At 68.8% G+C, this 82268-nt stretch carries 88 protein-coding genes and 1 pseudogene (1 of these 89 cut by a window edge); 38 read left to right on the top strand and 51 right to left on the bottom strand.

Translation table 11 applies throughout. The features are described from left to right. Positions 1–108 (top strand): annotated as a pseudogene (locus ACMGFI_RS18505) (IS630 family transposase); the annotation flags it as partial. Between the two features lie 149 nt (positions 109–257). Here ACMGFI_RS18505 and ACMGFI_RS18500 read toward each other — a convergent pair. The 3 genes from ACMGFI_RS18500 to ACMGFI_RS18490 all read right to left on the bottom strand — a co-directional run bounded on the left by ACMGFI_RS18500 (position 258) and on the right by ACMGFI_RS18490 (position 3134). After that, the gene (locus ACMGFI_RS18500; protein WP_436911526.1) at positions 258–1175 is read right to left on the bottom strand and encodes a hypothetical protein; all 918 of its coding nucleotides are present in this window, start codon (positions 1173–1175) and stop codon (positions 258–260) included. Positions 1176–1279: 104 nt separating this feature from the next. Continuing rightward, positions 1280–2191: a phosphogluconate dehydrogenase (NAD(+)-dependent, decarboxylating) gene (gene gnd / locus ACMGFI_RS18495; protein WP_436911524.1), complete on the bottom strand. Its 912-nt coding sequence runs from the start codon at positions 2189–2191 to the stop codon at positions 1280–1282. Positions 2192–2252: 61 nt separating this feature from the next. Continuing rightward, positions 2253–3134 (bottom strand): bifunctional 5,10-methylenetetrahydrofolate dehydrogenase/5,10-methenyltetrahydrofolate cyclohydrolase, encoded by an 882-nt coding sequence (locus ACMGFI_RS18490; RefSeq protein ID WP_436911523.1) that lies wholly within the window; start codon positions 3132–3134, stop codon positions 2253–2255. Between the two features lie 484 nt (positions 3135–3618). Here ACMGFI_RS18490 and ACMGFI_RS18485 point away from each other — a divergent pair, with 484 nt between their 5' ends. Beyond that, positions 3619–4377, top strand: coding sequence for a creatininase family protein (locus ACMGFI_RS18485; protein ID WP_436911521.1), 759 nt, complete (start codon positions 3619–3621; stop codon positions 4375–4377). Between the two features lie 163 nt (positions 4378–4540). On the opposite strand, the gene ACMGFI_RS18480 is transcribed toward ACMGFI_RS18485, so the two are convergent. The 4 genes from ACMGFI_RS18480 to ACMGFI_RS18465 form a co-directional block, all read right to left on the bottom strand. After that, positions 4541–5467: an ABC transporter ATP-binding protein gene (locus ACMGFI_RS18480; protein WP_436911520.1), complete on the bottom strand. Its 927-nt coding sequence runs from the start codon at positions 5465–5467 to the stop codon at positions 4541–4543. After that, positions 5464–6639, bottom strand: coding sequence for a FecCD family ABC transporter permease (locus ACMGFI_RS18475; RefSeq protein WP_436911518.1), 1176 nt, complete (start codon positions 6637–6639; stop codon positions 5464–5466). The genes ACMGFI_RS18480 and ACMGFI_RS18475 overlap by 4 nt, the downstream gene beginning before the upstream one ends. Positions 6640–6712: 73 nt before the next feature. After that, the gene (locus ACMGFI_RS18470) at positions 6713–7729 is read right to left on the bottom strand and encodes an FAD-dependent oxidoreductase (protein ID WP_436911517.1); all 1017 of its coding nucleotides are present in this window, start codon (positions 7727–7729) and stop codon (positions 6713–6715) included. Then, entirely contained in the window at positions 7730–8968 is a 1239-nt protein-coding gene (locus ACMGFI_RS18465; RefSeq protein ID WP_436911515.1) for an ABC transporter substrate-binding protein, read from the bottom strand. Positions 8969–9144: 176 nt separating this feature from the next. On the opposite strand from ACMGFI_RS18465, the gene ACMGFI_RS18460 reads away from it, so the two are divergent. After that, complete coding sequence (locus ACMGFI_RS18460; protein WP_436911514.1) at positions 9145–10242, top strand: aminopeptidase; 1098 nt, start codon at positions 9145–9147, stop codon at positions 10240–10242. 30 nt (positions 10243–10272) lie between these two features. Here the strand turns inward: ACMGFI_RS18460 and ACMGFI_RS18455 are convergent, their stop codons facing one another. Beyond that, positions 10273–10728, bottom strand: coding sequence for a toxin-antitoxin system TumE family protein (locus tag ACMGFI_RS18455; protein WP_436911512.1), 456 nt, complete (start codon positions 10726–10728; stop codon positions 10273–10275). Next, positions 10725–11237 (bottom strand): DUF7342 family protein, encoded by a 513-nt coding sequence (locus ACMGFI_RS18450; protein ID WP_436911510.1) that lies wholly within the window; start codon positions 11235–11237, stop codon positions 10725–10727. The genes ACMGFI_RS18455 and ACMGFI_RS18450 overlap by 4 nt, the downstream gene beginning before the upstream one ends. A 129-nt stretch (positions 11238–11366) precedes the next feature. Here ACMGFI_RS18450 and ACMGFI_RS18445 point away from each other — a divergent pair, with 129 nt between their 5' ends. The 7 genes from ACMGFI_RS18445 to ACMGFI_RS18415 all read left to right on the top strand — a co-directional run bounded on the left by ACMGFI_RS18445 (position 11367) and on the right by ACMGFI_RS18415 (position 20859). Beyond that, positions 11367–12434, top strand: coding sequence for a Gfo/Idh/MocA family protein (locus ACMGFI_RS18445; RefSeq protein WP_436911509.1), 1068 nt, complete (start codon positions 11367–11369; stop codon positions 12432–12434). 83 nt (positions 12435–12517) lie between these two features. Further along, positions 12518–14041 carry a helix-turn-helix domain-containing protein gene (locus tag ACMGFI_RS18440; protein WP_436911508.1) on the top strand — a complete coding sequence of 508 codons (1524 nt, stop codon included), beginning with the start codon at positions 12518–12520 and terminating at the stop codon, positions 14039–14041. A gap of 498 nt (positions 14042–14539) precedes the next feature. After that, positions 14540–18607 carry a hypothetical protein gene (locus ACMGFI_RS18435; RefSeq protein WP_436911507.1) on the top strand — a complete coding sequence of 1356 codons (4068 nt, stop codon included), beginning with the start codon at positions 14540–14542 and terminating at the stop codon, positions 18605–18607. Between the two features lie 361 nt (positions 18608–18968). Beyond that, entirely contained in the window at positions 18969–19400 is a 432-nt protein-coding gene (locus ACMGFI_RS18430) for a dCTP deaminase/dUTPase family protein (RefSeq protein ID WP_436911505.1), read from the top strand. Next, on the top strand, positions 19384–20091 hold the full coding sequence (locus ACMGFI_RS18425; RefSeq protein WP_436911503.1) for a GNAT family N-acetyltransferase: 708 nt from the start codon (positions 19384–19386) through the stop codon (positions 20089–20091). Before ACMGFI_RS18430 ends, ACMGFI_RS18425 begins: the two co-directional genes overlap by 17 nt. Before the next feature lie 91 nt (positions 20092–20182). Then, the gene (locus tag ACMGFI_RS18420; protein ID WP_436911502.1) at positions 20183–20569 is read left to right on the top strand and encodes a 30S ribosomal protein S6e; all 387 of its coding nucleotides are present in this window, start codon (positions 20183–20185) and stop codon (positions 20567–20569) included. 164 nt (positions 20570–20733) lie between these two features. Then, positions 20734–20859 (top strand): hypothetical protein, encoded by a 126-nt coding sequence (locus ACMGFI_RS18415; RefSeq protein ID WP_436911500.1) that lies wholly within the window; start codon positions 20734–20736, stop codon positions 20857–20859. Positions 20860–20875: 16 nt separating this feature from the next. Here ACMGFI_RS18415 and ACMGFI_RS18410 read toward each other — a convergent pair whose 3' ends face one another. The 4 genes from ACMGFI_RS18410 to ACMGFI_RS18395 form a co-directional block, all read right to left on the bottom strand. Then, positions 20876–22048 carry an inorganic phosphate transporter gene (locus tag ACMGFI_RS18410; protein ID WP_436911499.1) on the bottom strand — a complete coding sequence of 391 codons (1173 nt, stop codon included), beginning with the start codon at positions 22046–22048 and terminating at the stop codon, positions 20876–20878. Between the two features lie 84 nt (positions 22049–22132). After that, positions 22133–22834, bottom strand: coding sequence for a DUF5828 family protein (locus tag ACMGFI_RS18405; protein ID WP_436911497.1), 702 nt, complete (start codon positions 22832–22834; stop codon positions 22133–22135). Next, positions 22834–23049, bottom strand: a complete 216-nt coding sequence (locus tag ACMGFI_RS18400) for a DUF8007 family protein (RefSeq protein WP_436911496.1) — start codon at positions 23047–23049, stop codon at positions 22834–22836. Before ACMGFI_RS18400 ends, ACMGFI_RS18405 begins: the two co-directional genes overlap by 1 nt. A 200-nt stretch (positions 23050–23249) precedes the next feature. Then, positions 23250–23411, bottom strand: coding sequence for a hypothetical protein (locus ACMGFI_RS18395; RefSeq protein WP_436911494.1), 162 nt, complete (start codon positions 23409–23411; stop codon positions 23250–23252). A 135-nt stretch (positions 23412–23546) separates the two neighbouring features. On the opposite strand from ACMGFI_RS18395, the gene ACMGFI_RS18390 reads away from it, so the two are divergent. Together ACMGFI_RS18390 and ACMGFI_RS18385 are read left to right on the top strand one after the other, a co-directional pair. Next, on the top strand, positions 23547–23924 hold the full coding sequence (locus tag ACMGFI_RS18390) for a cupin domain-containing protein (protein WP_436911492.1): 378 nt from the start codon (positions 23547–23549) through the stop codon (positions 23922–23924). Next, complete coding sequence (locus tag ACMGFI_RS18385) at positions 23921–24589, top strand: DUF8052 family protein (RefSeq protein ID WP_436911491.1); 669 nt, start codon at positions 23921–23923, stop codon at positions 24587–24589. The genes ACMGFI_RS18390 and ACMGFI_RS18385 overlap by 4 nt, the downstream gene beginning before the upstream one ends. On the opposite strand, the gene ACMGFI_RS18380 is transcribed toward ACMGFI_RS18385, so the two are convergent. The 5 genes from ACMGFI_RS18380 to ACMGFI_RS18360 all read right to left on the bottom strand — a co-directional run bounded on the left by ACMGFI_RS18380 (position 24586) and on the right by ACMGFI_RS18360 (position 29266). Further along, on the bottom strand, positions 24586–26451 hold the full coding sequence (locus ACMGFI_RS18380) for a carbon starvation CstA family protein (protein WP_436911533.1): 1866 nt from the start codon (positions 26449–26451) through the stop codon (positions 24586–24588). The two genes, ACMGFI_RS18385 and ACMGFI_RS18380, sit on opposite strands and share 4 nt — an antisense overlap. A 208-nt stretch (positions 26452–26659) precedes the next feature. Continuing rightward, a complete protein-coding gene (locus tag ACMGFI_RS18375) occupies positions 26660–27631 on the bottom strand; it encodes an ArsA family ATPase (protein WP_436911490.1) in 972 nt (323 codons plus the stop codon). A 73-nt stretch (positions 27632–27704) separates the two neighbouring features. After that, positions 27705–28019, bottom strand: a complete 315-nt coding sequence (locus ACMGFI_RS18370; protein ID WP_436911488.1) for a DUF7990 family protein — start codon at positions 28017–28019, stop codon at positions 27705–27707. 171 nt (positions 28020–28190) lie between these two features. Further along, complete coding sequence (locus ACMGFI_RS18365; protein WP_436911487.1) at positions 28191–28415, bottom strand: hypothetical protein; 225 nt, start codon at positions 28413–28415, stop codon at positions 28191–28193. A 116-nt stretch (positions 28416–28531) separates the two neighbouring features. Beyond that, positions 28532–29266, bottom strand: a complete 735-nt coding sequence (locus ACMGFI_RS18360) for an RraA family protein (protein WP_436911485.1) — start codon at positions 29264–29266, stop codon at positions 28532–28534. A 543-nt stretch (positions 29267–29809) separates the two neighbouring features. Between ACMGFI_RS18360 and ACMGFI_RS18355 the strand changes: the two genes are divergently transcribed. Further along, positions 29810–30262, top strand: coding sequence for a PPC domain-containing DNA-binding protein (locus ACMGFI_RS18355; RefSeq protein ID WP_436911484.1), 453 nt, complete (start codon positions 29810–29812; stop codon positions 30260–30262). A 9-nt stretch (positions 30263–30271) separates the two neighbouring features. Here the strand turns inward: ACMGFI_RS18355 and ACMGFI_RS18350 are convergent, their stop codons facing one another. From ACMGFI_RS18350 to ACMGFI_RS18340, 3 genes are all read right to left on the bottom strand, one after another. Continuing rightward, on the bottom strand, positions 30272–31213 hold the full coding sequence (locus tag ACMGFI_RS18350) for a 3-hydroxyacyl-CoA dehydrogenase family protein (RefSeq protein ID WP_436911483.1): 942 nt from the start codon (positions 31211–31213) through the stop codon (positions 30272–30274). A gap of 146 nt (positions 31214–31359) precedes the next feature. Continuing rightward, positions 31360–31764 (bottom strand): VOC family protein, encoded by a 405-nt coding sequence (locus ACMGFI_RS18345; RefSeq protein ID WP_436911482.1) that lies wholly within the window; start codon positions 31762–31764, stop codon positions 31360–31362. Between the two features lie 393 nt (positions 31765–32157). Beyond that, the gene (locus ACMGFI_RS18340; protein WP_436911481.1) at positions 32158–32568 is read right to left on the bottom strand and encodes an SRPBCC family protein; all 411 of its coding nucleotides are present in this window, start codon (positions 32566–32568) and stop codon (positions 32158–32160) included. 205 nt (positions 32569–32773) lie between these two features. Between ACMGFI_RS18340 and ACMGFI_RS18335 the strand changes: the two genes are divergently transcribed. Both ACMGFI_RS18335 and ACMGFI_RS18330 read left to right on the top strand, forming a co-directional pair. Next, positions 32774–33304 carry a hypothetical protein gene (locus ACMGFI_RS18335; protein ID WP_436911478.1) on the top strand — a complete coding sequence of 177 codons (531 nt, stop codon included), beginning with the start codon at positions 32774–32776 and terminating at the stop codon, positions 33302–33304. Between the two features lie 76 nt (positions 33305–33380). Continuing rightward, positions 33381–33851, top strand: a complete 471-nt coding sequence (locus ACMGFI_RS18330) for a thiol-disulfide oxidoreductase DCC family protein (RefSeq protein ID WP_436911476.1) — start codon at positions 33381–33383, stop codon at positions 33849–33851. A gap of 16 nt (positions 33852–33867) precedes the next feature. On the opposite strand, the gene ACMGFI_RS18325 is transcribed toward ACMGFI_RS18330, so the two are convergent. After that, positions 33868–35889, bottom strand: a complete 2022-nt coding sequence (locus ACMGFI_RS18325) for a hypothetical protein (protein ID WP_436911474.1) — start codon at positions 35887–35889, stop codon at positions 33868–33870. Between the two features lie 412 nt (positions 35890–36301). On the opposite strand from ACMGFI_RS18325, the gene fer reads away from it, so the two are divergent. Together fer and ACMGFI_RS18315 are read left to right on the top strand one after the other, a co-directional pair. Further along, the gene (fer, locus tag ACMGFI_RS18320; protein ID WP_436911472.1) at positions 36302–36988 is read left to right on the top strand and encodes a ferredoxin Fer; all 687 of its coding nucleotides are present in this window, start codon (positions 36302–36304) and stop codon (positions 36986–36988) included. 60 nt (positions 36989–37048) lie between these two features. Next, a complete protein-coding gene (locus tag ACMGFI_RS18315) occupies positions 37049–37816 on the top strand; it encodes a class I SAM-dependent methyltransferase (protein ID WP_436911470.1) in 768 nt (255 codons plus the stop codon). A 7-nt stretch (positions 37817–37823) separates the two neighbouring features. Here the strand turns inward: ACMGFI_RS18315 and ACMGFI_RS18310 are convergent, their stop codons facing one another. Further along, positions 37824–39071, bottom strand: a complete 1248-nt coding sequence (locus tag ACMGFI_RS18310) for a hypothetical protein (protein WP_436911469.1) — start codon at positions 39069–39071, stop codon at positions 37824–37826. A gap of 177 nt (positions 39072–39248) precedes the next feature. On the opposite strand from ACMGFI_RS18310, the gene sufU reads away from it, so the two are divergent. Next, entirely contained in the window at positions 39249–39680 is a 432-nt protein-coding gene (sufU, locus tag ACMGFI_RS18305) for a Fe-S cluster assembly sulfur transfer protein SufU (RefSeq protein ID WP_436911467.1), read from the top strand. Between the two features lie 151 nt (positions 39681–39831). On the opposite strand, the gene ACMGFI_RS18300 is transcribed toward sufU, so the two are convergent. Next, entirely contained in the window at positions 39832–40278 is a 447-nt protein-coding gene (locus ACMGFI_RS18300) for a DUF8062 family protein (RefSeq protein WP_436911465.1), read from the bottom strand. A 205-nt stretch (positions 40279–40483) separates the two neighbouring features. Between ACMGFI_RS18300 and ACMGFI_RS18295 the strand changes: the two genes are divergently transcribed. Further along, positions 40484–41668: an MFS transporter gene (locus ACMGFI_RS18295; RefSeq protein WP_436911463.1), complete on the top strand. Its 1185-nt coding sequence runs from the start codon at positions 40484–40486 to the stop codon at positions 41666–41668. Here ACMGFI_RS18295 and ACMGFI_RS18290 read toward each other — a convergent pair. The 5 genes from ACMGFI_RS18290 to pyrH form a co-directional block, all read right to left on the bottom strand. After that, positions 41656–42510 carry an SDR family NAD(P)-dependent oxidoreductase gene (locus ACMGFI_RS18290; RefSeq protein WP_436911461.1) on the bottom strand — a complete coding sequence of 285 codons (855 nt, stop codon included), beginning with the start codon at positions 42508–42510 and terminating at the stop codon, positions 41656–41658. The genes ACMGFI_RS18295 and ACMGFI_RS18290 overlap by 13 nt on opposite strands. Before the next feature lie 80 nt (positions 42511–42590). After that, positions 42591–44657, bottom strand: coding sequence for a heme-binding protein (locus ACMGFI_RS18285; protein ID WP_436911459.1), 2067 nt, complete (start codon positions 44655–44657; stop codon positions 42591–42593). Between the two features lie 82 nt (positions 44658–44739). Next, a complete protein-coding gene (locus ACMGFI_RS18280) occupies positions 44740–46518 on the bottom strand; it encodes a site-2 protease family protein (RefSeq protein ID WP_436911458.1) in 1779 nt (592 codons plus the stop codon). 1470 nt (positions 46519–47988) lie between these two features. Further along, entirely contained in the window at positions 47989–49866 is a 1878-nt protein-coding gene (lysS, locus tag ACMGFI_RS18275) for a lysine--tRNA ligase (RefSeq protein WP_436911456.1), read from the bottom strand. A gap of 25 nt (positions 49867–49891) precedes the next feature. Continuing rightward, positions 49892–50608 (bottom strand): UMP kinase, encoded by a 717-nt coding sequence (gene pyrH / locus ACMGFI_RS18270; protein ID WP_436911454.1) that lies wholly within the window; start codon positions 50606–50608, stop codon positions 49892–49894. A gap of 397 nt (positions 50609–51005) precedes the next feature. On the opposite strand from pyrH, the gene ACMGFI_RS18265 reads away from it, so the two are divergent. After that, entirely contained in the window at positions 51006–51254 is a 249-nt protein-coding gene (locus tag ACMGFI_RS18265; protein WP_135366220.1) for a DUF7123 family protein, read from the top strand. Positions 51255–51549: 295 nt separating this feature from the next. Then, positions 51550–52728 (top strand): site-2 protease family protein, encoded by a 1179-nt coding sequence (locus ACMGFI_RS18260; protein WP_436911452.1) that lies wholly within the window; start codon positions 51550–51552, stop codon positions 52726–52728. A gap of 43 nt (positions 52729–52771) precedes the next feature. On the opposite strand, the gene thiL is transcribed toward ACMGFI_RS18260, so the two are convergent. Next, the gene (gene thiL, locus ACMGFI_RS18255; RefSeq protein WP_436911451.1) at positions 52772–53638 is read right to left on the bottom strand and encodes a thiamine-phosphate kinase; all 867 of its coding nucleotides are present in this window, start codon (positions 53636–53638) and stop codon (positions 52772–52774) included. A gap of 158 nt (positions 53639–53796) precedes the next feature. On the opposite strand from thiL, the gene ACMGFI_RS18250 reads away from it, so the two are divergent. From ACMGFI_RS18250 to ACMGFI_RS18230, 5 genes are all read left to right on the top strand, one after another. Further along, positions 53797–54813, top strand: coding sequence for a lysylphosphatidylglycerol synthase transmembrane domain-containing protein (locus ACMGFI_RS18250; RefSeq protein WP_436911449.1), 1017 nt, complete (start codon positions 53797–53799; stop codon positions 54811–54813). A gap of 170 nt (positions 54814–54983) precedes the next feature. Continuing rightward, positions 54984–55445 (top strand): 30S ribosomal protein S19e, encoded by a 462-nt coding sequence (locus ACMGFI_RS18245; RefSeq protein ID WP_436911448.1) that lies wholly within the window; start codon positions 54984–54986, stop codon positions 55443–55445. Positions 55446–55538: 93 nt separating this feature from the next. Continuing rightward, positions 55539–55901, top strand: coding sequence for a DNA-binding protein (locus ACMGFI_RS18240; RefSeq protein WP_436911446.1), 363 nt, complete (start codon positions 55539–55541; stop codon positions 55899–55901). Then, positions 55902–56525: a DUF7411 family protein gene (locus tag ACMGFI_RS18235; RefSeq protein WP_436911444.1), complete on the top strand. Its 624-nt coding sequence runs from the start codon at positions 55902–55904 to the stop codon at positions 56523–56525. A 598-nt stretch (positions 56526–57123) separates the two neighbouring features. After that, the gene (locus ACMGFI_RS18230) at positions 57124–57777 is read left to right on the top strand and encodes a CRISPR-associated protein Cas4 (protein WP_436911443.1); all 654 of its coding nucleotides are present in this window, start codon (positions 57124–57126) and stop codon (positions 57775–57777) included. Between the two features lie 57 nt (positions 57778–57834). On the opposite strand, the gene ACMGFI_RS18225 is transcribed toward ACMGFI_RS18230, so the two are convergent. The 11 genes from ACMGFI_RS18225 to ACMGFI_RS18175 all read right to left on the bottom strand — a co-directional run bounded on the left by ACMGFI_RS18225 (position 57835) and on the right by ACMGFI_RS18175 (position 64081). Continuing rightward, positions 57835–58173, bottom strand: coding sequence for a hypothetical protein (locus ACMGFI_RS18225; RefSeq protein WP_436911442.1), 339 nt, complete (start codon positions 58171–58173; stop codon positions 57835–57837). Further along, complete coding sequence (locus ACMGFI_RS18220; protein WP_436911441.1) at positions 58170–58520, bottom strand: helix-turn-helix domain-containing protein; 351 nt, start codon at positions 58518–58520, stop codon at positions 58170–58172. Before ACMGFI_RS18220 ends, ACMGFI_RS18225 begins: the two co-directional genes overlap by 4 nt. A 351-nt stretch (positions 58521–58871) precedes the next feature. After that, complete coding sequence (locus tag ACMGFI_RS18215) at positions 58872–60113, bottom strand: aminotransferase class V-fold PLP-dependent enzyme (protein WP_436911439.1); 1242 nt, start codon at positions 60111–60113, stop codon at positions 58872–58874. A gap of 71 nt (positions 60114–60184) precedes the next feature. Next, positions 60185–60670, bottom strand: coding sequence for a type II toxin-antitoxin system VapC family toxin (locus ACMGFI_RS18210; protein WP_436911438.1), 486 nt, complete (start codon positions 60668–60670; stop codon positions 60185–60187). Then, the gene (locus ACMGFI_RS18205; protein WP_436911437.1) at positions 60667–60948 is read right to left on the bottom strand and encodes an AbrB/MazE/SpoVT family DNA-binding domain-containing protein; all 282 of its coding nucleotides are present in this window, start codon (positions 60946–60948) and stop codon (positions 60667–60669) included. The genes ACMGFI_RS18210 and ACMGFI_RS18205 overlap by 4 nt, the downstream gene beginning before the upstream one ends. A 62-nt stretch (positions 60949–61010) precedes the next feature. Continuing rightward, positions 61011–61337, bottom strand: a complete 327-nt coding sequence (locus tag ACMGFI_RS18200; RefSeq protein WP_436911436.1) for a hypothetical protein — start codon at positions 61335–61337, stop codon at positions 61011–61013. Between the two features lie 67 nt (positions 61338–61404). Beyond that, positions 61405–61695, bottom strand: a complete 291-nt coding sequence (locus ACMGFI_RS18195; protein WP_436911434.1) for a DUF424 domain-containing protein — start codon at positions 61693–61695, stop codon at positions 61405–61407. Beyond that, positions 61696–62424 carry a tetratricopeptide repeat protein gene (locus ACMGFI_RS18190; RefSeq protein WP_436911431.1) on the bottom strand — a complete coding sequence of 243 codons (729 nt, stop codon included), beginning with the start codon at positions 62422–62424 and terminating at the stop codon, positions 61696–61698. A 48-nt stretch (positions 62425–62472) separates the two neighbouring features. Next, the gene (locus ACMGFI_RS18185; protein ID WP_436911430.1) at positions 62473–62748 is read right to left on the bottom strand and encodes a hypothetical protein; all 276 of its coding nucleotides are present in this window, start codon (positions 62746–62748) and stop codon (positions 62473–62475) included. Between the two features lie 68 nt (positions 62749–62816). Beyond that, the gene (locus ACMGFI_RS18180; protein WP_436911428.1) at positions 62817–63161 is read right to left on the bottom strand and encodes a hypothetical protein; all 345 of its coding nucleotides are present in this window, start codon (positions 63159–63161) and stop codon (positions 62817–62819) included. A gap of 245 nt (positions 63162–63406) precedes the next feature. Further along, positions 63407–64081 (bottom strand): CPBP family intramembrane glutamic endopeptidase, encoded by a 675-nt coding sequence (locus ACMGFI_RS18175; protein ID WP_436911426.1) that lies wholly within the window; start codon positions 64079–64081, stop codon positions 63407–63409. A 236-nt stretch (positions 64082–64317) separates the two neighbouring features. Here ACMGFI_RS18175 and thpR point away from each other — a divergent pair, with 236 nt between their 5' ends. After that, positions 64318–64875 carry an RNA 2',3'-cyclic phosphodiesterase gene (gene thpR, locus ACMGFI_RS18170; RefSeq protein WP_436911425.1) on the top strand — a complete coding sequence of 186 codons (558 nt, stop codon included), beginning with the start codon at positions 64318–64320 and terminating at the stop codon, positions 64873–64875. A 32-nt stretch (positions 64876–64907) separates the two neighbouring features. Here the strand turns inward: thpR and ACMGFI_RS18165 are convergent, their stop codons facing one another. After that, positions 64908–65192 (bottom strand): DUF7999 family protein, encoded by a 285-nt coding sequence (locus tag ACMGFI_RS18165; protein ID WP_436911424.1) that lies wholly within the window; start codon positions 65190–65192, stop codon positions 64908–64910. Between the two features lie 223 nt (positions 65193–65415). On the opposite strand from ACMGFI_RS18165, the gene ACMGFI_RS18160 reads away from it, so the two are divergent. The 4 genes from ACMGFI_RS18160 (at position 65416) to ACMGFI_RS18145 (ending at position 67440) form a co-directional block, all read left to right on the top strand. Next, positions 65416–66243 carry a ZIP family metal transporter gene (locus ACMGFI_RS18160; RefSeq protein ID WP_436911423.1) on the top strand — a complete coding sequence of 276 codons (828 nt, stop codon included), beginning with the start codon at positions 65416–65418 and terminating at the stop codon, positions 66241–66243. Positions 66244–66344: 101 nt separating this feature from the next. Further along, positions 66345–66497, top strand: coding sequence for a 50S ribosomal protein L39e (locus tag ACMGFI_RS18155; protein WP_006882001.1), 153 nt, complete (start codon positions 66345–66347; stop codon positions 66495–66497). After that, positions 66494–66772 (top strand): 50S ribosomal protein L31e, encoded by a 279-nt coding sequence (locus ACMGFI_RS18150; RefSeq protein ID WP_436911422.1) that lies wholly within the window; start codon positions 66494–66496, stop codon positions 66770–66772. Before ACMGFI_RS18155 ends, ACMGFI_RS18150 begins: the two co-directional genes overlap by 4 nt. Before the next feature lie 2 nt (positions 66773–66774). Further along, the gene (locus ACMGFI_RS18145) at positions 66775–67440 is read left to right on the top strand and encodes a translation initiation factor IF-6 (protein WP_436911420.1); all 666 of its coding nucleotides are present in this window, start codon (positions 66775–66777) and stop codon (positions 67438–67440) included. 4 nt (positions 67441–67444) lie between these two features. Here ACMGFI_RS18145 and ACMGFI_RS18140 read toward each other — a convergent pair whose 3' ends face one another. Next, positions 67445–67795 (bottom strand): DUF7344 domain-containing protein, encoded by a 351-nt coding sequence (locus ACMGFI_RS18140; protein ID WP_436911418.1) that lies wholly within the window; start codon positions 67793–67795, stop codon positions 67445–67447. A gap of 162 nt (positions 67796–67957) precedes the next feature. On the opposite strand from ACMGFI_RS18140, the gene rpl18a reads away from it, so the two are divergent. From rpl18a to ftsY, 3 genes are read left to right on the top strand one after another with little or no spacing between them, the layout of a single operon-like run. Then, on the top strand, positions 67958–68131 hold the full coding sequence (rpl18a, locus tag ACMGFI_RS18135; RefSeq protein WP_135365318.1) for a 50S ribosomal protein L18Ae: 174 nt from the start codon (positions 67958–67960) through the stop codon (positions 68129–68131). Further along, positions 68128–68595, top strand: coding sequence for a prefoldin subunit alpha (pfdA, locus tag ACMGFI_RS18130; RefSeq protein WP_436911416.1), 468 nt, complete (start codon positions 68128–68130; stop codon positions 68593–68595). The genes rpl18a and pfdA overlap by 4 nt, the downstream gene beginning before the upstream one ends. Before the next feature lie 6 nt (positions 68596–68601). After that, entirely contained in the window at positions 68602–69807 is a 1206-nt protein-coding gene (ftsY, locus tag ACMGFI_RS18125) for a signal recognition particle-docking protein FtsY (protein WP_436911415.1), read from the top strand. 33 nt (positions 69808–69840) lie between these two features. On the opposite strand, the gene ACMGFI_RS18120 is transcribed toward ftsY, so the two are convergent. The 3 genes from ACMGFI_RS18120 to ACMGFI_RS18110 all read right to left on the bottom strand — a co-directional run bounded on the left by ACMGFI_RS18120 (position 69841) and on the right by ACMGFI_RS18110 (position 71077). Next, on the bottom strand, positions 69841–70101 hold the full coding sequence (locus ACMGFI_RS18120) for a HalOD1 output domain-containing protein (RefSeq protein WP_436911414.1): 261 nt from the start codon (positions 70099–70101) through the stop codon (positions 69841–69843). 123 nt (positions 70102–70224) lie between these two features. Then, positions 70225–70884, bottom strand: a complete 660-nt coding sequence (locus tag ACMGFI_RS18115; protein ID WP_436911412.1) for a helix-turn-helix domain-containing protein — start codon at positions 70882–70884, stop codon at positions 70225–70227. A 37-nt stretch (positions 70885–70921) separates the two neighbouring features. Next, positions 70922–71077 carry a DUF8595 family protein gene (locus tag ACMGFI_RS18110; protein WP_167837409.1) on the bottom strand — a complete coding sequence of 52 codons (156 nt, stop codon included), beginning with the start codon at positions 71075–71077 and terminating at the stop codon, positions 70922–70924. Between the two features lie 429 nt (positions 71078–71506). On the opposite strand from ACMGFI_RS18110, the gene ACMGFI_RS18105 reads away from it, so the two are divergent. Then, positions 71507–73213, top strand: a complete 1707-nt coding sequence (locus ACMGFI_RS18105; protein WP_436911411.1) for a nitrite/sulfite reductase — start codon at positions 71507–71509, stop codon at positions 73211–73213. After that, positions 73203–74915, top strand: coding sequence for a Coenzyme F420 hydrogenase/dehydrogenase, beta subunit C-terminal domain (locus ACMGFI_RS18100; RefSeq protein WP_436911409.1), 1713 nt, complete (start codon positions 73203–73205; stop codon positions 74913–74915). Before ACMGFI_RS18105 ends, ACMGFI_RS18100 begins: the two co-directional genes overlap by 11 nt. A 26-nt stretch (positions 74916–74941) precedes the next feature. Here the strand turns inward: ACMGFI_RS18100 and ACMGFI_RS18095 are convergent, their stop codons facing one another. Then, positions 74942–75142, bottom strand: a complete 201-nt coding sequence (locus ACMGFI_RS18095; RefSeq protein ID WP_436911407.1) for an antitoxin VapB family protein — start codon at positions 75140–75142, stop codon at positions 74942–74944. Between the two features lie 87 nt (positions 75143–75229). Here ACMGFI_RS18095 and ACMGFI_RS18090 point away from each other — a divergent pair, with 87 nt between their 5' ends. Together ACMGFI_RS18090 and ACMGFI_RS18085 are read left to right on the top strand one after the other, a co-directional pair. Beyond that, positions 75230–76294 carry a phosphotransferase family protein gene (locus tag ACMGFI_RS18090; protein WP_436911406.1) on the top strand — a complete coding sequence of 355 codons (1065 nt, stop codon included), beginning with the start codon at positions 75230–75232 and terminating at the stop codon, positions 76292–76294. Positions 76295–76393: 99 nt separating this feature from the next. Next, positions 76394–77089, top strand: a complete 696-nt coding sequence (locus tag ACMGFI_RS18085) for a class I SAM-dependent methyltransferase (RefSeq protein WP_436911404.1) — start codon at positions 76394–76396, stop codon at positions 77087–77089. A gap of 3 nt (positions 77090–77092) precedes the next feature. Here the strand turns inward: ACMGFI_RS18085 and ACMGFI_RS18080 are convergent, their stop codons facing one another. The 4 genes from ACMGFI_RS18080 to ACMGFI_RS18065 form a co-directional block, all read right to left on the bottom strand. After that, the gene (locus tag ACMGFI_RS18080) at positions 77093–79276 is read right to left on the bottom strand and encodes a pentapeptide repeat-containing protein (RefSeq protein ID WP_436911402.1); all 2184 of its coding nucleotides are present in this window, start codon (positions 79274–79276) and stop codon (positions 77093–77095) included. Positions 79277–79376: 100 nt separating this feature from the next. Beyond that, positions 79377–79934, bottom strand: a complete 558-nt coding sequence (locus tag ACMGFI_RS18075) for a DUF2617 family protein (protein WP_436911401.1) — start codon at positions 79932–79934, stop codon at positions 79377–79379. Further along, entirely contained in the window at positions 79931–81814 is a 1884-nt protein-coding gene (locus ACMGFI_RS18070; RefSeq protein ID WP_436911399.1) for a spermidine synthase, read from the bottom strand. Before ACMGFI_RS18070 ends, ACMGFI_RS18075 begins: the two co-directional genes overlap by 4 nt. Before the next feature lie 14 nt (positions 81815–81828). After that, on the bottom strand, positions 81829–82268 hold the 3' portion of the coding sequence (locus ACMGFI_RS18065; RefSeq protein WP_436911398.1) for a hypothetical protein. The gene runs 274 nt beyond the window's last position; 440 of the gene's 714 nt are visible here — the last part of the coding sequence; the start codon falls outside the window, past its right edge; it ends in the stop codon at positions 81829–81831.

Genomic DNA, 82268 nt, shown 5'->3' with positions numbered 1-82268 from the left:
CAAAACGCTCTCAGCAACCGGTTCTTCGACTCGCTTGAGCAACTGACCACCGCGATCGATACTGCTCTCGACCAACTCTCGCTTCCAACAGTGAGCAATTATTTCTAACGACTACTATACTTCACCCTCTTCCCGGCTCTCTGCAAGCCAGTTTAGATTTTCTTTCGAGGTGAAGTCTAATCCCATGATAGTTGGACTTCGATTTCTTGCAATTTAATTTCTTCGCTCAGTCTAAACGGCTAATAAATATTCATCGTTCATTGGACAGCCGAAAGGGATGTGAGATGAGATTCTGCCTTATTCAACAGGTAGTGTTCATGCATGGTGAGTTCACTTTGGTAGGCGTCAAACCACTCCCAAAGACGGTCCATTGAGTCTCTCTCCGTGATTTTTGTACCCCGTTCATCCAAAACGGATAAGACCATGCATATCTCGTGATGTTCTGATTTTGATGCCTTCTTTGGATTGATTAATTTGTGCGCGATCGGTTCCATTGATTCTGGTAGTAAGAAATTCCCGATGCTGATCTCTGGAAGCGTGTCACCTCGGACCTGTACTTCAGCATCTCTGTGTACAATCTCTCCATCCTCGCGGTGCTTTAGGATGAAATCCGGAGCCAATAGGATATCTTCTGGTCTTAAGTCAAGTTGGATAACAAGAGAACCGTATCTCTTCGCTATAATGGGATCTACCGTAAAGTTACACAGGCAGGAAAATGAGGTGGTAACTTTGGTTCGGCCCGGCCTCTCTAGAATATCCGTTATAACCTCTGGAACCAGATGTTTTAGACCGCGATACACAGGCACCGAGTCCCCAAAGTTACGATCCAAAAATGCCTGTGTTAGTTCGTATAATCTCTCAATGATTTCCTGCTGGGAACCCCATGGCTCCACAGCAACAAGATCCCCGTTTCGTGGTGGAGCATCGATTTCAAAGGCGCTGTCGTAGAACACTTCATGGGACTTTGCATGGTTTGCATACGATGTCCGTTTCCAATCCCATATTTGAGATAAAACAGAATTAACCTCGTTCTCTCCAAATTCTCTCTTTAATCTACGAATGATAGTATCCTGATCTGAATCACTGATGGCTCTGTATGGGTTTGCTCTTTGACCGTCGAATGTATGATCGGGGCGTACATCTACTAACTCACAGTTATAGACAACTCGCTCCATATTGGCAACCTACACACAAATTTCATTGAGCATACCTACTAACCAATTTTGGTATCACAAATTAGTCGGTCAGGAGTGACTCCAAACCTCGGGACCGATGATCTTCATTCTCGCCGCGGCACCTCGTGGCGGCCGAACCCGTAGCGTAGCCGGTTGGCCAGCCGCCGGGAGAACCGACCGGGACCCTCGCCGCCCGATGACCGGGAGTCGAAGCGCTCGGCCAGCGCCCCGTAGATCAGGGGAACCGGAACCTCCTGTTCCAGGGCCTCCTGGACGGTCCAGGTGCCCGTCGACCCGCCCTCGACGCGGTCGGCGACGGTCCCGAGGTCCGACCCCTCCTCCGCGAAGGCCTCCTCGCAGAGCTCCAGCAGCCACGAGCGGATGACGGCGCCGTTGTTCCAGGTGCGCGCCACGGATTCGAGGTCCAGGTCGTAGCGGCCGTTCGCCAGCAGTTCGAACCCCTCGCCGTAGGTCTGCATCAGCGCGTACTCGACGCCGTTGTGGACCATCTTGACGTAGTGGCCCGAACCGGCGGGACCCATGCGGTCGTGGCCGTCCGGTCCAGTCGCAACGGCGTCGAAGACCGGCGTCAGTTCCTCGTAGGCCCACTCGGGGCCGCCGACCATCAGCGAGAAGCCCAGTTCCGCGCCGGCGGGGCCCCCCGAGGTCCCGCAGTCGAGGTAGGCGGCGTCGGTGGCCTCGGCGCGACGCACGGAGTCCTCGAAGTGGGAGTTGCCGCCGTCGACCACGATATCGTCGCCGTCGAGGTGCGGTTCGAGGTCGTCGAGCGCCGCGTCGACGGCGTCGCCGGCGGGGACCATCAGCCAGATCCGCTTGTCCGCGCCGAGCCGATCCGCGAGGTCGACCACGGAGTCGGCGGGGGTCGCGCCCGCGTCGGCCGCCCGCGAGACGGCCTCCTCGTCGAGGTCGAAGGCCGCCACGTCGTGGCCCGCTGCGAGCACGCGGTCGACGACGATCTGTCCCATCCGGCCGAGTCCGACGACGCCCAGTTGCATACGCCGAGCCTCACCGGGCGCGCAAGTAGGGGTTGTGGTTCGAGGCGGGGCCGCGATGCCGTCAGTAGTCGGCGGGGACTTCGGCCTGTCTCCGGGCCGCTTCGACGGTGTTGCGGAGCAGCATCACCCGCGTCATCGGGCCGACGCCGCCGGGGACGGGCGCGAAGTAGTCGGCCTTCGGTTCGACGGTCGCCGGGTCGACGTCGCCCGCGAGTTCGTACCCGCCGTCGTCGGTCGGAACGCGGCCGATCCCCACGTCGACGACCGTCGTCCCCTCGGTCACCATCGACCCGTCGAGGAACCCGGGACTGTCGACGGCGACGACGAGGATATCCGCGTCGCGCGTCTTCGCCGCGAGGTCCCTCGTCCGCGAGTGACAGACGGTGACAGTGGCGTCCGCGCCGCGAGCGCCCAGCAGCGCCGCCAGCGGCTTGCCGACGATCATCGAGCGGTTGCAGACGACCACGTCCGCGCCCGCGAGTTCGATATCGTACTCGACGAGCAGTCGCCGGATGCCCAGCGGCGTGCAGGGGACGAACCGGGGGTCGCCGGCGACCAGCCGACCGACGTTGTCGGGGTGGAGGCCGTCGACGTCTTTCTCGGGGTCGATTCGCCGGACGGCGTCCATCCACTCGACGTGGTCCGGCACGTCGTCCTGCACGAGGACGCCGTGGACGGCCGGGTCGGCGTTCAGGTCGGCGAGCACGTCGCGCAGCTCGGACTCGGGCGCGTCGGAGTCGACGTCGACGTGGGTCCCCTCGATGCCCACCGCCTCGCAGTCGCGCTGTTTCATCCGGACATAGGACGCGGCGGCCGGCTCGTCGCCCGCGTGAACGGTCGCCAGTCCCGGCCGGGCGCCGGCCTCGGCGAGCCGTTCGACCGAGTCGCGGAGGTCGTCTCTGAGCCGGGCGGCCAGCGCCTCGCCGTCGAGGGTCGTCGCCATGGGCGGACCCGCCGAGCGAGTGGCGGTAAACACTGCGGTGCGGGGAACCGACCGACGACACCGTGTCGACTGTCGCGATACTGTCGAGAGTGAATCGAGACAGGAACCGGAGAGCGACCGATACGCACCGGCCAACGACGCTCTTGCTGATAGATATCGTACCACATAGCTTCGGACGCGGCGAGGGAAGGGCGACGAATCCCGATCCCGGCGCCCGGCCGCGTTTCTTCGCGCTCCGGAGTGGCGACGAGCGGACGCGTCCGGGGCATTCGGTATATCGGCATGCGCTTGACAGCGTCAGACGGTCCCGGAACGACCCCGACGACGGAACGCGCGGGATCGAACGCGAGAGCTTCCGAAAGCGATATTTCGCCCGCGAGAGCCGTCGGTGACGGAAACGAGCCGCGACCGCGACCCAGACGAGGTGTGTTACCAGCCCCCGACCGACCGGAAGAACTTCATCGCGAACACCTGTGCAGTCGGTATGACTTCTCGTCGATCGGTACGCCTTGCGGAACTGACGTGGCCGGAGGTCGAATCGGCGCTCGCCGGCGGGACCGAGACGGTGGTCGTCCCGGTCGGGTCCATCGAGCAGCACGGGCCGCACCTCCCGCTGAACATGGACACGCTGGACGGTGAAGAACTCGCTCGCCGGATCGCGGCGGACCTCGGAGACGCGCTCGCCGCGCCGGCGATCCGCCCCGGCTGTTCGGGCCATCACATGGAGTTCCCGGGGACGATCACCGTCCCGCCCGAGACGCTGATGGAGGTTATCCGCTCGTACTGCCGCTCGCTGGACGAACACGGCTTCGAGCACGTGGTACTCGTCCCCACGCACGGCGGGAACTTCGGCCCGGTCACCACCGTCGCGCCGGAGATCGGCCGCGAGATCGACGCGAGCGTGATCGCGCTCGCCGACCTCGACGAACACATGCGGTTGCTCAACGAGGGCCTCGCCGAGGCGGGGATCGACTACGACCAGGACGTGATCCACGCGGGCGCGGCCGAGACCGCGGTCGTCCTGGCCATCGACGAGGACCTGGTACGGACCGACGAGTTCGAACCCGGACCCGACGGCGAGTTCTCGACCGCGCGACTGCTGAGCGAGGGGTTCCGGGCGATCACCGAGAACGGCGTCCTCGGCGACCCCGGCGAAGCGACGGCCGAAGCGGGTGAGGCCATCCTCCAGCGAGTGACCGAAGCGTACGTCGAGCGGATCGAAGCCGAGCGCGACGCGCTCTGAGCGGCCGGGAAGCGCGGCCCCGGACGGATCGGTCGCGCCGCGAACTCCAGACATACACGCGCGATCGACGGCGTCAGACGCGGCGACTGGGCGGGCTCGCGGGAGCGAGCGAGGGATCGACAGAAGAGCGGTGGGGAGGCGGCTGGGAAACGGCGAAGTCGGGTCAGTCCCCGCCGTCCGAGTCGTGGAGCGGTCGGAGCGGCGTGATCTGCGGGCCGCGCTCGGTCGGCGTGACATCCGCCTCGATGCCGAACACGTCGGCGAGCAGTTCCTCGGTGACGACCGCTTCGGGGTCGCCGCGGCTCCGGACGGCGCCGTCCTTCAGCGCGACGACCCGGTCGGCGAGGCGGGCGGCCTGCTGGAGGTCGTGGAGGACGACCACGACGGTCTTGTCGCTCTCCTCGCGGAGCCGTTCGATTATCTCCATCACTTCGAGCTGGTGGTGCATGTCGAGGAACGTCGTGGGTTCGTCGAGCAGGAGCACGTCGGTCTCCTGGGCGAGCACCATCGCGATCCAGACCAGCTGTTTCTGCCCGCCGGAGAGGCTGCCCACGTCGCGGCCCCGCAGGTGGTCGACGCCGGCGAGGTCGATGGCGCGGTCGATCGCGGCGCGGTCCTCGTCGGTGAGCCCGTCGAAGAAGCCCCGGTGGGGATAGCGGCCGTGTTCGACGAGCTTCTCGACGGTGATGCTGTCGGGCGCGACGTTCTCCTGGGAGAGCAGGCCCAGCCGACGGGCCAGGTCCTTGGCGTCCATGTCGGCGACCTCGCTGCCGCCGATGCGGACGGCGCCCGCCTCGGGGGCGAGCTGGTCGGCCATCGCCTTCAGGAGGGTGCTCTTGCCGCTGCCGTTGGGGCCGACCAGGGCGGTCACCTCGCCGGGTGCGGCGACGAGCGATTCGCCGTCGACGACGGGCTCTTCGCTCGTGGGATAGCCGACGACCAGATCCTCGGCTTCGAAGGGGGTGCCGCCGGCGTCAGCGGTGCCGATAGCGGGCGCCGAGAGCCCCGACTGGGGGTCGGGCGTCTCGTCGCAGTCGGTGTGTTCGTCGGGGTGGTGCGGTTCGGTCGGGGTGGCGTCGCTCTGACTCATATCTCTCCGAGTTGCTCCTGTTTGCGCATCAGGTAGAGGAAGTACGGGCCGCCCACGAGGCCGGTGACGATGCCGACGGGGAGCTGGCCGCTCCCGCCCGCGAGGACGGGGATGGCCAGCCGCGCGCCCACGTCGGCGGCCACCAGCAGGGCGGGCCCGGCGAACAGACAGCCGACGACCAGCCGGCGGTAGTCGCTGCCGACGATGTTGCGGACGACGTGGGGGACGATGAGGCCGACGAAGCCGACGATGCCGGCGACGGCGATGGAGGCCGCCGCCGCGAGCACGCCCACCGCCGAGAGGGCGAAGCGCATCCGCTCGACGTTCATCCCGAGCGACGAGGCGGTCCGCTCGCCCAAAAGCAGGACGTTCAGCTGTCGGGCGCCGACGAGCGAGAGGCCGATAGCGACGACCGACCACGGGAGCGCGGTGCGGACCTGCTCCCAGTCGACGCCGGTCAGCGAGCCGGTCGTCCACGCGATGGCCGACTGGACCACGCCGATGCTGTCGGCGAAGAAGAACAGGCCGGTCTGGAGGCTCTGGAAGACGGTGCCGACGATGACCCCCGCCAGCACGAGCCGCACGGGGGAGGTGCCGCCCTTCCAGGCGATGACGTAGACCAGCAGGAACGCGGCCATCCCGCCGGCAGCGGCGATGATGGGCAGCGCCGCCGCCAGCACCGGGAAGACGACGAGCGTCAGCAGGATGAGCAGGCCCGCCCCCGAGGAGACCCCGAGCACGAACGGGCTCGCCAGCTCGTTGCGCGTCACGGCCTGGAAGATGGCGCCGGAGACGGCGAGGTTCGCGCCGACGAGGCCGGCGACGAACACCCGCGGCAGGCGGATCGTCCAGACGATGAGCGTCGGCGTCGCGAGCTCCGGCAGTTCGCCCTGGAAGCCCGTGACCGTCCGCATCAGCCCCTCGCCGAGCAGGAAGTTGAGCATCCAGCGGTGGTCGAGCAGGACTGCGGGGTCGACGACCGACCGCCAGGCCCGCACGGCGGGCATCGAGTACGACCCGAAGCTCACCTGGACGAGCCCCGCGGCGACGGTCACCGCGAGGGCCCCCAGACACAGCCCCAGCAGCGACCGGTCGACCCAGTCGAGGCGGGCGCTGTCGGACCCCTCCGTACTCGACTCCGTCTCCGCTCCCGAGGCGGCGTTCTCTACCATTCGATCGGTTTAGGTATGCCTAAACAACGGCTTAGTGGTTGCGGTTCGGTCCGTCGGGTGGCGGCGCGGGGAGTCACGGGTCAGGTCCCTCCGGGTCGGTCGCTTCGGCCCGTTCGGCCTCGATCTCGGCGGCGCGTTCGAGGACCGCGTCGTCGTCGAGGTGTTCGAGCAGGCGCCGGTGAGCGCGGTCGGTCAGGTCGGCGACCTCGTCGGCGCTCCGGCGGGTGTCGAAGGCGTCGTCGACGTACTCCGCGCGGAGGTCGGTGAGCGGTTCGTCGCCCTCCTCGGACTCGAAGTCCTCGGGAACCCGCTCGTCGAACCACTCGCGCCAGCGCTCGCGGTCGCCCCACTCGCCCTCGAACTCGCTGTCGGGGCGCAGCCAGTCGTAGTGGCGGGCCAGTTCGCGGGGGAAGCCCCGCTCGGCGCGGCGGTCTTCGAGCAGCGTCCGCGCGACGTGGGCGCCCCGGCCGGCGGCGACGACCGCCTGCACGTCGCGCTGGCCGGCCGGCGAGGCGACGTAGAGCCCCTCCACAGGAGTGCGACCGTCCGCGTCGGGGTAGTCGGGGTCGAAGTGTTCGTGCTCCTCGCCGTCGTGTTCGTGCGTCTCGAACATCGCGTCGCCGCCGAGCGGCCGGAGGTACTCGCCGTCGTAGCGCGTGGCGGCGACCACCCGCTCGGCGACGACGCGACGGCCGTCCTGGGTCGAGACGGCCAGGGGACCCGCCGGCGGGGCCGCGTCCGGACCGTCCGCGTCGGTCGCCCGCTCGACCGACTCGACGAGGTCGTCGACGACCCGACAGCCGGCCTGGCGGGCGTGGTCGCGGAGCAACCGCTGGAAGGTGTCCACGTCGACACCCGCCGGGAAGCCGGGGTAGTTCTCGAGGAACGCGCAGCGGTCGAGCGACGCGGTCCCGCGGTCGAAGACGACCGCGTCGAGCCCGTAGCGGGCGAGGAACACGCCCGCTGCCGCGCCCGCGGGGCCGCAACCGACGACGACGGCGTCGGCGGACCCCGACTCGACCTCGGTCCCGGCGCCGACCGCGGGACCGTCGGTCGCGTCCGCACCGCCGTCCTCGTCCGCGTCGCTCATCTACAGGTCACCCGCGACGATCTCCGCGACGCGCTCGCGGTCGAACAGCTCCGCGTCGGCGCCGTACAGCTGATTCGCCGTCCGCTCGGTCAACACCATACTGGTGATCGGACCCTGGTAGAGGCCGCCGGCCCGGTACACGTCGCCGTTCTCGACCGCCGTGAGCGTGCTCGCAGTCTGGTGGTCTTCGAGGAACAAGACGACCGTGTCCTCGAACTCCGAGGTGGACATGGCCTCGCAGCCGCGGAGCATCATCACCTCGGGGTCGACCTTCAGCAACGTCTCCAGGTCGATGGCCGCCCGCGAGCCGTGGAAGTCCTTGATGTCCGTGCTGGCGAGCGCGTCGCGCACGCGGAGGTCACGGAGGTGCTTGAAGCCGGTCCCCTCGCCGATGATGTAGGGGTAGTACTCGACGGGCTCGTTGCCGACGCCCCAGAGGACAGCCACTTCGGGACGGCTTCCCTGGTTGGGGACGACGGGGGCGAGGTTCGACTGGAACTCGTCGTGGACGGCCTCGAAGGCCTCGTAGCGGTCCGTGCGCTTGAACACCTTCGCGAGCTTCTCGAACGCCTCGAAGAGGGTGTAGTAGCGGTAGTCCGAATGCCAGGGGTAGTGCTGGGCGTAGATGCAGTTGCCGAACAGCGGCGCGATCTCCGCGCGGATCTCCTCGACGTCCGATTGCTCCCACCCCTTGAATCGGTTCATGAGGAAGTTCGGGTCCATGACGTGAACGTCGGCGTCGAGTTCGTAGAACAGCTCCGTGCCGACGCCGCCGTCCTGGTAGAGCGACACCATGTCGCTCTTGTCGACGCTCACACCGGGGATCGGGTCGTAGTAGTCGGTGTGGTAACGGCTCTTCAACCAGACGCCCTCCGGCGGTTCGAGGCCCAGGGCGATCCCCATGTCGGCCCACGAGCCGTTGTTGGCGACCCAGGTCTCGGGGACGGCGTCGAACTGGACGCTCCCCACCGGCTCGATGGACACCGAGTAGGGCGTCTCGACGGGCGACCCCGTTCCGGCCGGCGTTCCGGTCGCGGTCCCCGAGTCGTCGGTCGGCGCCGGAGTCGGCGTGTCGGTGGGTGTGGAAGCCGGCTCGTCGGTCGCGCCGGCGTCGTCGCCCGGCGTGTCGGTCGATCCGCCGTCGCTGGCACAGCCCGCCAGGGCGCCGCCGAGGACGGCCGCTGCGGTGGCCAGGTACGTTCTGCGCGTCGCGTCGGAACCGGGGTCGGCATCGGACATACGTTTTAGGCCAACCTAATCCGGTAAAGCCGTTTCGGAACTTAGGCAGGCCTAAATTCGAATGACAGGATGACGTCCCGGACGGGAAAAGCGAGGGATTCGACGGTTGCTCCGCGGGTCGCCGTCGGGTAGGGCGGGCGCGCCACCGTTTAGTCCGCGGCGGCCGACGGCGGGGTATGGACGAACGCGTACGCGAGCACGCGGAGACGCTGGTCGACTGGAGCGCGCGGATCGACGAGGGCGACGGCGTGGTCGTCAGCGTCGACGAGGGGGCGCACGACCTCGCAGTCGCCGTCGCGGAAGCGCTGGGCGAGCGCGGCGCGAACGTGACGACCGTCTACGACTCCGAGGAAGTCCGGCGGGCCTACCTCCGCGCCCACGACGGCGAGTTCGACGAGGACCCCGAGTACGAGCTCTCGCTGTACGAGAACGCGGACAGCGTGCTCTCGCTGGGCGCGAGTCGCAACACGGCGGCGACCGCGGACGTGCCCGGCGAGCGCACCCAGCGCCACGGCCGCGCCCGCCAGGGGATCAGGGAGGCCCGACTGGCGACCGACTGGGTGTCGACGCTGCACCCGACGCGGGCGCTCGCGCAGGAGGCCGGGATGGCCTACGCGGAGTACGCCGAGTTCGTCTACGACGCCACCCTGCGCGACTGGGAGGCCCTCGCCGAGGAGATGGCCCAGTTGAAGGCGATCCTCGACGACGGCGAGGAGGTCCGGATCGTCAACGAGGGGACCGACCTCACCCTCTTCATCGACGGCCGCACCGCCGTCAACTCCGCCGCCAGCGTCGCCTACGACTCGCACAACCTCCCCTCGGGCGAGGTGTTCACCGCGCCCTACGACACCGCCGGCGTCGTCACCTTCGACGTGCCGATGACGATCCGCGGCCGCGACGTGCGCGACGTGAAACTGACGTTCAAGGACGGCGTCGTCGTCGACTGGGAGGCCGCACAGGGCGAAGCCGTGATCGACGAGGTCATCGGGACCGACGGGGGCTCCCGGGAGCTCGGCGAACTCGGGATCGGGATGAACCGCGGCATCGACCGGCCGACCGGGCGGATCCTCTTCGACGAGAAGATGGCCGGCACCGTCCACCTCGCCTTGGGCCGCGCCTACGACGCCAACCTCCCGGAGGGCGAGTCGGGCAACGACTCGGCGGTCCACGTCGACCTCATCACCGACATGACCGGCGACTCGCGCCTGGAAGTTGACGGCGAGATCGTACAGAGGGACGGCGTGTTCCGGTGGGAGGAGGGGTTCGAGGAGTAGACCGGTACGGTACCGGAGCACGTCGGCGTCTCAGTCCTCGTGGAGCGTCGAGAGCCGCTCGGTCGCCCAATCGAGCGCGCCGAACAGCGCGCCGAGGTGGTGGGAGCCGTTCAGGTCCGATGGTTCGACGGCGCTCGACGCGTCGGGCGGCGGGTGGAACTGCGCCGTCGGCCCGCCGGGTTTCGGGTGTCGGTCCCAGCGACACTGCCACCGGTCGCCGTCCCGGGACTCGACGTAGTGGATCGTGTACTGGCCGCCCTCGTACCAGCGCACATCGAACCGGGCGGCGTCGACGGCCGCGGGGTACTGGTCGTCGTCCAGCCGCAGTTCGAGTCGCCGCGGCGAGATGCTGTCCGGCCGGAACGTCCAGTCGCTCACGAGGGCGTGGCTCGCGCCACGCCGGGCCATCACCTCCAGCGTCGGCACGTCCAGCGGTCCGCCCGGGGAGTCGTCCGCCGGGAACTCCGGGGAGTCGTCGGACGTCACGCGGGGACGCCGTCGTCGGTCCGCGATTCGGCCCGCTCGACCGCGTCCCGCAGGACGCGGATGTCCCGGCGGACGGTGCGCCACTCGCGGAGGGCGTCCCAGCGTTCGTGGAGCGCCTCGTGGTCGTCGGCGGGGAGATCCTCCGTACCGACCGCGTCGGGTTCGGGGACGCCGTATCGGTCCTGTAGTTCGCGGTCGCGGTCGATCAGGTCGTCGACGCGCCGGCGTAGCTCGGCCGGGTCGTGTTCGTTCGCCAGCGATTCGACCCGCTTCCACCGGAAGTACGAGTCGTTGCGCCGGTACGTGGCGGGGCGACCCTCGCGTCGCCGGGCGATCCCCATCTCGGTCAGCTGTTCGAGCGCGTTCCGCGCCGCGGTCTCCGAGCAGTCGGCCCGCTCGGCGAACGTCGCGGCGTCCGCGAACTCCCGCGCCCCGACGATCAGGTCGTAGACGCGCTGGAACGTCGTCCGCTCCTCGCTCCAGCGGTCCGCCACCGACTGGTCGCTCATACCGGTCGTTCGGCCTTGGGACATATATCTGTTTTCGTGACCAGATATGCGTGGTCCGCCGGGATTCACGGAGTCGAGTCGGCTTCCGCGGGCGCAAGGACTAACGGAGCGCCCGCGAGAGAGGTAGTCGTGACTACCCACGACGTCGCCTTCGTCGGGACGGGCGACCTGGCGGACCTGAAGAACCCGAACCCCGAGGGGTTCGCGATGAACTACTACCACGCGGAGGGCTACGAGCAACTGGACGACTGCGACCTCGTCGCCTGCGCGGACCTGGAGCGCGAGCGCGCCGCGGCGTTCGCCGACCGCTTCGACATCGACGACGGCGGCGTCTTCGAGGACTACGAGGCGATGCTCGCCGAGGCCGAACCGGACATCGTCTCGATCTCGATATGGCCCGCGGACCACGCCGACGTGGTCCTCGACTGCGCGCGGACCGACGGCGTCGACGCGATCCACTGCGAGAAGCCGATGGACCTGACGTGGGGGAACTCCCGGCGGATGGCCGAGGGCTGTCGCGAGGCGGGCGTCCAGCTCACCTTCAACCACATGCGCCGATTCAAGCCGACCTGGGTCGAAGCCCGCGAGCGGATCGACGACGGCGCCGTCGGCGACCTCGAACGGATCGAACTGTCGCCGGGCAACATCTACGACGGCGGGACGCACCCGATCGACTTCGCGACGGGCGTCGCCGGTGACGTGCCCGCCGAGTGGGCGATCGGACAGATCGACTACCGGGAGGAGAACAAGTGGTTCGGCGCCCACAACGAGAACCAGGCCCACGCCCACTGGCGCTACGAGACCGGCGTCGACGCCGTCGTCTCGACCGGCGGCGACCGCTCGTTCGTCCCCGCCGATATGCGCTTCGTCGGGACCGACGGCGTCCTCGAAGTCGGCCCCGAGGGCTCGGACGCGGACCTGCGCTGGCGGACCGACGGCGGCGAGGAATGGGAAGAAGAGACCGTCGAGGAAGGAGCCTGGACCGACCCCATCGACGACGCGGTCGCCCACGTCGTGGAGTGTCTGGAGTCCGGTGACCGGCCCGTGATCGGCGCCGAGAACGCCCTCAACAGCACCGAGATCATCTTCGGGATCTGGGAGTCCGCGCGGCGCCGCGGCCGGGTCGAGTTCCCGCTGGAGATCGACGACAATCCGCTGGAGGCGATGGTCGAGTCCGGCGACCTGAACCCGCAATAGCCGGGACGGGCCCGGTTCACTCGGAACTGTCGTCAGTTTTCGGCCGGGTGAATTAAGAGCGACCACGACGCTACTGACCGGACGTGTCAAACGATTCGCACCGGGACTGGGAGGCCGAGTACCTGTCAGCCGTCCTTCGGTCGCTTCCGGTGTTAGTCACCGTCCGGTCGAGAGACGGAACGTACAGGGCAGTGTTCTCGGACCTGCAGGTGTTCGATTACCCGTCGCCCCGCGACCTCGTCGGCAAGCGAACCGAGGAGGTGTTGCACTCGCCCGCGGCCGACATCGTGACGGAATCGATACGGGAGTCTCTCTCGACCGGCGAGCGCCGGTACGTCGAGTTTCCCGTCCAGTTCGGCGGCGAGCAGTTCAGGCGAGCAGGCTGGGTCACGCCCCTCGACGCGCGGCCGGACGAGGCGGTCATGGTCACCTACGACTGCTCCGAACAGAACGAACGGGAGGAGATGCTGTACGATATTCTCGAAGTGCTGGGGACTCACAGTTCACGCGCTGCCCTCGAACGGGCGTTCTGTGAGCGGCTCGTCGAGCGAGACCGATACGAGATGGCGTGGATCGGCGAGTCCGCCGGCACTGACGACGTGGTGATCCGTGAGGCTGCCGGTGCCGATGCGTATCTGTCGACGGTCCGCGAAGAATGCGGGCCGTACCACGAAACGGCCGACCCGGGCGTACGGACCCTCGCGAGCGGTGATCCCTGCTTCGTCGACCGCATCGTCCCTTCGGGGACCGGCGACTGGACGGACATCGCTGCCGGCCACGACCTCCAGGTAGCGGCCGCGGTCCCGCTGGCCCAGAATGGCGTCTCCCACGGCGTCCTCACGGTGTACTTTTCCGATACGGAGTATCTCGTTCCCTGGCGCAAACGACTCCTCGAACGGTACGGCGACGTGGTCGGATACGCCCTGAGTGCGGCGATGTGGCGGTGGGCACGGGTGACCGACGCACCGGCGACGCTCGAACTGACGATCGTCGACGACACCCCGTTGCTCGCGCTCTGTGACCACGCCGGACTCGACGGTCCCTGTCGGGTCGCGTCGGTCGTGCCCCGGGCCGACGCGACCGTCTACTACCTCGCTCCGTCAGACGGCGACGTCGGAGCCATCGAGCGAAGCGTCGGGGAGACAGCCGGCGTCAGCCGTTTCGACGGCGACCCGACCGAAGAGGGCACGTGTGCGGTCGTCGTCGAGTCCGTGACTCCGGAGGGAGCGCTCGCCAACCTCGGCGTCGCCTTCGAGCGGTTCCGTGTCTCCGCCACGGAGGCGTCGCTGACGATGACCGTTCCGCGTGCCGACGGCGTCCGGTCGGTCGTCGAGCTCGTCCGCGAGCGCTACGCGGAGACGAGCGTGTCGATCCGGTGGGGGGATCACGGAACGACCGGCGAGTCGCTGTTCGAGACGAACGTCGCGTCGCTGCTCACGGACCGACAGTACGAGGCGCTCGTAACGGCCTATCGCCACGGCTACTTCGACCGCGACCGCAAGCACAACGCCACCGAGATCGCCGATATGCTCGGAGTCTCGCGATGGACCTTCAGCGAACACCTCCGCATCGCACAGCGGAAACTGCTCGCGGACCTGCTCGACTGACCGTCCGGCGGGGCTCGGATCCGCCCGCATCGACGAAGCGTCCGTGACTCTCCCGGCCGAATCGTTCGGGACGTGGCCTCGGGGCGGTCGACCGGCCCTCCTCCGTTCGGCGAAACGCGGAGCGTCCCCATCGACATCGCCTCGACCCTCGACCACTCTCATGTGGGCGTTCAAGTTAGGGGCGCTCCGGGAAACAGTCTCGACGATGGGACATCGGGTTCGCGGTCGGGTGGTAGCGGCGAGTCGACAGCGGCACAACGGACGCACGCGAGCGGACACAGCTGACGGGGACGGTCGATCGAGACACCGCACTGGCGACGGACGGCCCGGTGGCGGTTGGCCGTCCAGGCCAGCGCGTCCACCAGCGGCCGCGAGGGCGCCGCCGACGGCGTGGTCACACGTTACTCGGGCAAGCCGTTCGGCCGGAGTGAGGGACCGGGGTCTCCCGTGGCGTCGAGTCCAGCAGCGATCGAGCGGAGCGGGAGGCGCGTGTGACGAATGAGCGCGGACGGGTCAGCCGAGACCGGACAGCGGCTCTACGCGCTCGCACTGGCGGCCCTGGTCGTCGGGTCGGTGTACGCCGGCCCGGTCTCGTTCAGCGGCCACGCCGGCGGTGCGACGGCCGGCAACGACCGGGTCACCGACCCGGAGGACGGTCCGATACCGGGTGCCGGGAACGCCCCCGTCGCGCAGGTGACGGTACGCAGCGAGGACGCGGTCGTCAACGACCACTCCGGGTCGAGCGGCGCCGCGGCGGGCGACCCCGTCGGGACGTTCGGGAGCGAGGCGTTCTACTACGATAGCGACGACAGCGGCGACTACACGAGCGGCGACGAGGTCATCCTCGACCGCGACGGCGACGGGACCTACACGTCCGGGCCGGACCCGCTCGTCTCCGGCCTGTCCACGGGGTCGGCCGTCACGACGGCCGAGGGGTTCGACGGCGACTGGTCGCTCGACAGCTACGACGCCGACGAGACCGACGGCGGCTGGGACGACAGCGAGGACGCGATCGTCATCGAGAGCGGCAGCGGCGGCACCTACTCGGCGGGGGCCGACACCGTCCTGAACGCCGGCCCCGACAGCACGGTCGACAGCGAGGTCGGCGACACGGTACGACCAATGAGCGACATCTCCGGGTCCGAGACCGGCCCACACCTCGTCGACGGGAACGGCAACGGCGAGTTCGACGCGGGCGAGGACGTGGTGACCGACGCCGACGAAGACGACCAGTACACGGCACAGGCCGACCTCGAACTCGACTACGACGGGGGTGAGACGCTGAGCGACCCCGCATTCACCGATAATTTCGACGCGCCCGCCGGCGCGTCGCTGACGGGCGCGGAGACCGTGTCGCCGCCCGCCGGTGGCGATGCGCCGGCCAACGGGTACGCGCTGTATTACGTCGACAGCGACGACAGCGGCGACTACACGACGAGCGACGAGATAGTGCTGGAACCCAACGCCGGGAGTACGACGAGCCTGACCCTCGACGTGGCCGGTGACGACGACGCGGACGGCGACGGGGTAAACGGCGACGACGTGATACTCACGTACGGCGACGACTGGACTGACGAGGCCAACGAGGGCGATACGCTCCGCCGGTTCGAGGCCTTGGACCACGTCGCCTTCGAGGACTCGGGCCACGACGGGACCGACGACGGTCAGTACCAGGAGGGCGAGGAGATATACCTCGACTACAACGACGGAGGGACCGTCTCGACCGGCGTCGACCCCGTGGTCAACGACGACGGGAGCGACGACTGGAGTGGCGGCGACTCGCTGATCCGACTGGACACCCTCGACGGCTCGCCCACGAATCTCGGCTGGATAGACGAGGACGGCAACGACGACTACGACACAGGGGACGAAATCATCGTCGACGAGGACGAGGACGGCGTCTACACGGGGTCGGCCGACACGCTCGTCGCGGGGACGGCCCCGAACGCTGGCGCGTCGCTCTCGACGGGCCAGGACGACGACTGGTCCATCGACTCCCACGACGCCGTCGACGGCAACGACTGGGAACGGACGACCGACGGCCTGTTCGTCGACGGCGGCGACGGCCAGTACTCGACCGACGACACGTTCGTCGCCGGAGAGCGCGTTCCCGGCGGGACGAGTGTCACCACCGCCGACGGGTTCGACGTCGACTGGTCGCTGGACTCGTTCGACGCAGACGGGACCGACGGGAGCTTCGACGCGAGCGAGGACGCCATCGTCTACGAGAGCCGCGACAACGGCGAGTACACCGCGTCGACGGATACGGTGTTGAACTCCGGGAGCGACGACGACGTGGACAGTCCGGCCGGCAAGACCGTCAAGTCGATGAGTACCATCGCATCGGACCAGTATCTCGCAGACAGCAACGGCAACGGCGAGTTCGACCCCGGCGAGGACGTCGTGTGTTGCGACCGGGACCAGGACGGACTGTTCACCGACAAGGGAGACACGGTCATCGACACCAACGGGGCAACGAGCGCGACGGACTACGAGAGTGACCCCGACGCCGAACTCGCGGATTCATTGACTGGGGCGGAGACAGTTTCCATCCCGGCGGGCGGTGCCGACGCGGGCAACGAACTCTACTACGTCGACAGCGACGACAGCGGCGACTACACCCCGACCGACGAGGTCGTGCTCGACGCGAACGCCGACGACGCCGACAGTTTGACCCTCGATACCGACGACGCTAGCGACGAGGACGGCGACGGTGTCGCTGGCGACGACACGATTCTCGTCTACGGGTCGGACGACGCCAACGGCGCGAGCGAGGGCGATACGCTGCAGCAGTTCCAGGCCTCGGACCACGTGGCCTTCGAGAACACCGGGTCCGAAACCGGCCACGACGCCGACGGGCAGTACCAGAACGGCGAGGACATCTTCGTCGACTACTACGACGGCGGGACGGTGAGTTTCGATTACGCACTCGATACCGTCACCAACGACGGCGGCGAACAGCAGGTCTCCGGCGGCGACCCCCTCGTCAGGCTGGACAGTCTCTCGAACCCCTCGGGTATCGGCTGGCTCGACGAGGACGACAGTAACGACTACAGTACGGGCGACGAGATCATCGTCGACGTCGACGGTGACGGCGCGTACACGGCCAGCACCGACCTCGTCGTCGCCGGGACGGCACCGAGCGGAGGCACTCCGATATCCGCAGGACAGGACAGCGACTGGGCAATCGATTCCCACGACGCGAGTGACGGCGGGGCGTGGGACGGTACCACGGACGCGCTCTTTATCGACACGAACGGCGGTGGTACGTTCTCGGCGACGGCGGACACGCGGATCAACGCCGGCGAAGATGGCACCTTCGACGTGTCGAACGGCGATCCGCTCGCCGACCTCGACGAGTCCACCTACGGCTACGTGGACACCGACGGCAACGGTCTCGACGCGGGCGACGAAGTGTACCGGGAGGGCGACGCATCGACGCCGGCGGGCGCGAGCGTCTACGGCGACGAGCTGACATCGCTGACGGTCGAGCAGGTCGGCACCCTCGACACGCAGTACATCGAGCGTGTCGAGCTATACCGCGACGACGGGGACGGGACCCTCGAACCTGACGGGGACGACACGCTCGTCCGGAGTGTAACACCTCAATCCGGAAGCACGTACACCTTCAGCGGTCTCTCGGAGGGGATCGGCCCCAGCGAGACGACCTACCACGTCGCGGTCGACCTGCGGAGCGATGCGCCCGTCGGACAGACGCTCGAATTCGAGGTCCCCGAAAACGGCATCACGTTCGCCCAGAGCGCCTCGACTGGCGCTTTCGGGTGGACAGCTATCGAGATCGACCGCGCACCGACTCCGACTCCGACAGCGACTCCAACATCGACCCCGACAGCGACTCCAACCTTGACACCGACCCCGACTCCAACCTCGACACCGACCCCGACTCCAACCTCGACACCGACTCCAACCTCGACACCGACTCCGACATCGACACCGACTCCAACCCCGACGCCAACCTCGACATCGACCCCGACATCGACACCGACTCCGACATCGACACCGACTCCAACCCAGACTCCGACCCCGACACGAACGAACACGGTGACGCGAACGCAGACTCCTGACGATGGCGGCGGGAACGGTGGCGGCGGGAACGGCGGGGGCGGGAACGGCGGCGGTGGCGACGAGTCACGGCAATCGACACCGACACCGACTGCCGCTCCCACGTCAACACCGACGGTCACCTCCACACCGACATCTACGGCTACGCCTACACTGACACCCACGGCCACCACCACACAGACACCGACAGCGACGTCCACGTCGACACCGACGCCTACGTCCACACCGACGCCCACGGCCACCGCCACACCGGCACCCACTTCAACGCCGACACCGGCTGCTACACCAGCGCCGACGCCAACACCGGATAGAACCGTGGAAGAATCGCCACAGCGACCGGGCGGGACCGCGACTGCAACTGCTGCATCGACCGACGGGACCGATGGGGCCGACGGGGGACCAGGGATACCGCTGCTCGGCGGGCTGCTGACACTGTTCGCGCTCGGCGGACTCACGCTCGGTCTCCTCCGCTGGCGCGGCTAACCCCGTATCCCGTTCCGGACGGCGCCGTTTCGTTCGCCCGAGAGAGCACTCGGCGGCCTGCCCAAAGTAAGACGGAGGAGAGAGAGCGTCATAGAACGTTGGCATACACACCCTGTAAATCTCTCAATGCGGGGGAAGTAGTTATCAGGCGAGCATCCGCCGAGCGACCATCGGGAGCGAGGCGGTTCGCCGTCAGAGCGAGCGCTGACGGTGTTTTCCCCCACGTTTTTCCAGCGGAGGATTCCCCAACGCGACCCCTGACGCGCGAGAAACTCTCCGCTGGAAAAAGGGGGTTCGCACACGAAACGAACACTTCCCGACTGACCCCACGCTTTTGCCCGGCGCGGCCCCATCCTCGGGTATGACCGACCTGACGGCGTTCGTCGACGGGATCGTCCACGAGCCGACCCAGACCGAGGGACGGGGCGTCGACCTCACTGTCACGGAGGTTTACGAGGTCGCTGAGCCCGGTCGGGTGGACTTCGGCGGCGGCGAACTCGAAGCCGCCGAAATCGAAGCCCACGACCGCCGGTACCGGAACGAGGACGACGACTACCAGTGGTGGCACCTCGATGCGGGGCAGTACCTGGTCGAGTACAACGAGTCGCTCGCGGTCCCCGACGACACGGTCGCGCGGGTACAGACGCGCGACGCCGTTCGGGCCCGCGGTGCCTTCCACCCGACGCTGGAGCTGTCGGAACTCGGGCGCGTGCCGCTGTCGGTCGGCGGCGCGGGGATCCGCCTGAAAGAAAACGCCCGCGTCTCGACCGTGGTGGGTGTCGAACGGGCGTGAGGGGAGCCGGGGCGCGCCCGATCGGGGTTCAGCGTCCGCCGCGCTCGTCAGCGGGGCGGTGACCAGCCCGACATACCCGAGCGTTCGGATCGGGAACATATCATCGTTCGCCTGGGGGACCCAGCCGCTCCGGACCACCGCGATTCATTGTCGGCGCCGGCCCAGCCACGCCCGAACGCTCATGGCGACGGTCAGATCCGCACGGCGGGACGAACTGGGCGACCTGCTCGAACTCTACCGGCATCTCAACCCCGACGACCCCGAACTCGCGCCCGAGGCGGTGGCCGACCAGTGGGCGGAGATGCTCGCCGACGAGACGCTCGATATCGTGGTCGTCGAACACGAGGGTCAGCTTGTCGCCACCTGCCTGCTGTCGGTGACGAGGAACCTGACGCGGGGCGCGCGGCCGTTCGCGCTGGTCGAGAACGTCGTCACACACGAGGACTTCCGCGGCGAGGGCTTCGGTAGCCAGTGCGTCGAGGCGGCCGTCGACCGGGCACGCGAGCGCGACTGCTACAAGGTGATGCTGTTGACCGGCTCCGACCGGGCCTGGAAACACGAGTTCTACGAGTCGTGCGGGTTCGACCCCGAGGCCAAGACCGGGTTCACCCTCGACCTGCGGGAAGGGGGTGACGCGGACGACAGCGAGGCGGCGGACGGCGGGGACGAGGCGGGACACGAGCCGCGGTGACGCGGGGCCGTGCGAACGGTTGGCTCGGCGGGTACGGCGACGGACGGGGCGTTCCGACGGGCTTTTGAACGCGCGCCGAGTTCGACCGGGTATGGCAGATTTCACGGTCGCCGTCTCCGACCCGGAGGACGGCCACACCTACCAGGTCGAGATCGACGGACAGGACGCCAACCGGTTCATCGGCCGCGAGATCGGTGAGGAGGTCGACGGGGGAAGCGTCGGCCTCTCGGGGTTCACCCTGGAGATCACCGGCGGCTCCGACGAGACCGGGCGCCCGATGCGCGGCGACGTGCGCGGCACCGAACTCAAGCAGATCATGCTCGAGGGCGGCACGGGCTACGACCCGGACCGCGACGGCGAGCGCCGCCGCGTCACCGTCCGCGGCCGCGAGATCGGCGAGGCGACCCGTCAGATCAACGCCCGGATCACCGACCGCGGCGGCGAGGACCCCGCCGACCTGCTCGGCGACGAGGCGTAAGTCCCCGCCCTCCGGTCGAGGCGTCGAGCGCTCGCGGAGCTTCTTTCTCTGCCGGACCGTGCGACGCGTTGGCTCGCCTCGCGGAATCGTTCTCGGGAGCGGGTGCTTCACGCGGCGGTCGGCGGCGGAAACCTAAGTGCCGGGAGACAGGGCAGTCGGCAGGGATGCCACGGCTCAGTATCGAGGTCAGCGAGGCGGAACTGGAGCGGCTCACCGAGATCAGGGACGAACAGGGGCTGACCTGGCGGGAACTGCCTCTCCGGGGCAGCGACGTTCCCGACTTGTCGTAGCCGGGACTCGGGAACGTCACACCACGGCGTCGACGGCGGCGAACGCGCCGTAGCTGACGCCGAGCGCCAGCACCAGCGAGCCGACCCAGGCGGCGACGGTCTTGAGCATCTTCTCCTTGCTGACCGCGCTGTTGCCGGCGGCGTAGCCGCTGCCGATGATGGCCGAGACGATGATCTCGTTGAACGAGACGGGGATGCCGAAGAAGACGGCGGTCTGGGCGATGGCGAACGACGGGATGAGCGCGGCGATCGACCGGCGGGGGCCGAGCGAGGAGTAGTCCTGCGAGAGGGCCTTGATCATCCGGGGCGCGCCGGTCCACGAGCCGACGAGGAGGCCGATCCCCCCACCGAGGAGGACGGCGACGATGGGGAGGCCGAACGGGTCGAGCAGCGGGACCAGCGGCCCGATCGCCAGGCCGACCTGACTGCCGCCGGCCGAGAACGCGACGAGGCCGCCGAGCACGAGCAGGAAGTGACGCTGGCCGCGCTCGCCGTTCGAGCGGATGTCGACCCAGAGCGCGAGCGCGGCAGCGGCGGCGAAGGCCAGGGAGACGGCCGCCCGCACGGCGAGCAGCGGCGCGTCGACGGCGCCCCCGACCGCGGTGACGACCGAGTCCTGCTCGCCGGCGGGGCCGAGGAAGACGAACTGGACGTTGGCGAGGATGGCGCCGACGACGCCCGCGAGCGCGGGCACGGCGGCCCGTTCGGGCACGCCCTCGTTGCGCAGCAGGCGGGCGGTCCCGTAGGCGATCCCCCCGCCGAGGAACGGCGTCGCGATCCACAGCGCGGCGATCTGCCGGTACTTCGCCCACGCGGGGTCGCCGCCCAGCGCGAGGCCGACGCCGACGACGGCGCCGGTGACGGTGAACGCGGTGGCGATCGGGTAGCCGGCGAAGACGCCGACGGCGACGAGGATCGCCGCCGTGGTGAGCCCGACCACCGCGGCGACCGGCGAGAGCGTGACCCCCCGGATGAGCTCCTGGCCGACCGCCTCGGTGACGTTGGCACCCTGGAAGACCGCGCCGGCGAGCCCGAGGATCCCGACGACGAAGCCGGCCCGCATCACCGAGATCGCGTTGGCGCCGACCGCGGGCGCGAAGGGCGTCGACCCGGAGGAGCCGGCGCCGATCGCCCACGCCATGAACAGACTCGCCGCCGCCGCGACCAGCAGAATCCCCAGCGATGCCATCTGCGCTCGCCTAACGGCGGTTCACTTAATAGCCTGCCGACTGCGGCGGATTTGAACGGCCGCGGGGAGGAAGAAGAGGCCGGCTCAGGTCGTCTCGGAGTCGGCCTGGTCACCCAGGTCGGGCGCCTCGACGCCCTCGGCGGCCTCGGCCGCCTCGGTGACCTTCTCGGTGTCGACGTGCCAGCGGTCGACCGTCGACTCGTAGTCGGCCAGCTTGTTCGACACCTTGATCTTCAGGTCGTCGTCGTTGACGTTGATCTCGAAGACGTACTCCGGGCGGTCGTCGCCGCTGACCCGCTGGAGGTTCGCGCTGATCAGTTCGTTGTCGAAGTAGTAGGGCGCGATCTGGGTCATCAGGTTGCGGTAGACGGCGTCCTCGACCTTCCGGACGGCCTTCCGGCCGGCGGAGTCGGCCGCCCGCGCCACGTAGTCCAGCGACTCGCCCCACTTGTCGACGGCCGCGTCGGTGTCCTCCTCTTCGAGGTTCTCGTAGGACTCCGTCAGCTTCTCGCCGGCGGTCTGGAGGTCCTCGTCGGGGTCCTTGCCGGCCTTCTCGCCCTCGCCCTCCTGGACGCTGGCCTGGTCGGCGGTCTTCTCGTTGACGTCCTCGTCGAGCCGCTCGTGGCTCTTGGGTCGCCACTCGTCGAACTCGTCGAGGGCGGCCAGCGATACCGACTCCTCGCCCTCCTCGCGCAGGTCCTTCAGCGCGCGGACGATGCGCTCGCCGTGTTCGACCGCGTCGACCCACCCGCCGCGGGTCTTGAAGCCGGAGACGCTCTCCTCCATTATCGCCCGTAGGTGAGCCGCGTCGCGAGTTCGTCGATCTTCCGCTTCGCCCGACCGAGCAGTATCTGGGGCTTCGCGACGCGCCGCATCTCGTCTTCCGGGACCTCGATGCGGGCGTCGCCGAACGGGTCGCGGTCGCTCCCCTCGTCCGTCGCCGCGTCGACGACGCTGGTCATGCTGCAGCGACCGCACGCCTCGGTGTCTTTCGGAGCCATCGATTCGTCCGGGGGTTCGCACTGACGGCGGTTAAACTTCACCCTCCACCCGTTTCCGTCGGGAGCGTCCTCGCCCTCGACTCCCTGTGGGCACCCCGACGCAAAGACACGGTGAAAAAGCCGCTCCCACGGGGCTTCACCCCCGATCCGGCGGTCGAACCGGCGCCGGAGGCGCCGGATACTACCTGCGGGTACGGGACTTATCGTCTCCGTCGTAGTTCGTTTGTGTACACTGGGAAGGTGAACAGTGGGCCGACAGCGAGGAGAGCGATTAGCTCGTCGACAACGGCTCCGATGATACTGAGCTGGAGGCCGATGATCATGAGCATAATATCGTTCTGTCGGGCGGCAGTCTCGGTCATATCCCGGGATGTTATGCATCTCCCACAACTGTTTCGGCTCAGCGCATCGCTCGGTCAGTCTGCAACACGAACCGAACGCCATCGAGGCCCGTCGCGGGCGCACGTTTTTGTCGCCCCGGTTCCATCGAACGCGACATGGGATACCATCACGTAGCCGTGGGGGAGATCGAACCCACGCCGGACCGGCCGAGCGTCCAGCGGTCGGTCTCCGACGCGGCGGGGCTGGAGAACGTGGCGGTCAACCGCTACGAGGTCGAGCCCGGCGAGGCGGTCCCGCTGGCCTACCACTACCACGACGAGCAGGAGGAGGTCTTCTACGTGCTGTCGGGGGTGCTGACGGTCGAGACGCCCGACGAGACCTACGAGGTCGGCGCCGGCGAGGCGTTCGTCGTCGAGCCCGACAGCCCACAGCGGGCGCACGTCCCCGAGTCGGCCGACGAGCGGGCGGTCGCGCTCGTCGTGGGCGCGCCGGCCGTCGACGACGTACACGCCTACGAGGTGGAAGAGTCGTGAGCGACCGGGAGCGATCCGACGCGGAGGACGGAAACGGGGAACCCGGTCCCGCCGAGGCCGACGAGGCGGCGGTCGCGGACCTGGACGAGGAGACCGCGACCGGCGAGGCGACCCCCGAGGACGTGCCGGTCTGGGACGACGAGTACGTCGAGCGGGTGAGCGGCCGGCTGATGCACAACTTCGACCTGGAGAAAGACCGGACGGTCGCCGGCGAGTCGTTCACGCTGTACGGCCGGATGGAGATAGAGAGCCGCAAACAGCTGTTCCACGCGGCGCTGAACTACGCGAACCACGACTCGACCGAGCACCTGTTCGTCGCCCGCCGGGACGGCGTCGGCGTCGCGGACCTGGAAGCGCTCGTCGAGTGGGCCCACGACCTGGCCGACGAGTGGGTCGACGCCGACGAGGAACACTTCAGCACGGACTTCACGGTGGCGCTGGTGGTCCCGCGGATTCCCGGGGCAGTCCGGGAGTTCGTCTCCGAGTTCAAAGACCGGACGCTCATCAGGTACGGCTACTACGGCCACTACGAGGTGAACCTGGTCGTCGTGGCGCCAGCGGCCGAAGAAATCGTGACGAGTCGGGCGACGGACCTGGGTCGGGCGTTCGACCTGTGGTCCGACCCCGAGGAGGAGTCGTCGGGACTCCTCGGTCGGCTGTTCTAGTCGTCGCCGGGTTCGACGCCGCCGCCTCCGCCGCCGCCGACGATGGCGTCGCGGTCGAGGCCGCCGCGGGCCTCCTTGATGTTGTTGTAGCTGAACCAGACGAGCCCGAAGATGAGCCCGACGAGCACCAGCGCGATGACGCTCTGGAAGACGAGCGACGCGGCGCCGACGGTGGTCTCGTACTCGCCGGCCAGCAGCGCCGTCGGGTTGCGGTAGACGCCGATGACCAGCAGGGCGACGACGGTCACCGCGAGCATGAACACCAGCGGCACGCCGGTGCTGACGAGCTGTTTCGTGTCGTCCCAGTTGGCGAGCCAGACGGTCGCGACCAGCAGCGCCAGCGCCGCGAGCGCCTGGTTGGCGCCGCCAAAGAGTGGCCAGATGTTCGACCACTGGCCGGAGGCGACGAGGAAGTAGCCCGCCAGCGAGAGGATGCCCGCGTTGACGTAGCGGTTCGTGACGGTGCGTTCGAGGTCGGTCTCGGGGGTGCCGACGATCTCCTCGAGCATGTAGCGGCCGAGCCGCATCGCGGTGTCGGTGCTCGTCAGCAGGAAGCTGACGAACACGAGCCCGATGAACGTCGCCGCGGCGGTGACGCCCAAGCCGAAGACCGTCAGCAGGGCGCCGCCGCCCGCGGGGAAGGTGACCAGCGCCGACGTGAGCGTGTCGGTCCCGCCGGCGATGAGCGACACCGCGAGGATCGCGGTGACCGCGAGCAGGCCCTCGCCGAGCATCCCGCCGTAGCCGATGAGGCGGGCGTCGGTCTCCTTGTCGAGCTGTTTGGCCGTCGTCCCCGAGGAGACCAGCGAGTGGAACCCGCTGATCGTCCCGCAGGCGATCGTGACGAACAGGAACGGGAACAGCGGCCCGAGGCTGGCGTGCCAGAAGCCCGTCCAGCCGGGGATCTGCGTCGTGAGCGACGTGATCTCGACGCCGTCGATGCCCGCCGAGCCGACGGTGACCGTGATGTCGGTGAAGCCGACCACGGTGCCGACGATGGCGCCGAGGATCATCCCGCCGACGCCCGTGTACAGCAGGCTCGACGTGAGGAAGTCACGCGGCTGGAGCAGGACCCAGACCGGCAGGACGCTCGCGGCGAACGCGTAGAACACGGTCACGAGCACCCAGCCGGCCATGTTGGGGTTCTGCGCGTTCGCCAGCGGGAGGAACCCGCCGCTGTCCCCCAGCAGGACGATGGTCTCGGCCGGCAGCCCCTCGCGCGCGAACAGCGCGAGCGGGTACTCCAGGCCGACCCACACGCCGCCGAACACCAGCGCCACGAAGGCGACGGCGCCCGGCAGGAACGGCAGGTTCAGCTGGTAGAGGTACACCCCGAACACGATCGCCAGGGCGATGTACACGATCGACGCCGTCGCCGTCCACGGGAAGGCGTCGAACACCAGCCCGATCAGGTACGCGAACGCGGCGATCACGAGGATGATCGTCAGGTACGCGAACCACAGCAACATGTCCTTCCCCCGCTCGCCGACGTACTGCCCGATGATGTACCCGATCGACTTGCCGTCGTGACGGACGCTGGACGACAGCGACATGAAGTCGTGGACGGCGCCGAACAGCGGGTTGCCGACCGCGACCCAGATGACCGCCGGGATCCACCCGAACGCCGCCGCGGCCGTGATCGGCCCCGCTATCGGCGCGCCCCCTGCGATACTCGAGTAGTGATGCCCGAGTAAGACCGGCTTTTTCGACGGGACGTACTCCTGTCCGTCGTCGTACTTGTGCGCCGGTGTCTCACGGTCGTCGTCCAGCTCGACGAACCGAGCCAGGTATCTGGAGTACCCGAGATACCCCACCGAGAACGTTGCCAGTGCCGCTATCGCGAGCCACATCACCTGTACCATGTGTTGCCACCTCACACCCTACATCACGAAAGAACACTATAAAACTTGAAGATTATGATATAACTCATCAGACACTTACCGGCAGTAAAACGGCGGTACGTCGGGACGGGCGTCTTCAGCCGTCCGTTCCAGTGTCAGGTCCGCTGATCCGGTAGTGGTCCGGCTCCCCGGGAACCCGTCGTAGGGCGGCGAGCGAGACCGGTCCCGGTCACGCCTCCGCGGGGGCCGGTTCGGTGTCGATGGCGAGCTCGTCGGCGACCGCCGCGAGCAGGTCGCCTTTCACCTCGCGGACGCGCGACTCGATCTCGGCGACGACCGGCTCGTCGAACTCCCGGCGGATCTCGTCGATCCGCTCGCGCTCGGTTTCGACGCGGTCCCGCAGCCACGTCGCGCCCCGTCCCTGTTCGTCGTCGTCCGGCGCGGGCGTCACCTTGTTGACGACGAACCCCTCCACCTCCAGGTCCTGTTCGGCCATCTCGGCGACGGCCCGCTCGGTCTCTCGGATGGACAGCTCGTCGGGGTTGAGGACGAGGAAGAAGGCCGCGTCCTCGCGCAGCGCCCGGCCGGCGAACTCGAACTTCGCCTTGCGGCCCTGCAGGTGGGCGATCAGCGGGTCCTCGTCGATCTTCCGGCGGGCCTCCTTGTCGCCGATGGCCGCCTTCTCGAAGAGGTCGACCGACTTCGCCCGCTTCTCGACGAGCCGCTCGATCCACCCCTCGAGGAAGTCGGGCAGCGCGAGCAGCCGGAGCGTGCCGCCGGTCGGCGAGGTGTCGAAGACGACCCGGTCGTAGTCGTCGGCGTTCCGCATCACCTCGATGAACCGGTCGAACAGCGCGGCCTCGTAGGCGCCGGGCGTCCGGTGGGCCAGCTCGATCTGTCGGTCGATCTCGTTGACGATGGCGGCGCTGACCTGTTCGTTCATGCGCCGGCGGATCTCCCCCATGTGCCGCTCGACCTCCTCGTCGGGGTCGATCTCCATCGCCCACAGCCCCTCGCGGCCCTCGACCGCGGTCGGCTCGTCGCCGAAGTCCTGGTCGAACACGTCGGAGGTGCTGTGGGCCGGGTCCGTCGAGACGACGAGCGTGTCCAGCCCCGCCTCGGCGCACTTCAGCGCGTAGGCGCTGGAGACGGTGGTCTTGCCGACGCCGCCCTTCCCGCCGAAGAAGACGAACTGCTCCACGGTCAGACCGCCCCCGGCACGCGGCCGGTTCGCGCGGCGGTGCGCGGTCCCGCCACGGGTGGTGCCCCCGCCATCAGTGGAAGTGGTACTGCTGACCCTTGCGTTCGAGCCACGACCCCCGGTCCCACATCCGTCGCTCCCAGGCCTCGAACTCGTCGCCGAGGTACGGTAGCAGTTCGGCCGTGTAGTACGACACCGGACTCGGGATCCCGAACGCGTCGGCGAAACAGGCGAACAGGAACGTGTCCTCGACGTCCTCGGCCTCCTTCTCGATCTTCTCGAAGGAGGGGTGTTCGACCATCCCGTGGTACAGCCCGTGGAGCCACTCCTCGACGGACTCCCGGAAGGAGGCGATCCGGTCGGCGAGCGACCGCCCGCTGTCTGTCATGAACGTTCGTAGCAGACGGACGTATTTAAAGATGCCAGCGGGCCGCCGGGGCGGGCGCGGCGGCGCCGCGGACACGGGACCCGTCGTGGTTCCCCCCGATCCCACGGGTATGGCCAGTTCCGGACCCGGCGAGCCCGGACCGCAGGGGTGCTGCCCTCGACTCGGCCCCTGTCAGCAGGCACAGCCGGTGGACGCGGCGGAGCGCTCGAAGGCCATCGCGTCGCCGCAGGACGGGCAGTCGGGCGGTTCCTCGCCCGCGGCGTCGCGGTCGAGCACCCGCTCGCCGCAGTCGTGACACCAGTAGGCGCCCTCCGACTCGCGAGTCGGGTCGTCGCCTCGCGCGGGATTCCGCGTCGAGGCGCGGAGCAGTTCCCTGACCGTGGTGAGCACACCCATGGGCGTGAGCGGGTGCGACCGCCCCCGACAAAATACCCCGCCCGGTCGTGCGAGCGGTTCGCACGGCCGCCCGTGACCTGACAGCAACGGCCGAGCGCAACCGCCACCGCTGGGTCCTATTCGAGTGTCCAGTCAGGGTCGAGTCCTGCTTCCTCGTAGAGGTCTCGGCGCATCTCCTGATCGGACTGTAGTTCCTTACGAGCGGCCTCACCGACTCGCTCGGCGAATTCGATCGGGACTACGACGACACCGTCCCCGTCGGCGACGATCACGTCGTCAGGGCGCACCTGACATTCTCCGACGTTCACCGGGATCTGCTCGTCGCTAAATTCGGTCCGACCGTGCCACTTCGGTTTGGTCCTCGTCTTCGAGTAGACTGGAACGCCTTCGATCACTAACTCGTCCGTGTCGCGAGCCCCGCTGTTCGTGACGATGCCCTCCGCCCCCTGAGAGACCCAGTCCAGACCGTTGTACGAACCGATCATGCCGACCGGGATATTGTGGGCTTCGAAGACGATTACGTCGTGATTCTGGATATCGCTCGGCGATTCAACGTGCTCGTCGTACCAACCCCAATCGGAATGAACCTCCTCCCAACCCCATTCGTCAGGGTTGTGCTGCGGTTTGTTGGTCGGGAGATAGCGCATCGTGTGCGCGAATCCCATTATCTGATGAGAAAAGGAATCGTAATCGTGGTGAAGCGCCTGGATATCCTGGCTCATCTGATTGATATACCGACCAAATCCGTAGCTGTCCAATCCGTCGACAACGTCAGCGACTCGCAGTCCGTCGTACAGATCGACGATCTCCTCACGCTCTTCTGTCGATAACGGTGCTTCGTAATCAACCATGGACCGAAATGCTTACCACAGGTAATTAAAATTAGGATCGCGGAAGCAGTCGTGTTTAGTTACGTATAGGTGAGGTGAACGCCTCCACCTATAGGCGGAGGATGAAGCCGACAACTCTGCCGTGTTGAATAGTAGTGCCGGTCGGGACGGTCGAAATTTAAGCTGGCTTGTCAAGGGCTGATGCCAGTGGTGTCAAAATTGGTATCACTCCGTCATGGCTCAGAGAGCGTTATTCAACACGGCATCGTATCGGATATCTGAATCAGGATCGCAGAGATACGGGCAAGCAACGGTAGTTCCGCACTCCTGTCAGAAATTCAATAACTATAATTTTTATACTATCATACTTATTTCCGTGAGTTATAGACTCTCCAAACGATGTCGAGCTGGTTCGTACGACAATCAGCATAACCTGCCGAACACCTCGAATCGGGAACGAAACGCCTCGGGGGTCTGACCAGCCTAGACCCCCATGAATCCCGCCAGATCTGTGAATGGACACCACCAGAAAAGATATCATCGTTCACTAGATCCGTCAGTACGATGCGCTCGTTTGAATCTGATGACGGACACATCGTCATCCAGTTGCAACCGGGGGATAAAGCGCTCGAGTCGATCGAGTCGGCCATCGATGACCACGATGTCGATACCGGAGTCGTGGTCTCCGGGGTCGGGTCGCTGAACAAGCTCCACATCCACTACGTAGTCCCCTATCCCTCGTTCCCAGAACTCGCCGACGAAGACGAGGACGTGGACGAATTCCTTCACGAAGAGGGGGCCTGGGAGGTCGGATCGCTGCAGGGCGCTATCACAGACGGAGAACCACACCTTCACATCACAGCATTTGAGGCCGACGAGGGTCGTATGTTAGCTGGTCACCTGGAGCCGGATTCGGTCGTCCATGCGCTGATGGAGATCGTTATCCGGCCTATCGAGGGGCTCGAACTGACCCGCGAACCGGAGGAAATGGGAATTCCGATGATTCAAGAGCGGTAGCGCTCCACTCTACATCTCGTTCTCGTCGAAGATTGCCCGGAGGGTGGCGAGTTGTTCGTCACGCATCTTTGCAACTTCGTCGGCCGACCGGTCGTACTCGAAGAATCCCTTCCCGCTCTCCACGCCAGCCTCTCCAGCCGCAAGTCGATCGTCGTACATCGGAGACGGGGTATCCCGATCCGACAGGGAGGGGTAGATGCCACTCGCGACGGTTCGAAAGAGGTCGAGACCCGCGAGGTCGACCGTTTCGAATGGGCCGAGCACCGCCGTCCGGCGTGCGTACCCATCTCTAACCGCAGTGTTGACATCCTCGATGGATGCAACCCCAGTGTCGACGAGGTGCATACACTCGCGGAGGACGGCGAACTGAATCCGATTCCAGACGAATCCGGGCACGTCCTTCTGTACGACGATGGGCTTGCGGTCGACCGCTCCGAGGAGGGCAACCAGTTCCTCGACCACCCAGCTATCAGTTTCTTCGCCGGCGATTACTTCTACTGTCGGGAGGAGATACGGGGGATAGAGCCAGTGACACCCCACCACCCGATTCGCGAACTCGAACCCCGCTGCGATATCCGACACCTGCAAACTCGACGTATTGGTCGCGAGTATCGTTTCCTCGGAGGTCGCGTCGGCCATCTCCCGGAACACGCCCCGTTTTACTTCGAGATCTTCTGATACCGTTTCCAGTACGATATCCGCGTCCGACGCCCCCGTCTCTGTATCGAGGGTGAAGGTCACATCTTCGAGGACGGTACCCGGTGACATCGTGGTGACGCCCTGCTCGTTCAGGAACCGTACCGATTCGCGAATCCGCTCCCGGGCCCGGTCTAAGTTCGACTGACGGTGGTCGACAAGAGAGACGGTCTGTTCGTGTAACCTGAAATGAACCGCGAATCCAATCCCCATCTGACCCGCACCGACAACCGCGAGGTGTATCTCGCCACTCATTGATACTGATTACTGTGATTCGTTACCGCCGCGACGATCCGTGTCGGTGACGTGAACCGCTGAACCGGCGTCTATCGAGACCATCCACGAAACCATGGTGGCACTCAAGCGCCGGACCAATTAAACCTAGTTCCTCCGTCCAGTTGTCACTCATCGAGTTCGATGAGTTCGATAGGGAGTCCGGGAACATCGTCCGGTTCAACGAACGCGCGAACGTAGGGACCGAGCCCTTCAACTGGTTCGGGATCGAACATCGAATACCCGTCCTGTTGCAGCGCTTCCATGGTCGGTTCGATGTCCGGAACTGTCACTGCAAGGTGATAGGGAGCTGGTTCAACGAGTTCGTCGATTAAATCATCGAGATACGTTCCCCGCTCGCGACGCCCCACGACTTCGATCCTGAAGTCGGGCCAAGAGACGAACGCTACTTCGACGGCACCGTCGACAGTAGTCGATTCCTGGACGGTTCCGCCGAGAACGTCACAATAGTAGGTCATCGCCCGGTCGTAGTCCTCCACGAGATGTCCGAAATGATGCAGGCTGGAAAGCATACTAGCCGGGATACCAGCTGCTCATATGAATTTTTCTGAGGGTGAGGCCATCGCGCTAAGTTAGAGGACGAGGCGCTCGATCTCGAAGTGCCTATGGACGATTTCGAACGCCTCGAGGGTGATGTCGCGTGGATCGACATCGGTTGTGGAGCGCGAGCGGACTCCCGACTGGGCGATTCAAGTGGGCATCCGATGTTACTTAGTGGGTGTATCAAATATATTACTATTTGTGGATAGTTTTAGCCATGTCAGGCTCGAGAAGGCCCAATCATGGTTCGAGGTCTTCGGCGTCTACCACAATGCACGCCAAATGTAACGCGATGTGCGAAGAGCTCGCACGGCCGCCGGCGACGCGACGGGGCGGACGCCGCGGACGCGCCACGAACCGTCCGCCTATCCGAGGTCGTCGGCCAGCCGGTCGAGCGCGCGGTCGAGTTCCCCGCGGCGCTTCCAGGCGGCGACGCGGTCGGTGACGGCCGCCAGCGGGAGGCCCAGGCTGACGCCCGACCGGGCGGTGACGCGGCTCCCCTCGTCCTCGTGGTCCCAGTCGATCTCCGTCCACATCTCGTCGAACGGCCCGGCGTCGCCGACCTGTTCGTAGCGCAGGCCGTCCTCGCGTGGCTCGAACCGGAGGGCGACGCCGATACCGCGGGCGCCCGCGGTGACGACGGTTGCGTCCTCGCGCTCCTCGACATCGAGTACCTCGAAGCTACCCTCGTACTCGACGACGACAGCCGGATCGAGCGCCCGGCGCACCTCCGCGGGCGTCGCGCCGACGAACCGCTCGACCGTGACTTCTCGCATCGACCCGTCCCTCGCGGCCGCGGGGCTTAAACGCTGGCCCGCTGCCCGGCCGGAACCGGGGAGCGGATAACCCCGTCGGCTCGCCGGCCGTCCCCGCGGGGAAATCCTTACCAGCGGGGGCTCCGTTCGCTCGGGGACAGATGCGTGGGACCGAGGTGCGCGGTGGCGCGTCGGGCGGCGACCGAACGGCGACACGGGGAGTGCGATGACCCGCGAGTCACCCGGGCGGAGCGACGACGAGCGGGCGCCCGACGGCGGGTCGTCGTCGGCGCTCACTCGCCGGGCAGCGCTGGCGGCGGTCGGCGCCGGGGCGGCGACGGGGCTCGCGGGCTGTCTCGGCGGCGGCCGCGAGGAGATCGTCCTCACGGGGATGGAGGTGTACAACTGGACCGGCGACTCGATCACCGTCGAGATCACCCTCACGGCGGGCGGGTCGGAGCTGCTGGCGACGACCGAGACCATCGCGTCCGACTCGAGCGCGCGGATCACCCGCGACTGGTCGGGCGAACCGGCCGCCTACCGCCTGCAGGTCGACGCCGTCGACACGGACCTCGCCGTGGACACCGACCTGCCGGACGGGACCTGGGCCCGCGGGGAGTGCGCCTGGGCCGAGGTCGACTTCGGCAGCCCCAGCCGACAGCGCGAGCCCGGCGGCGCGACCGAGGCCTACACCGCCGACGCCAGGCTCCGCGACAACGACGAGGGCCCCTTCGGCGAGGAGTGTCCGTCGGGGTGACCCCGCTCCAGGGCGGGGGACGGCGCGCCCGGACCCCGAGCCGTCTTTCAAGTGCGTGGCTCGCGTAGCTCCCACGATGGCCGACGACATCCCGCGCGAGAACGGCATCCCGTGCGAGCAGCCGATCCTGCTGTTCGACGGCGTCTGCAACCTCTGTAACGGGTCGATCCGGTTCGTCGTCGAACACGACCCCGAGGGGGTCTTCCGGTTCGCGCCGCTGCAGTCGGCGGCGGCCGAGCGGCTGCTGGCGGACGTGGGCTTCGAGGGCTACGACTTCGACACGTTCGTCCTCGTCGACGGCGACGACTACTACACGAAGTCCGAGGCCGCGCTACGCGTCGCGAGCGAACTGGAGTTCCCGTGGTCGCTCGCCGGCGCGCTGCGCGTCGTACCGCGGCCGCTCCGCGACGCCGTCTACGACACCGTCGCCAGCCACCGCTACGCGGTCTTCGGCAGGAAAGCCCAGTGCATGGTCCCCTCGCCGGAGATCCGCGAGCGGTTCATCGAGATGAGCGCGGGGACAGACGGTGACGGAGCCGGCGACTGAGATGAGCCCGCCCGGCTCAGCCGTTGGTCAGCGCCAGCCAGCGGAACTCGCCGCTGAGCGCGTCGACGGCCGGCAGCGCCGAGGGGCCGTAGTGGAAGAGGACGAACGAGGTGAGCAGGAGGTACACCGTCGCCATCCCGACGGCCGCGCCGAAGGCGGCCGCGGCGGCGCCGTCCGCGCGGTCGTCGTAGCGTCCGGCTACGAGCGCCGCGGCGAGGACGGCAGCGACGGCCAGCGACGCGAGGCCGAACGGCTGGACGACCCCGCCCTTGGTGGTGTCGAAAAACAGCATCGAGCCAAAGGAGAGCGGGACGCCGAACAGCACGGCCGCTTCGTACCCGAGGACCGCCGCCCGGGTCCGCTCGGAGAGCAGCGTCCGGACCCGGGGGATCCGGAAGAGACCGTAGACGGCCAGCGGGTAGATCGGGTGGAGATAGCGGACGGTCGCCTGGACGTAGAGGGGGAGGTTGTTGATGTACAGCGAGACGAACAGCGTCGCGAACACGACGACGAGCAGATCGACGGAGTCGACGGCCGCGCGGAGGCGCCGTTCGCCCGAGCGGAGTCGGCCGACCCACCGGCGGGCCGGGAGCGCGACCAGCGCCGCGAGGACGGGCGCCGATTCGAGGACCGACAGGTCGGTGTGCCCGTCGAAGAACATGTTCACGACCTCCGTCTCGGTCTCGCCCCAGCGGACGAGCGTCCGGAACACCCGACCGGGCTCGGTGAACAGCGCGACGAACCCGCTGACGTACATATCGAGCGCGCGCCGCGCCAGCGGACGGACCGCATCGAACCCGGCGACGACCGTCCCGGCGACCGCGGCGACGGTCCCCGCGACCGCGGCGACGGTCCCCGCGACCGCGGCGAGGACGCCGCCGCCGGATCCGGTCCCACCGCCCGATGCGCCGCCAGCGGTGCCGGCGCCACCGCCGCCCGACGCTCCGCCGGCACCGCCACCGCTCGCCGCGCCGCCGTCGGTGAGTTCGGCCAGCGAACCCCCGTGGTAGGCGTCGAGGAAGTGCGGGGGGAGCAGCGGGTTCCCGGAGACGACGGCGTTCGTCGCGAGGTAGGGGACGAGCCCGAGGCCGGCCAGCGCGCCGACGACGGCCAGCGTCCGCCGGTCGTTGCTGGGCGCGGTCGGCAGGTCGACGACCGCGAGCGCCGCCAGCAGCGTGATCCCCTCGGGGGCGTGAACCCACGCGAGTAGCCCCCCGCAGGCGTAGGCGCCGCCGCGGAGCGCTGCGACCTCCAGCGGCGTCCGCTCGCCGTCGCCCTCGCGGCTGGCTGCGAACGCGTAGACCGCTAGCACGACGAACATCGCCGAGAGGGTGTGCCGTTTGGGCGTGCTCGCCCAGAAGGCGACCGGCGTCCCCAGCAGGACGGTCGCGCCCGCGAGGAGCCCGACGGTCCGCCCGTGGCGTAGCGCCAGCAGGCGGTAGACGCCGACGACCAGCACCGCCCCCGCCAGCATCGTCGCGACCTGGAGCGCGAACGTCGACAGGTCGACCACGTAGGATTTGTGGAACCAGGCGTTGCCGACCAGCGCCAGCGCTCCGAGGCCGACGCCGGCCGCCAGCCCCCGCCGGCGGTGACCGACCAGGTCGCCGGTCAGCGTGGTCGCCGCGGCGACGAGTCCGCTGAACCCGACCACGACCAGCCAGCGCAGCCCGATCGGTTCGAGCAGTTCGACCGCCCAGTAGACCGGCAGGGCGAGCGCGACCAGGCCGTATCCGCGGCCCCACACTCGCCCGTCGCGGTAGTGCATCCCCGGGAACCCGTCGTTGAGTTCGCCCGGGACGCCCAGCGACAGGCGGCCGTCGGCCATCCGTTCGAGCATCCACGGGTATATCCCGATGTCGTTGAAGAAGACGCCCATCCGCCAGGTCAGCACGTACAGCGCCAGCGCCCCGCAGAACAGCGCCAGCCCCGGACGGCCGCCGAACGCCACCCGCGTCAGCGTCGCCGCGACGGTGCCGACCCGTTCGTTCCGGACGGACGCCGGGAGCCACGCGTACCGCGCCGAGTCGCCGCTCATCCGTCCCTCCCGCCCGCGGAGCCGCCGTCCGCGCGGTCGGACCGCCCGATTCGTTTCGTCACGTTGCCACCACGTTCCCCGCACCCCGAGATAACTATTTGGGGGCGATTATCGCACGCGATAACCCACTTTTTCCGGCGGAGAGCTCCTCGCGGCGCTTCGCGCCGCTGCGGGGATCCTCCGCCGGAAAAACGTGGGGAAAAAGGCCGGACGACTCGGTCGCTTCGCTCCCTCGCGTCCGGTGAAACGCTCGCTTCGCTCGCGCGGTTCAGCGACTGCGAGGCGAAGCCGAGCAGTCGGCTTTTTCACTCATGTTTTTGCCGGCCGGGTGCCCGCAGGCGCGCGAAGCGAGCGAGGACACCCGGCCGGCAAAAAGATGGGGTTTATGCGGCTCTTGGCGCTAGGGGCGCGCGTGGAGTCGCCGTTCGACGTTCTCTCGGTCGAGCCCGACGCCGACGAGGCCGAGATAAAGGAGGCCTACCGGGAGCGAATCAAGGACGCGCATCCCGACCACGGCGGGTCGGCCCGCGAGTTCCAGCTCGTGAGGGCCGCCTACGAGGAGATCAAGGACGGGGGCGGCGAGGCGGTCGACGAGGGCGACGGCGACGACCCCTCGCCGGCCGAGCGGGCGGCGGCCGCGGAGTCACCCGGCGAGGACGACGAGCCCCGCCGCGAGCAGCGCTGTCGGGTCGAGTACCTCAACTACGAGGTGCTCGACGACCGCGGGTGGGGCGTCGACGACCCCGACCTGATGGAGATGGCCGCCGACGGCGGCCTCGACCGCGAGGACTACGGCCAGTTCTGGGTCCGGCCGCGCGAGTCGCTGCTGGAGGCCGCCGAACGCCACGGCTTCGCCTGGCCCTTTGCCTGCCGCGGCGGCGCCTGCGCCAACTGCGCGGTCATCGTGCTGGAGGGGGAGATGCGCACCCGCGTCGACCACGTCCTCCCGCCGGAGATGCTGGAGGAGGGGTTTCAGCTGTCGTGCAACGGGATGCCGGTCACCGACGAACTGCAGGTGCTGTACAACGTCAAGTCGATGCCCGAACTGGAGGACCTTCTGCTCCCGCCGCGGCCGTTCGAACAGGCCCACGACGACTGACCGCGGGGGCCTGTGACACGAGGCCCGGGATTTTTCCGGGGGTGGAGTGACACTCCGGGCATGACCCACTGGGCCGACCGGGTCTTCCGGGAGCAGGCGGATCTCTTCGCCGAACACTTCGAGGATATGTTCGCGGCGGCCGACGACGAAGTCGCGGCCCTGCTGGACCTGCTGGCCGCCGAGTTCGACTGCGAGCCCGAGCGGTCGCTCGACGTGGCCTGCGGCGTCGGCCGGCACGTCCTCGCGCTGGCCGACCGCGGGGTCGCGGCGGAGGGACTGGACTTCTCCGAACCGTTCCTCGACCGGGCGCGCGAGCGGGCGAGCGACCGCGGCCTCGACGAGTCGACCGCCTTCCACCACCACGACATGCGCGACCTGGACGAGCTGTCGGGGAACTACGACCTCGTCACCGTCTTCTGGAACTCCCTTGGCTACTACGGCCGCGAGACGGACGAGTCGGTCCTGGCCGACGCCCGCGAGTTGCTCGACGACGACGGCGTCCTCGTCGTCGAGCAGTCGAACCGCGACGCCTTCGTCGCCGACCTCGACGAGGCGACGGTCACCGAGGACGACGACCGGCTGACCCTCTACCGCCAGGCGTTCGACGTGGAGACGAGCCGGTTCGCGACGACGCTGGACGTGTTCGACGCGACCGACGACGGCTACGAGCACGTCGACACCATGGAGTGGGAGAACCGGCTGTACGCGCCGCCGGTGCTCCGGGAACTCTGCGAGCGCGCGGGCTTCGAGGACGTGCGGCTGTTCGGCGGGTTCGACGGGAGCGACCTCACGCTGGAGTCGATGCGGGTGGTAGTGCTGGCGCAGTAGAGGGGGGTTATCCGCCGAACTCCCAGCCGGCGCTCTCCAGGCGCTTCTCCTCGAGACGGTCCCGTTCGGCCTCGTAGTCGTCGGGGTCGTGGTGGGGCCGCTCGTCGGCCAGGTCGCGGGCGCGCTCGAACCACGCCTCGGCGTCCTCGTAGTAGTCGCCGGCCTCGTCGGAGTCGTCGGTCTCGTCGCCCTCGCGTTCGAGCGCGGCGGCGTGGGCACTCATCGCCTCCAGCAGTCCGGCGGTGACCCAGGAGAGCTGGTACTCCAGCGCGTCCTCGGAGACGGGGGCGTGGCCGTTCCAGCCGGCGTCGGCGGCGGCCCGGTAGCGGTCGAACGCCTCCTCCCAGGCGTCGACGGCGACGGTCGCCTCCTTGGCGTCGAGCGCCGTCTCGCAGCGCCCGGCCGCGTCGTCGAGGAACCGCTCGCCCGCTTCGCGCAGGTCGGCCTCGACGGCTTCGAGGCGCTCGGCGGCGCCCTCGGGCACGTCGTCCACGTCGTCGATCACGTCGCTCGCCTCCTCGACGGCCTCGGCGGCGTCGACGTACGCCTCGCAGGCGTCGCCGTAGCGGCCCTCGTCGAGCGCCGACTCGACGGTCTCGTACCGGGACTCGGCGCGGTCGAGCCACGAGGTCACGCGGGCGTGGGCCAGCTCCTCGACGACCTCCTGAATCTCGGCGCGGATCTTCTCCTCGGGGGCGCGGTCCTCGCGGGTGGCCGCCCGGCGGGCCTGGGAGAACTGCGAGCGGGCGGCCAGCGCGTGCTGGTTGGGGTCGTCGCCGCGCTCGCAGGCGTCCTCGTAGGCGGCGATGGCGTCGCGGGCCTGCGAGAGCGCGCTGGACATGTCGGCCCACGACGAGCCGACGTTGCTGATGTAGTCCTCGGCCGCCTCGGCGTCGCCCTCGTCGGGGTCGAAGACGACCGTCTCGTCGTAGGTCTGTACCTCCAGCTTGCTGTTGAGCAGGCCCTTGCGGACGTGGCTGGTCTGCAGCCGGGTCAGCTCGAAGGCGATCTCGGGCTCGTCGGGCTGGTCGCCCAGCACCCACAGCACCCGCTCGTCGGTCACGAGCATGAAGGCGCCGTGGCCGCCCCCCGATTCGATCGTCGTCGTTCGACCGTCCTCGGTGTGCTCGATGGTGCCGTCGTTGGCGAGCGCGTGCTGCAACTGCTCGCCGTCGCGCAGCAGATCGTCAAGGTGTTCCGCGTCGGCGTCCCCGGACCCACCACCGGATATCGCGTCGTTTACTCGGTCGAACATTGCCCTGTGGTTGCCCTGTATTTCTGCGACGGTAGGTAATAAACTTCGGTGTAGGTTCACGGTGCGAAACAACCCGCTGACCCGGGGTATAGAGCGTATACCCCGACATCGTTCGGCCGCGTGCCAACCGCTCCCTCGGAATCCTTTTCCGGCGTTAGGGCGTATCACCGGTCGACAATGGGTATCGGCGGCTCGGACATGTACCGACAGCAGATCCTCGACCACTACAAGAACCCGCGCAACTACGGGGAGCTCGAGGAGGCCACGTTCACCCACGTCGGGGAGAACCCGATGTGCGGCGACACCATCGAGATGGACGTCGTCCTCGACGACGACGACGAGACCATCGAGCGGGTCGCCTTCCGCGGCGACGGCTGCGCCATCTCCCAGGCCTCCGCCTCGATGCTCTCCGAACAGCTCGCGGGCACGACCGTCGAGGAACTGCAGGAGATGGACAGGGACGACGTGATCGACATGCTCGGCGTGGACATCTCGCCGATGCGCGTCAAGTGCGCGGTCCTCGCCGAGAAGGTCGCACAGGACGGCGCGGCGATCTACTTCGACGAACTCGACGTCGAGAAGACGACCACCGAAGACGACGAGGACTGATACGGATTATTGCGAGTCAGTCCGCGATCGACCGCACGACTGCGTGCGGTCGACCCGGGAAACGCTTGCAATAATCCGTACGACGCCGGGACAGCGGACTGGGGCTGTTCTTTTGCGGACTGTTCCTTCGCGGTTCGGTAGCGGGCTCGGACTACGGTCCGTCGTCCGGTTCGACGACGGTAGTCTCGTCGGCGACGCCGTGTTCGATAGCGACCGAGTGGCGCGTGTGGCGGGCGTGCGTCTCGGCCCAGCGCTCGGCGGCGTGGCGCGCGAGGTGTTCGGAGCCCTCGGGACAGCGGCGACAGTCGGCGATCCACGTCCCCACGTCGTCCGGGAAGTGGCCGGTGTGGCGCTTGTGGTCGAGCGCGAACTGCTCGACCGCCTGGTTGCCGACGCCCAGGTCGTCGAGTTCGTACCCGAGGTCCCACTCGCGGTCGCAGCGCGAACAGCGCACCGTCGGCGTGTCGTCCACGTCCGCCGGCGTCGCGCCGCCGTCCGGCCGTCCGGTCCCGCCCGTGCTGTCGTCGGACACGCCCGCCGGTTGCGCCGCGAGCGCCTTGGCTCTGTCGGGGTCGCGCTCGCCGGAACCGGGACGCATTTCCCCGCGACCCTGCCTTCTCCGACAACGTGGTACTGCAACGGCCCCGGACCCCGATGCCCGTCCGCCGACGCCGGTCGGGAATGCTCACCTCGCGGCTCCGTCTAGCGGCGCGACCAGCGCAGGCGTTGACCCGGCACTGGTCGGGTCCGGGAGGGTCAGCCCGGTGATCCCGCGTCGGCTCGCGCGCTTGGACGCGCTGGTAGTGACCGCGCTGGTGTGGTTCCTCGGGAAGTTCCTCCGGTACGCCTTCCCGGCGCTGTTCGAGACCATCGGGGCGACCTACGGCGTCTCGCGGACCGTCCTCGGGTCGGCCTTTACGGTGTTGATGCTCGTCTACGCGCTGATGCAGTTCCCGTCGGGACTGCTCGCCGACCGGGTCGGGTCGGTCCGGGTGATCACCGCCGGGGCGCTGCTCACGGCCGCCGCCGCGTTCGTGCTCGCGGTCGACGCCCCCCTCTGGGTGCTCGTCGGTGCGATGGCACTCGTCGGCGCGGGGACGGGCACCTACAAGACCGTCGGCGTCAGCCTGCTCGCGCGCGCCTACCCCCGCGGGACCGGGCGCGCGCTGGGCGTGTTCGACACGTTCGGGACCTTCGGCGGCGCCGCGGCGCCGGCCGCGGTCGTCCTCGCCTCGGCCGCACCGGGCGTCCTCGGCGCCCCCTGGCGGACGCTGTTCCTGGTCGCCGGCGTCGTCGGCGTCGGCCTCGCCGGCGCCTTCGCCTGGGCCACCCCGCGGCGGCTACCCGACGAACCGGCCGCCGCGGCCGCGGACGACGGGAGCGGCGGCGGATCCGTCCCGCTGGGCGCGTACGTCGCGCTCTTCCGGGACCCCCGGTTCACGCTGTTCGTCGTCGTCACGGTCTGTTTCTCCTTTACCTACAACGGGGCCGTGGCCTTCCTCCCGCTGTATCTCGCGGAGGAGACCGCGGTGTCGTCGGCGACGGCGAACCTGCTTTTCAGCGCGCTCTTTCTGGTCAGCCTCGTCCAGCTGGTCACCGGCGAGGCCAGCGACCGGGTCGGCGTCGAGCCCATCCTGGCGCTGACGCTCGCGGTCGCCACCGCCGGGATGGTCGCCGTGCTGGCGTTCTCGGCGACCGGCGGCCCGCTCGTCCTCGGCGGCGCGGTCGTGCTGCTGGGCCTGGGCGCCCACGGCTACCGGCCGGTCCGCGGCGCCTACATGATGGCGGTCACCCCGGAGTCGGTCGCCGGCGGCAGCCTCGGCGTCGTCAGAACCCTGTTGATGGTCGCCGGCGCCGCCTCGCCCGCGGTCGTCGGCTACCTCTCCGAGACCGCCGGGTTTACCCCCGCGTTCCAGCTGCTCGCGGCCGCGCTGGTCGCCGCGACCGCGCTGACGCTCGTCCTGTGGGTGACCGGTCAGGAATCCTGAGCGGGGTCCCAGTCGAACCCCGTCCCCACGGCCGACACGCCGCCGTCGACCCGCAGGTTCGTCCCGGTGACGAACGAGGCCTCGTCGGAGGCCAGGAAGACGACGGCGTCGGCGATCTCCCGCGGGTCGGCCGCGCGCTTGAGGATCCCCGGACCGTCCGCGCTGGGCGTCGTCTGCTCGTCGCGGTACTCGCGGGCTTCCTCGGGGTCGTCGGGGAGGTGGTACTCGGTGACGACGTAGCCCGGCGAGACCGCGTTGACCCGGACCCCGTCGGGCGCGTGGTCGCAGGCCATGTCCTTCGTCATCGCGGCGATGGCGCCCTTCGTCGAGTCGTACTGCGCCCACTCCGGACGGCCGACCTCCGCACCCATCGACGCGACGTTGACGACCGAGCCGTTGCCCTCGCGGCCGCCGGTGGTCTCGCGGTCGTCCCCCTCCGCCCCGGTCATCAGCGGGATCAGGTGTTTCGCGCAGAAGGCGACCCCCTTCTGGTTGACCGCGAGGATCCGATCCCAGCTATCTTCGTCGGCCTCGGTGACCGGCTTCGGGTCGACGCGGATCCCCGCGTTGTTCACGAGCACGTCGACGCCGCCGAACCGCTCGGCGACCCGCTCGGCCATCGCTTCCACCTCGCTTTCGTCGCCCACGTCGCACTCGACGGCCAGCGTCTCCCGGCCGGTGTCGGCCGCGATGTCGTCGGCGACCGCCTCGGCCCGGTCGCCCAGCACGTCGACGACGGCCACGTCCGTACCTTCTTCGGCCAGTCGGCGCGCCGTCGCCTCGCCGATGCCGCGCGCCCCGCCGGTCACGACCGCCACGCTGTCCGCGACTCGTCCTGTCATGGCTCGCCGTTCGGCTATCTCCCGCTTGTAGCTGTCGGCGGGCGGGACGGCGAAAACCCCACTCGGTTTCGCGGCCCGACTCAGGCCAGGAAGACGTGGCGGGGCCGGTCGGCGAGCACCTCGCGGCCCCACTCGACGGTCTCGCGGAAGTCCTCGGAGCGGAAGAACGCCATCGCGTCCTCCTTCGCGTCCCAGCGGCTGGCGATGAACATGTCCGTCTCGTCCTCGCGGTTGGCCAGCAGGGCCGTCTCGCGGTGGCCGTCCATCTCGGCGAGGAGTCCGCCGACCTCTCCGAAGGTGTCGACGAACTCCTCGCGGTAGTCGGGTTTGACCGTGTAGAACATCCCCATCGTGCCGAATCCCTCGCGGTCCTGCGGGCGGCCGACGACCCCCGGCAGGTCGGTGAGGAAGTCGGCGGCGGTGTCGGCCGCGCTCTCGGTGTCCCAGAGGCTCACGACCGCCGTGGTCTCGGAGTCGTCGGCCACGTCGCCGTAGACGGCGGTCTTGACGTGGGTGTCGTAGCGGTCGAAGCCGTCGCGCAGGTCCGCGACCTCCGCGTCGAGCGTCTCGGGGTCCGCCTCCGAGTAGAGCACCAGCGCGTACACGTCCTCGCCGTGGGGCTGGCCGGCGTAGACCCCCTCGGCGGCGAGTTCCTCGCGGATGTCCGCGGCCGTGGTGTCGTCACTCCCGCCGGCGTCGGCGGCCGCCGCGTCGCCGTCGGCCGACTGGTCGACGTTCGACTGGTCGCCGCCCGCACCGCCGTCGGCCTCGCCCGCGTTGCCGAGCGGGCCGCGGGCGCTGCGGGTGACGCCCTCGATGTCGGTCAGGAAGCCGATGGCCGTGTCGGCGGCGCTCTCCGTCTCCCAGACGCTGACGACCGCCGTCTGCCCCTGGTTGGCCCGGACGCTCGTCAGCACGTGGGTGTCGTAGTGGTCGAAGTTGCCCCGGAGCCCGTCGACTTCGTCGACGATCGCCCCGGCGTCGGCGCCGGCGTAACAGACCAGCGCGTGGTCGCCCGCGCCGTAGTCTTCGGGATAGACGCCGAAGTTCGCGAGCGTCTGTGCGGCCTCGTCGGCGTCGAGTTCCGCCGCGTCCACGTCCTTCTGTGCAGCGGCGGGCCGACCGCCGCTCGCGGCGGTGCCGTCACTCGATTCGTCGACGGTCTCGGTCGTCCCGCTGCTCGCCCCGCCGGCGTGGCTCTCGGCGGGCGGGTCGGCCGACTCGCCGTCGCTCCGGGAACCGCGAGCGCCGTTCCCGTGGGCACTGTCGCCGACGTGGCCGTCGTGGCCGGCGTTGGAGGCGCTGGCGTGGGCCTCGCGCTCGCCGGTCGACGCCTCGCCCGCGTCGGCGGCGTCGCCGGCCGGGACGGACTCGCCGGCGAGGTAGGCGCCCAGGTCCGCCGGCGGGAACCGGCGGCCGACGTAGAAGGGACCGAACTCGGCGAACTTCGAGGAAGAGGGGTCGAACCGCATCTCGTAGAGCAGGTCCTTCACGTCGGTCATGTCGTCGGCCCACAGCGTGACGCCCCACTCCCAGTCGTCCATGCCGACCGACCCGGTTATCATCTGTTCGACCTTCCCGGCGTAGCCCCGGCCGATATCGCCGTGGCTCTCCATGTGCTCGGCGCGCTCCTCGAAGGGCAGGTCGTACCAGTTCTGGTCCGGCTCCCGGCGCTTGGACATCGGGTAGAAGGAGACGTGCTCCGCGTCGGGGATCTCCGGGTGGAGCCGCGACTGGATGTACTGGGCGAGCCCGGAGTCGTCGTCGACCTCGCCGTCGAAGTACTCGCGGGCCCGTTCGGAGTAGCCCGACGCCTCCGTGACCGAGACGTACGACGAGGACTGTTCGGTGAACCGCGCGAACTCGGTGCGCTCGAACCGGCGTTCGAGGCGTTCGACCGCCGCCAGCGAGGGGCGGAGGTGGACGAGCATGAGATCGGCCTTGTGGCCGACGACGGCGTACAGCGCCGACTGGCCCTCCTCGGCGTCGGCGACGGCCTCGGCCGACCCGAGGAACTCGACGGCGTCTTCGAGGGCGCGTTCGCGGACGCGCTCGGGGGCGTCCCGCCAGGCCTCCCAGTCGACCGTCCTGAGGTCGTGGAGAGCGTACCAGCCCTCCTCCGTCTGCGGCGGCTCGCGTCTGACCATACCGGGGAGTAGCCGGTCGCAGTTTAGGAAACTTGTTGTTCCCGCCCGCGCCGAACAGTGCGGGAGGGCGGTCCGGCTCCGCTCAGTTCAGCAGTTGCGGCCCGAACAGCATGAGGAAGAGGCCGGCGAGCATCAGCAGGCTGATCGAGGCGGTGACGGCGGTGGTCGCGCGGCGGCCGTCCTCGACGGGGAGGCGGGCGACGACGGACTCCGCGGACGAGCGGAGGATATGCCCGCCGTCCAGCGGGAACGTGGGCACGCAGTTGAACACGCCGAGGTTGAGGTTCACCCACGCCGTCCAGAACAGGACGTTCGCGAGCATGAACACGCCGCCGCCGAGCGGTTCGAGCGGCCCCGTCACCGTGTAGAAGTTCGTCACGTCGGGGACGAACCCGGCGAAGTTGTAGCCGAAGCCCAGCCCGAGGGTGCTCAGGAACGGCAACAGGAGCACGACGAACATCTGCCCGAGGAACTGCCCGGAGAACAGCCCGCCCCACGCCCCGCTGAAGCCGCCGAGGTAGGCCAAAAATTGCGCCGCGGGGTAGACGTCGATGCCCGTGTCGACGACGGCGATGCCGCTGAAGCCCTGCTGGGTCCGCAGGCCGAGCGCGTCGCCGGGGCCGTCCCAGCCGGCCGTCACGCTGTAAGTGTCGACCTCGCCGCCGACCGACGCCCGCACGTCGACGGTCTGCCCCGATTCGAGACCGCCGACCACGTTCCCGTACGCGGAGGCGTTGGGCGTGCGCTCACCGGCGACTGAGAGGACGATCACGTCGGTCCCGTCGGCCGGGACGGAGGCGTTGGCGAGCGGTCCGTTCTCGACTGCGAGCCCGTAGGCGCCGACGGGGAAGGTGGCGGTCCCGCGGTTGGTCTCGATAGTCGCCGTCTCGCGGCCGGCCATCGCCTCGGCGAACCCGCGCTCGGTGTAGACGGCGGTGCCGTCGACCGCTTCGACGATGGTGGCGTTCGCCCGGTTGGGTTCGATGCCGTCGGTCACCGACGGGACCGACCGCATCAGGACGAGTTTCCGTTCGAGCGTCGTCGTCTCGCTGCCCCGCAGGGTCAGCTCGACCGACCGCTCCTCGATGTCGTCGAGCGCCGCCTCGAACTCCGAGACGTTCGCGACCGGCTGGCCCTCGACCTCGGTGACCAGGTCGCCGTAGCCGAGGCCGGCGTCCTGGGCGGCCGACCCCTCTGCGACGTTGCCGACCGGGACGCCCGCGGCGGTCGCGATGGCGCCCGAGACCGGGCCGAACAGGAGGAGGAAGCCGACGAACGCGACGAGGAAGTTGTTCGTCACGCCGGCGGCGAACATCCGGGTCTGACTCCCCCGGCTCGCCCGGAGGCGGCTCTCCTCGTCGGGTTCGACGAACGCGCCGACCGGGATGAACGAGAAGAAGGCCAGCCCCATCGAGTCGATGTCGATGTCCTCGACGCGACAGAGCAGGCCGTGGCCGCCCTCGTGGACGACGAGGCCGATGAGCAGCCCCAGGATGATCTCGGGGGCCGCCGACAGCGGGAGGAAGTCGTTGACGCCGGGGATGACCAGCACGTTCTGGGGGTTCTGGACGGGCTGGCGCTCGGGCTGTTGCATGGCCTGGATGCCGGCGTTGAAGACGGCGACGAACATCCCGACCATCGTCACCAGCGCCATCCCGACGCCGAAGTTGCCCCAGGCGCGCCAGGCCCGCTTCGGCTTGGCGAGCCACGTGAGAAACTGCCGGCCCCGGAGCGTGTGGAGGGTCAGGATCGGCCCGGAGACCCGGACGGAGTCGGGGAGCTTGCCCCTCGCCTGCAACGCCATCGTCCCCGCGGTGAAGACGACGACCGCGGCGAGCACCCAGTACAGCGGGCTTACCATTACTCGATTCCAGGGCCCTCCCCGTCAAGAGGGTTTGGTTACCATCTTTTTCCCGGTCGGGTGTCCTCGGTCGCTGCGCTCCCTGCGGGCACTGCGTGGCGGCGTAGCCGCCACGACGTACGGTCGCGGGCCGGGGCCCGCGACCCGCCCGACCGGCAAAAACATGGGTGAAAACACCGGGAGAGCAAGCTCTCCCGAGCCCTCGTTCGCATCGCTCACGAGGAAGGCCGCCTCCGCGGGGCTTCGCCCCGCTCCGGCGGTCGAACCGCGCGCCGCGGGCGCGCGGACGCTCAGTGCAGTCTGCAGATAATTCAGACGAGACGGAATAGCGCGATACACCGTATCCAGTCTGAACCGTCGGGGTTTGGGACGTTGATACCTGCTGTGTACGTTCCTGTGTCCACAGTTGCTTCCTCGTTGATGAAATCCACGACTTCTCCGAAAGTCCACGTATGCGTTTCACCGGGCGAGAGCGTCAGTTGTCCATTACCAGATGAGCGTTTCTCAATCGGGTTCCATCCAGCGGACGATTTCATCATAATCGACCATTGGTATGGGTTGAACTCCAGTTCGGTCGAGGATTTGTTGTGAAGCGTCAGTTCAACCGTTCCTGTTGACGCGTCCGCCGTCGTTTGTGACGGGAGGAGATAGGCGCTCGCAGACCCTGTCTCGACAGTATGTGAGCAGACAGCGGCCCCTGAATATGAATCGTGTGGTGGGCAATCGCACTTGGAGAGTAGAGTCGGTGTGATGGTGGAAGTCCCCGGCCCCGTTGCATCATTTGAACAACCAGCAAGTCCGGCCATCGATGCACAGGTAGCGACAAGCAACTCCCTACGGTTCATATTCTATCTCTGTCTCGTCTACACAAGTGACTGTGTGAGACGAAAAGGACTCTTTGAACGTTGACATCCTCCTCCGCGTAAACGCGGAGGAATCCCGAGCGGTGGGAGTTTCAGGTCTGCAGTCCGGTCACCGGATTACCACACCTTTCGGGCGCGGTAGTCCCACGGCATCGATGTGGTGGACTGCTGGCGGTGTCAAGCCACCGTTACCCCTATCCTCAACCGTGTTTGGCGTCCCAGTGTTGTTTTGGCCACGGGGACGCCAGCAGGCGTCAGCGGAGTTGGGGGTATCGTGTCGCGTGCTTTGAGCAGTCGGCACGTTGATACACCCCTCGAAGATGTGACGTTCACCGACTGATCTTTCGGACATTGCCTCGTTTCGTGGGCGGACAGGCCGCCTCCGAAGGACGGTTCGGAATCCGCTCCGTTCCGACCGATTCCTACACCACTGTACGGCGGCCCGTCACTTAAACGCCGATATTCTGCAACTCAAGGGGCCGTCGAACGTGGATTCTCTCCCAAGTTGACGGCGCGTATCCACCGCCTGAAGGCCGTGGGATTGCGCCTGCTCCGCGTATAAGCGCACCTACTAAACACCACCGGGCCTCGAAAACTGACGACCCGTCTACCGCTCCCGTCGAAGCCGCTCGACGACGAACTCCCGGTCGAGGTCCCCGAGGAAGTGCCCGAGCTGCGGGCCCTCGTCCTCGCCGAAGAACAGGCGGTAGCCGACGCCGAAGAACTCGCCGATCTCCAGTCCGTGGCGCTTGGCCGTCTCGTAGATCTCGCCCTGGATGGCCTCGCCGTCCGCCCCCTTGGCGACGAACTCGGCGAGGTCGTCCAGCGCCGCGGCGGTCGCCTCGTCGACGCTCACGTCGGGCAGCTCGGAGCGCGAGACGGTGTAGTTGTACTCGTTGTCGGTGCGGCCGGCCCACTCGCTCGCGAGCGCGACGCGCCCGAAGGCGTCCTCAACGGCCCACTCGGGGTCGTCGTCGGCGACATGGCCCTCCTTGCGCGCGGTCGCCGCGCGGGCCTCGGCGTCGTCGAACATCCCCAGCACGGCAGCGAAGGTGTACGGCAGGCGAACCCGCTCGGCAAACTCGCCGTCGAGGAACTCGCGACGGCGTCGGCGGTCCTCGGGGTCGTCGTGGTCGAAGTCGGCGGCCACCCGTGCAGCGTCGTCGGCCCCGCCGGTTTCGCCGACCGCGAACACGTCGCTCGCGGCGAGCGCGTCCGGGGGCACGTCCGCCAGCGAGAGCAGGAACGGGTACACCCGGTCGGCGCGCCGCTCTTCTTTCCCGGTACCGGACTCCTCGCCGTAGTAGAGCCGCTCGACGCGGTCGAACTCGTCGACGAGCTGGTCAAGGCGCTCGATGCTGAAGTCCCGTCCGCGGTTGGGGTCCTTCGCGAAGAAGAAGCGGACGACCTCGGGTTCGAGCATCTCCAGCACGTCGTGGACGAGGACGATGTTGCCCTCCGAGGAGGAGAACGGTTCGCCGTCGAGGGTGAACCACTCGTAGACCATCGGCTCCGGGGGTTCGATATCGAGGACGTTCTCGGCGATGTCGACGCCGGAGGGCCACGACCCCTCGGCGTGGTCCTTGCCGAACGGTTCGAAATCGACGCCCAGAACCTGCCACTGGGCGGGCCACTCGAAGCGCCAGGGGAGTTTCCCCTCGCGGAACGTGGCGGTCCCCTCGTGGCCGCAACCCTCGATGGTCCGATTGCCGGCCTCGATGTCGGTACAGCGGTACTCCACCTCGCGGGCGTCGACGTCGACCGCGGTGACCGTCTCGGTCACCTTCCCGCACTCCGAGCAGAAGGGGTTGAACGGGACGTACTCGTCGTCGACCTTGTCCTGGTACTCCGCGAGGACCTCGCGGGCCTGCTCGCGGTTTTCGAGGACGTGTTCGACCACGTCGTCCATGCGGCCGGACTCGTAGAGGTCGGTGGTCGAGACCACGTCGATGGGGACGTCGAGCAGGTCGGCCGACTCGGCGATCAGCGTCGAGAAGTGCTCGCCGTAGGAGTCACAGCAGCCGAAGGGGTCGGGGATGTCCGTGTACGCGCGGCCGAGGTTCTTGCCGAGCGCGCCGGCGTTCACGTCGCCCAGGTCGACGATCCCCCCGTCGAGGTCGGCGAGTTTCCGGGGGAGCTTCCGGAGCGGGTCGCGGTCGTCGGTGGTGAACACCTGCCGGACCTCCCAGCCCCGTTCCCGGAGCACTTCGGCGACGAAGTAGCCGCGCATGATCTCGTTGACGTTACCGAGGTGGGGGACCCCGGAGGGGGAGATGCCGCCCTTGATCACGATCGGCTCCTCGGGGTCGCGGGCCTCGACGGCGTCGGCGACCTCGTCGGCCCAGAAGGCGTAGCGGTCCTCGCCGGCGGTTTCGTCCGTCCGGGTGTCGTCCGTCGCCTCAGTGTCGCCGGCCGCGTCGGTCTCGTCGGCGCTCGCGGTGGCGCTCGGTCCGTCGGTCGTCGCCTCGGAGTCGCTCTCGCTCATGCTGTCTCCAGGGGACGAGCGCTCATCAGTGACTCCACTCGGCCGGCGGTTCGCTCAGGCCCTCGGGGACCACGTCGGTGCCGTCGTGGTCGCCGGTGCGGACCGCCCGCTCGACGGCCTCGGGGTCGGTCCCGTCGAGGACGACCGTCCTGATGCCCGACCGCTGGACGATCTTGGCAGCGAGCAGGTCGACGGGCGCGTTGCTCCCGGCGTCCATCTCCAGGTCGGCGATCAGGCCGACGAGTTCGTCGGCGGTGATCTCCGAGAACTTCGCGGCGTCGGGGTCCTCGCCCGGGTCGGCGTCGTAGACGCCGTCGACGCTCGTGGCGTAGACGAGCAGGTCGGCGTTGACGTACTCGGCGAAGGCGGCGCTGACAGCGTCGGTCGTCTGTCCGGCGACGGTGCCGCCCATCACCGGGATGTCCCCGCGGCGGATCGCCTCGCGTCCGGTCTCGTAGCTCTCGGGCGGCGTCGGGGCGGCCCGCTCGTCGAGCGCGGCGATCAGCAGGCGGCCGTTGAGACGGGTCACCTCGATGCCAAGCTGGTCGAGTTCGATCTCGTTGGCGCCCAGGTCGCGCGCGGCCTCGATGTACTCGCGGGCGGTCGGCCCGCCGCCGACGACCGTGCCGAGCGTGTACCCGTCGGCGTCGAGCGACTCGACCGCGTCGGCGTAGGCCCGGACCCGCTCGGGACCGACCGACGGAACGAGGACGCTCCCGCCGATAGAGACGACTGTCTTCATTGGGACGGCGTAGCCGCGATGCCGTCTTAAGGGTTGTCAAGCCCGACGGCCCGCCCTGGCGACGATGTCCACCCGCTACCGTCCGTTCCCGCTCGTCACCGCACGTCCCCGCTGGCGCTCGCGTGGATACCTCTCCCCGCTCGGCGGCCCGGAACCGGAAATTGTTGCCTCAATATCGGGCTGAATCGCGGTTTCACGACGCGGCCGTGCGAACCGAGCGCAAAAACACTTCGAGCAACGAGAGCGTGTTCTAAAACGTCTAACCGCGTCAGAAAACGTCCTAAAAGTTTGCGAACCGTCCGTTTCACCCGGGTCGTCTGTGAAACGACACGAAGCCACCCGAAGCTTCCTCCCTTTATATGGGGATACCGGCCACAGAGAGAAGCGAGGTGTCAACATGAGCTCGATACTCCAGCCCTCCAACGACGACGCGCCGTCGAAAGAAGAGCGACTCAAGGCGTATCTCCGGCAGAAGGCCGAAGACGGCGAGATGTACTTCAAGAGCAAGTTCATCGCCGACGAGGTCGGCCTGTCGCCCAAAGAGATCGGCGCGCTCATGGTGAAGATCCGCGACTCGGCCACCGACCTCGAGGTCGAGAAGTGGTCGTACACGAGCGCGACCACGTGGCGCGTCGAAGTCGCCTGACCCGAGCTTCGCGACACCGACGCTCCGACCCCACACCCGGACGGGAACCCCACACTCCACCACACGCACCGACTCCCGAACTACATCCGAACACCACCCCATCCGTTCACCACACCCCTGCGGGACGCCCGAGTGCGGGCGTCCCGACCCCGCTTTCTCTCCGCGCTAGCTGGCCAGCGACGCGGCCGTGATCGGCGACTGCGTCGACCGCTCCCGTCGGTTCACGGCCGGGAGCCTCCGGTGCCCGGCGGCGGTGTCCCGGGATTTATACCGGGGAGAACCCAACCGGGGATCGATGGACGAGCGTCGCGCGCCGGCGGAGGGGCCGCCGGTCGAGGACATCGAGTCGGTCTTTCAGGTGGCCGACGTGCGCGTCGGCGACGACGACGCGATCTACTACCTGGGCACGCCGCTGGCGTCCGCCGAGGCCCTCGAACGGGAGCTGTGGGAGCTGTTCCGCGAGGCGGGCTACGACGTGTCGCTGACGACCCGCGCCCAGTCGGCGGCGCCGTTCGACGAGCGGCCGGCCGTCGAGGACCGCTTCGGGCCGACCCGCCCCCAGTACGTCCTCGTCGCCGAACCCCGCTCGCCCCACATCGACGGGATCCCGTGGACGAACCTCGTCTTCTTCGTCCTGACGGTGCTGTCGACGCTGTACGTCGGGTCGATCTGGTACTACGTCGAACTCGACGGCCCGCTGGCCCTGCTGGAGGCGTGGCCGTTCACCGCGGCGATCCTCGGGGTGCTGGCGGTCCACGAGTTCGGCCACTACGTCATGATCCGCTACCACGACGTGGACGCGAGCCTCCCGTACTTCATCCCGTTCCCCTCGCTCATCGGGACGATGGGCGCGGTCATCCGGATGCGCGGGCGCATCCCCGACCGGAAGGCGCTGTTCGACATCGGCGTCTCCGGCCCGCTCGCGGGCCTGGTCGCGACGGTCGTCGTGACGGTGGTCGGCCTGTACCTCGACCCGATCACCGTCCCCGAGCGCGTGGTGAACGGCGGGGGCGGCGCGATCCGGTTCAACGACCCGCTCCTGCTCGTGATCCTCGCGGAGTTGACCGGCCAGCCGCTGTCGTACCCGGACCCGCGGCTGGCGGCCAACCCCGTCATCTTCGGCGGCTGGGTCGGGATGTTCGTCACCTTCCTGAACCTCCTCCCCGTGGGCCAGTTCGACGGCGGCCACATCGTCCGCGCGATCCTCGGCCCCCGCCAGGAGACCGTCGCCGCGGCCGTCCCGGCGGCCCTGTTCGGCCTCGCGGGCTACCTCTACTTCGCCCAGGAGGCGACGAACGCGGTCGTCCTCTGGGTGGTCTGGGGCGTCATCGCCGCCGGCCTGGCCTACGCCGGCCCCGCTACGCCGATCCGCGACGACCCCATCGGCCCCCGTCGCCGGGCGCTCGGCGTCGTCACGCTCGTGCTCGGCCTGCTCTGTTTCACGCCCGTCCCCTTCGAGATCCTGGCGGCGTAGGCGCTCGCCCCCGTGACCGAGCGGCGGTCCAAGAACAGCAGTTTCAGTGCGTGTATCCGCGGTCTGCGAGCGTCTCGCCGTCCAGCGTGACGCCCGACTCGACGACCGTCCCGATCCTGGTCAGTTCGACCGAGAGATCCTCGCGGACGGCCGACAGGGCCGCTTCGGGGACCGTACAGACGAGTTCGAAGTCCTCGCCGAAGAAAGCGCCCAGTTCCAGTCGCTCGTCGGCGTCGGCGGCGACCTCCTCGACGACCGAGTCGATCGGGAGCGGCGACTCGACGGCGAACCCGCAGTCGCTGGCTTCCGCGAGCTGGTGGAGCGAGCGGGCGAGCCCGTCGCTGGAGTCCATCATCGCGGTCGCGCGGCCGGCCAGCGCCCGCCCGGCGGCCACGCGCGGCTCGAACCGGAAGAGGTCGTTGGCCCGCTCGACCTCGCCGCGCTCGAACAGCCGGAGCGCAGCGGCGCTCCGACCGAGCGTGCCGGTGACACAGACCGCGTCCCCGACTCGGGCGCCCGAGCGGCGCACGGGGTCGTCGGCGTCGCCCAGCGCAGTGGTGGCGACGGTGAACTCGTCGTGGTGGTCGAGGTCACCGCCGACGTACTCGGCGCCGACGGCCTCGCAGACGCCCGCGGCGCCGTCGACGAAGTCGGCGAGCTCCGTCTCGTCGAACTCGGGGGCCGCGTAGACGGCGACGGCGGCGGTGGCCGCGGCGCCCATCGCGGCCACGTCCGAGAGCGACGCCCCGACCGCGCGCCAGCCGGCGGTGTAGCGGGTCGTCCCGTCGGGGAAGTCCGTCCGGTCGTGGAGCATATCGGTGGTGACGACCCGGCCGTCCACCACGGCGGCGTCGTCCCCCGCGGCCGACAGGCGGTCGCCGAGCAGCCCCAGCGCGGTCCGTTCGTCCATACTCCGCGTTCGCCCGCGCCCGGGAAACCGCCTGCGGTTCCGACGGCGCCCGCGGTTCGGCCGGTTCCCGTCGGAACGGGGCCCCGCCGACCGCCGGTCGTGACCCGTACCGTGCCCACTCCGGAGGGTTCAAGCCGCGGACGCCCTTCGACCCCGACATGAACGGGGACAGGTGGGCGACAGTCGTCGGGTTTCTCGGCGCGGCGGTGGTCCTCGCCATCCTCGTGTGGGTCGTCGGTATCGGCGACATCCTCTCGGAGCTGCGCGGGGTCGAGCTCCGGTACCTGCTGGTGATCCTCGCCGTCGCCGTCGCCTGGCTCGTCTGCTGGGGGCTGGCCCTGCGCGCGGTGCTGAGCGCCCTCGACGCGCCGATCTCCGTGGCCATGAGCGGACTGGTGTTCGCCGGCGCGGTCTTCTCGAACAACGTCACCCCCTTCGGCCAGGCGGGGGGCGAACCCGTCAGCGGCTATCTCATCTCGCGGGCGACGAACCGGGAGTACGAGACCGGCCTGGCCGCAATCGCCTCCGTCGACGCGCTGCACTTCGTCCCCTCCATCGGCTACGCCCTCGTCGGGCTGACCTTCGTGGTCGCCGGCGCGGCGGAGTTCGGCCGCAACCTCGTCTTCGCGACGACGGCGCTGGCCGTCCTCGCGGTCGGCATCCCCGCCGCCGCGTACTTCGGCTGGCAGCACCGCTACGAGCTGGAGGCGGCCGTCGTCCGCGCGGTCACCCCCGTCATCCGCACGCTCGGCCGGGTCGTCCCCCGGAAGTCGCCGCCGACGGCCGCCGCCATCGAGCGCCGCATCGAGGGGTTTTTCGGCGCCATCGAGCGCGTCGCCACGAGCCGCACGACGCTGCTGGAAGCGGTCGGCTTCTCGGCGCTCGGCTGGCTGGCGATGTGTACCTCCCTGTGGCTGTCGGTGTCGGCGCTGGGCCACACCGTCCCCTTCTCGGCGGTCCTGCTCGTCGTCCCGATGGGCGCGGTCGCCGGGATGACGCCCCTGCCTGGCGGCCTCGGCGGCGTCGACGCCGTGCTGATCGCCCTGCTCGTCTCGACGACAGGGGTCACCGGCGGCGTCGCCGGCGCGGCCGTCCTCGTCCACCGCGCCGCCACCTACGTCTTCCCGACCGTCGTCGGCGGCGGCGTCGCCTTCGCGCTCGGCGTCGGCGACTGACGCGTCGCTGTCCCCGGCCGGCCGCACTCCCGAGACTCGCGGTTCCCTTCGGTCACCGCTCGCCGTACCGTGGCCCTCACTGCGTTCGCCCCTCGCACTCCCTGTGTCGCCGTCCCGCACCCGTCCGGCGAACGATGCCCTTAAATGAACCGCTCCGGAAGACACCTGCAATGGCGACACTCTACGACGTACCCGCGGAGGACCTCAACGAGGCGGTCGCCGAGCGCCTCGCCGAGGAGGACGACGTACAGGAGCCCGACTGGTTCAAGTTCGCGAAGACCGGCGTCGGCCGCGAGCTCCCGCCCGAACAGGAGGACTTCTGGCAGCTGCGGGCCGCCAGCCTCCTCCGGAAGGTCGCCGTCGACGGCCCCGTCGGCGTCGGCGCGCTCCGGACGGCCTACGGCGACTCCAAGCAGGGGTCCAACCGCTACGTCGTCCGCCCCGAACAGACCACCGACGCCAGCGGCAAGATCATCCGCGTCGCGCTCCAGCAGCTCGAGGACGCCGGCTACGTCCAGACCGCCGAGGGCGAGGGCCGCCGCATCACCCCCGAGGGTCAGAGCCTCCTCGACGACACCGCCGGCGAGGTCCTCGAGGATCTGGACCGCCCGGAACTCGAACGCTACGCCTAGCGCTTCTGCCGGCCGTTCTCTCGATTTCGCCGCACGGGTAGCCGCGCCCTCGGCTCCGAAATCGTTTTCCCGACGACTCGACAAGGGACGCCCATGAGCGGTGAACCGAACGACGAGGAGCTAGAGAAGCTCCGCCAGGAGAAGATGGAGCAGCTGCAGGAACAGGGCGGTCAGGGTCAGGGCCAGGGCGTCGACGAGGAGGCCATGGAGGCCCAGCGCGAGCAGCGCGAGGCCCAGAAGAAGGCCATGCTGCGCAAGCACCTCACCGACGAGGCGCGCAAGCGGCTCAACACGGTGCAGATGTCCAAACCCGAGTTCGGCGAGCAGGTCGAACAGCAGGTGCTCGCGCTGGCCCAGAGCGGCCGCATCCAGGGGAAGATCGACGACGAGAAGATGAAACAGCTCCTCGAGAAGCTGCAGCCCGACAAGAAGAGCTTCGACATCCAGCGCCGGTAGATGCCGACGGTCGCCACGCTCTTTTCCGCCGGCAAGGACTCGGCGCTCGCGGCCGCGCTCCTCGACCCGTTCTACGACGTAGCGCTGTGTAGTTGCACGTTCGCCCTCGACAGCGGGCCGTCCGTGGTCGGGACCGCGCGTGAGGCCGGCGAACGGACGGGGTTCCCGGTGGCGACCGTCGAGCTGGACGGGTCGGTGGCCCGCGAGGCCGTCGACCGGATGGTCGCCGACGGCTACCCCCGCGAGGGGATCCAGCAGGTCCACGAGCACGCGCTGGAGACCGTCGCGGGTCGCGACGAGGTGGGCGGCCGGGCGTTCGACGCCGTGGCCGACGGGACCCGCCGCGACGACCGCTCGCCCGCGGTCGGGCGGCCGTTCGCACAGAGCCTGGAAGACAGGAACGGAATCGACTACCTGCGGCCGCTGGCGGGCTACGGCCGCGGCGCCATCGACGGGCTGGCTGAGCGGCTACTCGACGTGGAGACCGGCCCGAGCGAGGCGATCCCGACCGGCGACTACGAGACGGAACTCCGCGAGCTGATGGCGGCGGAGCACGGCGAGGGGACCGTCTCCGAGGTGTTCCCCGAGCACGTCCAGTCGCGGGTCGTCGCTCGAACGGAGTGAGATGCCGGGTGTCTCGGTCGGTTCGGTGTGCGAGTTGAGTGGCTGTTTCTGTTCGGTTTGCTCTGGAAGAAAGTCGGGCGACAGCGACCGCACTTGACAGCAGGCGGTGAAAGCCCTCGACGCGCTCGCGGTCGTTGAGCGGGATATCCGCGCTCTCGGCACCGCCCGTGCGGATAGTGCCCGCTCAAGCGACTGTACAAGCGCGAGCGCGCCTCGCCCTTTCAGTCCACCAGGACCGCAACCGCACCGCGACCACCCCGCACAGCACCGCAGACAGCCACGAGCCTCCCCAGCCGATTCGCGACACGCGAGTCGCGAATCCCTCGCGCGGCTCGGTCGCGCGCATGAACGCGCGCTCCAGCGCGCGCCAACTGCACCGCAACCGCTCACTGCAACAGCTACCGCCTGCACTGAGCATCCGCGCGCCGCAGGTGTGCGGTTCTACGTGGCGAGTGCGCGAAGCGCACGAGCCGCGCCTTTTTCATCCATGTTTTTGCCGAGGGGGTTCCCGCAGCGAGGCCGAAGGCCGATCGAGGAGACCCCCGGCCAAAAACAGGGTGGCGAGAGTTTATGACCCAAAGCGGGGCCACCGCCGGGTATGCACACGTTCCGCGACGTGGCGACGGCGGCGTACTGCCCGCGGAAGCTCTACTACCGCCACCGCGACCCGGCGGCCGACGAGGAGGTCCCACAGGAGGTCCTCGCCCGCCGGGATCTCGCCTTCCGCTACCCCGAGTTGCTCGACTCCGACCCCGAGGTCCAGGCCGCGCCGATCGAGGTGACCCCGACGCAGTACCGCTCGCGACTCGGTCGCCTGCGGGCGACCCTCGACGCCTGGGACGACCTGGTGGACCCCGCCGACCGGAAGGTGACCCTGGAGGGCCGGGAGTGTCGCGGGATCGCGCACAAGGTGCTGTCGGGACCGCCGCGGCCGTCGCTGGTGTTCGCCGGCTCCCCGCCCGAACAGGGGGTCTGGGAACCCCAGACCGTCCGGCTGGTCGCCGCCGCGAAGGCGCTGGCCTGGGAACGAGAGACGACGGTCGAGACCGCCTTCGCCGAGTACCCCGCCTACGGCGTCGTCCGCGAGGTGCCGCTCACGACGCGACGGAAGGCGACCTACCGCTCGGCCGTCCGGACCGCCGACGCCGTCGACGGCCCGCCCTCCCGGACCGCCAACCGCGAGAAGTGCTCGCCCTGCGACTACCGCGACCAGTGCGGCGTGACGACCCGGTCGCTGAAGTCCATGCTGTAACCCTGGCCTGCGGTGCGGTCGCGGAACGGGTCGACCGCTCTCGGCACGCCCCTTCGATCACTCCCGGACGTACAGCGACCCCAGCAGCGCGGCGACACCGGCGAGCCGGATGAGTTCCTCGACGAGGAACACCCACCACAGCGTCGCCGCAGTCAGCGGCCGGTCGCCGCCGACGGGGCCGGTCAGCGGCGTGCCGTCCAGCAGCGCGCCGACCGCCGCCTCGAACGCCGGCGGTGCGACTAGTACCAGGAAGAGGCCGACAGCGAGCAGGGCCATCGGGCGGCTGTCGTGCTGGTGGTAGGCGACGGCGGCCTTGCCGACGACCACGAGCGTCCCGGCGACGACCAGCCCCTGGACCAGCGACGTGGCCATCGCGAGCGTGCCGGCGACCGTCATCGGAGATCACTCCAGAGGGCGTGCAGTCGCGCGGCGGTCTCGTCGCGGTCGCGGTGGCTCACCGCGAGTTCGAACCCCTCGTCGGTCAACTCGACCCCCAGCCGTTCGAGGCGGGCGCGGTACTCGGCGTAGTGGTTGCCCCGGTCGTCGGTGCGGGTCGCCTCCGAGAGGAACCCGGCGGCTGTCAGGTCGTCGATGCGGTCGTAGACGGTGGAGGGCGCGGCGTCGAGCGCCTCCGCGAGCGCGTCGGCTGTCATGGGTTCGGTCCGTGTGGCGATGAGGATCGCCCGGGCGTACTCGTCGCCCAGCAGCGCGAGCGTCTCCTCCGGCGGCGGCGCATCGCTCACACCCGCCCCTTTCCCGTCCGATGTTATAAGCGTCCCTCGCAGTTCGCGAACCGCGGAACGCGCATCGAAACAGCGAACCGCGAACAACCGGCGCCTCCGGCGCCGGAGGGTCAGGCGAACAGTTCGCGCGCCGCGTCCAGCGCCTCGACCAGCTTGTCGACCTCTTCCTCGGTGTTGCGAGACCACCTTTTTCTCGTCGGGTGTCCTCGCTCGCTCCGCTCGCTGCGGGCACCACTCCTCGAAAAAGATGGGGCAAAAAGGCGCGGCTCGCTTACTGCGTTCGCTCGCCGCGAAGAATCGGCGCCGGAGGCGCCGAATGCTACCGCAGACCGCTGTAGCCACCACAGACCGCTACGCGAACAGTTCGCGCGCCGCGTCCAGCGCCTCGACCAGCTTGTCGACCTCTTCCTCGGTGTTGTAGATGTAGAAGCTCGCGCGCGTCGAGGAGGAGATGCCGAGCTTGTCGTGCAGCGGCTGGGTGCAGTGGTCGCCGGCCCGCACCGCGACGGCGAAGTCGTTGAGGATCTCCGAGGCGTCGTGTGCGTGGACGCCGTCTAAGTCGAACGAGACCAGCGCCGCGCGGTCGTCGCCCGGCGGGCCGAGGATGTCGATGTCCTCGAACTCTGAGAGCCGGTCGTGAGCGTACTCCGCCAGTGCCTCGCCGTGGCGCTGGACGTTCTCCATGCCGATGTCGTCGAGGTAGTCACACGCCTCCGCGAGCGCGATGCCCTGGGAGATGGGCGGCGTCCCGGCCTCGAACTTCCAGGGGAGTTCGTGCCACGTCGACTCCTCGAAGGTGACCTTCTCGATCATCATGCCGCCGTAGAGGTACGGCTGCATCTCCTCCAAGAGGTGCTCCTTGCCGTAGAGGACGCCGATCCCCGTGGGACCGCACATCTTGTGACCCGAGAACGCGAAGAAGTCGGCGTCCATCGCCTTCACGTCGACGGGCATGTGCGGAACGGACTGGGCGCCGTCGACGAAACACAGCGCGTCGTGGTCGTGGGCCACGTCGGCGATCTCCGAGACGGGGTTGATCGTCCCGAGCGTGTTCGAGACGTGGACGACGCTGACCATCTCCGTGTCGTCGGTGACGAGCTCGCGGAGGTGGTCCATGTCGAGGTAGCCCTCCTCGTCGACGCGGGCGTACTTGACCGTCGCGCCGGTCTTCTTGGCGATCTGCTGCCAGGTGACCAGCGCGGCGTGGTGCTCCATCTCGGTCATGACGACCTCGTCGCCCGGGCCGAGTTCCGCGAGGCCCCACGCGTAGGCGACGGTGTTCACCGCCTCGGTGGTATTCTTGCCGAAGACGACCTCCTTCCGGCCGTCGGCGCCGATGAACTCGGCGACGCGGTCGTGGGCGTCCTCGTAGGCGATGGAAGCCTCCTGGCTCAGCTGGTGGAGCCCGCGGTGGACGTTGGCGTTGGTGTGACGGTAGTAGCGGGCGATGGCGTCGACGACCCGGTCGGGCGTCTGACTGGTCGCCGCGTTGTCGAGGTAGGCGAGTTGCTCCCCCGCGAACTCCCGTTCGAGGATCGGAAAGTCCTCGCGGATGCGCTCGACGTCGAGCGACTCCGGTTCTGACACTCCCATTACTCGCTACGAGGTGCTCGACGGGCAACATTCCTTCGGTTCGTGCGAACTTGCGTTGGCGGTTCGGAAAGCTACCCGTCTGCGAGCGAGAGCCGGTCGCGTTCGTCCTCGGGAATCGGATTTCGGTAGGTCACGGCCTCGTCCGCACAGAGCGTGTCGAAGTCGTCGTCGGTCGTGACGAGAACGTCGGCCTCGTGAGCGCGCGCCATCGCGAGGACGAACGAGTCGTACACGTCGTGGTCCTTTTCTGCGCTGATGTCGTACGCGTCGGAGAGGACGGTGTCGGTCGCACCGACGACCCGTGCCGGACTGTCGAGCAACGACCGGACTGCGTTTCTCGCTGCCACGGTTTCGACCCCGAAGTTTCGAGTCATGATGTACTGTGCCCGGAGCGGGTAGTAGTCCGGCACGAGCAGCGTGTTCGGCCCGTCGAGCGCGTCGCGGATCCACGGGAACACGTCGTCGTGTGCGGGATGGTCGTCGGTCAGTCCGATCGCGACGGCGTTCACGTCCGTGAGGATCGAGACCTCGCCGGGGATCTCGTCGCGGTCGCTCATTCCTCGTCGGTCTCCATCGGCCCGAAGAGCGCCTCGCCCGCGTCCGTCGGCGTGGTGTCGGTCCAGTCGTCGCGTTCGGCTGTCGCCGTCTCCAGCCGTCCGCTCGGCGACGGGTCGATCTCCAGCACCGACCCGCGCAGTTCCGCCGGCACGCTGTCGTTCGGTTCGATCCCGAGCCGCTCCCTGACTGCCTTCGGGATCGTGATCCGGCCCCGGTCGTCGACCCGAAGGGTCACTCGTTCCCCCTCTTCGTCCCCCTCGTACGTGCGCGTTCCCACTCTGATCCCTCCGTTTCCCACTACCCGGCCGATATCAAAAGAGGTTTCGGCCGCTCCGGCGGTCAGACCCACCGGCCGACCGGCAGGACGCCCCTGAGTCCCTCGAAGAGGGCTCCGAGACCGAACAGGAAGACGACGACGCCGAGACCGGACATCGCGGGCGAGGTCGCGCCGAGGACGGCCGTCACCCCGGAGGAGAGGAGGACGACGCCGACCCCGAGCAACAGGAGCGTGCCGACGACGCCGAGGACCGCGTCCTCGACGGCGTCGTGGACGATCTCGTAGAGCCGTTCCTCGTCGATTTCGGCGGCCGAGCCACCCGAGATTGCCGGACCGGACCCGTCGTCGGGGTCCGCGGAGTCGCCGCTTCCGCTGTCGCGGTCGCTCATACACCTGTCGACTCGCTGTAAAGTCAGAAACGTTCCGGTCGGTCGGGTAGCCCCGGCCGGGCCGCGCTTACATCCAGAGCAGTTGCGCGTGGCGCGTGCCGTCGAGTTCGAGGACGTTCTCCTCGTCGACGAAGCCGTGCTCGACGGCGAGGGCGACGGTCTCCTCGCCGACGAGGTTGGCGGTCGTACACCGCTGGAGGCTGTCGACGACCTCCTCCTCGGAGGCCTCCTCGCCGTCGTAGAACTCCGGCTCGACGGTCAGCGAGACCGAGCCGTTCTCGTAGGTCTCGCCCAGGTCCTCGGGGTCGCAGACCGAGACGAGCAGGCCCTCGTCGGTGTCGCGCTCGTTGAGCAGCATCTACTCCAGCATCTCCGCCTCGGCGTCCTGACGGAGTTCGTCGGCCTCCTCGGCCAGTTCCTCGGCGCGCTCGTCCTCGCCGAGTTCCTCCAGCGCGCGGGCCTTCTCCTCCAGGATATCGGCGTTGCGAAAGCCCAGTCGGATGGCGTTGTCGAAGGCGTTGCGGGCGTCCTCGGCGAGGCCCCGCTCCAGCAGGAAGAAGCCGCGGTTGTACCACCCCTGGGCGAACCGGGGGTCGATCTCGACGGCGCGCTCGGCGTGTTCGAGCGCCTGCTCGGTGCGGCCCGACTCCCAGAGCGCGAAGGCGAGGTTCGTCTCGGCGGTCGCGGCGTGCTCGGAGTCGTCGTCGATGGAGAGCGCCTCGCGGTAGGCGCCGACGGCGGCGTCCCACTCCTCCAGCTCGGCGTGGGCGGCGCCCTTGTTGGTCCAGGCCTCCTGTTCGATCTTCTCGTCGTCCGCGAAGCGGGCGGCCCGTTCGAGCGCGTCGGTGGCCTGCTCGTAGCGGTTGATGCCGATGTAGCTCAGGCCCACGTCGAGCAGTTCCTCGGCGTCGACCTCGTCGGAGGCGAGGTTGCGGTCGTCGAGGAGGTCCGTGACCGCCCGCGAGTCGACGGGGTCGACTTTGCCGGTGTCGACGTGGAACTCCGGCGGGTCGATGTCGAACCCCTCGTAGGGGTCGCCGAAGCCCTGCCCGGAGGAGAACTCGTGGTCGTCCCTCTCGTCAGTCATACCCCGGGGTACGCGAGCCGAGCGGTTAAGGGCTACGTCACCGACCCGTCAGCCGCCCGCGTCCGACCGAACCGCCGATCCCTCCTCGTGCTCGTCGCCGCCGTCGGTTTCGTCGCCGTCCGTCCCGGCGGCGTCTCCCTCCACGTCGGTCACGCTCGCGAAGAGGTACAGGCCCGCGACCGTCGCCAGCAGGAGCCCCCAGTTGCTCGGTCCGGGCGTGACCGTCGCGAGGTGGATACCGATCGCGACCACGAGGACGGCCGTACACCGCCGGACCGTCCGCCGGAGGGCGGCAATGTCGTCAGTACTCGCCGGGTCGTCCATACGTGCCGACGCGAGCGGCCGGCGGCTAAAGCTGACGGTCGGCTGGTCGGTTCTCGGCGGCCGTCGGCTTACCGGAGTTCGCCGCCGCCCGTCCCGACCGGCGGGCGGTCCGGGTCCGTCTCGTCGCCGTCTCCGTCGCCGTCGCTCTCGCTGTCGGGTCCGTCCGCGTCGCCGGGTCCAGCCCCGTCGCCGGAGGGCGGACCGCCGGCCGAGTCCGGGGAGTCGGCACTCCGCCGGAAGAAGCCGACGAGCAGGCTCGCGGCGAGGTAGCCGACGGCGAGGTACGCGAGAGGGTGGCCGAAGCCGGCGTTCGGGCCGTATCGGTGGGTGTTCGCGGCGATCAGCCCGAGGCCGACGACGACGACCGCGGTGCAGCGGCGGAGGGTCAACCGCAGGGCGGCGGAGTCGTCCATGCGCTCCTGTGGTCGCGTGCGATCGACTAAGTCTAACGGTCTGGACCGGATCGGTGACCGAGTCGCTGCGCCGGCCGCGGGTGAGCTCATGTTCGGTCTCTGTGCGAACATCCCGCCCGAGTCACCCGGGTCAGACGTGAACAGACCCTCAACAGGGGAGATAGGGATTCAGTTTCCAGCTGTGGTTTCGCCTCCGGGCACCTCCTGGGTCAGTGTGTGAGGCGGTGAGTCCCGTTGCATCAGAGCTACCCGTAGAACTGTCCGAGTGCTGCGAAGACCCACACGAGGACATGTGCGCCAACGACGGGGACCAGTGTCCGCCGTCGGAGGTAGACGACAGTAAGCACAGCGGCGACCAATGCAGTCTGAAATAGACTCCCGAGTGGCCAATTCAGCGCATGTACGGCAGTAAACACGATCCACGTACCGCCACCGGCGACCAGCGGGCTGTCCGTATATGCGAGTAGCCGTTCGATTGGATACCCTCTGTATAGGATTTCTTCGACAGTTCCGATCGTCACGGCGTAGGCGATCGCCACGCCGATCCCGGCGCTCGTACTTACCAGGCCGCCGCTCTCGCTCACTGGTAGTCCGAGGGCCTCGATGAGCGGCGGTGTCCCGGCGTAGACGAGTAGAATACCGATGGCCGTTACGACAATATATCCGAGATCGACGGGAGCGGGTCGCCGGAATCCGAGATCAGCTACTGCCAGCCCCTCCCCTTTCACCGCGATTCCGACCACGATGAGCGCGACCCCCCAGTGGATCCCCATCGTGGGTATCGCACCGAGGTCAGTATCGGTTGTCCCGAGTAGAACCACGAGTAGCGGCAATCCGAGGAGGGCGAGTGCCAGATTTCCGATCGTGAGTGGCGGGAGGCGGCCAGCGATAGATACCGAGTCCGAACTGATTTCTGTCATAGAAACAGACGAAGCCGTCATCCTAAATAACAGTTGGGTGTACAACGGCGAGCAGTCCCGTTCTCCCGACGAAAGCGCCGTTCAGCGAGCCGGCCTACCCACGGTCCCGGGACCGCTCTGACGGGGAGGTCACCGGTTTTCGCGGCGGGGTGCTCCACAGGTCGTCTCCGGCGAAGCTCCCGCCGGAAAGAGAGCGTCCGGAAACGCTGAAGGCGTCGGCGGGCCCACCGCCGACCATGGGCGAGCGACTGTTCGTCAGCGTCGACCTCGACGGGCTGGCCGACGAGGTGGCGGCCGTCCAGGAGCGGTTCGAGGGGGCGTCGGGCCTCAACCTCACCGACCCCGAACAGACCCACGTCACCCTCAAGTTTCTCGGTGATACCGACCCCGACCGGATCGACGACCTGCGCTCGGAACTCTCGGCGGCGGTCGACGACGCCGGCGTCGACCCCTTCGAGTGCGAGTTCGGCGGCCTGGGCGTGTTCCCGAGCCTCGACTACATCAGCGTCGTGTGGGTCGGGACCCGTTCGGGGGGCGAGGAGCTGACCCGACTCCACGAGGCCGTCGAGGAACGGACGACAGCGATGGGCTTCGACGCCGAGGACCACGAGTTCACGCCCCACGTCACGATAGCGCGGATGGAACACGCCGGGGGGAAGGAGCGAGTGCAGGAGACAGTCCGTGAGGACGACCCCGACGTGGGGACGCTCGCGGTCGAGGAGATCAGATTGAAGGAGAGCGTGCTGGGGCCCGACGGGCCGACCTACGACACCGTCGAGCGGTTCCCGCTGTAGCGGAACAGCGCCCGAGGCGGTGACGGCCGAACTCAGAGCGCCGGGAGGCCGCCGGGGAGGACGCGGGCGACGACGTACCCCTCGCCGTCGGCGGCGGGGGAGAGTTCCATCCGGACGGTCGAACCGGGTGCCTTGCCGTCGAGCCGCTCCGCGACGAGCCCGTCCAGACAGCCGACGACAGTGCGTTCCTCGCCCGCCGGCGTCTCGACGGTCATCCGCCCGGTCGCGCCCATCGGGTTGACCACCCGGTGGGGTGCGGCCCCCGTCTCCCCCTCCGCCGCGTCCGCGTCGGTCGTGCGCATCTCGGTCGTTGACATACCGTTATATTCAGCGAACCTGTATTTATATCCTGCCGCATAGGAGTTCGAACGTTCATAGTGTGTATAAGGTGCATTAACCACGGCGTGACACACCGAATTCGACGGCGCTGTGACGCCCCACCGCTCGCCCCCCATCGCCGATCGTCCGCTTTAGGTCCCCCAAAAATAGTCAAATTCGTGATAACTATTAAGGGCGCGGTCGGCGTAGGTTCGGGTACGGATGGTGGACCTCGGGAACCTCGCGCTGGTGTTCGTCGCGGGGCTACTGACGGCGCTGGCGACCGGGCTCGGCGCGCTCCCCTTCTTCCTGTTCGACGAGATCTCCGAGCGGTGGAACGTGGCGCTGTGGGGGCTCGCCTCGGGGATCATGGTCGCGGCGTCGCTGTTCGGCCTGATACGAGAGGGGCTCGCGGTGGTCGACGGCGGGCTCGTCGCCGCCGCGGTCGCTATCGGGCCGGGCGTGGTCGTCGGCGTTCTGCTGGTGGTCGTCGCCCACGAGGTGCTGGCAGACACGGAGTTCGACGCCCGCGATTACGAGGAGGCGGACTTCCGGAAGCTCGTGCTGATCCTCGGTATCCTGACGGTCCACAGCTTCCCGGAGGGCGTCGCGGTGGGGGTCTCCTTCGCCGAACTCGGGATCGACGACCCGAGCCTGGCAACGGTTACGCTCGGGAGCCTGACGCTGCCGGTGCTGGCGGTCTTCATGACCGTCGCCATCTCGATCCACAACGTCCCGGAGGGGGTGGCCATCTCGATCCCGCTGCGGTCGATGGGCGTCGGCGAGTGGCGGATGGTGTGGTGGGCGGTGTTCTCCAGCCTGCCCCAGCCGCTCGGGGCCGTCGTCGCCTACTACTTCGTGACGCTGGCCGAGCAGTTCCTTCCCTTCGGCTTCGGGTTCGCCGCGGGCGCGATGGTGTATCTCGTCGCAACGGAGTTCGTCCCTGAGGCGCTGGAGCGGGGGTCGGATCTGCCCGGCGGCGGCCGCCGGGAGCTCGTCGGCGGGATCGCCGCGGGCGTGCTCGTGATGGTCCCGCTCGCGTTCGCGTGACGGGGCGGTCGGTGCGGGTTGACGGGACCGGTGTCGGGCGATACCGGGCCGCGGCGGAAAGGAACAGGAATTTAAGCGCCGGGGCGGAAGAGGGTGACACTATGGGCAAGAAGTCGAAGTCGAAGAAGAAGCGCCTGGGGAAACTCGAGCGCCAGAACACGCGCGTTCCGCCGTGGGTCATGCTCAAGACGGACCGCAACGTCGAACGCAACCCGAAGCGGCGCCACTGGCGCCGTAGCGACACGGACGAATGAGCGCCGGCGACTTCGAGGAGCGGGTCGTGACCGTCCCGCTCCGCGACGTGAAGGCCGCGCCCAACGAGGAGCAGGCCGACAAGGCCGTCTCCATCGTCCGCGAGCACCTCGCCAAGCACTTCGCCGTCGACGGCGACGCCGTCCGCCTCGACCCCTCGATCAACGAGGCGGTCTGGGCCAACGGCCGGTCGAACCCGCCGCGCAAGCTGCGGGTCCGCGCGGCCCGCTTCGAGGAGGAGGGCGAGGCCGTCGTCGAAGCCGAAACGGCCGAGTAAACTTGCTCCGCGCGGCTTTCTCCGGGTCGGCGTACGTCGGTGTCTTCGCACGCGCCACCGACGACTGCGTGCTCGTCCGCCCCGACGTGGACGAGGACCTCCGCGAGGACCTGAGCGACGAGCTCGCGGTCCCGGTGGTCGCGACGACCGTCGGCGGCTCGGGCACCGTGGGCTCGCTGGCGACCGGCAACGGCAACGGGCTGCTCGTCAGCAGCCGCGTCCGCGACCGCGAGCGCGAGGCGATCGTCGAGGCGACCGGCCTCGCCGTCGGCGAACTGCCCGGTCGGATCAACGCCGCCGGTAACGTCGTCCTCGCCAACGACAGCGGCGCGTACGTCCACCCCGACCTCTCCGAGTCTGCCGTCCGCGCCGTCGAGGACGCGCTGGACGTGCCCGTCGAGCAGGGCACCCTCGCCGGGACGCGAACCGTCGGGACGGCCGCCGTCGCGACCGACGAGGGCGTGCTCTGTCACCCCGACGCGACCGACGCCGAACTCGACTTCCTGGAGGAGTTGCTGGACGTGCCCGCCGACATCGGCACCGTCAACTACGGCGCACCGCTGGTCGGCTCGGGCCTGGTCGCCAACGACCACGGCTACGTCGTCGGCCAGGACACGACCGGGCCGGAACTGGGCCGCATCGAGTCCGCGCTCGGCTACATCGACTAGCCGGTCAGCGGACCTCCTGAGGGATCTCCGCGGCGTTGTCGACCAGCACGGTCAGCAGCGGTTCGATCTCGTCGAACCGCGGACCTCGCCGGACGGTGTCGTCCTCCCGCTCCCACTCGACGAGCCCCGCGGCACTGAGCTTCGGCAGGTCGACGTGGCGGAGACGGATCTCCGCCCGCCGCGGGCTCGGCGGGCCGGTCCGCGGCCGCTCCCCCGAGCAACCCGACGCGGACGGTCCACCTCTGTCGAGCGCCGCGTCCGGCACGTCGACCGATTCCCCCTCGCTCAGCAGCACCAGCAGCCGCCGTCGTCTGTCGTCGGCCAGCAATCCGAATATCTTCGAAGCCCCCATCATAACCCCCCGTTCGTGACGGCTGTACATAATTATTGGCTCGGAATAGAGTAAACATTTCTTGGCGACTTCGACGCGGCGCGACATCCGGGCCGTCCCGACGCCCGGGAGGGTGCGAGACTGCGTTGCGGAAGGTACTTCCCGCTCGCTCTCCCAGCGGGACACATGAGTGAATTCACAGTCACCGGGCAGTGGAGCGCCCGCGACGGCTGGCAGTCGTTCGAGAAGCAGGTCGAGGCCGAGAACGAGAACGTCGCGCGCGAGCACGTCCTCGCGGAGTTCGGCTCGAAGCACGGGCTCAAGCGCACGCAGGTCGAGATCGAGGGGGTAGACGCATGAGCCTCGGTGGCGGCGGTGGCGGCGGTCAGCAGCAACTCCAGCAGATCGCCCAGGAGATCGAACAGATCGAGGAGCAGATCGAGTCCATGGAGGAGGAGATCGAGGGGCTCCAGGCCGAACAGCAGGAGATGGACGAGGCTATGGAGGCCATCGAGACTCTCGAATCCGGGGACACGGTGCAGGTGCCGCTGGGCGGCGACGCGTTCCTCCGCGCCGAGGTGCAGGACATCGACGAAGTCATCGTCGAGTTCGGCGCCGGCTACGCCGCCGAGCAGGAGCAGGGCGACGCCGTCGACATCCTCGAGAACAAGCAGGACACGCTCGACGAGCGCATCGAGGAGATCCGCTCGGACATCGCCGAGCTGGAGACCGAGAGCGAGGAGCTCGAACAGCAGGCCCAGCAGATGCAGCAACAGCAGATGCAGCAGATGCAGCAGATGCAGCAAGAGCAGGACGACGAGTAAGGCGCGATGTTCGACGGACTGAAGGAGAAACTCGGCCGCTTCAGCGAGGACGTCGAGGAGGACGTCGACGACGAGGCGGTCGACGAGGAAGCGGCCGAGGCGGACGCCCCCGAGGCCGAGGCCAGCGACGCGTCCGCGGAGGACGAGGAAGCTGAACCGGCGGAGCCGGGCGAGCCCGAATCCACCGAGCCGGCAGACGCCGAACTGTCCGAGACGGCCGAACCCGAGGCCGAGGCGCCTGACGCCGAGGAGGCGAACGAGCCGTCCGAAGGCGAGGGAGAAGGCGCCGACGACGCCGAGGGAGACGAGGCCGATGACGACGGTCGGAGCCTCGGCGAGCGGGCGAAGCTGTTCGCGACCGGCAAGACCGTCATCGACGAGGACGACCTGCAGGACCACCTCGACGACCTCGAACTGGCCCTGCTCCAGAGCGACGTGGAGATGGGCGTCGCCCAGGAGATCCTCGACGGCGTCGAGGAGAACCTCGTCGGCGACACGCGCCGGCGACTGTCTTCGACGGGCAGCCTGGCCCGCGACGCGCTCCGGGAGGCGCTGTACGACGTGATCAGCGTCGGGCAGTTCGACTTCGACGAGCGGGTGGCCGAGGCCGACAAGCCCGTGGTGATCATCTTCACCGGCGTCAACGGCGTCGGAAAGACGACGACGATCGCCAAGCTCTCGCGGTACTTCGAGGACCGGGGGCTGTCGACGGTGCTGGCCAACGGCGACACCTACCGCGCCGGCGCCAACGAGCAGCTCCAGCAACACGCCGACGCGCTCGACAGGCGGGTCATCTCCCACGAGCAGGGCTCGGACCCCGCCGCGGTCATCTACGACGCCGTCGAGTACGCGAAGGCCAACGACGTGGACGTGGTGCTGGGCGACACCGCCGGCCGGCTCCACACCTCCGACGGTCTGATGGACCAGCTGTCGAAGATCGACCGGGTCATCGACCCGGACATGACGCTGTTCGTCGACGAGGCCGTGGCCGGCCAGGACGCGGTCAACCGCGCCCGCGAGTTCGACGACGCCGCGGCGATCGACGGCGCGGTGTTGACGAAGGCCGACGCCGACCCGCAGGGCGGCGCGGCTATCTCCATCGCGCACGTCACCGGCAAGCCGATCCTCTTTCTCGGCACCGGCCAGGACTACGACGACCTCGAACCGTTCGACCCCGAGGAGATCGTCGACCGGCTGCTCGGCGAGGAGTAGGTCGTCCCCTGTCTCTGCCCGCGGGAGCGTGCGTCAGCGGGCGGCGCCGACCCGCCCCTCGCCGTCGACGACGACCTGACAGCCGGCGTGGGAGAACGAGACCCTGAGCCCCTCGCCGCCGCCGGCGACGAGCCCCGCGAGCGCGTCGGGGTCGACCGACCGATACAGCGGCGGGATCTCCTCGACGCCGCACTCCTTCGCCGCCGCGACCCGCTCGACGACGGCGACGGGGACCGCGTCCGGATCCGCCGTTTCGGCCGAACTGTTCTCGACCGCCCGCGAGTCACTGATCATGGTTGCCTCCTGCGATACGAACGCTCGTCGGTCGACGACAGTGCTACCAGCGCCATCACGTCCGTTTCGGGCCGCGACGCCTCTCAGCCCTCGGTGTGACACGTCACGGGTACTAAGTGCCGGTCAGGACGGCGGCCGGTCGTCGTGGTCGAGGGTGTGGCCGACCAGCGCGTCCTGGCCGCGCCGGAGCCGCGCGGAGGCGGCGTTGCGGGAGATGCCGAGTTCGTCGGCCACGTCCGCCAGCGAGCACTCCCGCGGGACCGCGAAGTAGCCGGCCTCGCGGGCGACGGTCAGCGCCTCGCGCTGCTCGTCGGTCACCTCGTATTTGCCGTAGGTCGAGGGGTCGTCCGCGCGGTAGAGCCGGACCAGCTCGACGCCCCCGTCGCCGTCGCGGACCCGGTCGTGGAACGTCGCGGCGGCGTCGCGGTCGGGGAACAGCGCCCGGAGCGTCCAGACGCCGTCCTCGCCCTCGGCCCGCAGGACGGTCGCGGCCACGTCGTCCAGTACCGAGAGGAGGTCGCTGTGTTCGCCGCGCCACTCGACCCGGTAGAGCCGCTCTTCGGGGTGGTCTTCGACTCGGGCGAACGACCCCACCGACGGGTCGCCGCCGAGCGCCGCCTCGAAACGTTCGAAATCCGACGACGTGATCCAGACGTACGGCGTCACCGCCTCGTCCCCGTCGACGACCATCCGCTCGACGGTGACCGTCCCGTCGACGCTCCCCAGCGCGTCGTCGAGCAGAAACGAAGCCGCTGGTACCCTGAACTCCCCGATGACACTCATAAGAAGCGTACGCGCCGGCGGCGGATAAACGCCGGGCCTACTCGTCGCGCTCGTCGGAGAGGTGTTCCCACACCTCGGCACAGCCACAGCCGTCCTCGACCCCGTCGAGGTGGGAGGTGTCGACCTCGCGTTCGTCGTCCGGTTCGACCTGCGCTTCGTCGTCGGCCGTCTGCACGTTCTTCGTGTCGCTCATTCGGTTGTGCTATCGAACGGCCCCACTCCATATAAAACGCCACTTCTCCGCACCCCTCGCCGTCACTGCCCGGAACAGGCAACATTATCCGGTCCGTCGAGTCGGTGTCGCGGGCCGGATCGCCGGACTGAGCCGCGATGCCCGCGACGGACCTCCCGCGGCGGGAAATGACGGCGACGGGACCGTCCGCTCCGGACGCAGCCCGGCTCGGTGTGTCGCTGGAGGTGAAACGGAGGTGTCACCGGCGCGGCCGACCCGTCCGTGGTAGCGGCAACCCGTGTGGGGTTTCCCGCAGTCGTGGCAGGCCTGTCCGTGAGGGGGAGATACACGGCGGGGGACGTTGTGAGTGGCATACAACGCGAGCGCCGCGTAATTCTCATACATGAACGGGACAGACACGCACGCCTCCGGCGATCGGGGGGATCGGACATGAACACGGTCGAGCAGCACAAACAGGAGAAACACCCGCTGGACGTGATCGAGGACGTCGCCGAGTACGCCGAGGAGGGGCTGTCGTTCGACGAGATCGAGGAGCGAGCCGGCGACGGCGAGTGGGAGCGGCTCAAGTGGGCCGGGCTGTACTCCCACGGCCGCAAGCAGGGCTACTTCATGATGCGGACGAAGGTCCCCGGCGGCTACCTGACGCCCGAGCAGGCCGAGGTCATCGGCGAGGTCGCCGAGGAGTACGCCGTCGCGCCCGAGGAGTACGGCGGCGAGGAGCAGAACGACATCTGGGGCGACGCGTTCATGGACATCACGACCCGACAGGACATCCAGAAACACTGGATCCGGGTCGAGGACGTGCCCGACATCTGGGAGACCTACGAGGAGGTCGGGCTGACGACCGTCCAGGGCTGCGGCGACGGCGCGCGCAACGTCCTGGGCTGTCCCGCGGCGGGACTGGACGGCCACGAGTGCTTCGACGCCCAGCCGGTCATCGACGCCGTCTCGGACTACTTCACCGGCAACCGCGAGTACGCCAACCTCCCGCGGAAGTTCAAGATGACCATCACGGGCTGCAAACACGACTGCGGCCAGTCGCAGATCAACGACGTGGGGATGACCCCGGCCCGGAAGGAAGTGGACGGCGAGGAGATCTACGGCTTCCACTGCAGGGTCGGCGGCGGTCTCTCGGACGGCCCGCGGATGGCCACGCAGATGGACGTGTTCGTCCCGCCGGGCGACGCCGTCGAGTTCTGCCGCGCCATCGCCCAGACGTTCAAGGAACTCGGGGACCGCAACAACCGCGGCGTCTGCCGGATGCGATACCTTGTCGAACAGCTCGGCACCGACGAGTTCGAACGGGCCGTCCGCCGGCGCTGCGAGGTCGACCTGCCGACGGCCGGCACGGACCTGACGGAGGGGTACACCGGCGACCACGTCGGCGTCCACGACCAGAAGGGCGAGGGCCTCAAGTACGTCGGCTTCAACGTCATCGCGGGCCGGATGGGCGGCGACGAGTTCGCAGAGGCCGCCCGCGCCGCGAAGAAGTACGGCACCGACGAGGCCTCCATCAGACTCGCCACCGACCAGAACTTCCTGATCACCCACATCCCCGCCGAGAACGTCGGCGACCTGCTGAACGAGCCGTTCGCCCGCAAGTACGAGCCCGACCCCGGCCCGTTCTCCCGCGGTGCGGTCGGCTGCACCGGCTCGGAGTTCTGCAACTACGGCATCATCGAGACCAAGAATCGGGTGTACCGCTGGGCCAAGGCGCTCGACCGCCGCATCGACACGCCCGACGACCTGGACGTGGTGCGGATGCATATGTCCGGCTGTTCGGCCTCCTGTGCCCAGCCGCAGATCGCCGACATCGGCTTCCGCGGCGAGACGGTCAACGTCGACGACCCCGAGACGACGACCAACGAGGAGGGCGACAACATCGTCGAGGGGATGGACTTCGGCCTCGGCGGCTCGCTCGGCTCGGACAACGAGTTCCTCGACTGGGTCGAGAACGCCGTGCCCGCCCAGGCGGTGATCCCGGCCATCGAACAGCTGTTCGAGGCCTACGTCGACGAGCGCGACGAGGGCGAACGGTTCTACGAGTGGACCCGCCGCGTCGGCAACAACCGCCTGCGGAAGATCATGCAGCGGGCCGACGCCAACGTCTCGGGAGGTGTCGCCCATGGGGACTGACGGGCGGAACCGCCGACGGGATCGCCGCGAGCGCGACCGCGCGCCCGACGACGCGCGGGCCGACCCCGACGGGGTCGCGCCCGCCGACGCCGCGCCGGAACTCGCAGAGCACGACCGCGGGACGGACGACGGGGCGGCGTTCGAACTGGACGACGAGCGACTCGTGACGGACGGCGGGACCCCGGGCGGCCGCGACGGCCCCATGCCGGGCGTCCCCGACACCGGCCGGAGCGACGACGGGGACGACTGCGGCTGCGGGAGTTCCTGCGGCTGTGGCGGTAGCGGGGGCGGCCACGCCCACGGCGCCGCCGACGGGCACTCCGGCGGCTCGCCGGCTGTTCCCGACGGTGGCGCCACGCCGGCGAACGTCGACGAGCACGGCAAGCTCCGCGACGTGGAGTTCACCGAGCCGGCGGAGGGCAAGAGCCAGGACGTCTACGAGACGCCGGCCGACCAGCGGGTCCAGCGGCCCGGCGAGGAGGAACTGGCGCTCGACACGCCCTCCTACGAGATCCGGTCGCAGATGAACGACATCGAGACGCCCGACGACAAGACGTGGTTCATGGAGCTGGACGAGGCGGTCATCGACGACGGCCGCTGCATCCAGTGTGGTACCTGCGTCGCCTCCTGCCCCTCCGATTCGATCGGCATCGGCGACGACGGCCTGCCCGAACTCGTCAAGATGTGCACGGGCTGTTCGCTGTGCTGGGACTTCTGCCCGCGGGGCGGCCTGCGCTACGAGCGCCAGTGGAAGATCACCGGCGGCGACGACAACGTCAAGGGCGCCGGCGACCCCATCACCGAGTTCTCCGCGAAGGTCGAGGACGACTGGCGCGAGAACGCGCAGGACGGCGGCCTCGTGACGGCAGTGCTCTGCAAACTCCTGGACGAGGGCGAGATCGACGGCGCGCTCATCGCCACCGAGAGCGACGACGAGCCCTGGAAGGCCGAGTCGTTCCTCGCCACGACGCCCGAGGAGTGCATCGAGAACGCCGGGAGCTTCTACAACCAGACGATGGCCCTCGGGAACCTGAACCTCTCCCAGTGGGAGCACAAGCTCGACGTGCCCGTCGAGGAGGCCTCCCTGGCGCTGGTCGGCACGCCCTGCGAGATCGAGGGCATCCGCGCCCTGCAGGACTTCGAGTGGGACTACGCCAGCCAGGAGGACGGCGTCCGCTCGATCGACTACGCCATCGCCCTGATGTGTACGAAGAACTTCAACTACCAGAAGCTGATGGGCGAGAAACTCGAGGAGGAGCGGGACATCGACCTCGATAACGTCGGCAAGATGGACGTGCTCGACGGCCGGATGATGGCCTACGACCACGAGGGCGAACTCATCGTCGACGAGGACGTCGAGGAGTTCCACGACGCCGCCCTGAAGGGCTGTGACGAGTGCGCGGACTTCACCGGCTACTGCGCCGACCTGACCGTCGGCTCCGTCGGCTCCAGCGACGAGTACTCCAGCGTCATCGTCCGCACCGAGCAGGGGCTGGACGCCTGGAACCTCACCAAGGAGGACCTGGACTACCACGACCTCGAAGACCGGTCGGCCGTCGGCGGCCTGCAGTCGTGGGACAAGAAGAAGGCCTTCGACTCGCTGGAGCGGCCGTTCGACCCCGACGCGCCCCGGTTCATCGACTACACCGACCACGCCGACAAGTACGGGACCGAGTTGAACCCGCACGACCGCGGGCACTGAGCGAGATCGCCGGTTCGAAACGCTCGCTATCGATCGTCGGCTCGACCCCTTCCCGCTTCGATCGCCGCCGCGATGTCGTCGATCTCGTCGTCCCAGATACCCGCGACTTCGCGCCAGGAGCGCTCGCCGGTCAGTCGCTTCACCACGTCGCTAAAGCTCTCCCCCTCACGTTTTTCCGCTACGAGGCGCTCGTACGCCTCCTCGTCGAGTGAAATCGTCGTCGCCATCACTCCACTAATCGCACGCGTACAGACGTAAATGCCGGGTCGAATCGTGCGCCAAGACTTATCCGCCAGCGAGAAATCGGTCGGCACGTGACTACAGACGAACAGGTGGACGGGCTGGACGAGGAGGCGAGGTCGGCGGTCGAGCGGATGGTCGCCGCCGTCGACGGCGACTGGACGACCCGTGAGGCGACCGCGATCGACGACGGCGGCAACGAGACGGTCGCGGTGACGGTCGAGACGGGCGACGGCGTCCGCGAGTGCGTCCTCAAGGCGACCGACGAGGAGAACGGGGGCGGGAACCTCGCGGCCGAGGCGAAGCTCCTCCGCCTGCTCGGCGCCGAAACGGCCGTCCCCGTTCCGGCGGTGTACGGCGTCGTCGGCGACCGCGCGGACCTGCCGACTCCCCTCTTCCTCATGGAGCGGGTCGGCGGCGACCCGCTGCCCGCGGACGCGTCGATCCCCGACGACGAGATGGTCGCGTACGCTCGGCAGGTCGGTCGTGCGCTCGGCGAGGTCCACGACCTCGACGCGTTCGACGGCTACGGCCCGGTCGTCGACGCCGAGCGCGTCGATCCGTCCGACGCAGGCGGAACGCGACCGCTCGCCCGGGAGTACGGGCTGGCGCTCGACGACCCGCGCGATTCGTGGGAAGCGCAACTGGCGGCGACGGCCGAGCGGATGCTCGACGGACTCGCGGACGGCCGGTTCGACGATATCGTACCCGACCTCCGAGCGGCGATCGACCGACGCCAGCGGCGTCTCGACCTCTCGGGGTCACCAGTGCTCGCCCGGATCGACCACCACCCGGCGAACATGGCCGTCGACCGCGAGTCGCGGACGGTGACGGGGCTGCTCGACTGGGGCCTGGTCCGGACGGCCCACCCGGAGTACGAACTCGTCTGCGCCGAACACGGCTTTTGCGGCACGGACTCGCTCGACTCGAAGCGGCGCGAGCGCGTCCGGACCGCGCTGTACGAGGGGTACGACGGGGCCGCCGGGCTCCCGTCCGACGGCGGCTTCGAGTCGCGGCGCCGGCTCCACCTGCTGGTGTTCCTCGCTGCGAACATGACCTGGGTGTCCGACTGGGTCACGCCGGAGACCGCCGAGGAGGTCGAGCGCGACTGCCGCGAGTTCGTCGCGGAACTGCTGTGAGGGGCGGCCGGGGGAAACGAGCGGACGACCCCTGCAGAGGACACGACCCGAACGCGAACGGCGAAACGACTACCGCCGAGCGGGCCGACGAGCGACGCGATGACCGAGCGCCTGTACACTGAACACCCGGACCTGTACGACGCGATCCAGCGCGGGTGGGACTACGACCGGGACGCCGCGTTCGTCGACGAGCGGGTGGCCGCGAGCGACCCGTCCGTCCTGGACGTGGGTTGCGGGACGGGCGAGCACGCCCGCCGGTTCGCCGCGGCCGGGTTCGACGTGACCGGGGTCGACCCCCACGAAGGAATGCTCGACTGCGCACGCGAGAAGTGCGGCGACGAGGTCACGTTCCACCGGGGCGCGCTCCCCGACCTCGCCGTCGACGGGCGATTCGACGCCGTCGTCGCCATCGGGGGCGTGGTCAACCACCTGCCGCCCGACGCGCTCGGTCCGGCGGTGGCGGCGCTGGCCGACCGCCTCGCGCCGGACGGCGTCCTCGTCTTCGACAACTCGCCGCTCCCGCCCGGGGGCAACGACCCCGCGTACCACGTCGGCGAGTACGACGGCGGCCGCTACGTCCGGGTGGCGCAGATGCAGTCGCGGGCGGACGACCGGCTGGAGTGGGTGTCGGTCGCGTTCACCGAGGACGGCGAGGTGTTCACGAACAGCCGGCCGATGACGCCGTTCGACGACCGGGAGGTCGCGGACGCGCTCGACGCCGAGGGACTCGCCGTCGAGACCCGCGACGGCTACGGACCCGACGACCGCCGGACGGTGTTCGTCGCCCGGAACTGAGCGTCACATCTCCGAGCGCTTGACCAGCGCGTAGACCAGAAGCGCCGAGAGGACGACGCTGAGGTACGCCTCGCTGGCGGCCAGCACCTCCGCGGCCCGCCCCTCCGGGCCGAGGAAGCCGTAGCCGATGGTGGTGTAGGAGATGTAGCTGAACCGCGCGACCTCGAACAGGGTGGCCAGCCCCTCCGCCGTGAACGCCTCGGCGGCGGAGAGCTGGCCCGCGGCGGTCCGGAACGGGCCGCCGCCGAACGCGTAGAGGGGCACGTACAGCAGCGGCGCGAGGACGAACGCGAAGCCGATCCGGATGGGTCGCATCCCGTGGCCGCAGGTGACCCCGAGGAAGTAGTTCTCCGCCGCGCGACCGAAGTTTTTCACGCGGGTCCACAGATCCTGAGAACTGTCGCGGACGACTCGCAGGTTCTCCTTTCGGCTGAACTGCTGGCGCTTGACGCGGAACTCCCCGGCGACCTTCATGTCGCCGACGGCGGCGGCGCTCTGTTTGGCCTTGAGGTAGGTGGTCTCGATCACCTCGGGGGTCATCTCCAGGGCGTAGTCGGGGTCGGCGTCGGGCGGCTCGTGGAACTCGTGGATGGCCCAGGCGTTGCGGTCGAGGTACTGCCGGTGGCCGCTGAAGTCGAACTCGTGGCCGTCGAACTCGGTGAACTCCGTGCGGCAAAAGCGGAAGAAGTCCAGCAGGCGCCGGTGGTCCCCGTCGGCGGCGACCAGGTCAACGTCGCCGAGGCTCGCGAGCGTCAGGTCGTAGCGCACCCAGTCGTCGGCGGGCTGGGCGATCTCGCCGCTCCTGATCTTCGCGCGGGTGAAATCGACCCAGGCGTCGCCCTCGACCTGGCTGGCCTCGAAGTCGATGCGCTCGGAGAACCGTGCGCCGCTGAAGTCGATCTCCCCGCCGAAGGCCGTGTCGACGAAGTTCGCCGACGTGATCTCGGCGTTGTGGAAGTCGGCGTCGGCGCCGAAGTGGGCCGCCTCGAAGGTCAGGTCGTCCTCCAGGAAGTTCGCGCCGCCGGAGAACTCCGCGCCGCGGAAGACGGCGCGGGCAGTGAACTCGACGCCGGAGAAGTCGGCGTCCTCGCGGAAGCGCGTCTCGTCGAAGTCGGCCTCGGCCGCGAACGTCGCGCCGGCGAACGTCGCGTCGGCGTCGAACTCCGCCTCCTCGAAGTGCGCGACGCCCTCGAAGGCCACCTCCCCGAAGGAGACGAACCGGAAGCGGGCGTGGCGGAAGTCGACGTCGCCGGCGAACGTCGAGCGCTCGAAGGTCACGTCCTCGTCGAGCGCGCGCTCGCGGCCGGAGAAGGCCGCCCCGCGGAAGTCGGCGTCCCCCTCGAAGGCCACGTCGGCGAACCCGGTGTCGCCGTCGAAGCGCGCCTCGTCGAAGTCCGCGAACCCCTCGAAGACGGCCTCGTCGAACTCGGCGTCGCCGTCGAAGCGGGCCTCCTGGAAGTCCGCCTCGCCGGCGAAGGTCGCCCGCTCGAAGTGGGTGAAGCCGAACGTCGTCTGCCGGAAGTCCGCCAGGTCCGCGAACGTCGCGCCGGTGAAGCTGGTGTTGTCGTCGAGCAGGTTCGAGGCGCCGTAGAACTCGGCGCCGCGGGCCTCCGCGACCCCCTCGAAGGTCGCGCCGTCGAAGCTCACGTCGTTCGTGAACGTCGACTCGTCGACGTCGAACCGCCCCTCGAAGGTCGCGCCCTCGAACTCCACGTCGCCGGCGAACGTCGCCTCGAACGCCTCGAAGTCGCCGGTCACGGTCGCGCCGTCGGCCAAGATTGCCTCCTCGACGTGGGCCTCGTCGAGGGTCACGTCGCCGAGCGTCGCCTCGTCCAGACGGATCGGCAGGCGGACCGTCGCGAACGTCGCCGACAGCGACTCGACGGTCGCGCCCCGGAGGTCGACCGGGTGGCGGTCGGCCCCCTCGACGGTCAGCCGGTCCAGTTCGATGGCGGGGAGTTCGACGCCCCGCAGGTCCTTCGCCTCGGCGTCGCCCTCGCGGACGACCGTCAGGAACGCCTCGCGCACGTCGTCGTCGTCGACCCCCCGCTCGGCTCGCTCGTCGGGCGAGAGGTGCAGGACCGCGGCGGCCGCCGCCGGACCGTCCCCCGCTTGTCCGGCGTCCGCGGCCGCTCCGGGGGCCTCGACCGCGCCGGAGTCCGGGCTCCCGTCCCCTCTATCTGTCATACTTTCTCACAGGAGATGCCCGGAACATAAATATTGCTGACGCTGGCGGGTCCTCGGGGACGGGTCAGTCCGCGGGCTGGCCGGGCCGGTCCCACGCCGCTCAGTCCGTCGGCTGGCCGGTCCGGTCCGCGTGCGCGTCGCCGTCGAGCGCCTCCGCGACCGCGCCGCCGGGAACGGACTCGAAGGTCGTCCGCGTGAAGAGCGCGAGGTCGAACTCGGGGTAGGTGTGGTAGGTCTCGTAGCCGTCGGCGCCGACCTCGACCGTGGTGTAGGCGTCCTCGCCGAACCGATAGGAGAGGTCGAACGCCGCCTCGGCAGGAAACGCCGCGAGCGGGCGCCGCTCGACGAGCGTCGCACAGCGGAGGCCGTCGGCTGTGTAGGTGAGGCGGCGGCGACCCTCGTCGGCAGCGGGGTCCGATCCCCCGGAACCGTGCACCGTCGGGCCGTCGAGCCGGAGGGTCGTCGCGCCGTCGGCGTCGACGGGGTCGCAGGTGGACAGCTCGTGGAAGCCGTAGGCGGGGGCGCTGACGTAGTGGGAGCTGCCGACGACGCGGAAGGTGAACTCGGCGCCGAGCCACTCCCGGGTCAGCGAGTCGAACACGCGCACGTCGTCGGTCGGCGGAGCCGGTCCGTGGACGAACTGGAGGGTCTCTGTCATGGGTCGACGATCACGTCGTAGTTGGGGTCGAAGACGCTGTTCGGCTCGACGCCGCGGTAGGCCGGGACTCGCCGCCACTCCAGGCCCTCGTAGCGGTCGGCGACGGCGTCGAGGTAGTCGCTGCGGGCCCGCGAGACGTTCGGGCTCGGCGTCGGCCCGTCCGACAGCAGGTAGAAGCGCTCGCCGCGCTCCAGCCGGTCGTCGCCGTCGGGGTCCTCGTACACCGAGTAGGGGAGGTATCGGTCGAAGCCGGCCTCGCGGACGGTGTTGACGTACACCTTGTGGTGCTGGGCGTACCAGTACTTCGAGTAGACCCACGTGGCGACGACGCCGTCGTCGGACAGGTGGTCCCGGAGCAGCCGGTAGAACTCCGTCGAGTACAGCGCCAGGGCGTCGTCGCTGCGGGCGCCCGGCACGTCCAGCAGGATCAGGTCGTAGTTTTTCTCGGAGCCCCGGAGGTAGTTGTACGCGTCGCCGACGGTGGTGTTCAGCCGGTCGTACGCGTAGGCGTCGTCGTTGTAGCGGGCGAACGCCGACTCCTCGCGGGAGTAGTCGAGGAACTCCCCGTCGATGTCGACCTGGTCGACGCTGACGCCGTAGTCGCGCAGGCGGTCGACGGCGATGTAGTCGCCGCCGCCGACGAGCAACACGTCGAACGACGCGTTGCCGGCCGCACCGGACTCAGTATCGACAGCCACGGACGCACGGGCGTCCGCCCGCGGGTCCGCGCGGACGGTCCCCGAGCCGTCGACGTAGGCCGACAGCGGCACGTCGACGAGGCCGGCGTGGTAGGAGTCGACCCAGCTCTCGCAGAGCTGGATCGCGCTGTCGAGGCGGAGACACGTCTCCGTGCCGGGGTCGCCGGCCACGTCGCGGCGGTAGGTGGTGATCCGCTGGTAGCGGGTGCGCTCGAAGCCGGTGACGGTCACCTCCGCTTTCCCGGGCTGGTACTCGCTCTCGATGCGGTCGCCCATGTAGGCGCCGGTGACCGCCCGGTCGACGGCGCCGGCGTTGGCGACCAGCCCGCCGTAGGTGCCCGTCAGCAGGAGTCCCGCGAGGACGACCGCGCGCCACCGCGCCAGCGAGACCGACCGGTCGGCGCCCCGGTCGGCGGGCGCCCGGGCCGACCAGACGGCGAACGCGAGGGCAGCGACGCCGTTCAGCAGGCCCAGCACCAGCACGGACACGACGAGGCCGTAGCTGGGGTACAGCACCAGCGCGTAGACGACCGTCCCGGCGAGCCCGCCGAGGTAGTCGACGCCCAGCACCTCGGAGAACGACCGGCCCTCGGGCTCGGTGACCGAGAAGAACGCGCCGAGGACGCCGCGGACGATCCGGCGGGGGTAGATCCCGCCGAGCGCGGCGAACAGCGTCTCCTCGCGGTGCTCGACGAGCTCGTTCAACAGCGGGATCTCGAACCCCGAGAGCACGCCGACGACCAGGATCGGCACGTGGGCGAGCCCGAGCGTGAGCGGCTCCTTCAGCGCGAGCCGGCCGACGGTCAGCGTCGCGTCCGGGAAGGCGTTCAGCGCGATCATGAACCCGGCGCCGGCGGGGCCGGCCAGCGCGAGGTACACCTCCGTCCGGAGGAAGTTCCCCGCGGGGTCGTCGAGGTGGGCCGAGAGGAAGGATCCGACGCCCATCGAGAACAGGTACAGGCCGATGGTGATCGAGTACCGCAGGACGGTCCCGCCGTAGAACACCGTCAGAAGCTCGGAGTAGACGAGCTCGTAGGCGATCGAACAGAACGCGACGACGAACGTGAGCGCGAGCAGGAGCCGCCGGTCGGTGACCAGCGGACCCGACAGCCGCGGCTCCTCGTCGGCTGGTCGGGCGGGTGTCTCCCCCGCTCCGCGGGCGTCGTCGCTGTCGGGGGCCATCGGCGGTCAGTGGCTCACACCCTGGGCTTGACGTACCAGGCCTTGTCCATCTGCGGGTCGCCGAGGCCGTTGTCGACCTCCATGTCGACGGACTGCCAGCCGAAGTTCGTCGAGCCGTCCGCCGAGACCAGTTCCGTGCCGACGCGGTACCACCCCTCGCGGGCGCCGTCGCCCGGCGAGAGCGCGGCCACGTCGGCCGTCAGGTCGGCGCCGTCCTGCGGGTCGTCCCAGGTCTCGTCCCAGGAGACCGACCCGGGACCGGGCCCCGGCGCGTCGTTCTCGTACTCGTCGTCGGTGCCCAGGTAGGCGACGCCCAGCGTCGCGACCGTCGCGTCGGCCATCCGCAGCTCGTCGTCGTGGTCGTCGCGCCAGTCGTCGCTGTAGGCCCCGCCGTGCCAGACCGCCCAGCCGTGGCGCGGGTGTTTCGGCGCCGAGGAGTAGCCGCCGGTGCCGC

This window comes from Halosimplex marinum, from assembly GCF_051414075.1.
GTDB classification, from domain to species: domain Archaea; phylum Halobacteriota; class Halobacteria; order Halobacteriales; family Haloarculaceae; genus Halosimplex; species Halosimplex marinum.
The sequence above is the reverse complement of the archived record's forward strand: the minus strand, read 5'-3'. Positions and strand labels throughout refer to the sequence as shown.

Coding starts and splice junctions, on each gene's coding strand:
- ACMGFI_RS18500 (WP_436911526.1), bottom strand. CDS start 1,175: ATGGAGCGAGTTGTCTATAACTGTGAGTTAGTAGATGTACGCCCCGAT.
- gnd (WP_436911524.1), bottom strand. CDS start 2,191: ATGCAACTGGGCGTCGTCGGACTCGGCCGGATGGGACAGATCGTCGTC.
- ACMGFI_RS18490 (WP_436911523.1), bottom strand. CDS start 3,134: ATGGCGACGACCCTCGACGGCGAGGCGCTGGCCGCCCGGCTCAGAGAC.
- ACMGFI_RS18485 (WP_436911521.1), top strand. CDS start 3,619: ATGACTTCTCGTCGATCGGTACGCCTTGCGGAACTGACGTGGCCGGAG.
- ACMGFI_RS18480 (WP_436911520.1), bottom strand. CDS start 5,467: ATGAGTCAGAGCGACGCCACCCCGACCGAACCGCACCACCCCGACGAA.
- ACMGFI_RS18475 (WP_436911518.1), bottom strand. CDS start 6,639: ATGGTAGAGAACGCCGCCTCGGGAGCGGAGACGGAGTCGAGTACGGAG.
- ACMGFI_RS18470 (WP_436911517.1), bottom strand. CDS start 7,729: ATGAGCGACGCGGACGAGGACGGCGGTGCGGACGCGACCGACGGTCCC.
- ACMGFI_RS18465 (WP_436911515.1), bottom strand. CDS start 8,968: ATGTCCGATGCCGACCCCGGTTCCGACGCGACGCGCAGAACGTACCTG.
- ACMGFI_RS18460 (WP_436911514.1), top strand. CDS start 9,145: ATGGACGAACGCGTACGCGAGCACGCGGAGACGCTGGTCGACTGGAGC.
- ACMGFI_RS18450 (WP_436911510.1), bottom strand. CDS start 11,237: ATGAGCGACCAGTCGGTGGCGGACCGCTGGAGCGAGGAGCGGACGACG.
- ACMGFI_RS18435 (WP_436911507.1), top strand. CDS start 14,540: ATGAGCGCGGACGGGTCAGCCGAGACCGGACAGCGGCTCTACGCGCTC.
- ACMGFI_RS18430 (WP_436911505.1), top strand. CDS start 18,969: ATGACCGACCTGACGGCGTTCGTCGACGGGATCGTCCACGAGCCGACC.
- ACMGFI_RS18420 (WP_436911502.1), top strand. CDS start 20,183: ATGGCAGATTTCACGGTCGCCGTCTCCGACCCGGAGGACGGCCACACC.
- ACMGFI_RS18415 (WP_436911500.1), top strand. CDS start 20,734: ATGCCACGGCTCAGTATCGAGGTCAGCGAGGCGGAACTGGAGCGGCTC.
- ACMGFI_RS18410 (WP_436911499.1), bottom strand. CDS start 22,048: ATGGCATCGCTGGGGATTCTGCTGGTCGCGGCGGCGGCGAGTCTGTTC.
- ACMGFI_RS18405 (WP_436911497.1), bottom strand. CDS start 22,834: ATGGAGGAGAGCGTCTCCGGCTTCAAGACCCGCGGCGGGTGGGTCGAC.
- ACMGFI_RS18400 (WP_436911496.1), bottom strand. CDS start 23,049: ATGGCTCCGAAAGACACCGAGGCGTGCGGTCGCTGCAGCATGACCAGC.
- ACMGFI_RS18395 (WP_436911494.1), bottom strand. CDS start 23,411: ATGACCGAGACTGCCGCCCGACAGAACGATATTATGCTCATGATCATC.
- ACMGFI_RS18390 (WP_436911492.1), top strand. CDS start 23,547: ATGGGATACCATCACGTAGCCGTGGGGGAGATCGAACCCACGCCGGAC.
- ACMGFI_RS18380 (WP_436911533.1), bottom strand. CDS start 26,451: ATGGTACAGGTGATGTGGCTCGCGATAGCGGCACTGGCAACGTTCTCG.
- ACMGFI_RS18370 (WP_436911488.1), bottom strand. CDS start 28,019: ATGACAGACAGCGGGCGGTCGCTCGCCGACCGGATCGCCTCCTTCCGG.
- ACMGFI_RS18365 (WP_436911487.1), bottom strand. CDS start 28,415: ATGGGTGTGCTCACCACGGTCAGGGAACTGCTCCGCGCCTCGACGCGG.
- ACMGFI_RS18360 (WP_436911485.1), bottom strand. CDS start 29,266: ATGGTTGATTACGAAGCACCGTTATCGACAGAAGAGCGTGAGGAGATC.
- ACMGFI_RS18355 (WP_436911484.1), top strand. CDS start 29,810: ATGCGCTCGTTTGAATCTGATGACGGACACATCGTCATCCAGTTGCAA.
- ACMGFI_RS18350 (WP_436911483.1), bottom strand. CDS start 31,213: ATGAGTGGCGAGATACACCTCGCGGTTGTCGGTGCGGGTCAGATGGGG.
- ACMGFI_RS18345 (WP_436911482.1), bottom strand. CDS start 31,764: ATGCTTTCCAGCCTGCATCATTTCGGACATCTCGTGGAGGACTACGAC.
- ACMGFI_RS18340 (WP_436911481.1), bottom strand. CDS start 32,568: ATGCGAGAAGTCACGGTCGAGCGGTTCGTCGGCGCGACGCCCGCGGAG.
- ACMGFI_RS18335 (WP_436911478.1), top strand. CDS start 32,774: ATGACCCGCGAGTCACCCGGGCGGAGCGACGACGAGCGGGCGCCCGAC.
- ACMGFI_RS18330 (WP_436911476.1), top strand. CDS start 33,381: ATGGCCGACGACATCCCGCGCGAGAACGGCATCCCGTGCGAGCAGCCG.
- ACMGFI_RS18325 (WP_436911474.1), bottom strand. CDS start 35,889: ATGAGCGGCGACTCGGCGCGGTACGCGTGGCTCCCGGCGTCCGTCCGG.
- ACMGFI_RS18315 (WP_436911470.1), top strand. CDS start 37,049: ATGACCCACTGGGCCGACCGGGTCTTCCGGGAGCAGGCGGATCTCTTC.
- ACMGFI_RS18310 (WP_436911469.1), bottom strand. CDS start 39,071: ATGTTCGACCGAGTAAACGACGCGATATCCGGTGGTGGGTCCGGGGAC.
- sufU (WP_436911467.1), top strand. CDS start 39,249: ATGGGTATCGGCGGCTCGGACATGTACCGACAGCAGATCCTCGACCAC.
- ACMGFI_RS18300 (WP_436911465.1), bottom strand. CDS start 40,278: ATGCGTCCCGGTTCCGGCGAGCGCGACCCCGACAGAGCCAAGGCGCTC.
- ACMGFI_RS18290 (WP_436911461.1), bottom strand. CDS start 42,510: ATGACAGGACGAGTCGCGGACAGCGTGGCGGTCGTGACCGGCGGGGCG.
- ACMGFI_RS18285 (WP_436911459.1), bottom strand. CDS start 44,657: ATGGTCAGACGCGAGCCGCCGCAGACGGAGGAGGGCTGGTACGCTCTC.
- ACMGFI_RS18280 (WP_436911458.1), bottom strand. CDS start 46,518: ATGGTAAGCCCGCTGTACTGGGTGCTCGCCGCGGTCGTCGTCTTCACC.
- lysS (WP_436911456.1), bottom strand. CDS start 49,866: ATGAGCGAGAGCGACTCCGAGGCGACGACCGACGGACCGAGCGCCACC.
- pyrH (WP_436911454.1), bottom strand. CDS start 50,608: ATGAAGACAGTCGTCTCTATCGGCGGGAGCGTCCTCGTTCCGTCGGTC.
- ACMGFI_RS18265 (WP_135366220.1), top strand. CDS start 51,006: ATGAGCTCGATACTCCAGCCCTCCAACGACGACGCGCCGTCGAAAGAA.
- ACMGFI_RS18260 (WP_436911452.1), top strand. CDS start 51,550: ATGGACGAGCGTCGCGCGCCGGCGGAGGGGCCGCCGGTCGAGGACATC.
- thiL (WP_436911451.1), bottom strand. CDS start 53,638: ATGGACGAACGGACCGCGCTGGGGCTGCTCGGCGACCGCCTGTCGGCC.
- ACMGFI_RS18250 (WP_436911449.1), top strand. CDS start 53,797: ATGAACGGGGACAGGTGGGCGACAGTCGTCGGGTTTCTCGGCGCGGCG.
- ACMGFI_RS18245 (WP_436911448.1), top strand. CDS start 54,984: ATGGCGACACTCTACGACGTACCCGCGGAGGACCTCAACGAGGCGGTC.
- ACMGFI_RS18240 (WP_436911446.1), top strand. CDS start 55,539: ATGAGCGGTGAACCGAACGACGAGGAGCTAGAGAAGCTCCGCCAGGAG.
- ACMGFI_RS18235 (WP_436911444.1), top strand. CDS start 55,902: ATGCCGACGGTCGCCACGCTCTTTTCCGCCGGCAAGGACTCGGCGCTC.
- ACMGFI_RS18230 (WP_436911443.1), top strand. CDS start 57,124: ATGCACACGTTCCGCGACGTGGCGACGGCGGCGTACTGCCCGCGGAAG.
- ACMGFI_RS18225 (WP_436911442.1), bottom strand. CDS start 58,173: ATGACGGTCGCCGGCACGCTCGCGATGGCCACGTCGCTGGTCCAGGGG.
- ACMGFI_RS18215 (WP_436911439.1), bottom strand. CDS start 60,113: ATGGGAGTGTCAGAACCGGAGTCGCTCGACGTCGAGCGCATCCGCGAG.
- ACMGFI_RS18210 (WP_436911438.1), bottom strand. CDS start 60,670: ATGAGCGACCGCGACGAGATCCCCGGCGAGGTCTCGATCCTCACGGAC.
- ACMGFI_RS18200 (WP_436911436.1), bottom strand. CDS start 61,337: ATGAGCGACCGCGACAGCGGAAGCGGCGACTCCGCGGACCCCGACGAC.
- ACMGFI_RS18195 (WP_436911434.1), bottom strand. CDS start 61,695: ATGCTGCTCAACGAGCGCGACACCGACGAGGGCCTGCTCGTCTCGGTC.
- ACMGFI_RS18190 (WP_436911431.1), bottom strand. CDS start 62,424: ATGACTGACGAGAGGGACGACCACGAGTTCTCCTCCGGGCAGGGCTTC.
- ACMGFI_RS18185 (WP_436911430.1), bottom strand. CDS start 62,748: ATGGACGACCCGGCGAGTACTGACGACATTGCCGCCCTCCGGCGGACG.
- ACMGFI_RS18180 (WP_436911428.1), bottom strand. CDS start 63,161: ATGGACGACTCCGCCGCCCTGCGGTTGACCCTCCGCCGCTGCACCGCG.
- ACMGFI_RS18175 (WP_436911426.1), bottom strand. CDS start 64,081: ATGACAGAAATCAGTTCGGACTCGGTATCTATCGCTGGCCGCCTCCCG.
- thpR (WP_436911425.1), top strand. CDS start 64,318: ATGGGCGAGCGACTGTTCGTCAGCGTCGACCTCGACGGGCTGGCCGAC.
- ACMGFI_RS18165 (WP_436911424.1), bottom strand. CDS start 65,192: ATGTCAACGACCGAGATGCGCACGACCGACGCGGACGCGGCGGAGGGG.
- ACMGFI_RS18160 (WP_436911423.1), top strand. CDS start 65,416: ATGGTGGACCTCGGGAACCTCGCGCTGGTGTTCGTCGCGGGGCTACTG.
- ACMGFI_RS18155 (WP_006882001.1), top strand. CDS start 66,345: ATGGGCAAGAAGTCGAAGTCGAAGAAGAAGCGCCTGGGGAAACTCGAG.
- ACMGFI_RS18150 (WP_436911422.1), top strand. CDS start 66,494: ATGAGCGCCGGCGACTTCGAGGAGCGGGTCGTGACCGTCCCGCTCCGC.
- ACMGFI_RS18140 (WP_436911418.1), bottom strand. CDS start 67,795: ATGATGGGGGCTTCGAAGATATTCGGATTGCTGGCCGACGACAGACGA.
- rpl18a (WP_135365318.1), top strand. CDS start 67,958: ATGAGTGAATTCACAGTCACCGGGCAGTGGAGCGCCCGCGACGGCTGG.
- pfdA (WP_436911416.1), top strand. CDS start 68,128: ATGAGCCTCGGTGGCGGCGGTGGCGGCGGTCAGCAGCAACTCCAGCAG.
- ftsY (WP_436911415.1), top strand. CDS start 68,602: ATGTTCGACGGACTGAAGGAGAAACTCGGCCGCTTCAGCGAGGACGTC.
- ACMGFI_RS18120 (WP_436911414.1), bottom strand. CDS start 70,101: ATGATCAGTGACTCGCGGGCGGTCGAGAACAGTTCGGCCGAAACGGCG.
- ACMGFI_RS18115 (WP_436911412.1), bottom strand. CDS start 70,884: ATGAGTGTCATCGGGGAGTTCAGGGTACCAGCGGCTTCGTTTCTGCTC.
- ACMGFI_RS18110 (WP_167837409.1), bottom strand. CDS start 71,077: ATGAGCGACACGAAGAACGTGCAGACGGCCGACGACGAAGCGCAGGTC.
- ACMGFI_RS18105 (WP_436911411.1), top strand. CDS start 71,507: ATGAACACGGTCGAGCAGCACAAACAGGAGAAACACCCGCTGGACGTG.
- ACMGFI_RS18100 (WP_436911409.1), top strand. CDS start 73,203: ATGGGGACTGACGGGCGGAACCGCCGACGGGATCGCCGCGAGCGCGAC.
- ACMGFI_RS18095 (WP_436911407.1), bottom strand. CDS start 75,142: ATGGCGACGACGATTTCACTCGACGAGGAGGCGTACGAGCGCCTCGTA.
- ACMGFI_RS18085 (WP_436911404.1), top strand. CDS start 76,394: ATGACCGAGCGCCTGTACACTGAACACCCGGACCTGTACGACGCGATC.
- ACMGFI_RS18080 (WP_436911402.1), bottom strand. CDS start 79,276: ATGACAGATAGAGGGGACGGGAGCCCGGACTCCGGCGCGGTCGAGGCC.
- ACMGFI_RS18075 (WP_436911401.1), bottom strand. CDS start 79,934: ATGACAGAGACCCTCCAGTTCGTCCACGGACCGGCTCCGCCGACCGAC.
- ACMGFI_RS18070 (WP_436911399.1), bottom strand. CDS start 81,814: ATGGCCCCCGACAGCGACGACGCCCGCGGAGCGGGGGAGACACCCGCC.